A 105,273-nucleotide genomic window follows, 5' to 3' on the forward strand; every position below is an offset into this window, starting at 1 on the left:
CCGCCACCGGCGGCATGGGCCTTGGTCACCACGATGTCCAGGCGCCTGCTCTCGCTGCCATCCAGCGGCGCGGCCACGACCCTGCCGGCCGCATGGCGCACGATGCTGTCGCTGAGGTAGCTGCCGAACCGGCACTCGCTGCGGATCAGTTCGCCGCCCACGTCGGTGCGGTAGGGAATATCGGCCGCGACGCGAATGGGTTCATCCGCGGCCTGAGCCTGCAGTGCAGGCGCGCACGCAAAAGCCGCTGCCAAGGCAGCGGCGGTCATCACTTTCATGCTGTTCCCCCTGTGGAACGTTGCCCCGGCACCCCGTGCCGGGGGCAGCGATGGCTTACTTGACCTTGGCGTAGGTGCCCTTCAAGGCCACGCCGGCGACAAAGGTGCCGGCCCAGCACTCGTAGTTGGTCGCGCTCTTGAACTCGTTCTTCTTGTAGTAGCTGACGATGTCGACCACGGCGTTGGCGCCGCGCGACTTGGCACCGTCCTGCAGCGCCAGCAGCGCCGACAGGGCCACCCAGTTGCAGGCCTCGACGTCGCTCTTGTTGGCGGCGTTGGTCTTCTTGTTGGTCACGTCTTCGCCCAGGCGCTGCTGCACGCTGACCGGCTGGCCGGCCAGGTAGAAGCGCACGCTGCCGTCGATGCCGGCATCTTTGGCGGCCTGCGAACTGATCAGTTCGCGCAGGGACTGCTCAACGCGGGTATCGCGCGCCGAAGCGGTGGAAGTCAGGGCCAGCAGCGCGGTGGCAGTGGCGATCAGCAGGGTGCGGCGCATCGGAACGTCTCCTTGTTGAGGTGCGGGTACGGCGGGATCACGCGCTCCAGCGACGGAACACCAGCGAGGTGTTGATGCCGCCGAAGGCGAAGTTGTTGCTCATCACGTACTCGGCCTGCAGCTCGCGGCCTTGCCCGGTGATGAAGTCGAGCTGGCCGCAACGCGGGTCCACCTCGACCAGGTTCAGGGTCGGCGCGAACCAGCCGGCGCGCATCATCTCGATGCTCATCCAGGCTTCGAACGCACCGCAACCGCCCAGCATGTGGCCGACGTAACTCTTCAACGAGCTGATCGGCACGCGGCTGCCGAACACCTGGGCGGTGGCCTGGGTCTCGGCGATGTCGCCGTGGTCGGTGGCGGTGCCGTGGGCGTTCACGTAGTCGATCTGCGCCGGCTGCAGGCCGGCGTCTTCCAGCGCCAGGCGCATGGCCTGGGCCATGGTGTCGGCGCTGGGCTGGGTGACGTGCTGGCCGTCGCTGTTGGTGCCGTAGCCCACGATCTCGGCAAGGATGGTCGCGCCGCGTGCCTGCGCGTGCTCCAGATCCTCCAGGATCAGCGTGCAGGCACCCTCGCCCAGCACCAGGCCGTCACGGCCGGCATCGAACGGGCGCGGAGTGGTGTGCGGTGCATCGTTGCGCGTGCTGGTGGCGAACAGGGTGTCGAACACGGCCGCGGCGGTGGCGTCGAGCTGCTCGGCGCCACCGGCCACCATCACCGTCTGCTTGCCGCTGCGGATCGCTTCGTAGCCCGCGCCCACGCCCTGGCTGCCCGACGTACAGGCACTGGAGGTGGTGTAGACACGCCCGGACAAGCCGAAGAACACGCCGATGTTGACCGGCGCGGTGTGGCTCATCATCTTCAGGTAGGTGGTGGCGCTGATGCCGTCGGTGGTGAACTCATGCAGCATGCGGCCGAATTCGCCGGTGGCCTCGTGGCTGCCCGACGATGAGCCGTAGGCCACGCCGGTACGGCCGCTGCGCAGCACCGGGTGCTCGAACAGGCCTGCCTCACGCAGGGCGACCTCGGTGGCGCGCACCGACATGATCGCGACCTTGCCCATCGAGCGGGTGGTCTTGCGGTTGTAGTTCGGCGGCAGCTCGTAGTCCTGCGCCGGCGCGGCAAGCTTGGTGTTCAGGCCCGCATATACATCCCATTCCGGCATCGAACGCACCGCGTTGCGGCAGCTGCGCAGATGGGCCTGGATGGTCGGCCAGTCGTGGCCGAGCGGACTGATGGCGGCGGCACCGGTGACCACCACGCGACGATCGGCGGCCATCAGATCATCCCTCCATTGACCGAAATCACCTGGCGGGTGATGTAGCCGGCCGGCTCGGACAGCAGGAACGCGACCGTCGCCGCCACTTCCTCGGGCCGGCCGACGCGGCCGGCCGGGATCAGCTTCAATGCGTGTTCGACCACTTCTTCGTTGAGCATGTCGGTCTCGATCAGGCCCGGGGCCACGCAGTTGACGGTGATCTGGCGGCTGGCCAGCTCCAGCGCCAATGCCTTGCTGGCGCCGATGATGCCGGCCTTGGCCGCACTGTAATTGACCTGGCCACGGTTGCCGGCCACGCCGGACACCGAGGACAGGGTGACGATGCGGCCCGGCTTGCGCCGCCGCACCATCGGCATGATCAGCGGATGCAGCACGTTGTAGAAGCCGTCCAGATTGGTGTGGATCACCTGGTCCCAGTCATCCTCGGACAGTGCCGGGAAGGCGCCGTCACGGGCGATGCCGGCATTGCACACCACGCCGTAATAGGCGCCATTTGCCTCCACGTCCGCTTCCAGCGCGGCGCGCGCGGCGGCACGGTCGGCCACGTCGAAGGCCAGCACGCGGGCCTGCTGGCCCAGTGCCCGGATCTCGTCAGCCACTGCCTGTGCTTCTTCCACACGGCTGCGGCAATGCACCACCACGTCGAAGCCATCGCGCGCGATACGCAGCGCAATGGCCCGGCCGATGCCCCGGCTCGCGCCGGTCACCAGCACGCTTCGATTCCCTGTCATGCCTGTCCACTCTCCAGATAGGCCATCGAGTCGGCCGGTTCGAACACCGACACGTTGGCAACCGCCCATTCTTCTTCGCCTGCCAGGATGCGGCAGGCGAACATCCCTAATCCATTGTCGCCCAACAGTTCGCAACGCGCCTGTACCTGCAGGCGGGTGCCGCTGGGGAAGCTGCTGCGCGTGCTGGTGTAGCGCCGGCTGCCGAGCAGGAAGCCCAGCTGCGGCGGGTTTCCGGCCGTGCGCGCCCGGCAGCCGGCCCAGGCGGCGATGGCCTGGGCCATGTATTCGATGCCGACCCAGGCCGGTACGGCACCGTCTTCGATGAACAGGCCGGCCTCGGGCACCACCAGTTCCGCCTCGATGCCGTCCTGGTCCCAGCGCAGGATGCGGTCCAGCAGGCACATGTCCTGGCGGTGCGGCACCACTTCTTCGATGGCATACAACGGCATGTTCATCGGCGCTCCAGTGCCAGCACGGCATTGCTGCCGCCGAAGGCGAACGAATTGCTCAGCACCCGCCGCGGCAGCTGCGGCAGGAAGGTCGCCGGGGCGACCAGCGGCAACGCCGGCAGCGCCGGATCGGCCACGCCGTCCCACCAGTGCGGCGGCAGTTGCTGCTGCGGATTCTCGGCCAGCAGGATCCAGCACAGCGCCGCTTCGATCGCACCGGATGCACCCAGCGTGTGGCCGGTCAGTGGTTTGGTCGAACTGGCCGGCACATCGGTGCCCAGTACCTGCACCACGGCGTGGCTTTCCATCGCGTCGTTGTGACCGGTCGCAGTGCCATGCAGGTTCACGTAATCCACTTCCGAAGCTGCCCAGCCAGCACGCTGCAACGCCTGCTGCAGGGCATCGATGGCGCCCAGGCCCTGCGGGTCCGGTGCGGACATATGGTGCGCGTCGGCCGACTCACCCCAACCCGCCAGGCTGACCGGACCCGGCTCGCGGGTCAGCAGGAACAGCGCGGCGCCCTCGCCGATGTTGATCCCGCAGCGATGCTGCGAGAACGGATTGCAGCGCACGGCGGAGACTGATTCGAGTGCGCTGAATCCAGCGACGGTGAACCGGCACAGGGAATCGGCACCACCGGCGATGACCGCATCGACGATGCCCGAACGCAGCATGCGCGCAGCCGACATCAACGCCTTGGCGCTGGACGAACAGGCCGTGGACAGCGTCCAGGCTGGGCCCAGCGCGCCACTGCGCTCGCGCACGAACTGCGCGGCGGTACCCATTTCCTGCTGCGCGTAGTCGAAGCCTTCGGGCCAATGGCCGTGCTCGGCGCGGGTACGCAGTGCCTGTTCGGATTCACCGATGCCCGAGGTACTGGTGCCCAGCACCACGGCCACGCGCTCGGCGCCGTAACGGCTGATGGCATCGGCAACGGCCGGCGCGATCTGCGCCAGGGCCACGTCCAGCAGCGCGTTGTTGCGGCCACGCAGGGACACCGGCAGTGCTTCCAGCGTCGGCAAGGGGCTGTGCACTTCGCCCAGCGCCAGGGTGCGACCTGGCAGCAGGGTGGCGTTGTCGCTCAGCCCGCCAGGCGCATCGGCAAACAGCGCAGCCGCCACCGCGGCGCGGCCGTCACCCAACGCGCAGACCACGCCGAGGTCGTTGAGGAAAATGGGCGCGCTCTTCATTGCTGGCCGGCCATGTCGATCGATTCGATGCGCAGGGTGTAGCCCTCGGCGCGGTTGTCCAGTTGCACGCTGCCATCGGCCAGGCGCTGCAGTTGCAGCCACACGGTGCCGTCGCGCGACAGACTGCGCAGGCGGCCGTCATCGCTCACCTGCCAGCCGGCCGGCAGCGCGGCGGCAATGGCGTCGGTCGGCCACAGTGCGAACTGCAGGTCGTCCAGCACGCGTTCGGCGCGCACCTGTGGCGGCAGCCACGGTGCACGCTGCTGGGTCAGCTGCTGGCCATCCCACTGCAGGCGCACGCCGGTCTGGCCCATCGCCTGCACGGCCAGCCGCACCTGCTGCGCGTCAGCCTCCAGCAGCGCGTCCAGATCACGCTCGTGGCTGCCGAAGCGGAAGTGCAGCTGCTGCTGCAGGGCCAACGGCGCCGGCAGGCTGGACGGTGCCAGCCGCAACGGCGGCAGTTCGACCAGCGGCCGCGGCATGCGGCTGGCACAGGCGGCCAGCAGCAGGCACAGCAGGACCGCAGAAAGGCGGACGATCAGGCGCTGCACAGTTCCTCCAGCACACGCATGCGGCGGCCGCTGTCGTCGGCCACATACGGATTGTTGGTGTCCCAGGCGTAGCCGGCCAGGATGGAGCTGATCATGTCGCGCACCTGCGGCTGCTGGTCGGGGTGGTAGATGATCTTCTGGAAGCCGCCCTGGTACCAGCTTTCGACGAAGCGGCGGAAGGTTTTCACGCCGGCACGCAGCGGAATCGAGAAGTCGTTTTCCCAGTCAACGGTCTCGCCCGCGTAGCGGCGCTTCAGGCATTCGCTGGCCAGTTGCGCGGATTTGAACGCGATGGTGACGCCGGAGGAGAACACCGGATCGAGGAACTCGCCGGCGTTGCCCAGCAGCGCATAGCCCGGGCCCCACAGCGAGCTGACGTTGGCCGAATAGCCGGTGATGCGGCGTACCGGCAGCACTGCCCATTCGGCGTTGGCCAGCAGCGAGGTCAGGTTCGGATCTTCGCCGACGATGGCCTGCAGCTTCTGCAGATCGTCGCCTTCGTAGCGCTCGAAGAATGACGGCTCGGCAACCACACCCAGCGAGCAGCAGCCGTTGGAGAACGGGATCGTCCAGTACCAGACGTCGATGTGCTCGGGATGGGTGGTGATCAGGATCTTGTTGCGGTCGAAATCCGCTTCGGCCGGGATGTTGTCGCGCACGTGGCAGAAGATCGCGCCACGCACCGGGAAATTGGACGGCGATTCCAGGTCGAGCAGGCGCGGCAGCAGCCGCGCGAAGCCGGACGCGTCGAGGATGAAATCTGCTTCGATGCGGTACTCGCTGCCATCCGGGCGGCGCACGTTCACCACCGGCTGTTCGCCCGGCTCGACTGCCAGCACTTCATCGCCGAAACGCAGGGTCGCGCCCATGCGCTCGGCGCCGCGCGCCAGCACGTTGTCGAAGTCGGCGCGCTGCACCTGGTAGGTAGTGCCCCAGCCCGGCGAGAACTTCTTCCTGAAGTCGAACGCGGTGCGTGCTTCCCCGTGCACGAAGGCTGCGCCGTTCTTGTACTGGAAGCCCGCCTCGACCACGTCCTGCAGTAGACCCGCCGCCTCGATGTATTCCATGCTCTGCGGCAGCAGGCTCTCGCCGATGGAAAAGCGCGGGAACTGCTGGCGTTCCAGCATCAGCACCTTGCGGCCCTGCTGGCGCAGCATCGCCGCGGCCACCGAACCGGCCGGGCCGGCACCGATGATCAGGATTTCGGTACGTTCCACGTCTTCGTGGCTGGAAGAATCAGCGGCATCCACAGCAGTAGTCATCGGTGCGTCCTTGTTGCTCGATCAGGTGGAAAAGCGGAGGAATCGGAATGAAGCGTGTCCGCTCAGGCCGGCGGAACATCATGCGGTGGCGGCCGGAACAGCGGCGAGATCAGCCAGACCAGGCCGATGCCGAACAGCAGGGTGAGCCCGAACGCGCGCAGCGCCGGCGTCTGCGAAAGACCCAGCAGGCCGAACGACAGCCAGGTGCTGGCCGCACCCACGCACACCGCCAGCCAGGCACTGGCGTCGCCGCGGTGCTCGATCAGGAAGATGCCGTAGTCGATGCCCATGCCCAGCAGCAGCATCAGTGCCAGCACATTGAACAGCTGCAGCGGCTGGCCGAACAGGCCAAGCAGGCCCAGGGTGAGCGCACCGGCCACCAGGGTGGGGGCGAATACGCGCCAGGCCTGCCGCCGATAACGCAGCCACAGGGCGCCGAACACCAGCGCGATGCCGACCAGCAGCAGGCCGCCCATCAGCTTGCGGTAATGGCCCAGCAGCTGCGAGAAATCAGCGGTGCGGTCGACCCAGCGCACGCCGTCCAGGCCTTCGGCAGCGCCACGCAGGGTGGCCAGCGCATCGGCACGCGACAGGTCATCGACCATCACCACGCTGATCATCTGCCCGCCTACGTTGCCCACCCACAGGTGGCGGAACGGCTGCGACGCCGGCGAAGCGAGGAAGGCCTCTGCGCTCAGCGGCGCCGCCGCGAATGCAGGGCGCTGCAAGGGCTCGCCCACCGCTTCGCCTACGGCGGCCAGTACACCCGGTTCCACCCGGGCGGTCAGCGCCGCATCGGCCTGCTGCCGCGCAGGCGACGGCAGCCAGTCGCTGATCGCGCGGTAACCGCCGATGCGCTTGTCGCTGGTCAGTTCACGCAGGCGCGTGGTCAGCGCTTCTTCGCGCTGCAGCAGTTGTGCGGCATCGCTGCCCTGCACCAGGTAGAACTGCGCCGGGCTGGGCATGCCCAGCAGCTGGCTGAGGCGGATCTGCTGGGCCATCAGCGCCGGTGGCGACGACTGCAGGCTGCGCAGGTCGTCATTGCTCTGCAGGCGGGCGATGCCGATGGCCGACACCAGTGCGGCCATGCCGAGGAAGATCGCCACCGGGCGACGCCCGTGCAGGCGCGGGAAGCGCTCCAGCGTATTGCCCAGCCACTGCGCGAAGCGGGTGGTACGGATCTCGCCACCGTCCAGCCACGGGAACCAGAAGATCACCGTGAGGAAGGCAGCGGCCAGACCGACCACCGAGAACAGCGCCATCTGCCGCAGGCCGGGGAACGGCGCCAGGCCCAACGCCAGGTACGCCAGCGCGCTGGTCAGCAGGGCAAGCCACAGCCCCGGCAACAGATGCCGCAGCAGCTTCCAGCGGCGGTCGGCCGGCTCGGCCTGGCGCGAAGCAAACCAGTGGATGCCGTAGTCCTCGGCCACGCCAACCAGCGAAGCACCGAACACCAGGGTCAGCACATGCACCTTGTCGAACACCAGCACGGTCACCGCCAGCGCCACACCACAGCCGATCAGCAGCGAGGCGGCAACCAGCAGGATCGGCCGCAGCGAGCGGAATGCCAGCCACACCAGCAGCAGCACCGCCGCCAGCGAACCCCAGCCGATGGTGTTGATTTCCTGATTGGCCTGCACCGCGGCTGCTTCGGCATGCAGCGGCACGCCGGCATGCAGGATCTCCAGGTCCGGCGCAGCGGCCTTGGCCACCTCTCCGGCGCGTTCGAGCAGGCCATCGAGATGGCGCTCGCCATCCAGCCTGAAGGCCGAGCCCGGTGTATCGAACTGCAGTGCCGCCCAGTGCTTGCCCTCGGCCTCCAGCAGACCGTCATCGCCCAGGCGCAGACCGGAGCCCTGGGCCTGCTGCTGCCACCACTGCGGCCACAGCGACAGCGGATCCTGCCGCCACTCGGTCAGGCGCGGCGCGCCCATCGGTCCGTACAGCGCACCCAGCGCCTGTTCGGCCAGCGCAGCGGGTTCGGCCTGCTGCAGCTGCTCGCGCTGGGCCGGGGTCAGCAGGCGGTCGCGGTATGGTGCGTAGAACGCACGCGCGTCATCGAACCAGCCTTCGATCGAACCACTGGGCACCAGCAGCGCGCTGTCGGCATCACTGGCCATTGCCGCAGCGAACGCCGCCTGCGCGCGCTTGGCAGCGGCACCGTCGGCGCTGCCGAGCAGCACCACCACCTGCCGCGAACTGCCATCGGCGATGCGCCGGGTGACGTCGCTGAGCAGGCGGTCATGCGCGTCCTGCGGCAGCAGGGCGAGGATGTCGGTATCGATCCGTGATTCCTGGCTCCACAGGCGCCACTGCTGCGCGCCCAGCACCAGCAACAGCAGCAGCCAGGCGATGCCCAGCCAGTGCCACCAGCGACGCAGGCGATCCGGCGCGGCGCTGTCACTCAAAGCGGCGCGCCTCGTCGGCGTTCAACGTGGCCGGCGCTTCGCTCAGCGCAGTGAACTGGATGCGGGTGCGATCCTGGTTGGCTTCGACGATCTCGACCACGCGCACGTAACGGTCGCCCTGCAGGGTCAGCGACTGGAAGGCCTTGGCCAGCATCGCCGACTTCGGCGTCAGCTTCAGTCGCCAGCCCTGCCCTTCACGCGTGGCCTCGACATTGAACTGGCTGGACAGTGCCTGCACGTCGCCGCTCATCAACGCGAACATGATCGCGTTGACCGAGCGCATCGCCGGCTGCTGGCGCGCGTCCAGTTCGACGCGGGTGCTGCCATCGCGCTGGCGGCTGAGGATGCGGTCGGCGGTGACCACCACCTCGGACGGGAACGGCTTGAGCGTGGACCAGATCACCCCATGCTTGCGCGCGACCACGAACTGGCCCTGCGAGCGCAGCGGGTTCTTGAAGCCGCTGACCTGCTTTTCCTGAGTGAACTGCCCGCGCAGCACGTCCGGTCGGGCGACGGCCTGGGTGATGGCATCGACGGTGGGATCAGCTGCCTGCAGCAGCGGCGCGGCAACCAGCAGCAGCGCGCACAGCAGCACGCGCGGAAGACGAAGGGATCGGATCACGGGGCAGGCACTCCAAGACGCTGCCACAGCACCGGCGGGCACTGGTACAGCATTTCCTTGCTGGCCGCGTCGACCGCGACCTGGATGGTCATCGCGCGGGTCAGCACCTGGCCGCTTTCCGCATCGAGGATCTCATATTCGATCTTCAGCCGGTTCTCCCACTCGACGATGCGCGAGCGCACGCGCAGCGCCTGGTTGAACAGCAACGGCCGCACGTACTTCACCCGTGCGTCGACCACCGGCCACAGGTAGCCCGATTCGAGCATCTGCGGATAGTCGTAGTCGTAGCGCTTCAGCAACGCACAACGGGCGATCTCGAAGTACTTGAAGTAGTTGCCATGCCAGACCACGTTCATCGGATCGCAGTCATGAAATGCGGGGGCCAGCTCGATTTCGCCGACCAGTTCGTTGCCTTCATTCACCGACATACAGCTCCCAGCGTTGCGCGCGGATCTCCACCAGGAGTTCCCGCAGTTCGCGATCCAGCGCGCGGTCCTCTTCGACCAGGGCGATGCGCTGCCCCAGGTCGGCGTACATGTCGGCCAGACTGCCATGCAGCTGCGCGTTCATGCCAACCCGTTCGCGCAGCGCCAGCCCCTGGCGGGCGGCGATCAGCATGGCCGCCACCACCTGTTCAGTCAGCTCGATCACGCGCAGGCAGTCGCGCGCGGCGATGGTGCCCATGCTGACCTTGTCCTGGTTGTGGCATTCAGTGGAGCGCGAGAACACCGAAGCCGGCATGGTCTGCTTCAGTGCCTCCGCCGTCCACGCCGAAACGCTGATCTGCAGCGCCTTCAGGCCATGGTTGATCGCCGCACGCGGGCCGCTGGCCGCCGACAGGTTGGCCGGCAGGCCATGGTTGTAGCGGGCATCGACCACCAGCGCCAGCTGCCGGTCAAGCAGGTCGGCGATGTTGGCCACGGTGTTCTTCAGCGTGTCCATCGCCAGCGCGATGTGACCGCCGTAGAAGTGGCCGCCGTGCAGGATGCGCTCGCCGTCGGCATCGATCAGCGGGTTGTCGTTGGCGCTGTTCAGCTCGGTTTCGATCAGCTGGCGCAGGAACGGCAGGGTGTCTTCCAGCACCCCGATCACGTGCGGCGCGCAGCGCAGCGAGTAGCGGTCCTGCAGGCGTTGCTCGTTGCGCGGCGGGCGCTCGCTGTGCAGGTCGCTGCGCAGGCGCGCGGCAATGCGCGACTGCCCCGGGTGCGGCTTGGCGGCGAACAGGGTTTCATCGAAGTGGTGCGCGTTGCCGTCGCTGGACAGCACGTTGAACGCGGTCAGGCGCGTCGCCATGCGTGCCAGATAATCGGCGCGCTGCCAGGCCAGGCAGGCCAGGCCGGTCATCACCGCCGTGCCGTTCATGATCGCCAGGCCTTCCTTCGGCCGCAGCTTCAGCGGGGTCATGCCGATCTTCGCCAGCACATCGGCAGCCGGCTGCACGCGGCCGTCGTGCAGCACCTCGCGTTCACCGCACAGCACGGCTGCCACGTACGACAGCGGGGTCAGGTCACCACTGGCACCCACCGAGCCTTCAGCGGGAATCAACGGCAGCACATCGTGCTGCAGCAGCGTGGCCAGGCCTTCCAGCAACGGCACGCTGACACCGGACATGCCACGCACCAGCGAGGCCAGGCGCGCAGCCAGCACGGCGCGGGTCTCGGCCGGGTCCAGGTAACGGCCCAGGCCACAGCCATGGTAGGTGTACAGGTGGTGCGGCAGCTCGGCGACCAGTGCCGGCGGAATGTTCACCGTGCACGAATCGCCGTAGCCGGTGGTCACGCCATAGATCACGCCATCCTCGCGCAGCAGGCGGTCGAGGAAGTCGGCACCACGCTGGATATGGGCGCGGAATGCCGGCACATCGCTCAGCGCGGCCTCGCACGTGCGCTGGGCCAGGGCGACCACGTCTTCGATGGTCAGCGGTGCATCGCCGAAACGGCACACGGGTACGGCGTCAATCGTCATGAGGAGCCTGATCCCAGAAGGGGAAGAAATTGAACCAGTCCAACGGGGACTGGATGACCTGGAGTTCCAGCCAGTGCGCCAAGCGCTGCGCCTGTTCGGCCAGTGCGGCATCGCGCGAACCGCGCGGCAGCACCACACGCTCGGCGAACTGTTCGAAGGCCACGCGATAGCCGTCGCCCTGGTGCAGGCACGACATCGTGTAGACCGGGCAGCCCAGCGCTGCCGCCAGCACGTAGGCGCCGATCGGGAACGGCGCACGGTGGCCGAGGAAATCGGCCATCACACTGCGCCCGCCCTGCACCGGCACGCGGTCGCCGACGATGGCCACGAAACCACCGGAGGCAACCTTTTCGGCGAGCATCACAGCCGTGGCCGGGCCCATTTCGGTGACCTGCACCAGCTCCACCGCAGCCAGCGGGTCCAGCCGCTGCAGCAGGCGGTTGAAGCGCTGCGCGTGCGCGGTGTGGACCAGCACGGTGATGCGGAACCCCGGCACCTGCTCGGCCAGCACCTGGCACAACTCCAGGCAGCCGATGTGCGCGGTCAGGATCAGGCCGCCTTCGCGGCGTGCGATCTTGCCCAGCACCAGATCGCGCTGCAGGTGAATGCGTTCGGGCGGATAGCGGCCGCCGAGGCCGAGAATCTTGTCCAGCATCGTGTCGGCGAAGCTGAAGAAGTGGCGCAGGCTGTCGCGCCGGGTCGGCGCATGGCCCAGCGCGCCGGTATGCGCCTGCAACCGCTGCAGGTACTGCATCGAGGCCTGGCGACCGACGCGGTTGCCGAGCCAATGGCAGGCCACCACCGGCCATACGCACAGGCGGAACGGCCAGCGCCCGAACCAGCGATGCACCCAGCACAGGAACAGCACGCCGGCCACCGAGGTGGACTCGCCGATATCGGCCCAGTGCGTGGCGTTCTGCGCGCGGCTCATCTCAGCCCTGCCCCTGCAGCCGGCGCCACAGCAGGCGCGGCGCACGCCAGAGCATGCCGAAGAACAGCCGGGTATGCATGCGGCTGATGCGCACGTTGTCGCGCCACACATCGAAATGCGAAACCCCGTCGGCGGGATAGGTCACGCGCGTGGCCAGGTGCTCGACCGGTACCTGCCGCCAGTAGAGGCGGACCATCACTTCGGTGTCGAAATCCATGCGCCGGCCGATGGTCTCTTCGCCGATCAGGCGCAGCACCGGCGGCAGCGGATACACGCGGAATCCACACATGGTGTCGCGCAGGTGCAGCGACAGCGTGTTGATCCACACCCAGATGTGGGTGGCGTAGCGACCGTACAGGCGCGCCTTCGGCACGCTGGCATCGTAGGCAGGAATGCCGCAGATCACCGCGTCCGGGCGCGCGCGTGCGGCATCGATGAAGCGCGGCAGGTCGCCGGTATCGTGCTGGCCGTCGGCGTCGATCTGCAGCACGTGGGTGTAGCCGCGACGCCGCGCTTCGGCGAAACCGGCCAGCATCGCACCACCCTTGCCCTGGTTCACGTCCAGCCGCAGCAGGTCGACGCCCGATCGCTGTGCCAGTTCCCGCAGCACCCGCGCGCAGGAGGACTGCGAGCCATCGTCGACCAGCAGGCAGGGCAGGCCCGCGGCCTGCACGCCGTCGACCACCGCGCCGATGGCATGTTCGTGGTCGTACACGGGAATGACCACCAGCGGCGCGAACGCGCCGCCAGCGGTGGCCGGCTCAATGCGCATCGGCGAAGACCACCCTGCCGCTGGCGTGCACGCCATGCACGGAGGTATAGCGGAAGGTCAGCACACCGCGTTCGGCGTCCCACTGCAGTTGCAGGGTCAGCTCGTCGCCGGGGCGGGCCACGCGCTGGAACTTCACTGCATCCATGCGCTGGAATCCGGTCGGCAGCACGAAGGCCTGGCGCCCGAAGCGCACCGCCCAGTCCAGCTGGGCCACGCCGGGCAGGATCGCCGCCTGCGGGAAGTGGCCCTGGAACGCGCGCAGCGCGGGGTCCAGCTTCATCCGCAGGGTGGCCTCCGCCTCTTCGCGACAGTCCCAGACCGGCACCGGCATCAGCGGCTGGAACAGCGCGACCAGCGCCGCCTGGGTGACCTTGCCCTGCGCATTGATCGGCAGCGATTCGACCAGGCGCCAGCGGCGCGGCCGGGTGACCGCGTCGTGGCCCTGCGCCAGCCGCGTGCCCAGCCGTTGCCCCAGCGCACGCCGTGCGCTGTCACCGGCACGTGCCAGCGCCGGATCGGCCGGCACCACCACGGCCGCCAGCTGCTCGCGCTGGCCCTGCAGGACCAGCACGCGCACGTCGTCGACTTCTGGATCCTCGCGCAGCGCGCGCTCCAGTGCGTCCAGCGAAACGCGACGTTCTTCGATCTTGACGATGCGGTCGGCGCGGCCCAGCAAGCGGAAGCGGCCATCGGCCAGTGCTTCCACGCGATCCTGGGTGCGCCACCAGTCCGACGTCTCCAGGTGCGGCGAAGCGACTGCGAGGCAGTCCTCCTCGATCCGCCACTGCACGCCCGGCAACGGCTGCCACGGCGGCGCATCGGTGTCCCAGCGCCGCCAAGCGATGCCACCGGTTTCACTGCTGCCATAAACCTCGGTGGGCGCCACGCCCAACCACTGGCGGACCTGGCGCGCTGCGTCCTCCGGCAGCGGGCCGCCGGAGGAAAACACAGCGCGTAGGCGACCGTGCAGGCTGGCCCAGTCGAGCTGCTCGGGCAGGCGCTTGAGATGGGCCGGGGTGGCGACCAGCACCGTATCGGTACCGGCCAGCGCGCCCACCAGGTCTTCGTGGAAGAAGCGCCGGGGCTGGATTGCGCGACCGGCCGCCAGCGGCCACAGCACGCGGAACAGCAGGCCATAGATATGCTGGTGGGACACGGTGCCATGCACCTGGGCGCCGTCCAGCTGGGCGCCGAAGGCAGCCTGCAGCGCATCGACCTCGCGCGCCAGCTGGTCCAGCCGCTTGCTGATCGCGCTGGGCTGGCCGGTGCTGCCGGAGGTAAACACGCACAGTTCGCAGGCGCGCTCGTCCAACGGCTCCAGCGGCGCATCGTCGGCGACGGCGGTCGCCTGCAACGGCTGGTAATCGGCCGACAGGTCACCTGCAAAACCACTCACCTGCGGCTGCAGCGCCTGCAATGTCGCGGGCAGGTTGTCGGCGGCCAGGAACACCCGCTTGCCGGCATGCCAGGCACCGAACAACGCTGCAGCGAAGGCCACGGTGTCATCGAAGTAGAGCGCCCAGTCACGGCCCTCGGCAGTGCTGAAAGCGTCACGCCAGGCCAGTACGCACAGGCGGAAGCCGACGTGGTCGACCGCAATGCCATCGCAGACACCGATGTCGCGGCCGGGCTGCGCCGTGATCAGCAGCCGATCCAGGTCGATCCAGTCAGCCATGCGCGTGCGCTGCCTTGACCCGACGCCGTACCAGCCATTCGCCCCCGAACAACAATCCCATCATCACGTACGCCAACAATCCGTTGTAGAGCATCCAGACCCGGTCCGACGCATACAGCGCGGTGAGCAGGGCGAGACCACCATTGAGAACGAAAAAGCCGCACCACACCTGGGTGACGCGACGGGTATAGATCACCGCGAACGGTGGCAGGTCCGGCTCCTGCAGGCGCGCCAGGCGTTCCACCAGGGGCGGACCGAAGCGCAGGCTGGTGGCGAACACCGTCAACATCACCACGTTCACCAGCGCCGGATACAGCTTCAGCGGCAGCGCCTGGTTGAGCACGGTGGCCAGCCCGGCCAGCAGGCCCGCGCCGGCGGCAGCGGCCCACCACAAGGGTTGCCGGGTGCTCAGCGCGCGCAGCAGGGCCAGCGCAAACAGCAGCAGCGCCAGCCAGCGCGGCTCGAAGCGGCCCATCGCCGCGTAGACCAGCACCGGATAGGCAAGCGAAATCGCTGCCACCACGACCATGCGTGCCCGTGCCATGGTCGCGGCGTCCGTGCTGCTGTCAGGCAGCGGCCTGACCGGGCAGCAGGCCATGCACGACATCAACGATGTCCTGCACGGTGCGCACGGCCTTGAACGCTTCAGGCTGCAGGTTGCGGCCGAGCAGCGGCTTGAGCTGCACGATCAGGTCCACGGCATCGATGCTGTCGATGTCCAGGTCGTCGTACAGGCGCGACTCCGGGCTGATCCGCGCCGGCTCGATCTCGAAGCTGTCGGTCAGGATGCGGACGATGCGCTCGAACAATTCATTCTTGGTCATGGCAGTTCCTGGCGCCTTACGACTGACGGGCGGCGACGAACTCGCCGAGCGCGCGCACGCTGGAGAAATGGCGACGGGTTTCTTCCGAGTCGGCCGAGAGGCTGACACCGTACTTCTTCTGCAGCGCCAGGCCCAGTTCCAGCGCATCGATCGAGTCCAGGCCGAGGCCTTCCACGAACAGCGGCGCGGTCGGATCGATGTCCTCCGGGGTGATGTCCTCCAGCGAAAGCGAGGAAATGATCAATTCCTTGATCTCGTGCTCAAGTGCTTGCACGGGTCGGATCTCCAGACAGGTCGAAATAACGAGTGAGGTGGTCGGTGACGCGACGGGCCGCCAGGGCATCCCCCCTTGGCGAGTCATCTTCGGCCAGAAACGGCGCGATCGGGATATCTTCGCCGATCTGCAGCCGAACGTGAAAACGACGTGAGGGCACACGATACCACTTCTGGCCCTTGGTCAACGTCGGCGGGGTGCAGGTGATGCGCACCGGGGTGATGTCCAGGCGCCCGCGCACGGCGATGTTGGCGGCGCCGCGCTGCAGCCGCAGCGGCTGCCCGGGCACGCTGCGGGTGCCCTCCGGGAAGATGACCAGGGTGCCGCCGGCATGCACGGCCGCCGCGCAGTCATCGACCAGGCCAGCGCCGTCATCATTGGAGATGTAGCCCGCCGCGCGCACCGGGCCGCGCATGAACGGGTTGCAGGCCACCGCCCGCTTGACCACGCAGTCGGCGTTGGGCAGCAGGGCGATCAGGCAGACCACGTCGATCAGGGTCGGATGGTTGGCCAGCACCAGCAGGCCGTCGCGCTGCAGGCGCTCGCGCCCTTCGACCTGCAGGGTCATCACCCCCAGCCGGCACATCAGCCACACGTGGCTGGCGAAGGCGCGCTGGACCAGCCGGCGGGCCCGGCGACGACGCGCGACCGGGTCGCGCATCAACAGCAGCACCGGCATCACCAGCACGCCCAGCAGTAGCCCGCCTACGCCGAACGCAGCAAAGCTGAAGCCGGTGCCGAACACCCGCCAGGCATGATCGAGGCGGCGCAGCGCTTCAGCCACGGCGGCGCCAGGACCAACGCTGGCCTTGGGTCACATGCTGCAGCAGCGGATCCCCGGCCAGCAGGAAGCGGTGCAGGTCCAGCGCATGCGGCAACAGGCCCGGCGCGGTCGGATCGACGTCGTCGGCGACCTGCCAGGAAAGCGAAAGATCGGTGGCACCGGCGGTGCCGACGGGTGCCAGACGCCAGCACCAGGCAAAGAACGGGTCGGGTTCGTCGGCGAATTCGGCGTAAACGTCGGGCAATGGGGACTCATAGACCACGATCCGCACTTCGCGTGCACCATCACCGAGCAGGCCGACGGCCTCCAGGCACGCCGCTTCCACCGTCGACTGGCCGGCAGACAACGCAAGGTAGTTGCCACGGTGGCCGCGGGCGATCGAGTACAGCGCGGCGATGGCGTTGTGCACCGACAGGCCGAAGCCGGTGGGTGACAGCGGCTGATCGGCCACCAGCGAGCCCAGCAGGTCCATCGAACGGGCGACATCGCCATGGCGGCTGGCGAACACCAGCGGCACCTGGCTGTCAGCGCCCTGCCCGTCCTCGCACCAGCACGCCGCCTGGATCGCCATGCGGCCCAGGCGCTCGATACGGCGGCGCTGCATGGCCGGAATCTCGGCCAGCGCCGGCGTGTCCTCGCCCTGCGGCAGGAACGGCGACCCGGCCCAGCCCATCCATTGGCTACGCTCGGTCAGGCCAGGCGCCCAGGCGGCCCAGTCGACAACGGAAAATTCGATCATTACCGGTGATGTTTCGATGGGCGAACGAGAGTCTCGAGCCATTACGGCGACACGCGGCTGCCCCCCATTCCTGCAGCCATGCATCCGTCCAGGACGTCGCCGGCTGCCCCCCTGGCTGCCGGAAAGGAGCGCACGCTAGCACGTCCGACACAGGGATGACATGTTTCACAAAACACAACGGGGAGCGGTCAGTGACCGCGCCCCGCGTGGACTGAACCAGCGAACGGATTCAGTGGTAGCCGGCGTCGGCGCGCACCTTGCCGCGGAACACCCGGTACGACCACGCCGTGTAGCCCAGGATCACCGGCAACAGCAGCACCAGCCCGACCAGGGTGAAGCTGAGCGAAGAGGCCGGCGCGGCGGCCTGCCACAGCGTCATCGACGGCGGCAGCAGGTACGGCCACATGCCCAGCACCAGGCCAGCGAAGCCGAGCACGAACAAGGCCAGGCTGAGCAGGAACGGCGGCAGGTCGCGACGCGGATGGGTGGCACTGCGCCACAGCGCGATGGCCACCGCCAGGGTCAGCAGCGGCACCGGCGACAGCCACCAGAAGTTGCCGTCGCTGAACCAACGGTCCATCAGCCGCGACTGCAGGAACGGCAGCCAGCTGCTGACCAGGCCCATCGCCGCGATCACCGCCACCACCAGCGGGCGGGTCATCTGCCGGGCCAGCGCCTGCACGCGCCCTTCGGTCTTCAGGATCAGCCAGGTGCTGCCCAGCAATGCGTAGCCGGCCACCAACGCGGCACCGGTCAGCATGGCGAACGGGCTGAACCAGCCGAACGCACCGCCCTGGTACACGCCATCGACCAGCGGCAGGCCCTGCACCAGCGTGCCGAGGATCACACCCTGGGCAAAGGTGGCCAGCAGCGAGCCGAGGCCGAACGCCACGCTCCACAGCCGCCGCGAACGGTGCGCCTTGAAGCGGAACTCGAAGGCCACGCCACGGAACACCAGTGCCACCACCAGCAGCAGCACCGGCAGGTACAGCGCCGACAGCAGCACCGCGTAGGCCTTCGGGAACGCCGCCATCAGGCCGGCGCCGCCGAGCACCAGCCAGGTCTCGTTGCCGTCCCAGATCGGCGCGGCGGTGTTCATCATCAGGTCCAGCTGTTCCTCGTCCTCGGCGAATGGCGCGAGGATGCCGATGCCGAGCACGAAGCCGTCCAGCACCACGTACATCAGCACGCCGAAGCCGATCACTGCGAACCATGCCACCGGCAGCCAGGTCATCAGGTCCATGTCAGCGCTCCTCCAGCGGTTCGTCGGCGGCCGACAACGGCCGCGCCGGGGTGTGGCTGCCATGGTCCAGCGACGGGCCTGCGTCGTACGGCTGCGGGCCATGGCGCAGGATCTTCACCAGGTACCAGATGCCCCAGCCGAACACGAAGGCGTAGCCGACCACGTACACCGTCAGCGACAGCGCGGTCATCCACGCGCTCTGCGGGCCGACCGCATCGGCGGTGCGCAGCACACCGTAGACGACCCACGGCTGCCGTCCCATCTCGGTGACGAACCAGCCCGATATCAGCGCGATGAAGCCACTGGGCAACATCCAGTTCCAGCCGCGCAGCAGCCACGGCGAATCCAGCAGCTTCTTCCGCCACAGCTGGAAGGCCGAGACCCAGGCCAGCACCAGCATCAGCGTGCCCAGCCCGACCATGATGCGGAAGGCGAAGAACACCGGCGTCACCGGCGGCCGCTCGCTGGCCGGCACCGAGGTCAGCGGATCGAAGGTGCCGTCCAGGCTGTGGGTGAGGATCACGCTGCCGAGCTTCGGGATGGCCACTTCGAAGTCGTTGCGTTCCTCCTTTTCGTTCGGCAGCGCGAACACCACCAGCGGCACGCCCTCGCCCTCCTTGGTCTCATGCCAGTGCGCTTCCATCGCCGCGATCTTCATCGGCTGATGCTTGAGCGTGTTCAGGCCATGCATGTCGCCAACGAAGATCTGCAGCGGCACGGTCAGCGCGGCGAACGCGACGGCGGCGATCAGCATCCGCCGGCCGGCCTCCACGTGCGTGCCCTTGCGCAGGTACCACGCACCGACGCCACCGATCACGAAACAGGTGGTGATGAACGAGCCCAGCGCCATGTGCGCCAGGCGGTACGGGAAGGATGGGTTGAACACCACCTGCCACCAGTCGACCGGATGCACGATGCCGTTGACCATCTCGTAGCCGGCCGGCGTATGCAGCCAGCTGTTGGACGAGAGGATCCAGAACGTCGAAAACAACGTGCCCAGCGCCACCATGCAGGTGGACAGCCAATGCAGGCGCGGCGACACCCGACCCCAACCGAACATCATCACGCCGAGGAAGCTGGCTTCCAGGAAGAACGCGGTCAGCACTTCGTAGGTCAGCAGCGGGCCGATGACCGTGCCGGCCACTTCGCTCAGCCGCGGCCAGTTGGTGCCGAACTGGAAGGCCATGACGATGCCGCTGACCACGCCCATGCCGAACGACACGGCGAAGATCTTCTGCCAGAAGAAATACAGCTCGCGCCACACGGGCAGCTTCGTGCGCAGCCAGCGCCATTCGATGAAGGCCAGCCAGCTGGCCGTGCCGATGGTGAAGGCCGGGAACAGTACGTGGAAACTGATGACGAATCCGAACTGGATCCGCGACAACAACAACGCTTCCAAGGGACGCCTCCTGCCAGGAGCCGGTGGGATACCAGACCACTTTAGGGGGATATCGTTAAGCCGGGATGCGACCGGGTGACGCGCTGCTTCACTTTGTCGCAGGGGGAGGCGAATTCAGGAACGGGCGCGATTTCAGATTGGCCGGACAAACTGCAACTCGTCCCATATCTGCGGGCCTTCTGACGTGCGAGGCTCTTGCAGCCCCGGGTTGCTGACTGCAGTCGGCCAAGCTCGACAGGTGGTACCTCCGTTCTTGCCGAATCCTCACAGAACATCGCTCAAATCAGCCAAATCATTCAGATAGCCAATGATCACAACTCCGCAACGCCGTGAACTTCTGCGCGCACTCTATTCCACCGAAAGGCTCTACCTTGGCTTCTCAGCCTCGTCGATTTTCCAGGAGCAGCCAGCGCGCAACTTTCTGGATTCGTTGTGGAACTTGGTTGCGACAGGCGACATGCCTTCACAACGTCTAATGAGCGAGACCCATCTCTATCTCGAGAACGCCGTTCCACTCGACCAGTACGGTGTTTCAGCCGCTGACAATAAAGGCGAGGCGTTCGTTCTGGCCTTGGATTCCCTGGTGCTTTTCCTGACCGATGAACCTGCAGAATCGCTTGATTTCATCCCTGAGGAATTCGAAAGATTAGTTGTCGAGGAAGTGGTGACCGATGAGATGATCGATCAGCTGGGTCCAACACGCCAAACGCTGCTGGTCACGAAGGAGGTCGAAGCAGAGATTGACAATCATCCGCTGATCAGGGCGTTCGTCAGCCAACTTCAGCTGGACGAATGGAAGTCCAAGAGCATCGATCTGAATCCTGAAGATATTGAAAAATCGAAGGCCTGATCCAAGAGACCCCGTGGACGGATTTCAGATTGGTTCGATCTGGTTCGAAGCACTGCGGTTCTATAAATGGCTCCAGGTTTGATCTTCAATCAGTGCCAGAAGTACCAGACCGCTGCAGCCAGCAGCGCGCCGAACAACACCACCTGCACCACCACATAGCCCACCCCACTGTCGCGCGACTCAGCGGCAATGCGCTTCTGCAGCGCCTCGCTCACATCCGGTGTCTGTTCCTGCTGCGCCTGCTCACGCAACGCCTGCGCCAGCGCGCGCTCTTCCGCATCGCGAGGGTCGGTCGGTGGGTTCACAGCAGTTCTCCGGCGGTGGCGTGCCGCACCAGTTCCTGCTTCAGGACCTGGCGCGCACGGTACAGGTGGCTCTTGATGGTACCGCGGGCCAGGCCCGTCACCTGTTCGATCTCGGCCAGATCGAAATCCTCCAGATAGTGCAGGCCTACGATCAGGCGCTGCGGCGCACTCAATCGTTCCAGCGCAGCCCCGAGGTGGCGGCCGGCCTGCAATGTCTCGCTGAGTTCCGCCGGGCCCGGCCCGTCGTCACCAACGCCCAGTTCCTCGGGCGCTTCCACCGCCACCATCCACTGCGCCTCCAGCCGCCGCCGTCGCAGGTACTGCAGCGCGGTGGTGTAGGCCACGCGCGAAATCCAGGTACGCAGCGAGGATTCGAAACGGAACCGGTGCAGCTGGCGGAATACCGCCAGGAACGTTTCCTGCAGCAGGTCGGCCACCTGGTCGCGGTCGCCGACCATGCGGCCAATCACATGCGCGCAGGTGCGCTGATGTGTTTCCACCAGCTGCGCGAAGGCCGGTTGCGAGCCGTCGATGATGGCGCGCACCAGCGCCTGATCCGCATCCAGCGGCTCGGCAGGGGTGGTCGCCGCCGCGGCATCCTGTCGATGCCGCCCCCGCAATGCGGCCAGCGCTTCCCCCAGCAGGCTCATGCGTGGGGCTCCTCCTGTGCCCGCAGCATGCGCCGGCTCAGCCCTTGCGCACTGCGGGGCGGGTGAAGTGCCAGGCCAGCAGCTGACCCAGGCCGGCGCTGCCGACCATCGCGGCGGCGGCGCCGAACGTCAGGTCGCGTGCACCGATCGCCTCCAGCAGCGCCATGGCCAGTGCCAGGCACACCAGGCTGATGCCCCAGCGCAGCGCGCCCTGGCGGCGGCGCTCCTCTTCCAATACCGCCAGCGAGCGGATCACCTCTTCCGGCACGTGCGGCGCCACCAGCTTGCTGCGCGCACGCGCATCGGCGATGGCATGGATCGCATAGGCGGTGCAGATGAAGAGGGTGATCGGGATGAGTTCCTGCATGGTCGTGCTCCTGTCCGCTGGATGATGCGGGTTCAGGAGATTGGATGCGCGACCCTGCCGACCGGTTGCATCGCTTTGCCGATCCCGCTGCCATGACCTGTGGCCCCTTCCCCCGGCCCTTGCGGCTGCTACGCTTGCCCGGTTTCCTCTTCTGGTGCTGTCCGCCCATGTCCCGAGTGCTGCCCCTGTCCCTCCTGCTGTCTGCCGTGCTGGCCGCTCCGGCCGCCCAGGCCGCGCCGACGCCGATCACCATCGAACAGGCCATGGCCGATCCGGACTGGATCGGTCCGCCGGTGGAGAAGGCCTGGTGGTCGTGGAACAGCCAGCAGGTGGAATACCAGCTCAAGCGCAACGGCAGCCCGGTGCGCGACACCTTCCGCCAGCCGTTGGCCGGTGGCGTGGCCGCGCAGGTGGCCGATGACCAGCGCGGCAGCCTCGACGTGGCCGATCCGGTCTATGACCGCAGCCGCAGCCGCAGCCGCAGCGCCTTCGTGCGCAACGGCGACGTGTTCGTCCGCGACCTGCGCAGCGGTGCGCTGACCCAGCTGACCCGCAGCAACGAACGCGCCGCCGGCGTGAACTTCGCCGCCGACAACGGGGTGATCTGGCGCGTCGGCCAGAACTGGTTCCACTGGACCGCCGCCAGCGGCGTGCAGCAGGTGGCCAGCCTGAAGGCCGACAAGGATCCCAGCACGCCGCCGAAGGCCGACGTGCTGCGCGACCAGCAGCTGCGCACGCTGGAAACCCTGCGCCGCGACCGCGAACAGCGCGAGGCGCTGAAGGACCAGAACCAGCGCTGGCGCCAGGCCGACCCGACCCGCGCACCGGGCCCGGTGTTCCTGGGCGCCGACGTGGAGATCGTCGACAGCGTGCTGTCGCCGGACCTGGGCCACCTGATCGTGACCACCAAGCCGAAGGACTTCGATGACGGCCGCGGCGGCAAGATGCCGCTGTACGTGACCGAGTCGGGCTACGAGGAAACCGAGGACACCCGCACCCGCGTCGGCCGCAACGGCTTCGAGCCGCACACCCTGTGGTTCGTGGATGTACGCAGCGGCAAGGCCGAGAAGCTGTCGCTGTCCAGCCTGCCGGGCATCGGCACCGATCCGCTGGCCGAGCTGCGCCGCAAGGCCGGCAAGGACGCGCTGAAGGGCGAGCGCAGCGTGCAGGTGATGAGCGACTTCATGGGCGGTGGCATCCGCTGGAGCGCTGATGGCCAGCAGGCCGCGGTGATGCTGCGCGCCAACGACAACAAGGACCGCTGGATCGTCAGCGTTGCCGCTGCCGACGGCCGCGTGCAGAACCGCCACCGGCTGACCGACAACGCTTGGATCAACTGGGGCTTCAACGATTTCGGCTGGATGGCCGATGGCCGCACGCTGTGGCTGCTGTCCGAGGAATCGGGCTTCTCGCACCTGTACACCCAGGCCGGTGGCAACAAGCCGCAGGCGCTGACCAGTGGCAAGTGGGAGACCTCGGCGCCGGTGCTGTCGGCCGACGGCAAGGGCTTCTACTTCCTGTGCAACCAGCAGGCCCCGCATGACTACGAAGTCTGCGCGGTCGATACTGCTGCCCGCCAGGTGCGCGAGCTGACCAACCTCAATGGCGTGGAAGATTTCTCGCTGTCGCCGGACGGCCAGCAGTTGCTGGTGCGCTATTCCGGCGCCTACCTGCCGGCGCAGCTGGCGGTGGTGCCGAGCACCGGCGCTGGCCAGGCGCGCGTGCTGACCGATACCCGCACCGCCGACTACAAGGCGCGCCAGTGGATCCAGCCGAAGCTGGTGGCGGTGCCGTCCAAGCATGGCGCCGGCGTGGTCTGGGCCAAGTACTACGAGCCGGAAAACAAGGAACCGGGGAAGAAGTACCCGATCGTGATGTTCGTGCACGGTGCCGGCTACCTGCAGAACGTGCACCAGCGCTACCCGGCCTACTTCCGCGAGCAGATGTTCCACAACCTGCTGGTGCAGAAGGGTTACATCGTGCTGGACATGGACTACCGCGGCAGCGAGGGCTATGGCCGCGACTGGCGCACGGCGATCTACCGCAACATGGGCCATCCGGAACTGGAAGACTACAAGGACGGCCTGGATTGGCTGGTCGACACCCAGCAGGGTGACCGTGACCATGCCGGCATCTACGGCGGTTCCTATGGCGGTTTCATGACCTTCATGGCGCTGTTCCGCTCGCCGGGCACGTTCAAGGCCGGTGCCGCGCTGCGCCCGGTGGTCGACTGGCACCAGTACAACCACGGCTACACCAGCAACATCCTCAACACCCCGGACATCGACCCGGAGGCGTACCGCGTGTCGTCGCCGATCGAGTACGCGCAGAACCTGCAGGACAACCTGCTGATCGCCCACGGCATGATGGACGACAACGTGTTCTTCCAGGATTCGGTGAACCTGACCCAGCGCCTGATCGAGCTGCACAAGGACAACTGGTCGATCGCGCCGTACCCGCTGGAGCGCCACGGCTACGTGCGTGCCGACTCCTGGCTGGACCAGTACAAGCGCATCCTCAAGCTGTTCGAGCAGAACCTGAAGTGAGTGCTGCCGCGGCCACGATCCACATCGTGGCCGCGGTCATCCTCGATGATCGCGGCCGGGCGCTGGTGGTGCGCAAGCACGGTGCCAGCCGCTTCATCCAGCCGGGCGGCAAGCCCGACCCGGGCGAGGCGCCGCTGCAGGCACTGGCACGCGAACTGCACGAGGAACTGGGCGTGCGGTTGGATGCCGCCTCGGCGCTGCCGTTGGGCACGTTCGAGGACTGGGCGGTGAACGAGCCCGGCCACCGCGTGCAGGCACAGGCCTGGCGGGTGTGGATCGAAGGTGAGCCGTGCGCACGTGCGGAGATCGCCGAACTGGCCTGGGTGCCGCTGCAGCCGCCGCACGGCCAGCCCTTGGCACCCTTGAGCGAACACCATATCCTGCCGGCGGTCGCTGCCCTGGCGACGGCTCGCTGACGAAGCGGGCACCGCCCAGCCGGACAACGGATGTCAGCCTCGATTCCCCCGATTCCCGCGCCCACCCCACCGCCACCCAACAACTGGGTCGCCGCGGTGGCGCAGGGCTCGTTCTGGCTGTGCCTGCTGGTCACCCTCTACTTCCTCGCGCAGGCGCTGATGGCCGCTGCACTGGCCCGCACCGAGTTCTGGATGACGCTGGTGACAGTGGCGTGGGAGCAGCAGCTCGACGGCAGCCTGTGGTGGATGCTGAAACACCCGGCGGCCACCTCGCTGCTTGTTGCCCTGCTCTGCCTGGTCTCGACCCTGGCCAGCTGGGGCCTGTGGCGCGGGCGACGATGGGGCCTGTGGGCCTACGTGTGGATGCTGGGCCTGAGTGCGTTGGCCAACTTCGTGATCGCCTGGTGGATGGACCGCCTGCTGCTGGTATTCATCGCGCTGCTCGCCAGCGACCCGTCGGCGCAGCATGAGCTGCAGGTGCAGCGCGTGCTGTTCACCCTGACACTGGTCGGCACCTCGGTGTTGTTCGCGGGCCTGCAGGGCTGGCTGGGCTGGCGCCTGCTGCGGCCGGATATCCGCGCGCGCTTCCACTGAGTTGCACCGTTCCCGCACGACAAGGATCGTCGCATGCGTTTATTGAACTTCCTGCCCACCCTGTTTCTGCTCATCGCACTGCCGGCCGGTGCCGATGCGCTGCGGTGTGGCGAATACCGCAGTACCGATGGCGGCATGGCGCTCGTGTTCATCACCTCCAGCACCGGCTACCGCCACAACGACATCGGTGAGCCGGAGCCGCTGTGGGTCGATCGCAGTGCAGCACAGACCCGGCTGGTCATGCTCGACGATGGCGTGGCGCAGCCGATCCGGATCAGTGCTGATGGGCAGCGCATCGAGGACGACGTCGTCGTGGCCTACACCCTCCGCCAGTCCCGCGCCTGCGCCATCGAACCCAGCGCGATGGACGGCAGCTGCCGCGCCGCCGGCAGCCACTGCATCGCGCAGCTGCCTACGGCCTCGCCCGGCCAGGCCAAACGCGCGTGCAACGAAGGCGTTGGCGCGGGCTGCTCGACGGTGCTGCGACAGCTGCGCGATGCAGTGACTGCGATGGGAAGCGACGACATCGGCCCCGCGCGCTTCGAGCGCCCGGCCGTCTGCCGCGAACACACGCCCGGACATGACACAGCAGCCTGCGAGGCGCTGACCGACGATGCGCTGGCTGCCGCCATGCAGCGGGTGGGTGAACGTCTGCAACGGGAAGACGAAGACACACTGGATTCGCCCCTTCCGGCCGCTGCACGCGATCACCTGCAGCAGCTGTGCCTGCAGCACCGCAATGGCCGCTTCTGCGTCGAAGTGGCCGAACAACAGTTGATCGCGCTGGAACCTGCGCTGGCGGTGCAGGCCCTGCAGGTGGTCTGCGATGCGGGGCGCGTCAGCGCCTGCGAACGTACCGCACCATTGCGTGAACTCGGTGCCGATCTACGCCTGGTGCCGCTCCTGCAGGTGCCGTGCGGCCGTTATCAGGCCGATGGTGGCGTGATCGAGACGCTCGACTTTGGCGATGGCACACGCGCCCGCTTGCAGGAAGGCGCCGTCCACCTGCAGCAGGACGGTGAAACCCTTGTGCTGCGCCAGCTCGGCAACGGCGACCTGCTAGGCATGGACACGCAGACCGGCTACCAGCGTTACCAGCCCGTGCCCGGCACGGCACAATGCACGCCCCCGCGCGAGGGCCGTGGTTCGCCATAGCGCCTGGAGTGTCCCGTTCGATCGTCAAGGAGACGACATGCCTTCACCCGCACCGCACCGCCGCTGGCTGGCCTGGGCGTTGCTGCTGGCCACGCCGCTGGCTGCTGCACAATCGCCACAATGCGGCTTGTTCAAGGCCGATGAAGGCAGCAGCACGCTGCGTATCAGCTCACCCAATCGCGGCGAGCAGAAGAATTTCGGCAGCGCGCCGTCTCCGGTCGTCTTCCAGCAGATCGACGGAAAACTGCAGCTGGTGAGCCTGGAATACGGCCTGCCCAGCGCGCTGCAGGTGCGCGATCGTGGCCGCACCGTCGAAGTGGATGGCACGGTCTACACCCTGCAGACGCCGGCACAGTGCGCTGCGGCTGCCACACCTGCCGCTGGCAGCTGCCTGGCCGATGCGGCGGCGTGCTTGGACAATCGCGCCATCGCCCCGCTTTCCGTTCTTGAATCGGCCTGCCAGGAAGGCGTGCCGGGCATGTGCCTGCAGTTGGCTGATCGTTGGCACGATGAGGCCAAACCTGCGGTCGACGCCGATCCTGCCGTGCAGAAGGCTGCGCTCGACGCCGCCCTGTCCGGCATTGAGCTCCCTGCCGCCTGCCGCGACGGCGGCTTCGAGCAGGGAACCCCGGCCTGTGCCGCAGCCCTGGAGGCCGCCCCTGCGGTGCAGGAGCAGCTGGTCAAGGCAGCGATGACCGCAGCCATGACCGAAGCAGTGGTGACGATGGCGGCGCCCACCGCGCCGGTGATCGTGCCGGCGGAGCGCCGCCAAGCGCTGCTGCAGCTGTGCCGGAAGGTACCGCACGGCGGCTTCTGTACCCGCGTGGCTGAACTTTCCTGGGAGGCGGGAGATCCCCTGCAGGCGGTGCAGGCACTGGCTGCGGCCTGCACACCCGGCAATGAAACCTCTGCCTGCGAGCGACTGCCTGCGCTGCAGGCGGTGGGCGCATCGCTGCGACCGCAGCCCGCAACGGCCCTGCCCTGTGGCAACTACCGGTCCGACGGCGGCCTGATGGACACGCTGGATTTCGGTGACGCCGGTCTGGTCGGTGTTGGCTGGAGCAGCCAGCTGCGTGCGCGTGTCGAGAGCGGCGACATCCGTATCCGCCATGACAAGGGCGGTGACTTCGTGCTGCGTCCGCTGCCTGGCGGCCAATTGCTGGGCCTGGACAGCTGGACCCGCTTCCAGGTGTTCGCGCCCACGGGTGAGGGCGCAACCGGCTGCAGCGCACCGAAGCAGTACACGGTGCTGCCAGTGCCACAGGATTGCCCGCAGGCACTGGCCGATGGCGGTGGTGCCGAGGCCTGCTGCGCACAGGGCAAGCTGCAGGGCTGCAACATCCTCGGCAACCGCCTTGCGCTGTCCGGGAACTGGCTGCAGGCCGCCGAACACTACACCACGGTCTGCCGCGCAGGAGTGCGCGAAGGGTGCGAGAACCTGGTCACCGCGCAGGGCAACGGTGCCGGTGTGGACGCACGTGCAACCCTGGAACAGCTGTGCAAGGCCGACCGGAACGGCCTCCACGTGGCCTGCGACGTGCTCGAAACACAGAACTGGAAGCTGATCGTTCTGGGGGGCGCCCTGCAGAAGGCTGCCGATGAGGCGGCAGTGGAAGACACCCCGGCGCCACGCAGTTCCAACCGCAAGCGCTGAGTCCGCCAGGGCCTGCCCGCAGCTTCGGGCAGGCCCTGCGGTAAAGTACGCGCCATGAACGAATTCGAGCGCGTTCGCGCCTACCTCACCGACCTGCAGGATCGCATCTGTGCGGCGATCGAGTCCGCCGATGGCCGCGCACGCTTCCAGGAAGACCTGTGGCAGCGTGCCGAGGGCGGCGGTGGGCGCACCCGCGTGCTGCGCGATGGCACGGTGTTCGAACAGGCCGGCATCGGCTTTTCCGATGTGGCGGGCAGCCGCCTGCCGCCGTCTGCCTCGGCCAACCGGCCAGAGCTGGCTGGTGCCTCATGGCGCGCCACCGGTGTGTCGCTGGTGTTTCATCCGCTCAATCCCTATGTGCCAACCACCCACGCCAACGTGCGCTTCTTCCAGGCGCAGCGCGATGGCGAAGTGGTGGCCAGCTGGTTCGGCGGTGGCTTCGACCTGACCCCGTTCTACCCGTTCGACGAGGACGTGCAGCACTGGCATCGGGTGGCGCGCGATCTGTGCGCGCCGTTCGGTGAAGAGCGCTACGCCGCGCACAAGCGCTGGTGCGATGAGTATTTCTTCCTGCGCCATCGCAACGAAACACGCGGCGTGGGCGGTCTGTTCTTCGACGATCTGCACGGCGATTTCGAGCGTGACTTCGCCTACCTGCGCGCGGTCGGCGAGGGTTTCCTCGATGCGTATCTGCCGATCGTGCAGCAGCGCAAGAACACGCCGTACGGCGAACGCGAACGCGAGTTCCAGCTGTACCGCCGTGGCCGCTACGTGGAGTTCAACCTGGTCTACGACCGCGGCACGCTGTTCGGCCTGCAGAGCGGTGGCCGCAGCGAGAGCATCCTGATGAGCCTGCCGCCGCGGGTGCGCTGGGAGTACGGCTTTACCCCGGAAGACGGCAGCGCCGAAGCGCGCCTGGCCGATTACCTGGTGCCACGCGACTGGCTGTAGGCGCTTCGGGTACCGGACGCTGCACGCGTTGCCGCTGTGCGGACCGCCGCCCGCGCGGCGGTGGCCCGGCTGCGGCGTGCTCTGCTTCATTTCCCCCTCTTGTCTTGAATCAAGGAAGACCGTGATGCCCGTTGTTGTTTCCCCACGCCGCCGGATGACCACCTGGCGCGCCATGCTGCTGCTCGCGCTGGCCGTGCCCAGCCTGCCGGTGGCCGCGCAGTCGATGGCCTGCGGCACCTACCTGCAGGACGATGGCAACGCCAGCCTGACCATCGAGAGCGAAGCCCACGGCTTCCTTTCGGGCCCCTACCAGGCCACGGAACGGCTGCGGCTGGTACGCCAGGACAACCTGCTGGGTACCGGCAACCTGTCCACCGGCCGCCTGGAGAACTGGGAGTTCAGCGACAACGACCGCACGGTCACCGGCGGATACCACACGTTCCACCTGAAAGCAGCGGCCGCCTGCAAGCCGGTACCGGAGATGGTCGAAGGCAGCTGCATGGCCGACACCAGCGACTGCCTGGAGGCACTGCCTGAGGCCGCGCCCTTGCAGCTGCACGCCTGGTGCAGCGAGGGCGTGGAGGCAGCCTGCACCCAACTGCAGGAGACCTACCAGCGCCAGGCCAAGGAGGCGCAACCGCAGCGTGCCCAGGCCGAGCCGCAGATGCCGGCCTACTGCCGCGATGATGCATCGCCCGAGGAGGGGGAAGCCTGCATGGCCGTCATGAAGGCCATGGCCGGCGAACTGATGGGCAGGGCGGTGATGGGTCTGGAGCAGACGCTGGACGCACCGCTGCCCGCAGCACAACTGGATGAACTGGCGGCGCTGTGCGCGCAGCAACAGGGCGAGTCGTTCTGCAGCAATGTGGCCGAGGCGCTGTGGAACGGTGGACGCCTGCAGCAGGCGCAGCAGGCCCTGCAGCGCTCGTGCACGCAGCGCGAGGGCAGCTACGCCTGCGGCCCGGCCAAGGGCCTGGCGATGCTGACTCCGCTGGCGTCGTCGGCGCTGACCCCGGTCGCAGCTACCGCGCTTCCCTGCGGCCGCTTCGAGGCCGAGCTTGGCCTGCTGTCGTCGCTGCGGTTCCTGGATGCCGGCCTGGTCGAAGTGGAGGGTGTTGGCACCCGCCTGCGCGCACGCGTGCAGGACGGCAGGATCCTGATCAGTCGTGACGTCGGCAGCGATTTCGTGCTGCAGCCACTGAGCAACGGAACCTTGGCCGGGATGGACAAGGACAACCGCTACGGCTACTACCAGCGCATGGACAAGTCCGCGACGAGCTGCCAGCCGCCGCCGGCATTCGTGGAGATCCCGCAGCCGCTGGACTGCCCGATCCTGGCCCGCAAGGGCGGCGCCGCGTCATGCTGCAACGACGGCAAGCTGCTCGGCTGCAAGGTCGCGGGTGAGGAACTGCACAGCGCGGAGAAGTGGGCACAGGCCCAGCCCTATTTCATCAAGCTGTGCAGCGCCGGCGTGCGCGATGGCTGCCTGGGGCTCGCCGCAGGCTATGCGCATACCGCCGACCCCAAGGTTCCGCAGACGATGGCGGCGATCTGCGCCAAGGACGGCAAGGGCACGCATGTGGCCTGCGATGTGGACGCCACACGCGACTGGGCGGGCATGAAGGCGCAGGCGGCCGAACAGTAAACCGTAGTGCCGTGGGCCGGAGGAATACTGCCTCCGTGCCCACGCTGTGGCGCGCCTCAATCGTCCTTGCGCTTGGGAATGATGGTGATGTGGCCGTTGGTTTCCAGCAGCGCCAGTTCCACCTCTTCCACGCCGATGCAGCTCTGCTGGCGCATGGCGACCTCGAAATCGGCGCGGCTGACCAGCTCGCGCCGCAGCACGCTGTCGAAGAGCTTGCCGTTGCGTGCGATCACCACCGGTTCGCCCTCGATCAGCCGTTCCATGCGGCGGCTGCGGGCGGTGATCCAGCCCACGCCGTAGTTCAGCAGGATCAGCGTGGCGGCCAGCAGCAGGCCACCGGCCAGCGACGTATCGGTGCCCAGCAACGCGTTCTGCACCGCGTTGCCGAGCAGCACGATCAGCAGCACATCGAACGGCGTGACCTGCCCCAGCGCGCGCTTGCCACTGAGCCGGACCATGCCCAGTACCACCGCGTAGACCACCACCGCGCGCAGGATGAACTCCCACCACGGCATCGCCAGGGCGAACAGATCGGGCATTGCGGATTCCCCTGCTGAGCGATGGCCCAGCGTGGCGCAGCAGCGCACAAATAAAAAGCCCCGCTGACCAGGGGGAGGTCAACGGGGCCGGGGAACGGGTGCTTGGGGAGGAGCCCCCGTTCCGAGATCTGCTCCAGGGGATGGGAGAGATCCACAACAGGCATTGCGCCTGTCGGGAGTTATAGAAGCACTCCGAACACTAACGGTTCGTGAAGGGGCCCAATTTAATAAGCACCCCTCAGGGGAACATTCATGTTCGAGTCAGAAATATCACGCAAATGAACGAATTCACGGCGTTTTCGGCCTGAATGCGACTCAGTGCGCCTCATCCCAGTTACTGCCGGTGCCGGTATCAACCACCAGCGGCACGCGCAATTGTGCTGCTTGCGACATGTGCTGCACGACATTGCTGCGCAGCTCTTCAATGAATCCGGTCTCGGCTTCGAATACCAGTTCATCGTGCACCTGCAGGATCATCCGCGCCGGGGCACCGCTGTCACGCAGCCACTGATCCACCGCGACCATGGCGCGCTTGATGATGTCGGCGGCCGTGCCCTGCATCGGGGCATTGATCGCCGCACGTTCAGCGCCGGCACGCAGGCCCTGGTTACGTGCATGAATGTCGTTCAGGTACAGGCGGCGACCGAACAGCGTCTCCACGTAACCCTGCTCCCGGGCCTGCTCGCGCATGCGCTCCATGAAGTCGCGCACGCCCGGATAGCGGCTGAAGTACAGCGCCACGTAGTCCTGCGCCTGGCCGCGGTCGATGCCGAGGTTGCGGGCCAGTCCGAACGCGCTCATGCCGTACATCAGGCCGAAGTTGATCGCCTTGGCCGCGCGACGCTCGTTGCTGGTCACTTCTTCCAGGGTGCGGCCGAACACCTCGGCGGCGGTGGCGCGATGCACATCGGCGCCCTGCTCGAAGGCGCGCACCAGGCCCGGGTCTCCGGACAGGTGGGCCATGATCCGCAGCTCGATCTGCGAATAGTCGGCCGCCAGCAGCTGGAAACCTTCCGGGGCGATGAACGCGCGGCGGATGCGGCGGCCATCCTCGGTGCGGATCGGGATGTTCTGCAGGTTCGGATCGGACGAAGACAGGCGGCCGGTGGCGGCGCCGGACTGGTGGTAGCTGGTGTGCACCCGGCCGGTGTCCGGGTTGACCATCTCCGGCAGTTTGTCGGTGTAGGTGCTGCGCAGCTTGGCCAGGCCCCGGTAGTCGAGGATCACCCGCGGCAGCTCGTGCTGCTCGGCAATCGCCTCCAGCGCCTCTTCATTGGTGCTGGGCTGGCCCTTGGGGGTCTTCACCACCGCCGGCAGCTTCAGTTCGTCGAACAGCACCGCCTGCAGCTGCTTGGGCGAATCCAGGTTGAAGCTGCGCCCGGCCAGCTCGGTGGCCTTCTGCTGCGCGGCCAGCATGCGCGAGGACAGGTCCTGGCTCTGCCGGCGCAGTTCGTCGGTGTCGATCCGCACGCCGTTGGCCTCGATGCTGGTCAGCACAGGCACCAGCGGCATCTCGATGCTGCGGTACACGCTGTCCAGGGTCGGTTCGGCCAGCAGCTGCGGCTGCAGCGCGTGGTGCAGGCGCAGGGTGATGTCGGCGTCTTCGGCGGCGTAGCGGCTGGCCTCGTCGATGCCCACCTGCGAGAACGAGATCTGCTTGGCGCCCTTGCCGGCCACCTCCTCGAACTTGATGGTGTTGTAGCCCAGGTAACGCAGGGCCAGCGAATCCATGTCGTGGCGGGTGGCGGTGGAATTGAGCACGAAGCTCTCGAGCATGGTGTCGTCGTGGTAGCCCTGCACGTCCACGCCATGACGGCGCAGCACATGCAGGTCGTACTTGCCATGCTGGCCCAGCTTCTTCTTCGCCGGGTCCTGCAGCATCGGCCGCAGCGCATCGAGCACCTGTGCCAGCGGCAGCTGTGCCGGTGCGCCCGGATAGTCATGGCCGACCGGGATGTAGGCGGCCTTGCCCTGCTCCACCGCCAGGCTGATGCCCACCAGTCGCGCACGCATCGCATCCAGCGCGTCGGTCTCGGTATCGAAGCTGATCAGATCGGCCTGCTGCACGCGCGCGACCCAAGCCTGCAGCTGCTCTGTGGTCAGCACGGTCTCGTATTCGCCAGGCGCTGAAAGCGCAGGATCGAGCTCGCCCGCCGGCGGCGCTTCGGCGCTGCCACGGGCAAAGCCGGCTGCGGTGCCGCGCAGGCTCGGGGTAGCCTCGCTGACCTGCGCCGGAGCGGCGATCGGACCACCCAGCTCCTTCAACGCCTGGGTGAAGCCGTAACGCAGGTACAGCTCGCCCAGCGTGGGCACGTCCGGATCACGCAGGGCCAGTGTGGTCGGGCTGGCGTCCAGCGCGACGTCGGTGCGGATGGTCACCAGTTCCTTGTTCAGCGGCAGCCGCTCCAGCGCGGCGCGCAGGTTCTCGCCGATCTTGCCCTTCATGGTCGGCGCGGCCGCGATCACCCCGTCCAGATGCTGGTACTCGGCCAGCCACTTGGCCGCCGTTTTCGGCCCGCACTTCTCGACCCCGGGCACGTTGTCCACGGTGTCGCCCATCAGCGCCAGCAGGTCGACGATCTGGTCGGCACGCACGCCGAACTTGTCCATCACCGCCGCGTCCGAATCCATGCGGCTGCCGGTCATGGTGTTGACCAGTTCGATGCCCGGCCGGACCAGCTGGGCGAAGTCCTTGTCGCCGGTGGAAATGGTGACCTTCAGGTCCTGCGCCACGCCCTGCAGGGCCAGGGTGCCGATCACATCGTCGGCCTCCACGCCGTCGATGCGCAGGATGCTGATGCCCAGCGCTTCAACGATGCGGCACATCGGCTCGACCTGGCTGCGCAGTTCGTCGGGCATCGGCGGGCGGTTGGCCTTGTACTGGTCGTACAGGTCGTCACGGAAGGTCTTGCCGGGGGCATCGACGACGAACGCGACGTAGGCCGGGCGTTCCTTCAGCGTCGAGCGCAGCATGTTGACCACGCCGAACAGCGCGCCGGTGGGCTCACCCTGTGCATTGGACAGGGGCGGCAGCGCGTGGAACGCGCGGTACAGGTAACTGGACCCGTCGATCAGGACTAATCTGCTCATGTGTCGATTCTACGCGCCTGTTCCTGCATCGCGGCGACACGGCAGCGACGCGGCGTTGGGGCATAATCAAGGCTCTTTCCAGGCAAAGGCCCCGCCGATGAAGACCCTGATGCTGGCTTCCCTGCTCCTGCTTGCTGGCTGCGCCAGCATGGGCGGCGCAGGCGCTCCCCCGGTGGACGTCAAGGGCGCGGATGTCTCCAAGCGCACGATGGACAACGGTGACACCATCGAGGAGTACCGGGTGTCCGGCCAGCTGCGCATGGTCAAGGTGACCCCGGCGCGCGGCGCCCCGTTCTACATGTACGACAAGAACGGCGATGGCCGCTTCGACAACGACAAGGACGGTGTGTCGCCGGTGTACTGGAAGCTGTACAGCTGGTGATGTAGGCAGGGTCGGATCCCTTTCCGCAGGAAAGGGCTCTGACCCCATCAAGGCGATCGGCGATGTCCATCCACCCATGGGGTGGATCTACTGGATGTTTCGGTGGCCTTATCCGCCGGGCGCCGGAAAAAACAACGCCGGCGCGCATCCTGCGGCCGGCGTCGGGTCCCCTCCCCGGGAACGCTTTGTATCAGCGGATGACCAGCACCGGCAGCGTGCTGCGCGCCAGCACCTCGGCGGTCTGGCTGCCCAGCAGCACGCGGGTGACACCGCGGCGGCCGTGCGAGGTCATCACGATCAGATCGCTGTTGCGCTGGCCCGCCGTCTCGATGATGCCGTCGGCCGCATAGCGGTCCAGCACATGCACCGGATTGGCGGTGATGCCCTGCTCGGCCGCCTTGGCCAGGGCAGGCTGCAGCACCTTCTGCGCGCCTTCCTCGCGGTCGGCCTTGTACTCCGGGCTGTTCATGTAACCCACGCTCCAGCCCATGGCGTCGTACATGCCGACGGCCCATGGCTCGGAGACGGTGACGATGTCGACCTCGGCATTGAGGTCCTTGGCCAGCTCCAGGCCCTTGGCCAGGCCCTTGTCGGCCAGCTCCGAACCGTCGGTGGCGATCAGGATGCGCTTGTACATGGTGGGGCTCCGCGGTGATCTACCCAGTGGGAACGACACCATTACATACCCGATGTGGAGATCGTGCCTTGCGCAGGATCAATCCGGCAGCGCGCAGCGATGCCTGCGCAGCGCGGGTTGACCGGCCGATGCGCGGCCGGGCATCGCCCGGCGCAACATGCCCAGGATCGACACGCGGCTGCGATACGCCGGTAGCGCCGGGCCATGCCCGGCGGGCACTCAGGCCTGCACCGTCACCCGCCAGCCACCCTCGTGCGGTTGCCAGTCGAATTCCACCGGCAGGAACTTCTCGATCAACCGCGCATTGCTGACCAGGTGATCGCTCAGCACATGGGTGGTGAACGCACCGCCGCCCGCCAGCGCCATCGGCAGCAGCAACTGGTCGGACAGGTACTCGCCAACGGCACCCGCCCCGTCCAGGTACTGCTTCACCTGCCCGGCCAGGCGCGCGCCGACCTGCTCGGCGGAGACACTGCGCTCGCCATGCCCGCTGAACACCTCCACGTGGTCGCCATGCCGCACGCGCACCAGGGCAACGTTGCCCGGTCCCAGCGCCGGCCGTATCGACTGCACGTTGCGCGGATGCGGGTCCACGCCCAGCGTCTCGGCCAGTACCTGCAGTTCGCGCAGGCCGATGCCGCTGGACAGACCGGACATCAGCACCTGTGCCTCGATCGCCTGCAACGGCGCACGCACCTCCAGCGACGGCGGCTGCAATGCCCCGCACGGCTGCACCTGCACCTCCATCACGCCACCGCCTGCCGGGTGAAAGCCGTGCTGCAGCAGCTGCATCGACGCCTGCACGCCCATCCGTTGCAGCGCCGGCAGATAGCTGTCGGCGATGAAGTCCGCACTGGGCGCCAGCGGGTTGTGGGTACCGCCTTCCAGGCGCAGCTGCGACGCCCCCTGCGCGCGCCACAGCGCCGGCAGCACGGTCTGCAGCACCAGCGTTGCCGAGCCGCTGCTGCCGGTCGCGAAATGATAGTCGCCAGCGCTCACCGCACCCGGCTCGAAGCGAAGCGAGGTAGCGCCCAGTTCTGCACCGTGCACACACGCGTTGCCGACCCGCGCCGCGGCGTTCACCGCGGTCAGGTGCTGGCGCATCAATCCCGGCTTACGCCGGATCGCGCGGATGTTGTGCAGCGTGAAGCCTGTGCCTGTGCACAGGCTCAATGTCAACGCCGAGCGCAGCAGCTGTCCGCCACCATGCCCGCCATCCAGTTCAATCATGTCCATCTGTCTGTTCCTCCATGCCCGTTGTGTCGATGCCGGGCCCTGCTGCCGTGCGCGGCGCAGTGTACGCCGCGCACGGGCTGCCTCATCCCTTCACGCACACCACCTGGCGCAGCGTGTGCACGATCTCGACCAGATCGCGCTGGGCCTCCATGACCGCCTCGATCGGCTTGTAGGCCGCCGGCGATTCATCCACCACCTCCGCATCCTTGCGGCATTCCACGTGCGCGGTGGCCTTGGCGTGGTCATCCACCGTGATCAGCTTGCGCGCCTGGGTACGGCTCATTACGCGGCCGGCACCGTGGCTGCAGCTGTGGAAGCTGTCCTCGTTGCCGAGGCCACGCACGATGAAGCTCTTGGCCCCCATGCTGCCCGGAATGATGCCCAGCTCGCCCTTGCGCGCACTCACCGCGCCCTTGCGGGTCAGCATCACTTCCTTGCCGAAGTGGGTCTCGCGGTTCACGTAGTTGTGGTGGCAGTTCACCGCCTCGGCCTCGGCCTCGAACGGCTTGCTGATCACCGTACGCACTGCGGCCACCACGTTGCGCATCATCACCTCGCGGTTCATGCGTGCGAAACGCTGTGCCCAGTCCACTGCGAACACGTAGTCGCCGTAGTGCTGGCTGCCCTCGGGCAGGTAGGCCAGGTCCTGGTCGGGCAGGTTGATCATCCAGCGACGCATTTCCTGCTTGGCCAGCTCGATGAAGTAGGTGCCGATGGCATTGCCCACGCCACGCGAACCGGAGTGCAGCATGAACCACACGCGCTGCTCCTGGTCCAGGCAGACCTCGACGAAGTGGTTGCCGGTACCCAGCGTCCCCAGGTGCTTGAGGTTGTTGGTGTTCTTCAGGCGCGGGTGACGCTCGCAGATCAATGCGAAGTCGTCCACCAGCTGCGCCCAGCCTTCCACCGCCAGTTCCGGCGGCGTGTCCCAGCTGCCCTTGTCGCGGCCACCGCGGGTGACGCTGCGGCCATGCGGCACCGCCCGTTCGATCGCGCTGCGCACAGCGGACAGATTGTCCGGCAGGTCGCTGGCAACCAGCGTGGTGCGCACCGCGATCATGCCGCAGCCGATGTCCACGCCCACTGCCGCTGGAATGATCGCGCCGATGGTCGGCACCACCGAACCCACGGTCGCGCCCTTGCCCAGGTGCACGTCGGGCATCACCGAAATCCACTTGTGGATGAAGGGCAGCCTGGCGATGTTCTGCAGCTGCTCGCGCGCCTGGTCTTCCAGCGGCACGCCGCGGGTCCACAGCTTGATCGGTGCAGCACCCGGCTGCTGGATCACGTCGTAATTGAGGGTGGTCATGGTGATGTTTCCTTTCATCCAAAGCAAAAACAAAGAAGGTGCGGTGACAAAGGTGGTGGAACATTCCGTCCCCCACGTTGCCGTGGGGGGCGGCCGGGACTTGAACCCGACCCCGAAGGGCTTCCGATGTAGTTCCACCTGCATTCCCCGCGCAACGAAAGCGAAGGTGCCGGCAGCACGACAAGAATCTGGAGGAACATCCTGCTCTACCACTGAGCTACCGCCGCGTTGCCGCGGCAGGCGGGAGTCGAACCCGCGACCTGGAGCTTAAGAGGCTGTAGTTCCTCCGGCATTCGCGCTGCCGGCGGTGAATCGGTGGCACCGTTGCCGGTGCCGTTTGAAAAGGTGCGGTGACAAGGGAAGTGGAACGTCTGCTTCCTCACGACAGGCAGGAAACGCGGGACTCGAACCCGACCCCGAAGGGACAACCAATGTAGTTCCACCAGCATTCACCGCAAAAACGAATTCCTGGCCCTGCCCGGCTGGCCCCATTGCCAGCCGGGCGGTCCGTGGCGACATCCTTGCCGCCTTACAACGCCATGTCCTGGATGCGCTGGACCCAGCTGCTGCCGTCCTCGGCCGCAGCGGCGTACTGCGCGATCAGGTCGAACACCGCATCGCTGAAGCCTCCGATGTGCAGCACGTCACCGCGCTGCACGGTCTGGCTGCTGGCCACCGGCTGCAGGTCGATGCACACCAGCCGCGCCTGCGGGCAGCGACGCTTCAGTGCATCCCACTGCAGCATCGTGGCCGTCTGCCCACCCTGGCGGGTGTCACGCCAACTCTCGTTGTCCGACACCATCACCACCAGGTCCACCGGCTCGCGCTTCAGGTTGAGGTACTGCAGCGGCGCGCTGACCGACGTACCGCCACCGTTGATCGCCAGCTGGCGGGCCAACGTCATCACGCTGTCGCGCGGGTTCAACCGCACGTGGCGCACTTCGGTATCGAACGGCAATACCTTGGCCTGCGGCTGTCCGCGCAGCACGCAGGCTGCAACCAGCGCCGCCACGTCCACACAGCGTGCCGCGGTACTGGCGCCCTTGCGGTAGCCGGTTACCGGCGACTGCATGGAACCGGACACGTCCACCGCCACCACCACCCGCCCCGGCAATGCCGGCGCCGACGCCGTCGCGATCTCCATCGCATCCTGCAGCGCTTCCAGGATCGGCGACGGCAAGCCAGCACCCGCGTGGAAGGCCATCAGCAGCTGGTACGGCAGTACACGGGCACGACGCACCTGCTGCGGATCACGCAGGCGATCTGCGATCACCTGCACCATCGCCGGATCATCGAACACGCCGTTGCGGGCGAACGTGTTGAGGTTCATCCGCATCGACTGCCACGATGCATTGCGGGCCAGTGCCGACCACTGCGCCGCATCCAGCGGCAGCGTGCTGTAGTACTGGAACGGCAGGTCCGGCGGCAGTCCGCGCGGGTCACGCTTGAACGCTTCGTAGGCCTGCACGACCGCCGGCAGCTGCGCCTCGTCGTACGGACGACCGATGATCCATGCGTACAACGCCTTGCGCTCGGCGTTGGCGGGCTTCGGGTGCACCATGCGGATCACATCGGCCAGCGACGGCTGCTGGCCGATTGCCGCACGCACCAGCGTTTCCGCCGACGCCTGCTGGATCCACTCGCGCACCCTGCGCTTGGGCAGCGAGCCCAGCGAACGACGCCCCACCTGGCCACTGCGCATGATCTGCACGAAGGTGCGCAGCTGGCGGCCGTTGTCGATCACCTGCGGGAACGCCAGGGCGAATGCCTCCGGATCACGCAGGCTGAGCACCGCCAGCAGCAGTGCCGGCATGTCCTTCATATGTGCGACCTGGCGGGCGTACAGCGCGGTGCGGGCGATGAAGCGCGGCTCGACCTGCGCGGTCAGCGCCAGCACCTGCTGCAGCTGCGCCTCGGCGTCGCTGTAGAAGGTGTTGTTCAGGCACCCGGTGGCCGCATACAGCGCCAGCGCTGCACGCGGGTCGCGGCGGTAGGCCAGGCCACCAGCTTCATTGACGGTGTCTGCCTGCGGCGGCTGCGGCGTGCGCATCCAGGAGAAGAGCGAAAGGTTGGCCATGCTGATGTCCTCGGCGGGAACAGCCCGCGTCGTGTCTTGCCGGACATAGAGCAATGGCCGTGCCAACTTTTCTCGCAAGTATCCATGCGATTGATTTTCATGGAATTTCTTTTGAATCGAGCTATCTTGACCAGCGAGACGTGGCGAAAAGATATATATTTCTCGCGCCAATTTTATAGGAATGGATATGAAGCGTCGACAGGTGGTCTTCGGCATGCTCGGCACCCAGCTCGACGCGGGCGAAGGCCCGGGCCGCTGGCAGAAGTGGCGCCCGACGGTGTCACTGGGCATGCATGAGGATTTCCTGCCCGACCGCATCGAACTGCTGTTGGATGAGCGCCGCTACAGCAAGCTGGCGCGGGTGGTCTGCGAGGATCTGGTGCAGGCGGCGCCGGGCATCAGCGTGCAGCGACACGACACCTACCTGGCGGATCCGTGGGAATTCGAGGGGGTCTACGCCACCCTGCATGACTTCCTCGCCAGCTATCCGTTCCAGCCGGAGGAGGAGGACTACTACGTCCACATCACCACCGGCACGCACGTCGCGCAGATCTGCTGGTTCCTGCTGACCGAGAGCCGGCACTTCCCCGGCCGCCTGTTGCAGACCTCGCCGCCGCGCAAGCAGGACGGCGCCGCCGGCACGTACGCGGTCATCGACCTCGATCTATCGCGTTACGACCACATCGCCCAGCGTTTTGCCCAGCAGCAGCTGCAGGACCGCGACCTGCTGAAGGGCGGCATCGCCACCCGCAACGCCGCCTTCAACCGCATGATCGAACAGATCGAAACAGTGGCCACGCGCTCGCGCGCACCGATGCTGCTGATGGGGCCGACCGGTGCAGGCAAGAGCCAGCTGGCCAAGCGTGTGTTCGAGCTGAAGAAGCTCAAGCACCAGTTGCCGGGTCGCTTCGTCGAGGTGAACTGCGCGACCCTGCGCGGCGACGGTGCGATGAGCACCCTGTTCGGCCATACCAAGGGCGCCTATACCGGTGCTTCCAGCGACCGTGCCGGCCTGCTGCGCTCAGCCCACCAGGGCCTGCTGTTCCTGGACGAGATCGGCGAACTCGGCCAGGACGAACAGGCGATGCTGCTGCGGGCGCTGGAAGAGAAGCGGTTCCTGCCGGTAGGCAGCGACCGCGAAGTGGAGAGCGACTTCCAGCTGATCGCCGGCACCAACCGCGACCTGCAGCAGTCGGTGCTGGAAGGCCGCTTCCGCGAAGACCTGCTGGCACGCCTCAACCTGTGGACCTACCGCCTGCCGGGCCTGGCCCAGCGCATGGAGGACATCGAACCGAACATCGAGTTCGAGCTGGAACGCTGGTCGCAGGACCAGCATGCGCGGGTACGTTTCAACGTCGAGGCACGCACGCGTTATCTGGCATTCGCCACCAGCCCGGAAGCCGCGTGGCGCGGCAACTTCCGCGATCTGGGCGCGTCGATCATGCGCCTGGCCACCTTGGCGAGTGCCGGGCGCATCCAGATCGAGGGCGTGGAGGACGAGATCGTGCGCCTGCGGGCGCAGTGGCGCGGCGGCGATGCGCCTTCACCGCTGGATGCACTGTTGGGCGATGCCGTGGACACGCTGGACCGTTTCGATCGCGTGCAGCTGGAAGAAGTGGTGCGGGTCTGTGCGCGCTCGAAATCGCTGTCCGCTGCGGGTCGCGAGCTGTTTGCGGTCTCGCGCACGCAGCGCGCCAGCACCAACGACGCCGACCGCCTGCGCAAGTATCTGGCCAAGTTCGGGCTGGACTGGGAGCAGGTGCAGGGTCCGGCCATGTCCTAGCGCCGAGCTTGCTCCGACTGCCACCCACGGCGCATGCTGGGCGCGCGGCACCGCGCCGCCTCCAAGGATGACAGGCATGCAAAACAACAGACCACCCGTCTGGAGCTCCCAGAAGTCCATCCTGATCGCCGCGATCATCGCATTGGCGGTGCTGTTCGGTGCCTACCAAGTCGGCAAGGACATGGCGCTGCGCGACAACGCCCGCGGGGCCGCAAGTCGGTAACGCTCTTCTGTAGAGCCGAGCCATGCTCGGCTGCTCTCCGCGACCGACGACATCGTGCCAACCAAGGTTGGCACCTACCGGTAGAGGCCTACGCTCAGGCGATCTGCACCACGCGTGCGTTCTGGCACAGCGGGTAGCTGCTGACGAATTCAGCGATCGCCTCACGCATCGCCTCGAACGACTGTCCGTACATGTACAGCGCGGTCTCGCTCGGGCCCTGCCACCAGCTGCAGATCTCGCCCAGGCCATCGATGCGCTCGGACAGCTGTTCGAATACATGGTTCGAATCGCACTGCTCGTACACCTCATCCGGCAGGGTCAGGCCGTCGAGGTAGATGCCCAGACCCTCGGTCACGCCGAAGCTGCGATCGGCCTCGCCTGCGCCCTGTATCTGCGAACCCTTCGGTGCACCCAGCTGCTCCAGCAGGTCGACCAGCTTCGGCACGCCCGCGGCATCAACCAGCGCCACTTCGATATCACCGTATTCGACTTCGCCTTCGTCGGACATGGCGGTACCGCCACCGGTGATCCCACCCAGCTCGGCCGCCTGCAGCAGCGCATCCAGCGGATCCTCGAACAGCTCATGGCGATGCTCGGGCTGCAGCCTGGCGTTCAACTTCACGGTGACATGCAGCGTGGGCTCGGTCATGAGGGCGTTCCTGGGAGATGTGGCCGCTATTGTAGAGCCGCGCCTGCTCGACTGGCTTTGCTGCGGAAAGCAGCCGAGCATGGGCTCGGCTCTACAAGACCGCGGTCAGCGCAGGAACGGCGGCACTTTCCGTTTCAGCAGCTCCACCAGCACCGGGTCCATGTACTCGTAGTCGTCCGGGATATCCAGGCAGATCACGCGCTTGCCCTTCAGCCACGGCTTATAGCGGCTGGAGAGGCGGTTGCGGTGGGCTCGCTCCATCACGAACACCAGGTCGGCCCACTGCAACAGCTCGGGGCTGAGGATCTCTTCGGCGTCGGCGAGCAGCCCGGCCGAGGCGGTCTCGATGCCCGGCCACTCGGCGAACACCTGCTCGGCCGTCGGGCTGCGCAGGCGGTTCTGGCTGCAGAGGAAGAGAACCTTGCGGGTCATGACAGCAGCGTATCGGGGTCGGATCCCTTTTCCAACGGAAAAGGGCTCTGGCCCTGCGCAGTACCTTCAGAGACGTTGCATGGCCGCCGCAGACTTCATCAGCGATCATTGGGCTATCGCATCTTGGACACGCCCATGATTACCAGAGATGACCTGTTGCAGGAGTTCGGGGAGGTAACCGAGGTCCACGGCTGCTACTTCGCCAAGTACACCGTGGCGACATTCGATCTTCATTGCTGTTTGAGGACCACCGATGGCCAGGATCTGATGGTTGTCTCAAAGAACATCAACGATCCGGAACTCGCCTCCAGCGTTGTACTGGAAGCACCGCGCCATCTGTCTCACGACAGGCCAACGATCTTCACTATTTCTTCCAATGCTTATGGGTTCACCCACGCAATGGCGGTGCCCAGCACGTATCACGGGTTCCTCAACCAGATTGAGGGTCGTGCGAACCTGTTCCTGTGCGTGCCGATCTTCCAGTGCGAGTTCAGCGGCGAGGAATCAGCAGAGGAGTTCCGGCTGGCCACGACGCATGTCGTTCCGATCTACGAGTGGGACAGAACCGTGCAACCCAAGGTCAGCGTGTACTTCGACACCCCCCGCACCGGCGGCGGCACAGACGAGTCCGGCGCCCTCGTGCCGTTGCGGGTACTCCTGGCTGAAATCGACAATCTGAGCGGCGTAGGCGACGGCTTCATCGAGATCACCAATTATCGCGACGAGGTGATCGAGGTGTTGTCGCCGGAAAAAGGCAGCTATGTGTTGATCCGCAACCGGCAGGATGAGGAAATGATGGAGCGCGTGCGGCTGGTGGCAGCAGTGGAGACGTTCACCACCAAGTGACGCCCAGCCGTTTTTGTAGAGCCGAGCCCATGCTCGGCTGAATTTTCCGGCCAACCGCAGCCGAGCATGGCTCGGCTCTACAGATGTCCCGGCCCCCTGACAGCGATCAGATCACCGTCAGGTTGGCATACGCCATCACCAGCCACTTGCTGCCGGCGTCGGCGAACTCGATCTGCACGCGTGCATGGGCGCCGTTGCCTTCGTAGTCGGTCACCATGCCTTCGCCGAACTTGGGATGGTTGACCAGCGCACCCAGCTTGATCGGCGGCGCTTCGATGGCGGCGTGACCCATCACCCGGCTTGCGCCCATCGAGGCCGGTCGCGAGACCTGCACCTTCGGCCGCACTTCATGCAGCAGCTCGCGCGGGATCTCGCGCAGGAAGCGCGACGGCAGGCTGTAGTTGTCCTGGCCGTGGATGCGCCGCGATTCGGCGTAGCTCAGCACCAGCTTCTGTCGCGCACGGGTGATGCCAACGTAGGCCAGTCGACGTTCTTCCTCCAGCCGCCCGCTTTCCTCCAGCGACCGCGCGCTGGGGAACAGGCCCTCTTCCACGCCGGCCAGGAACACCAGCGGGAATTCCAGCCCCTTGGCCGAGTGCAGCGTCATCAGCTGCACGCCCTCCTCGCCCGCCTGCGCTTGGCCTTCACCGGCTTCCAGCGCGGCATAGGCCAGGAACGCGACCAGCTCGTCCATGTCCTCGCCTATTTCCTCGATGTCGTCGGCACGGCGCACGAAGCGCGAGGCTACCGACACCAGTTCGTCGAGGTTGTCGGTGCGCGATTCCGAATCCAGCGCGTTGCGGCTCTCCTTGCTCCAGTGCTCGCGCAGCTGCGAGCGCACCAGGACATGGTCCACGCGCTCGGCAAGGGTCATCTGCAGGGTCTGCGCCTGCAGTTCATTGACCAGCACCAGGAAGCCGGCCAGCGCGTTGCGCGCACGCGCCGCCAGTGCGCTGCCCTGGGTCACCAGCATGGTGGCTTCCCACAGCGAGATGCCCTGGGCGCGTGCTTCGCGGCGCACTTCGTCCAGCGTGCGGTCACCGATGCCACGCGTGGGCGTGTTCACCGCGCGCTCGAATGCAGCGTCGTCGTTGCGGTTGGACAACAGGCGCAGGTACGCCAGCGCATCCTTCACTTCGGCGCGCTCGAAGAAGCGCATGCCGCCATACACGCGGTACGGCACCTGTTCGCTCAGCAGCGCCTCTTCCAGCGCGCGCGACTGCGCGTTGCTGCGGTAGAGCACGGCCACTTCGGTGTAGCTGCCACCATCGCGCACCCACTGCCGCGCGCGCTCGACGATGTAGCGCGCCTCGTCCATCTCGTTGTACGCCGCGTACAGGTCGATCGGATCGCCGTCGCCGCTGTCGGTCCACAGCTGCTTGCCGATGCGGTCCGGGTTGTGCGCGATCACCGCGTTGGCGGCGTTGAGGATGTTGGCGGTGGAGCGGTAGTTCTGTTCCAGGCGGATGGTCTGCGCGCCCGGGAAATCGCGCAGGAAGCCCTGCACGTTCTCGACCTTGGCGCCGCGCCAGCCATAGATGGCCTGGTCATCGTCACCGACCACGAACACGTGGCCCTCATGCCCGGCCAGCACACGCACGAAGGCGTACTGGATGGCGTTGGTATCCTGGAATTCGTCAACCAGGATCTCGCGGAACCGCGCACGGTAATGCGACAGCAACGGCGGGTTGTCGCGCAGCAGTTCGTGCGCGCGCAGCAGCAGCTCGGCGAAATCGACCAGGCCGGCGCGGTCGCAGCGCGCCTGGTACTCGGCATAGGCCTGGCGCATGGTTTCCAGCCACGCGTCGTTCGGCTCGGGCTGGATGTGCTGCGGGCGGCGGCCCTCATCCTTCTGCGCGTTGATCCACCAGGCAATCTGCTTGGGCGGGTACTTGCCGTCATCCAGCTCCAGCGCCTGCACCACGCGCTTGACCAGCCGCAGCTGATCGTCCGAATCCATCACCTGGAAGCTTTCCGGCAGCTTGGCGTCCTGCCAGTGCAGGCGCAGCAGGCGGTTGGCCAGGCCGTGGAAGGTGCCGATCCACATGCCGCGGCTGCCATGCGGCAGCTGCGCGTCGATGCGATGGCGCATCTCGCCGGCGGCCTTGTTGGTGAAGGTCACCGCGAAGATGCCGTGGGTCGGCACGCCTTCGACTTCATGCAGCCAGGCAATGCGGTGGGTGAGTACGCGCGTCTTGCCCGACCCGGCACCGGCCAGCACCAGGTGGTGACCGAGGGGAGCGGAGACGGCTTCGCGCTGGGCCGGGTTCAGGCCATCAAGCAAGTGGGAGACATCCATGCCTCCATTTTACGGCATCGACGTCGCAGCTCCTGCGACCACCTGTGCGGCCAGTGCCTGTGCCTGCTGACGCAGTTCAGGCACCGCCAGGCTTTCCCACAGGTTGCCGATGCGCAGGCTGCCGAGTACGCCCAGGCGCGCCTGCGACTGGCCGCCCGCTGCGCACAGCCGGTCGCCGGGCACACTGCTGTCCAGGCCCAGCCCATGCGGACCGGGACGGGCCAGTCCATCGGCCTGCAGCTGCTGCAGCAAGGGGTTGCGCAGCGCCGAGGCGCGGGTTTCCACGCCCGTGGCATTGACCACCGCGCCGATCGTCCACTGCACGTTGCCGCCGCCCGCCTCGCGACCCGACAGCCACAGGGCGTCCCCGTCGCGCCACACGCGTTGCAGGCGGGCGCGGTGGACGCGCAGCTGGCCGCTGGCCTGCAGCGCCTGCAACTGCTCGGCCACCGGTTCAGCGATGCGGTGGCGGTGCACATCCCAGTAGCGCACCACGTGGCGCAGGAAGCGGCGCTGGTCGGCCTCGCCCAGACTAAGCCACAGTGCCTGGCCATGCGGGCGGATGCGATCCATCACGCCCTGCCATGGGATGCCATCGGCCTGTGCCTGCCGTGCGTGCTGGCGCAGTGCACGCAGACGCTGGCGCAGGGTCATCGTCAGCAGCTCCTGCGGGTCGAACGCCGGCAGGCCACCGTGTGCATGCGGCAACGGCAGCAGGCCATGGCGCGAGATCACGTGCAGCGGCCCGCTGTGACCGGCGGCCACGAGCGCCAACACGGTGTCCGCCATGCTCAGCCCGGAGCCGACGATGGCCAGTGCATGGCCACCGGCCAGCGTGCGCACGCCGTCGTAATCCCAGGCTTCGACCACGTCATCGGCGGGCAGCGCGTCGGCGCCGTCCACTGGCAGCGGCCGCATGCTGTTGCCGGTAGCGATCACCGCCTGCGCTGCATGCAGCGTTTGGCCATCGCCCAGCTGCAATTGGTAACCGTGGTCATCGGCATGCAGCGCCAGCACCGGTTGGGCGATGACCTGCAATCGGGCTGCGCTGGCCGCTTCGGCCTCGCGCAGGCGCTGCTGCAGATAAGCGGCGAAGTAGTGGCGACACACGTAACGCTCGCCCAGCACCTCGCGCGCCTCGCCCGGATAGGCGTTGGCCGTCTGCAGGTAATCGAGGAAGTCGCCGGGCTGGTCGGGGAACGCACTCATCTTCGCCGCCGGCACGTTCAGCAGATGCTCCGGCCACGGCGTGGCATAGGCGATGCCCTGTGCCAGCTGCGAGGCGGGTTCGAAGATGGCCAGCGCCAGCGGCGCCCGGGCCTGGCGCAACACCTGGATCGCCACCAGCACCCCGGCCGCACCACCACCGATGATCGCCAGGTCCAGTTCGCCATTACGCGGTGAATCAGTCATGCGCCGATTGTAGGCCATCGCCCCTGCCCGGCTGGCGCCGGCCTACATCAATGCATCGGCCAGGCGCGCGATGCCCTCGCGGCTGCGCAGCCACGCTGGGCGCTTGCGCCACTGCTCCAGGTCCAGCAGGCGTGACTGGCGCAGATAGTCGTCCTCGATGGCGATCAGCTGCGTGACCAGTTGACGGTCGTAGCAGATCAGGCCGATTTCGGCATTCAGCGCGAACGAGCGGATATCCATGTTGATCGACCCCAGCACGGCGATGTCCTCGTCCACGCTCATGTGCTTGGCATGCAGGAACTGCGGCTCGTACAGCGCGATCTGCACCCCGCAGCGCAGCAGCTCGTCGTAGTAGGCCTCCTGCGCCCACGAGGTCAGCCGCTGGTTGTTGCTGGCCGACAGGATCAGCTGCACCTGCACGCCGGACAGTGCGGCGATGCGCAGTGCACTCAGCGTTGCTTCGTCGGGCACGAAGTACGGCGTCACCATCACAAGCCGGCGCCGGGCAAGATGGATCAGCGCGGCCACCGCATCGCGCGCGTTGCTGTAGGGGTAGGCCGGGCCGCTGGGCAGCAGCTGGGTGGCGATGTCCTCGCTGCACACCGGCACGTCGGCGATGACGTCCAGGCGCTGCCCGGTTTCGATGTACCAGTCGCTGGCGAACACCGCTTCAAGGTGCGCCACCGCCGGCCCGCGCACGCGCGCCACCAGTTCACGGTTGGGGTGGCCGGCCACGAATTCAGGCCGCGCCAGGTTCTGCGAACCGACATAGCCCACTTCGTTGTCGATCACCGCGATCTTGCGGTGGTTGCGCAGGTCCATGCGCCCGCTGCGGCGCCAGCGCAGTCCGCCGGGCAGCATCGCGCGCACTTCGACGTCACGTGACCGCAGCCGCTTGCTGTACGCGCGAAGGCCGCGCTTGGCGCCCACCGCATCCAGCAGCACGCGGCACTGCACGCCACGCGCTGCGGCATGCTGCAGGGCTTCGACGATGGCCTCGCCCACGGTGTCATCGAACATCAGGTAATACAGCAGGTGCACCCGGTCCTGGGCCTGGTCGATGTCGGCGATCAGGTTGTGCAGTGATTCGTCGTAGTCGGTCAGCAGATCGACCGCGTTGCCGTGCACCGGCATGAAATCGCCCTGACGCTGCACCAGCGGCACCACTTCGGCGCTGGCCGAATCGGGCTGCGGCGTCCAGCGCAGGCGGCGCTGCAGCGCCTGTTCCTCGCGGATCACCTGCGAGGCCTCGGCCTGCCGGCGGATGCGTTCGCGCGACAACCACGGATGCCCGAACAGCAGGTACAGCGGCAGGCCCAGCAGCGGCACGAAGCCGACCAGCAGCAGCCAGCTGCGCGCCGCGCCCGGCGTAGTGCGGGTGGGGATCCAGCACAGCGCCACCAGCCGGATCAGCCAGTCGATCAGCAGCAGATACGAACCCAGCAACCACTCGAACAGCATCAGGCGCGCCCGTCGGGAGGGTGATGGGCCATTCTGCCCAGCGGGGTGGGTAGAGTCGAGCCGCGCCAAGCGTGCCGACCAACGGTCGGCACCCACCGGGGTCGGAACGTGCCGACCAAGGTCGACACCTACCGGGGGCGGGGAGCCACAAAAAAACCCGCCACGAGGGCGGGTTTCTTCGGAGGCAATCAGCAATCCTTGCGGATTACTTGATCTTGCCTTCCTTGTACGGGACGTGCTTGCGCACGACCGGATCGTACTTGGAGAATTCCATCTTCCCCGGGGTGTTCTTCTTGTTCTTGTCGGTCGTGTAGAAGTGACCGGTACCAGCGGTCGAAATCATACGGACCTTATCGCGCTTGCCTGCCATGATCGTCTACTCCTCAGACCTTTTCGCCGCGCGCACGCAGCTCAGCCAGAACGGAATCGATACCGTTCTTGTCGATGGTGCGCAGTGCATGCGCGGAAACACGAAGCTTCACCCAGCGGTTCTCGCTGGCAACCCAGAAGCGGCGCTCGTGCAGATTCGGCAGGAAACGACGACGGGTCTTGTTGTTGGCGTGCGAGACGTTGTTACCCGTCTGCACTCGCTTGCCGGAAACCTGGCATACGCGGGACATGGCGCACCTCGATAGTAAGTTGTGTCAGCCCGTAGCCCGGGAGACGGCGGCCTCGATGGTTGCCCACCACACGTCAAGAGAATCAAAGGGTTACGCTGGCGTTGGGCGGCCGGGGACGTGCTCCCGGGGGCGCCGCCCGATAGAAAACCGGACACAGCGAGCCGCGCATTATGCACGGGTTCAAGCACTTGCGCAAGTTACCCACAGGGCAAGGCTGAACACGGCGACGGGGGCCCTTGTAGAGCCGAAGGTAGCGGCAGGAGCCGCTGCCAACGTCGCTTGCGACGGCCCGTAGGGTGACGGTCAGGACGACCGGCATAGCCCACGCTCGGCTGGGTCATACGGGGGGAAGCAGCCGAGCGTCGGCTCGGCTCTACAACAGCGACAGGGCCAGCTCAGCGCAGGTGTGGAATGACCTGGGCCAGCAGATGGGCGTCCTTCAGCGCGCCGTGCAGGCCACGATTACCGGGAATGCGCAGGCGCTGCAGCACATCGTCCAGCTTGTTGCCCTGGCCGGGCCAGCGCCCCCGCGCCAGCTTCAGGCTGCAGGTCACGCGGCAGTGCTGGGCCAGCCCATCGGCAATGCCGGCCAGGCGCAGCTCGTTGTCGAGGAAGCCGACGTCGAAGGTAGCGTTGTGCGCGACCATCTCGCTGCCACGCAGGAACTCCAGCAGCTCGGCGGCCTTGCTCGCGAACAGCGGCTTGCCCACCAGCATCGCATCGCTGATGCCGTGCACGCGCTGCGCGCCCCAGTCCACTTTGCGCTGCGGCTGCAGATAGGTGTGGAACTGGCGGCCGCTGAGCTGACCATCGATCAGTTCCACCGCCCCGATTTCAATCACCCGGTGGCCCAGACGATGCGAGATGCCGGTGGTTTCGGTGTCCAGCGCGACGACGCGGCTCATGCCCCACACCCGTATGCAGCAACGGGCATGCGGGAGACAAAGGATGGTAGTGAGGGCAGTGCAGTCATTCGATGCTGGATCCTGTTACGCGCGCCCCGTGCAACGGGGGCAGATGATGCTGGATTGTCCCATGTCGTGCGCCAGCGGCAGCGCAGGGGCACGCGGTGTGATCCCGGCATACTGGCGCCTCACTGCGGAGCTTCCAATGCGACTGCTGGCCCTCACCTACGGCACCGAAGGCGATACGCGCCCGCTGGTCATGCTCTGCCACGGGCTGATCGCGGCCGGCCACGACGTCATGCTGCTGGCCGACGGCGGCACTCTGGGCAGCGCGAAAACAATGGGCGTCCCGCACGCCGCGCTTGAAGGCGACATCCACGATGAGGTGGTAGCGCTGGTCTCACGCGGCAACGGCGTGGCCGCCGCCAGCACCGGGCTGGCACGGATGGCGCTGCAGCACGTTGCCGGCTGGATGCGCCAGGCCGATGCTGCGGCCGAGGGCTGCGATGCGATCCTGACCGGCGGCCTGGCGGCGTTCGTCGGCATGAGCGTCGGCGAACGTCGTGGTCTTCCGGTGATCGGCGCCGGCATGATTCCGCTGACGCCGACGCGCGCATTCCGCTCGCCCTTCCTGCCACCCGGGCGCTCACCGGGATGGTTGAACCGGGCCAGCTACGGGCTGGTCAACGGCCTGATCTGGCGGCAGTTCCGCGGCCCGATAAACGCTGCCCGCCAGCACGCCGGGCAGCCGCCACGACGCTCGCTCTGGACCGGCCTGCCGATGCTGTACGGCGTCTCGCCACAGCTGTTGCCGCCGCCTTCGGACTGGCCGGCCGACCACCTCGTATGCGGCCAGTGGTCGGCACCCGCAGCGCCGTGGCAGCCGTCAGCCGAACTACAGGCCTTCCTCGATGCAGGGCCACCGCCGGTCTACCTGGGCTTTGGCAGCATGACCGGCTTCGACCGCGAACGCGTGTTGCCGGCGCTGTTGGCAGCGCTGGCACCGCGCCGCGTGCTGCTGTTCCCCGGTTGGGTCGGCGTGCCCGACATGGCGCTGCCCGACACGGTGCTGGTGATCGGGCCCACCCCGCATGAAGCCTTGCTGCCGCGCTGCGCGCTGGCGATCCATCATGGTGGCAGCGGCACCACGCATTCGGCCTGTCGCGCCGGCATACCGTCGATGGTGATGCCGTTCGCCGCCGACCAGTTCTTCTGGGCCGATCGCCTGCAGCGCCTGGGCGTAGCGCCTGCGCCGCTGTCACCGAAACGGCTGCAGCCGCAGGCGTTGGCCGCTGCACTGGCGTTCGCCGAGCATGCGGATACGCGCGCGCGTGCAGCCGCGCTGGGCGCTGCAATGGCGAACGAGGATGGTGTGGCATGCGGCGTGGCGGCGATCGAGCGGTGGCTCAGCCCAACGTCTCCACCACCCAGTCAATGAACACCCGCAGCCGCTGGCTCATGTGCCGGTTCGGCGGGAACATCACGTGCATCGGCATCGGCGGCAATTGCCAATCCTGCAGTACGGGCAGCAACTCGCCGCGCGCTACATGCGGTTCGGCCATGTAGCTGGGCAGCGCGACCACGCCGAGGCCGGCCAGACCCGCCGCCAGATAGGCATTGCCATCATCGAAGCCGATGGAATAGCGCCCCTGCACCTCGATGCGCTCGGCGCCGCGCTGCGCGGTGAACACGCGGGCACGGCCACTGCGCGGGCTGAGGAAACCGACCGTGTGGTGGTCCGGCCCTTGCAGCGCGCGCGGGTGGTCCGGCGCACCGAACTGCTGCACATAGCCTGGGCTGGCATGGAAGCCGATCGGCAGGCTCGCCAGCGGCCGCGCCACCAGCGCCGGGTCGGCCGGGGTTCCGCCGCGGATCACGCAGTCGACGTTGTCGGCGATCACATCGACCTCGCGGTCGCTGACCCCCACCTCCAGCTGGATGTCCGGGTAGCGCGCCTGGAAGCCGGGCAGCGCCGGCACCAGCAGCAGCCGTGCGAACGGGCCGGGAACGTCGATGCGCAGGCGCCCACGCGGCAGAGCGGCGGCATCGCCCAGCCCACCCTCGACCTCTTCCAGCTCGGCCAGCAGACGCACGATGCGCGGGTAGTACGCCGCGCCATCGGCGGTGACACTGACCCGGCGCGTGGTGCGGTTGAGCAGCCGCAGCCGCAGATGTGCCTCCAGCTGCTGCACCAGCTGCGTGACCGTGGTGCGGCTGAGCTGCAGCGTGTGCGCTGCGCGGGTGAAGCTGCCGGTCTCCACCACCCGGGCGAAGGCCCGCATCGCCTCGAAGCGGTCCATGTCAGCGACCCTGATTGTTTGGAATTTCTAATCAATCTAGACGCATCATCACGGTTTATCCAGACAGCGGCAGCGGGGAGGATGGTCTCCTCCCGTCTGGAATCCGTCTTATGTCCCACCGTGATGTCGTCTTTCCCGCCGGCCGGCAGGCGCTGTACGAGCGCAACCGTTACTCACCGGCGATCCGGTCCAGTGGCTTCCTGTTCGTCTCCGGCCAGGTCGGCAGCCGCGAGGACGGCTCGCCCGAGCCGGACTTCGAGACCCAGGTGCGCCGCGCCTTCGAGAATCTCAACGCAGTGCTGGCCGCGGCCGGCTGCACGTTCGACGACGTGGTCGATGTGACTGTGTTCCTGGTCGACCCGGAAACCAACTTCGAAAAGGCCTGGGCGATCGTGCCGGAGTACTGGGGCGAAGCACCGCACCCGACCCTGACCGGCATCGGCGTGACCTGGCTGTATGGCTTCCAGTTCGAGATCAAGGTGATCGCGAAGCTGCCTGCAGACCAGTAGTGCCAGCCGCTGGCCGGCAATGTGTCGGGGGTCAAAAAGCGTGTCGACCAAGGTCGACACCTACCGGGGCGGCTGGTCGCGCGACAGCAGCCGAGCATGGGCTCGGCTCTACAGAAGCGCCTCCGGTGTCCCACCCCACGGACCGAAAGGCGTGCCGACCAAGGTCGGCACCTACCAGAGCAGCAGTCCCGTGCGCGGCGCAGCTGAACGGGAGGTTCCGACGAATTCCCGAGGTGGCCATTGATATTGTATCCACCGAAAACCGCTTGCTAGCCTCCCCTCCATGCGCCGGATCGCCCGCCACCTTCGTTCGTACCTGCTGATGCTGCTGATGGCGGCGTTCGTGGTCGTGCCGGTGGCCGATGTCCTGGCGTGTGCGGTGGAACCGCACGACAGCACGGTGGTGCATGTGGAGTCGGCTGCCGAAGAGCCCGACGGTGACAATGACAGTGACGGCAAGCACACCGCTGCCTGCAGTCATAACCACTGCCACCACTCCAACCTGAGCCTGCCGGCGAGCACCTTCGCCGCCTTTGGCACGCCGCAACCGGCGCGCTGGATGAATGCAGGCGACGCGGCGACCTATGCGGTCGCCCAGGACGAACTGGCACGTCCTCCCCGGGCGTGAGTTGAGCGCGTCCCGCAATCGCGGGCTCCCGTTTCACTCACAACCGGAATCCCCCTATGTCGATCCTGACACGTCGGTCGCCGCGCGCGGCCGGGCTGGTCGTCGCCGTGCTGCTGGGCCTGATCCCCGCAGCACAGGTCGCCGCACAAGCCGCACCTTCGTACGACACCCTGCTTGAACGTCTCGACCAGCTGCCCGGCGCCCGCGTCGGCGCAGCACTGGCCGAGGCGGCCGACGCCCGCGCCGACCAGGCCCGGGCGCTGCCCAACCCCTCCCTTTCCTGGTCCGCCGAAAACGCCTGGGGCACCGGCTCCTACGGCGGCATGGGCAGGGCCGACACCGTGCTTACCCTGTCCCAGCCCTTGGAGGTCTGGGGCCAGCGTGGCGCGCGCGTCCGCGCCGCCCGCGCCGAGGCACAGGCCGCTGCCCTGCGCGGTTCGCAGAGCCGCAGCGATGTCGCCAGCCAGCTGGCGGCGATCTACGCACAGGCGGAAAGCGCCCTGCGTCGCTACACCCTGGCCGACGAAGCGCTGACGCTCACCCGCGATGATGCGGCGGCGGTCACCGCCATGGTCAAGCATGGCCGCGAGCCGCAGCTGCGCGCGGTGCAGGCACAAAGCGAAGTGGCCAATGCCAGCGCCGCGCTGGATGAGGCGCAGGCCTTCCGCGATGCCGCACTGGCCCGCCTGGCCGGTGCGGCCCTGCTGGATGCACCGGTGCGGACCATCGACAACAGCCTGCTCGACCGCGCACCGCCGGCGCCGCGTGGCGCCATCGATGTCGCACTGGCCGTGCGTGTCGCCGAAGCCGAAGTTGATGCGGCCGGTCGCCTGGTCGATGTGGAGCGCAAGCGTGCCCTGCCCGACCTCAGCGTCACGGCCGCGCAGACGCGTTTCCGCGAGGACCGCGAGCAGGCCTACACGCTGGGCGTCAGCCTCTCGATCCCGTTGTTCGACCGCAACCGTGGTGGCATCCGCGCCGCCAGTGCCGAACAGCGCGCGGCCGAGGCGCGGCTGGACCAGCAGCGCCGTGACAGCGAAGCGGAACGGTTGTCGGCCGTGGCGGGCCTGAAGGCCGCCGGCAGCCGCACCCGCGCGGCCGACGAAAGCGTGGTCGCCGCCGAGGAAGCCTATCGCCTGGCCCGCGTCGGCTTCGACGCCGGACGCATCTCGCAGCTGGAACTGCGCAGCACCCGCAGTGCCCTCATCGCCGCCCGCGGCACCGCTGTGGACGCGCGTCTGTCGCGCGTCGGCGCGGAAATCGATCTCGCCCGCCTCGAAGGGCGCGCACCTTTTGTGGAGGCCCGATGAACCTGTCCCGCTCTTTCCCCCTGGTTGGTGGCCTGCTGCTGACCGTATTCCTGGCCGGCTGCTCCGGCAACGCACAGACCCCGGACGCATCGGATACCGCCAGCAAGGCAGCGGCCGACGACGGCCATGGTCATGCCGCTGACAGCACCGAAGCCAAGGCCGAAACACGCAAGGTGCCCGACGCCGATGAAGGCGTGGTGCAGCTGACGCCCGAGCAGATCAAGGCCTCCGGCATCGACGTGGTTGCCGTCGGCCGCGGCGGCGGCGGTTCGACGCGGCTGTCCGGCCGGGTGGAGCCATCGATCGGTGCGCGTGCATCGGTCGCCTCCACCGTGACCGGGCGCGTGGAGCGCGTGCTGGTTGCACCGGGTACGGCGGTGAAGCAGAACCAGGCCCTGGCGATCGTGGTCAGCGGCGAGGCGGCGGTGTTCCGCGCCAATGCGGTTGCCGCCGCTGCGGAAGCCGAGGCGGCGCGCCTGGCCCATGGCCGTGACAAGGCGCTGGTCGAACAGGGCGTGGTCGCCCGCCAGGAACTGGAAACCTCACGCGCGCGCTCGCTGGCGGCACAGGCGCAGGCCGCCGCCGCACAGGCACAGGCCGCCGCCAACGGTTCACCCGACAGCAGCGGCCGCGTGCGCATCACCAGCCCGGTGGCCGGCATCGTCGGCAACGTGCAGGTCACGCCCGGTGGCGTGGTAGCAGCCGGCAGCCCGGTGGCCGACGTCGCCGATCCGTCGATGAACGAGCTGGTATTCACCGCACCGCCAGCGCTGGCCGCACAGGTCAGCCCGGGCATGACGCTGGAAGTGACCGTGCCGGGCGGCAGCTTCAGTGCCACCGTCACCGGTTCGGCCGCCGATGTGCGCCAGCAGGGCGGCGTGGCGGTGATACGTGCCACGCCGGTCAATGCGGCATTGCCGCCAGCCGGTTCGCCGGTGTCGGCGGTGGTGGTCACCGACGGCAAGGACGGCGCGTTGAGCGTGCCGGCCGATGCCGTGCAGAACGTGGATGGCAGCAGCGCGGTGTTCGTCGCCGTCGAGGGCGGCTTCAAGGTGCAACCGGTGCTGGCCGGCCGACGCGCCGGCGACCGCATCGAGATCCTCGGTGGCCTGAGCGGCAGCGAACGCATCGTCGGCGCCAACGCTTTCCTGCTCAAGGCCGAACTGGCCAAGGGCGAAGCCGAGCACGGGCACTGAGGACCTTCCATGTTCAAGCTCATCATTGAAACCGCGGTACGCCACCGCTGGCTGGTCGTGGCCCTGGCTGCACTCATTGCCGCCGTGGGCCTGTTCCAGCTCGGCAAGCTGCCGATCGATGCGGTACCGGACATCACCAACCGCCAGGTGCAGATCAACACCGTGGCTCCGGCACTGACGCCCGAGCAGATCGAGCGGCAGGTGACCTATCCGCTGGAAACCGCGCTGGCCGGCATCCCCGGCCTGACCACCACCCGTTCGCTGTCGCGCAATGGCTTCTCGCAGGTCACCGCGATCTTCACCGATGCCACCGACATCTACTTCGCCCGCCAGCAGGTGGCCGAACGCATGCGCGAGGCCGCCGAGGCGCTGCCCGAGGGTGCCTCGCCGATGCTGTCGCCGGTCACCACCGGCCTCGGCGAGGTGTTGATGTGGACGGTGGACTTCACCGCGTTCGACCCTGCGAAGCTGGCCAAGCCGGGCGAAGCAGGCTGGCAGGCCGGCGAGGTCTACCGCACGCCGGAAGGCAATCTGCTGCGCACGCCGGAAGAACGCGCCACCTACCTGCGCACCGTGCAGGACTGGATCATCGCGCCGCAGATGCGTTCCAGCCCCGGGCTGGCGGGCGTGGACACCGTCGGTGGCTACGTGAAGGAATACGGCGTGCATCCGGACAGCGCGCGGTTGGCCGCGCATGGCCTGGGCCTGGCCGATCTGGTGACGGCCCTGCAGCGCTCCAACGTGCAGGCCGGTGCCGGCTTCGTGCAGCGTGCCGGCGAAGGCCTGGTGGTGCGTGCCGACGGTCTGGCACTGACCACCGACGATCTGGCACAAGCGCCTGTGGCCACCCGCAATGGCGTGGTGGTACGGGTGTCCGATGTGGCCGAGGTCGAACTGAGCCGCGCACCGCGCCTGGGTGCGGCCAGCCGCAACGGCCATGAAGCCGTGCTCGGTACCGCGCTGATGATCGCCGGCGGCAACAGCCGCACCGTGGCCCAGGCCGCCGCCGCGCGCCTGGAACAGGTGAACAAGTCGCTGCCGGCCGACATCGTGGCAGCGCCGGTGCTGGACCGCAGCGTGCTGGTCAATTCCACGATCAAGACCGTGGCCAAGAACCTCACCGAGGGCGCGTTGCTGGTGGTGGTGGTGCTGTTCCTGCTGCTCGGCAACCTGCGCGCAGCGACGATCACCGCACTGGTGATCCCGCTGTCGTTCCTGTTCGCGGTAATCGGCATGAACCGCTTCGGCATCAGCGGCAACCTGATGAGCCTGGGTGCGCTGGACTTCGGCATCCTGGTGGACGGCGCGGTGATCGTGATCGAGTCGACGCTGCTGATGCTGGGCCAGCGTCGTGCCGAACTGGGCCGCGCGTTGACCGCGATGGAACGCCTGCGCGTCGCGGCCGATTCGGCGCGCAAGATGGCACGACCGGCAGCGTTCGGACAGCTGATCATCCTGCTGGTGTTCGCACCGATCCTCACCCTGGAAGGCGTGGAGGGCAAGACGTTCCATCCGATGGCGGCCACGTTCATGCTGGCCCTGGTGGGTGCCTTCATCTTCTCCTTCACCTTCGTGCCGGCGATGGCCGCGCTGATGGTGCGCGAGCCGAAGCTGAAGGAAGGCGAGGCACACAGCGATGATGGCGAGCACGAAACGAAGCTGATCCGCGTGCTGCGTGGGCGCATCGAGCCGATCATCCGCCTGGCCGTCGCGCGGCCGCGGTCGGTGGTGGCGGGTGCGAGCCTGATGCTGCTGGTGGGTATTGGTTCGTTCGGCCTGCTCGGCCGCGAGTTCATGCCTACCCTGGATGAAGGCAACGTGGCGATGCAGGCATTGCGCGTGCCGTCCACTTCACTGGAGCAATCGCTGGCGATGCAGCTGGCGCTGGAAAAGGCCATTGCCAAGCAACCGGAAGTGGAAACGGTGTTCTCGCGTACCGGTACCGCCGAAGCGGCGATCGACCCGATGCCGACCAACATTTCCGACAGCGTGATCGTGCTCAAGCCACGTGCGGACTGGCCCGATCCGAAGCTGGGCAAGGAAGCGCTGGTGGCCCGCTTCGAAAAGCTGGCCGGCCAGCAGCTGGGCAACAGCTTCGAGTTCAGCCAGCCGATCGAGCTGCGCTTCAACGAGCTGATTTCCGGCGTGCGGACCGATCTGGCGGTGATGATCTTCGGCGATGACTTCAGCCAGCTGCAGAAGGTGGCCGACCAGGTAGCGCTGAAACTGCGTGCGGTGGAAGGCGCGGCCGATGTGCGCGTGGAGCAGATTTCCGGCCTGCCCACGCTCAACGTCAAGATCGACCACGTGGCAGCGGCGCAGTACGGATTGACCGCCGCGGACGTCAGCGATGCGCTGTCCACCGGCATCGGCGGCACGGCGGCCGGCAAGATCTTCGAGGGCGACCGTCGCTTCGATGTGGTGGTGCGGCTGGATGACAGCGCGCGCAACGACCCGGATCAGCTGGCCTCGCTGCCGATCGCCACACCAGCCGGTGTGGTGATTCCGCTGTCCTCGGTCGCGCGCATCAGCGTCAGCGAAGGGCCGAACCAGATCAGCCGCAACAACGGCAGCCGCCGCGTGGTGGTGCAGGCCAACGTGCGTGGCCGCGTTCTCGGCGGCTTCGTTGGCGAGGCGCAGACCGCCGTGGCCGAGGTGGCGCTGCCGCCGGGTGCGTACCTGACCTGGGGTGGCCAGTTCGAGAACCTGCAGCGTGCGGAAAAGCGCTTGGCCACGGTGGTGCCGGTGGTGTTCCTGCTGATCGGCAGCCTGCTGTTCATGGCCCTGCGCAGCGGCAAGGAAGCGGTACTGGTGTTCAGCTGCGTACCGCTGGCGCTGGTCGGCGGCATCCTCGCCCTGCTGCTGCGCGGCATGCCGTTCTCGGTGTCGGCAGCGGTGGGCTTCATCGCGGTGTCCGGTGTGGCCACGCTCAACGGCCTGGTTTTGATGCAGGCGATCCGTGAGCGCCTGGACGCCGGTGACGTGCCGATGATGGCCGCGATCAATGGTGCGTCCAGCCGTATCCGCGCGGTGCTGACCACCGCACTGGTGGCCATCGTCGGCTTCATTCCGATGGCGATCGCCAGTGGTTCCGGTGCGGAAGTGCAGAAGCCGCTGGCGACGGTGGTGATCGGCGGCTTGATCACCGCCACGGTGCTGACCCTGCTGGTACTGCCGACCTTTGCTGCGCGCGTGGCGAAGGTGCGGACGGTGGGGTGAGGTGAGAGGGGGTCGGAGCCCTTTCCGCGGGAAAGGGATCCGACCCCGCGCCCGGGTCGGACCCCCGCCACCGGCGGGGCTCCGACCCGACCACACGGCGGTCAGGCCTTCTTGCGTTCGGCGATGTACGCCTGGATCTGCTGTTCCAGTACCGGCAACGGCACCGAGCCCTGCTTCAGCAGCGTGTCGTGGAAGCCTTTGATGTCGAACTTGTCACCCAGTTCCTTCTCCGCCTGCGCGCGCAGGCGCACGATGGCGATCTCGCCGAGCTTGTAGCTCAACGCCTGGCCCGGCCAGGAAATGTAGCGATCCACTTCGGTGGTCACTTCGTGCTCGCTCAGCGCCGTGTGGTCACGCAGGTAGGCCAGCGCCTGCTCGCGACTCCAGCCCTTGCTGTGCACGCCAGTGTCGATCACCAGGCGCGTGGCGCGCCACATCTCGTAGGTCAGGCGACCGAAATCCTCGTACGGGGTTTCGTAGATGCCCATTTCCACGCCCAGCTTCTCGCAGTACAGCGCCCAGCCTTCGCCATAGGCGGAGATGTAGGCGTTGCGGCGGAACTCCGGCAGGTTCTTCTGCTCGGCGGCGATGGCACCCTGCAGTGCATGGCCCGGATCGGATTCGTGCAGGGTCAGCGCCGGCAGGTTGTACAGCGGGCGCGACGGCAGGTTGTAGGTGTTGAGCCAATAGGTGCCCATGCCACCACGGCCGGCGGTCCAGAACGGCGCGATGTCCGGCGGCACCGGCACGATGGTGAAGCGCGCGCGCGGCAATGTCATGTACTTGCCGAGCTGGCCATCGGCACGCTTGGAGATCCATGCGGCACGCGACAGCAGTTCTTCCGGCGTCTTGGCATAGAACTGCGGGTCGGTACGCAGGAAGGTCAGGAACTCGGCAAAGCTGCCCTTGAACTTCACCTGCTTGATGATGTCGTTCATTTCCTTCTGGATGCGTGCCACTTCATCCAGGCCGATGCGGTGGATCTCGTCCGGCGACAGGTCCAGCGTGGTGTATTCGTGGATCTGCTGCTTGTAGTACGCCTTGCCGTCGGGCATCGCTTCGGCGGCCAGGGTGGTACGCGCCTGCGGCACGTACTCGTTGACGAAGAACGTGCGCAGCTGCTGGAACGCCGGCACCACCTTGCCGCTGATCGCCGCGCGGGCCTGTGCCTGCAGCTTGGCCTGCTCGGCAACCGGGACGGTGTTGGGCAGCTTCTTGAACGGCGCGTACAGCGGCGACTCGGTCGGGTCCTTCAGTTCGGCGACGGTGGCGATGGACACCTCGCGGCCATCGAGCACCGCACGCGGCACGCTGAAGCCGCGCTTCAGGCCGGCGCGCATGTTTTCGGTCTGCTGGTCGAAGTAGCGCGGCACATCATTCAGGCGCGCGATGTAGTTCTGGTAGTCCTGCGCGCTCTTCATCTCGCGCCGGGCCATGAAGGACAGGTTCGACCAGAACGAGGAGTCGGCGTTGAACGGCATCTCGTAGCCGCGCAGGCGCACTTCTTCGGCCAGGTTGAACACCTGGTCGCGGTAGATCGCGTAGTTGACCTGGTTGTCGGGCGACAGGGTCTTCGGGTCGATCTTCTTCAGCGCGGCCAGGGTTTCGTCCCATACCTTCAGGCGTGCCTGCTGCGCGGCCGCACCGACGTCGGGCATGCGGGTGGCGTTGGCCGGGGCGTCTTCGTCCTCGCTGGCCTCGCCACCGCCGTCCTGGCGCCACTTCCATTCCTTCTCGTACAGCGCGCGGAAGGCGGCATCGGCGGGAGATTCAGTGGCCACGCTGGCCGGCGCGGTGGCGGTGGGCGGGGCGGCCAGGGCCACGGCAGGGGCAGACAGAGCGATCAGCAGGGCTACGGCAAGACGGGTTTTCACGAGCACAGGTTCCCGGGAAGGCAGACCCCGATCATGGCACCCCGCACCACACATGGCATGGGACGAAGGTCCTGCCTGCAGCGCAGGCAGGACCGGGAACGGCCGCAGGCCGGGACCCCAGCGCCGAAGGCGCGAGGTAGCGCGGGGCCATGCCCCGCGAGCGCGCAGCGCGGCCGACGTTGGCCACCATCCCACAGCCGCCGGGCATGGCCCGGCGCTACCGATGCACTACCCAGGCAGGACCGGGAACGGCCGCAGGCCGGGACCCCAGCGCCGAAGGCGCGCGGTAGCGCGGGGCCATGCCCCGCGAGCGCACAGCGCGGCCGACGTTGGCGGTCATCCCACAGCCGCCGGGCATGGCCCGGCGCTACCGATGCACTACCCAGGCAGGACCGGGAACGGCCGCAGGCCGGGACCCCAGCGCCGAAGGCGCGAGGTAGCGCGGGGCCATGCCCCGCGAGCGCGCAGCGCGGCCGACATTGGCGGTCATCCCAGAGCCGCCGGGCATGGCCCGGCGCTACCGATGCACAGCGGTGCCGACCAAGGTCGGCATCTACCAACGTCTCAGTGGCTGGCCTTGTCCCGCTTCCAGCCGCGGTGCTTGATGTCCAGCTGCAGGCTGTACAACGCGGTGAACGCAGGGAACAGGTTCTGCAGCACGCCCACCGAGTCCTGTTTGGCCGAGAACAGGAAGTAGCTCAGCGTCATCAGGCTGCCGACCACGCTCATGTACCAGAACAGGCGCGGGATCACCGGCTTGCCGGCGCGCTTGGAAGCAACGAACTGGACCAGCCAGCGGCCGCCAAACATCAACGCACCGGTGTAGCCGATCAGTTTCCAGCCAGTCACATGCAGGCCGGTCCAGTACAGCCAGGTCAGCGGCTGGTCCAGCCAGTGCAGCGCCAGACCCATCATCGCTCTTCCACCGCGGTGCGCTTGCTGCGGGTAATCAGCCAGGCCACGCCACGCAGGTCGCGGATGCCGACCAGTGCGCGGCCGAGGTTGTTGTACTTGGACACGCCCGCAGTGCGGTGGCGATGATTGACCGGCACGCTGGTGGTCGTCCAGCCGGCGCGCTGCATCAATGCCGGCAGGTAGCGATGCATGTGGTCGAAGTACGGCAGATCGAGGAAGGCGTTGCGCTCGAACAGCTTGATGCCGCAGCCGGTATCGGGGGTGTCATCGCGCAGCATGCGCGCGCGGATGGCGTTGGCCCACTTGCTGGCCCAGCGCTTGCTGCCGCTGTCCTGGCGGTTGACGCGCCAGCCGGCGAACAGCTTCACCTGGGCATCGGCGGCACCGCGGGCCTGCAGCAGCTTGGGGATGTCGGCCGGATCGTTCTGGCCATCACCGTCGAGGGTGGCGATCCACGGTGCACGCGCATGCTTGACGCCGGTACGTACCGCGGTGCTCTGCCCGCTCTGAGAAACGTGGTGCAGCACCCGCAGTTCCGGCGTGGTGGCCTTCAGGCCCTGCAGCACGGCCAGGGTGTCATCGCGCGAATGATCGTCGATGTAGACGATCTCGAACGGCAGCCGGCCGCGCAGTGCAGCGGTGATTTCGGCCACCAGGGGCGCGACGTTGTCGCGCTCGTTGAATACTGGGACGACGACGGACAGCTCGGGTTGGCTCATGGGGGGACTCGGCCAAGGAGGGACAAAGACCGCGCATTTTCCGACGCCGAGGTTATCCGAAGATGAATCCGGCAGTGTGAGGATGCGTTCTCACGCGCGATCAGCAAAATACTCGCGGCACCACTGCACCACCGGCGGCAGGCCCTGTTCGATCGGCATGACCGGTTCGTAGCCAAATGCGTCATGTGCGCGCTGGGTATCGGCCATCGTGCGTACCATGTCGCCCGGCTGCATCGGCTTGTACACCTTCTGCGCGGGGCGACCAGCGGCCTGCTCGATCACGCCGATGAAGCGCTCCAGCTCGACCGGCGTGTGGTTGCCGAGGTTGAACACCCGGTGCGGCACCGGACCATCAGCCGGGTGCGCGAGGGCGCCGAGAATACCGGCAACGATGTCGGAGACATGTGTGAAGTCGCGCTGCATGCGGCCTTCGTTGAACACATCGATCGAACGACCGGCCAGCACCGCGCGCGAGAACAGCAGCGGCGCCATGTCCGGCCGACCCCACGGGCCGTACACGGTGAAGAAGCGCAGGCCGGTGGCATGCAGGCCATACAACTGCGCGTAGGTGTAGGCCATCAGTTCATTGGCGGCCTTGGTTGCTGCGTACAGCGAGCGCGGCTGGTCCACGCGCTGGTCTTCGGAGAACGGCGGCGTAGCCGAATCGCCATACACCGAACTGCTGGATGCATACACCAGATGCTGCACGCCACGGTGGCGGCACAGCTCGAGCATGTTGACGAAGCCGACCAGGTTGCTGTCGACGTAGGCGTGCGGGTTTTCCAGCGAATAGCGCACGCCGGCCTGTGCGGCCAGGTGGATCACCGCCGTCGGCTGTATTTCGTCGAACAGCGCGGCCAGGCCGTCGCGGTCGGTCAGGTCCAGCGTGCGCAGGTCCAGCGTCGGGCACAGTGCGGCCACGCGGTCGCGCTTGATCTGCGGGTCGTAGTAATCGTTGAAGTTGTCCAGGCCGACCACGGACTGACCCGCATCAAGCAGGGCACGCGCGGTGTAGGCACCGATGAAGCCGGCTGCGCCGGTAAGCAGGATGGTCATTGCGGTGGGCCTGGAATTCAGCGGTCAATTCAACGGTTACAGAGTTTGATGGTACGCGCAGGGCCTAGAACAGGCCGAAACGCTTCTTGGCCACATTGGTGCGCCCCGGCTGGATGACATCCTGGATGTTCTTCGCATCGAAGCGGTCCAGCAGGGTTTCCGAATCCTTCTTCAGCTTCAGATCCATCTCTTCCGGGTACAGCGGCACGATCGCCATGAATTCGATGGTCTTGCCGTCTTCCAGCTCCAGCGTGCCGAAGTCGTCCGGAGTGGTGACCGGCGGCAGCACGATGGCGCCATCGAATCCCACGCCCGGCGCATAGGGCTCGGACGGATGACCGTTGGGAATGGTGTGGCCGAAGCCCAGCCAGGTGTCGTACTCATGCGGCAGCCGTGCCAGCGTCTTCAACAGGCGCACCGGCCAATAGTTGCGTTCGTCCTCGAAGGCATCCTGGGTGATCGGCCAATCCGCCGGCAAGGTCACCATCAGTTCCATGTGCCGGGGGGCGTCCACCTCATCGGGCACGGCCATCGGCAGATCGCTCATGCCCGAGGTCACCAGCCGCAGGTACGGACACGCGTCGCTGGCCGGCACCACGTGCACGTCGATGTGCACGATATCGGAGATGATTTCGTGGAAGACGCCGGAGATCGGGCCAAGATGACGCTCGATGTAGGCGCTGATCGCCTCGATGTGTTCTTCGCCGTGGGCCGGGGTGAAGTCCTTCTCGCGGCTGTGCACGAGAATCGGGCTGCCGCCCGGGCTGACGTCGTCGATTTCAATGGTCATGTCCTGCTCCCTGGATGAGCCACGGGGCGGAGCGGCCCACCTGCGGTGGACGACGCGGCCTCCGGCACGCGCGGCGGTGCGTTCCCTGCAATCGACGGAGCACGGCAGGAACAGGCCGTGCGCCCATGAAACTGCGCCGGGGTCAGCCCTGGCGCGTGCGCAGCCGCTCCAGCACGCCATCGAGCGTGTCCAGGTTGGCGTAATGGATGATCAGCTTGCCCTTGCCACCGCGACCATGGTTGATCGCAACCGAGGTACCCAGCACTTCGGACAGCTCGGTCTCCAGCGAGGCGATATCGGCCTGCTGCACCTTGGCCACCGGCTGCGGACGGTTGCTCGGCACCTTGCCGGCGGCGAACGCCTGCGCACGACGCTCGACCTCGCGCACCGACCAGCCCTCATCGGCCGCTTCCTGGGCCAGCTTGCTGGCCAGTTCCGGGGCCAGGGTCAGCAGCGCGCGGGCGTGCCCCATCTCCAGCCGGCGCGTTTCCAGCAGCAGGCGGATGGCGATCGGCAGCTCCAGCAGGCGCAGCAGGTTGGACACCGCCGCGCGCGAGCGGCCGACCGCCTCGGCCGCCTCGGCATGGGTCAGGGTGAATTCGCTGATAAGGCGCTGCAGCGCTTCGGCTTCTTCCAGCGGGTTGAGGTCTTCACGCTGGATGTTCTCGATCAGCGCCATCGCGATGACGGTGCGGTCTTCCAGCTCGCGCACCACCACCGGCACTTCGTCGAGGCCAGCCAGCTGCGAGGCGCGCCAGCGACGTTCACCGGCGACGATTTCGAAGTTGCCTGCCGGCAGCTGGCGCACCAGGATCGGCTGGATCACGCCCTGCGACTTGATCGAGTCGGCCAGTTCGGACAGCTTGCCCTGGTCCATTTCGCGACGCGGCTGGTACTTGCCCGGCTGCAGCTGGCCTACCGGCAGCTTGCGCAGCACTTCACCGGGCAGCGGCTCGATCACCGCCGTGCTGGCCTGCACCTGGCTGACCGCGCCCTTGGGCCCCAGCAGGGCGTCCAGGCCGCGGCCGAGGCCACGCTTCTTGGCGGCAGGCTTGCTGGTCATCAGACGGTCTCCACGGCCTTGGTGGCCTTGTTGCGTTCGTTGTTGCGGCGGATGATCTCGCCGGCCAGGCCGAGGTAGGCCACGCCGCCACGCGAAGCACGATCGTAGCCGACGATGCTCTGGCCATGGCTGGGCGCCTCGGCCAGGCGTACGTTGCGCGGCACGATGGTGCGGAACACGCGGTCACCGAAATGCTCGGTGAGCTCGGCCGACACGGCATTGGCCAGGTTGTTGCGCACATCGAACATGGTGCGCAGCACGCCTTCGATCTCCAGCGCCGGGTTGAGGTTGGCGCGCAGCGCTTCGATGGTTTCCACCAGCGCGCTCAGGCCTTCCAGCGCGTAGTACTCGCACTGCATCGGCACGATCACCGAATCGGCGGCGGCCAGGGCGTTCAGGGTCAGCAGCGAAAGTGCCGGCGGGCAGTCGATCAGGATGTAGTCGTACTCGTCGCGGATCGGCGCCAGCGCGCGCTTCAGGCGCTGCTCGCGCTCGCTCTGCGCCATCAGCTGGATCTCGGCCGCGGTCAGGTCGATGTTGCCCGGCAACAGGTCGTAGCCTTCGGCGGTCTGCACGCGCACGTCGGCAGCGCTGGACTCGCCCAGCAGCAGATCGTAGGTGGAGGAGACCAGCTCGCGCTTGTCCACGCCACTGCCCATGGTCGCGTTGCCCTGGGAATCCAGGTCGACCAACAGCACGCGCTTGGGTGCGTTGGCCAGGGAAGCGGCCAGGTTGACGGCGGTCGTGGTCTTGCCGACGCCACCCTTCTGGTTGGCGATGGCGATGATGCGGGCCATGCGGGTGTGCCTCGTCGACGTGTGCTGGGACCGGTCATTATGCGTACAACCGGGCCCGTGCGGAAATCGTGGATCGCCAACCGCTTGTTCCACAAGGGGGTGGCGGCGGGGTTCAGGGGCCTGTGACAGTGACCAGATGGCGTTCGCCGGCCAGGCCGGGCACGCTCAGCGGGACCACCTCGCGCACCTGCCAACCGGCCGGCAGCGCTGCGATCTCCTCATGCGGGTAGACGCCCTTCATGGCCAGCAGCACGCCACCGGGGCGCAGCAGGTGGCCACCGACGCGGACGATGCCGGCCAGGGTGTCCATCGCGCGCGCGGTCAGCTGATCGTAGCTGCCCGGCTCGGCCAGCGCTTCGGCGCGCGACTCGGCCACGCGGGCATTGCCCAGGCCCAGCTGGCGCACCGCCTCGCGCATGAAGCGGGCTTTCTTGCCGTTGCTTTCCACCAGGGTGACCTGCAGGCCCGGGCAGGCGATCGCCAGCGGGATGCCCGGCAACCCGGGGCCGGTACCGAGGTCGGCCAGGCTGCCATCGGCCACGAACGGCTGCATCGCCAGCGAATCAAGCAGATGGCGGGTGACCATTTCCTGCGGATCGCGGATGGCGGTGAGGTTGTAGGTGCCGTTCCAGCGGTGCAGCAACGCCAGGTAGCGCAGCAGCGGCGGGGCCAGCTCGGCGGCCAGGCCCATGCTGGCCAGGCCCTGCTGCAGCGTGGACGCTACGCCGGCGGGAAGATCGTGTTCGCTCATTGCAACATTATCGCCGGTTTTCACTGCAGATTCGGCGATTCACTGCGGATACCAGGCCAATGCGGCGCGGAACTGGCCACTGGCCTGCCACTCGTGCAGGTGCCAGCGCGCCGCCTCGCCCAGTTCCGGGTCGCACCAGCGCAGGTGCAGCGCGCCATCGGCGGCCGGGGCCAGCTGCAGGCGGTGCAGGCCAAAGGAAATGCCCTGCCCGTGCGCCTTCAGCATGGCTTCCTTGGCGCACCAGACGCGGAAGAACCAATGCTCGCGGTCGGCCTCGTCCAGGCCCTGCAGCCAGACCACTTCGTCGGGATGGAAGAAGCGCTGGATGATTTCCAGCATGCGCGGGCGCGGCCGCAGCAGTTCCAGGTCCACGCCCAACCGCACGCCCTCGCCCAGCGCCACCAGCAGCACCTCGCCGCTGTGGCTCCAGCCGGTGCCGTAGTGGGCCAGCGCGCCGCTCAGCTCGGGGCGGCCCTTGTCATCGCGCAGCAGCGGCAGCGCATCCGGCTCGCCGCCCAGGGCCTGTGCCAGCACCTGCCGGGCCTGCGGCTCACCGCGCTGACCGGGCACGTGCGGGCAGCGCCAGACCGTAACCGGACCAAACCGCCAGGGGCCGTCGAGGGTGGCTGGCAGGCTCATCCGCACGCGGCCATCACGGGATTGCACGACGGGTTCACAGCGTTGCGCGTCAACTGGGCTCGGTTATCCACCGGAGAGTCGATCATGGGAATCATCATCTGGCTGATCGTCGGCGGCATCGTCGGCTGGCTGGCAAGCATCATCATGAAGCGCGATGGCCAGCAGGGCATCATCCTCAACATCGTGGTGGGCATCGTTGGCGCACTGATTTCCGGCTGGCTGTTCGGCGGCGGCATCAATGAAGCGATCACCCTCCGCACGTTCCTGTTCTCGCTGATCGGCGCGGTGATCCTGCTGGCGATCGTCAACCTGTTCACCCGCAAGAGCATACGCTGACGCGGAACACCGCTTGAATACGGGGCCCGGCAATCGCCGGGCCCCGTTCGTTCAACCCAACTGCACCCACGCCGGTGCATGGTCGCTGGGGCGTTCCCAGGTGCGCGGCTCGCGGTCGATGCCCGAGGCCACCACACTGCTCTTCAGTGCATCGGAGACCAGATTCAGGTCGATGCGCAGGCCGAGGTTGCGGCGGAAACCGGCCGCCCGGTAATCCCACCAGCTGAACGTGCCGGCCTCGTCGTTGTGCAGACGGAAGCCGTCGTGAAGGCCCAGCTGCAGCAGCTTGGCCAGCGCACCGCGCTCGGCGGTGGAGGTCAGGATGTGATTCTCGTTCCACACCTCCGGGTCGTGCACATCGCGCGCATCGGGAGCGATGTTGAAGTCGCCCATCACGATCAGCTTCGGATGCCGTTGCAGTTCTTCGGCGATCCACGCGTGCACCGCCTCCAGCCAGCGCAGCTTGTACTCGTACTTGTCGGTGCCGATGTCCTGGCCGTTGACCACATACAGGTTGATCACCCGCAGGTCGCCGAAGGTGCCGGCGATGACCCGCTTCTGCTCGTCCTCGAAGCCGGGAATGCCGATCTGCACGTCCTGCGCCGGCTCGCGCGACACCAGCGCCACGCCGTTATAGGTCTTCTGCCCGGCGAATACGCTGCGGTAACCGGCGGCGATCAGCACCGAATCCGGGAACTTGTGGTCCTCCAGCTTGGTTTCCTGGATACCGACGATGTCCGGGCCGAAGTCCTTGAGCCACTGCTCAAGGTGCGGCAGGCGGACATTGAGCGAATTGACGTTCCACGAGGCGATCTTCATGCGGGCATTCTACCCGGGTGGCCGGGATGGGGGTCGGCCCGGCTTCCCGTGTAGAGCCGAGCCCACGCTCGGCTGCTTCTGCCTGGACCAGCCAAGAGCAGCCGAGCGTGGGCTCGGCTCTACGGGAATGCGTCACCGGAATGGCTTCACCGCAGCAGCAACCTCAACAACCCGGCAATCTTCGAATACGGCGGCCGCAGCCGGTCACTGGCCGCCCAGCGCGACTGCCACAACACCGGCAACAGTTTGCTCATGGCATCGAACCCCGCCTGCCCGTGATACGCGCCCATGCCGCTGGCGCCAACTCCCCCGAACGGCAAACCATCAGCGGCGAAGTGCAGCAGCGTGTCATTCACCGTCACCCCGCCCGCCAGCACCTGGCCGAGGATACGCTCCACCGTCGCGCGGTCGTGGCTGAAGGGATACAACGCCAGCGGCCGGTCGCGGGCCACGATGTCGGCCAGCGCCGCATCCAGGTCCGGATACGCCCGCACCGGCAGGATCGGGCCGAAGATCTCCTCGCGCATCAGGTCCAGGTCATCCGGCGGGTCCAGCACTACCGTTGGCACCAGCAGGCGCTCGCGGTCGGCGCGCGCCTCATCCACCTGCGCCAACGCAATCACCGGCACGCCACGTTCGCGGGCTTGCGCCAGATAGCCCTGCAGGCGCCGGTACTGGCCTTCGTTGATGATCCGCGTGTAGTCACCCGCATCGCTGAAATCGCCGTAACGCTCGCGCACCTGCTGCTGCAGCGCCTGCACGAATTCGCGCTGCCGCACGCTGTCGATCAGCACGTAGTCCGGCGCGATGCAGGTCTGGCCAGCGTTGAACCACTTGCCGGTGGCCAGCCGCGCCGCGGCCCTATCCAACGGAAAATCGCGGCAGACGATGGCGGGCGACTTCCCGCCCAGCTCCAGCGTCAGCGGCACCAGATGTTCCGCCGCCGCCGCCATCACCTTGCGACCGACCGCGGTGGAACCGGTAAACACGAGGTGGTTCAGCGGTAGCGAAGACACCGCCGCAGCCACGTCCGCCCCACCCTGCACCACCGCCACGCGATCGGGCGGGAACACGCTGGCCAACAGATCGGCCAGGAACGCGCTGGTGTGAGGTGTGTGCTCGGAAGGCTTCAGCAGCACATGGTTGCCAGCGGCAATCGCAGTGGCCAACGGCACCAACGCCAGCGTGACCGGATAGTTCCACGGTGAGATCACCCCGACCACACCCAGCGGTGTCGGCCGCAGCTGCGCGCGCGCTGGCCACAGCTTCCAGCCAGCAGACGCATGACGCGGCTTCGACCAGCGTCGCAGGTGGCGGCGCAGGTGATCGATGGCCGACAGCACGCTCATGCCATCGGCCAGCTTTGATTCGACGTGGGCGCGGTGGCCGAAGTCCTCGGCGATGGCCGTGGCCATTTCATCCATGCGCGTCTGCAGCGCCTCGCGCAGGCGGCGCAGGTCGGCGTCGCGCTGGTCGAGCGAAGGGCGCTGGGCCTGCCAAGTGCTGCGCAGGGTGTGCAGGATGGCGGGGAGGTCGGCGGCTGAGGTGCTCATTCCGCGACTATACGGCGTGCGCACGTGAGGCGGCGGTCTCGATGGGATCAGATCCCTTTCGCGTGCGAAAGGGATCTGACCCCGGGCGCGAGAGGGCGTGTGGCTTCGGATGCTTGTCAACCGCGATGACGGCATTGAGCGCTGTCTGTTCGCGTCTGCGGAGTTTTGTGCCGCGCGTTGCGCGGTCGCCGAGCATGGCTCGGCGCTACAGGGAAACGAAAAGGCCGTGGTCTGCACCACGGCCTCTCCTTCATCCAATGAACATCACTCCTACTTGGTGATATCCACGTTCTTCGTCTCGCGCAGGAACAGGCCACCCACCACCACCGACATCAGCGCGATGATGATCGGATACCACAGGCCGTAGTACAGGTTGCCGGTACCGGCCACCAGCGCGAACGAGATCGCCGGCAGGAAGCCACCGAACCAGCCGTTGCCGATGTGGTACGGCAGCGACATCGAGGTGTAGCGGATGCGGGTCGGGAACAGTTCGACCAGATAGGCGGCGATCGGGCCGTAGACCATGGTCACGTACAGCACCAGCAGCCACAGCATGAAGATCGTGCCGGCGATGTTGATGCGCGAGCCATCAGCCTTGGCCGGGTAACCCGCAGTGACCAGTGCGCCCTTCAACTCCGCGCCGAACGCATCGGCCTTGGCCTTGCCGTCTTCCTTGCTCAGGCCGGCCGCTTCATACGAGGTCACGCTGGCGCTGCCAACGTTCACCATCGCCAGCGAGCCGGCGGCGGCGGGCTGCACGTCATACGGCACGCCGGCCTTGGTCAGCGCAGCGGTAGCCACGTCACAGGAGCTGGTGAACTTGCGCAGGCCAACCGGATCGAACTGGAACGAGCAGGTGTTCGGATCGGCAACCACGAGCGCCGGCGAGCTGCTGCGGGCTTCTTCGATGGCCGGATTGGCGAAGTGGGTCAGGCCCTTGAAGATCGGGATGTAGGTGATGGCGGCCAGCAGGCAGCCGGCGAGGATGATCTTCTTGCGGCCGATACGATCGGACAGCCAGCCGAAGAAGATGAAGAACGGCACGCCCAGTGCCAGCGCGGCTGCGATCAGCAGGTAGGAGGTGGTGGCATCGACCTTCAGCATGCTGCTGAGGAAGAACAGCGCGTAGAACTGGCCGCCGTACCAGACCACCGCCTGACCAGCAGCAGCACCGAGCAGAACCAGCAGCATCAGCTTCAGGTTGCCGCCCTTCAGGCTGTCACGGAACGGCGTCTTGGAACCCTTGCCTTCGGCCTTCATCTGCTGGAACAGCGGAGATTCGCTGAGCTGCAGGCGGATCCACACCGAGATGCCCAGCAGCACGATCGAGACCAGGAACGGAATGCGCCAGCCCCACGCCTCGAAGGCCTCGTTGCCGAGGAAGTAGCGGCAGGCCAGGATGATCAGCAGCGACATGAACAGGCCCAGCGTGGCGGTGCACTGGATGAAGCTGGTGTACAGGCCACGTTTGTCAGCCGGTGCGTGTTCGGCCACGTAGGTGGCAGCGCCACCGTACTCACCGCCCATCGCCAGGCCCTGGGCCAGACGCAGCACGATCAGGATCACCGGTGCGGCGAAGCCGATCGATGCGTAGTTGGGCAGCACACCGACCAGGAAGGTCGAGATGCCCATGATCAGGATGGTGACCAGGAAGGTGTACTTGCGGCCGATGCGGTCGCCGAGGCTGCCGAAGAAGGCCGCGCCGAACGGTCGCACGAAGAAGCCGGCAGCAAAGGCCAGCAGGGCGAAGATCATGCCCGTGGTTTCATTGACGCCACTGAAGAACTGCTTGGCGATGATCGCCGCAAGCGAGCCATACAGGAAGAAGTCGTACCACTCGAAAACGGTGCCCAGGCTGGACGCGAAGATGACCTTCTTGTGTCCCTGGGTAAGTTGGGCTTTCGCCGGTGCAGGTGTTGTGGACATGGGACGCTTTCCCTCTGTAGGTGCCGACCTTGGTCGGCACGCAGTCTTGGTAGATACCGACCATGGTCGGCACTCAATCTCGGTAGGTGCCGACCGTTGGTCGGCACTCGATCAGAAGCTGTACTTGGTCGTGAACTGCAGACGGGTGATGTCGCCCTTGTTGCCGTTCTCGATCTCGCGCTTGCCGTACATCAGCTCGGCACCGACATCGACCTTGGGCATCGGCGAATAGAAGATGTTGCCGCGGATGCTCTGCACGCTCTTGGTCACCAGCGGGCCGAGGATGCTGTCGTTGTCGTAGTCGCTGCGCGCGTAGATCAGGTTGGTGCGCAGCTTCGGCGAGAACGCATGGCGCCAACCGACGTAGCCGGCGATCACACCGGTCGGGTTGAGTTCGTCGCGTGCCACGTCATAGGCCGAATCGGCGGTGATGCCCAGGCCGATGTAGCGGGCGATACCCTCGCCACCGGTGAACTGGTAGTGCAGCGAATCGCTGTCACCCATCACCCACTTGCCGCCCAGGGTCAGGCCACCTGCCACCTTGTCAGCCTTGGCACCGGTGGCCTGGTTGTCGACCTTCAGCTGGCGGACCACGCCGCCGACACCGAAGGTGCCCCAGTCACCCTTCCAGCCATAACGCAGGGTCAGGTCCGGCAGGCTGCCGCGATCGGAGTTGGCGCTGGCATTGGTCCAGGCGCCGGTGACCGGATTGCGCGTACCGGTGAGGGTGGTGGTTTCCGGATTCTCCAGCGCGACGCTGAAGCCGCCCTTGGTGTAACGCAGCTGGGCCTGGCGCACGAAGATCACGCCATCGGTCGGACCGACGAAGTCGACCGCTTCCGGCAGCGATGCCGCATCCATGAAGTTCGACCAGGTCTGGCCGGCCATCCAGTTGTTCCAGTACATGTACGCATGGCGCAGGGTCACGCCATAGGTGTTGGTGGCAGTCTGGTTGCCCAGCGAATTGCCGAAGAAATCCATCTCGAAGAACGCGCCGGCCTTGTTGCCCGACTCGCTGACGTTGTCGATGCCCAGGTTGAAGCGCGAGAACTTGGCGTGGGCGTTGTAGTCCACGTCCGAGCGCTTGCCGCTGCCGCCGGCACCTTCCACCGGTGTCTGCCCGGGCAGGTACAGCGCGCGGCCGGTGGCATCGTCGGCCAGCTGGCCATCGCTGGTCTGGGTGGCCAGGAAATCGGCCTTGATGAAGCCGCCGATCTTGACCGTGGTACCCGGCGCGGCGCCGGGGGTAATGGTGGTGACCTGGATCGGCTGCTTGCCGGCAGGCACCGCCGGCTTCTGTTCGGCCTGCAGCGTGCGGACGTCGGTGACCGCCTGCTGGGTCTGCACGATCTGGGTCTGTTGCTGCTGTTGCGACGCCAGCAGCGCCTGCACCTGCCGCTCCAGTTCGGCGACGCGTGACTCCAGTGCCTTCTCTTTGGCGGTCTCGGCGAACGCCATGCCCGGTGCGACCAGGGCGACCAACAGGCAGGCCGCCAAAGGTGTGCGCACGGCTTTCAACGTACGGTGGCTCATGTTGCCCTCTCTCCCAAGTGGCAAGGTGATGCCGCGCGTGGGGCACGGTCGAGCCGAGACTGCGGGGCGTTTGCACGCACCGGCTATTGGCCATTGGTCGAACCCGGGCCTGCAGGGGCCCGACTTTCGACCAAGGTCTAACCGAAGTGGTGACGCGACCGGGGGTGGATGGGGCAAACTGAGGGGGAACGGCTGCGGCAATGCTGCGGCTGCACACACAAAGTCAACGTGCAAGTGAGGGTGCCATGGCTGATCTCTACCCCGTCGATCCGCAGTTCGCCGCCAAGGCGCGTATCGACAAGAACTCCTATGAACAGCAGTACCAGGCCTCGGTGTCCGATCCGGATGCGTTCTGGGGCAAGGCCGCCGAGCGGCTGGACTGGTCGCGCAAGCCGACCAGAATCAAGAACGTCAGCTACGACCTGGCCGACTTCCACATCAAGTGGTTCGAAGATGGCGAGCTCAACGCCAGCGTGAACTGCCTGGACCGCCAGCTGGAAAAACGCGGCGACAAGACCGCCCTGCTGTTCGAGCCGGACAGCCCGGATGCGCCGGCCCAGCACGTGACCTATCGCGAGCTGTACGAGCGCACCTGCCGTCTCGGCAACGCGCTGCGCAACCTGGGCGTCAAGAAGGGCGACCGGGTCACCATCTACCTGCCGATGATCGTCGACGCTGCCGTGGCCATGCTGGCCTGCGCGCGCATCGGCGCGATCCACTCGGTGGTGTTCGGTGGCTTCGCACCGAACTCGATCGCCGACCGTGTCAGCGACTGCCAGAGCAAGCTGATCATCACCGCCGACGAAGGCCTGCGTGGTGGCCGGAAGATTCCGCTGAAGGCCAACGTCGATGCGGCGCTGAAGCTGCCCGGCACCAATACCGTGGAAACCGTGCTGGTGGTGCGCCATACCGGCGGCGCGGTAGACATGCAGGCCCCGCGCGACCGCTGGTTCCATGACGTGGTCGACAGCCAGCCGGCCAGCTGCGAACCGGAACCGATGAACGCCGAGGATCCGCTGTTCATCCTCTACACCTCCGGTTCCACCGGCAAGCCGAAGGGCGTGCTGCATACCACCGCCGGTTACCTGCTGTACGCGGCCTACACCCATGAAGCGGTGTTCGACCTGCGCGAGGACGACATCTACTGGTGCACCGCCGACGTCGGCTGGGTCACCGGCCACAGCTACATCGTGTACGGCCCGCTGGCCAATGGCGCGACCTCGCTGATGTTCGAGGGCGTACCGAACTACCCCGATACCTCGCGCTTCTGGAACGTGATCGACAAGCACAAGGTGTCGATCTTCTACACCGCCCCCACCGCCATCCGCGCGTTGATGCGCGAGGGCGAGGAGCCGGTGAAGAAGACCTCGCGCGCGTCGCTGCGCCTGCTTGGCAGCGTCGGCGAACCGATCAATCCGGAAGCCTGGCGCTGGTATTACGAGGTGGTCGGCGACAGCCGTTGCCCGATCGTCGATACCTGGTGGCAGACCGAAACCGGCGGCATCCTGATCTCGCCGCTGGCCGGCGCGATGGATCTGAAACCGGGTTCGGCCACCCTGCCGTTCTTCGGCGTGCAGCCGGCCCTGGTCAACGCCGATGGCGAGATCAAGGACGGCCCGACCGAAGGCAACCTGATCATCCGTGATTCCTGGCCGGGCCAGATGCGTACGGTGTATGGCGACCACCAGCGCTTCATCGATACCTACTTCCGCACCTACCCGGGCAGCTACTTCACCGGTGACGGCTGCCGCCGCGATGAAGACGGCTACTACTGGATCACCGGCCGCGTGGACGATGTGATCAACGTATCCGGCCACCGCATCGGCACCGCCGAAGTGGAAAGCGCGCTGGTCTCGCATCCGAAGGTGGCCGAGGCCGCCGTGGTCGGCTTCCCGCACGACGTGAAGGGCCAGGGCATCTATGCCTACGTCACCCTGGTCGCGGAAGAGGCGCCGAGCGACGAGCTGCAGAAGGAACTGGTCGCCTGGGTGCGCAAGGAAATCGGCCCGATCGCTACGCCAGATCATCTGCAGTGGGCGCCGGGCCTGCCGAAGACCCGTTCGGGCAAGATCATGCGCCGCATCCTGCGCAAGATCGCCGAGAACGCGCCGGACCAGCTCGGCGACACCTCGACCCTGGCCGATCCGTCGGTCGTGGCTTCGCTGGTGGACGAACGCAAGGTCCGTTGATGACGTGAGCGCGAGCACAGGACGCGCCACGAACGTGGCCGGGAGGAGGGACCCGGCCATGTTCAACCCGTCCTGTGCCAGCCATCACACCGCCCTTTTTCCTGATCGATAAGCTCGACCCATGACCACCCTCCTGATTGCCGATGACCATCCGTTGTTCCGCGAAGCCCTGCGGGGTGCCGTGCAGCGGGTCATTCCGGGCGTTCAACTGTTCGAGGCCGACAGCGTGGAAGCGTTGTATGCACTGGCCGACCAGCACAACGACGCCGACCTGGTCCTGATGGATCTCAACATGCCCGGCGCACAGGGCTTCAACGCGCTGGTGCACATGCGCTCGCTGCATCCGCACCTGCCGGTGGTGGTGGTCTCCGCACGCGAAGAAGCCACGGTGATGCGTCGCGCACTCGACCACGGCGCACTGGGCTTCATTCCGAAGTCCGCTGATTCGGACACGATCGGCCATGCGCTCGGCACCATCCTCGATGGCGAGACCTGGGCGCCGCCGGAAGCACACAACGTGCCGCCGACCGGCAGCGAAGAACGCGAAGTCGGCCAGCGTCTGCGCGAGCTGACCCCGCAGCAGTTCCGCGTGCTGCAGATGCTCGGCGCGGGCCGCTTGAACAAGCAGATCGCCTACGACCTCAACGTCTCCGAAGCAACGATCAAGGCGCACGTCACCGCGATCCTGCGCAAGCTGGGCGTGACCAACCGCACCCAGGCGGTGCTGATGGCCGGCAAGCTGGCGATCGACGACGACGCCATCGTGCTGCCGCCGGAAGAAGACTGATCGTGACGAACTTTGGAGCCGAGCATGGGCTCGGCTCTACAGACTTCATGATGCATTTGTAGAGCCGAGCCCACGCTCGGCTGCTCTTCATCCGAGTACCGAATCAGCCCAGCAAGGGCCATCGACTCCAGGCATACGGGTACTCCCCAATGCACGTAGCCAGTCCAGCGCGCACCGGATTGGCCGCAATGTAGGTCGCCTGCGTGCGCAGGCATTCATCACTGCGCAGTGCATGATCGTAGTACCCCGGCTGCCAGATCGGCGCGTTGGCATCAACGCGCCTGCCGACGGACCTTCCACTCCTGGACTTCAGGATCTGCATGCAGCCGGCTAGCGTGCCGGTACGTAGTTCGAACAGCCAATGCAGATGATCCGGCATGACCACCCAGGCGAGGGATAAGGTCCGACCGGTCCGCTCAACGGTGCGCAATGCCTCTATCAACAGCTCAACGTTGGCCTTGCCACTGAACCAGGGGCGACGCGCATGCGTCACCGTGGTAAGCGCATAGGCATTGCCAGTATGCGACCAGCGACCATAACGGAGTGCGGGACTGGCCATACGGGAAGACTACGGCGCAGCAGAGGATCTCTACATCAGCGAAATGCTGCGCTGCATGTCAGCCATTGCCCCAATGTAGAGCCGAGCCCATGCTCGGCAGCTTCATACGTCAGCCGAGCATGGGCTCGGCTCTACAGGTATCCCTGCTTACGCGACACCGTGCAGGTGTTCGTACAGGATCGTCGCACCGATGATCACCAGGATCACGCCACCGATGATTTCGGCGCGCTTGCCGACCATGCTGCCGAGCACGCGGCCCAGCATGATGCCGGCGGTGACCATGGTCAGCGTGCACAGGCCGATGACTGCGGCCATCACCCCGATATGCACGTCCATGAAGGCCAGGCCGATGCCGACTGCCATCGCGTCGATGCTGGTGGCGAAACCGGTCAGTGCCAGCTTCCAGAAGCCATGGTGCTGCGCCGGATCTTCATCGTCCTCGCCGTTATCCGGACGCAGGCCGTTGTAGATCATGTGGATGCCCAGCGCGCCGAGCAGGCCGAAGGCGATCCAGTGGTCGAACGCTTCCACGTACTGCAGAGCGGCACGGCCGAGCAGCCAACCGATGATGGGTGTGATCGCCTCGATGACGCCGAAGATGATGCCGGCGCGCAGCGCATCACGGAACACCGGCTTGCGCATGGCTGCACCCTTGCCGATCGCAGCGGCGAAGGCATCGGTGGACATGGCAAAGCCGATCAGGAGGATCGAAATGGGGGACATTGGCGGCTGCTGAGGTCGGGCAAGGACGGACGCACGGCCTGCGCTCGCGCCCAACCTGATGTTGCGCGCGCGGGCCGCTGGTCTCGCCAACCATCATGGTTGTCCACGCCACGGCGCACTGGCCGAGTATGTTGACGTGGACGATTCCTGCGTAGGAATCCGGCTACTCCCCAAGGGGACGCGAAGCTTAGCACCGCGATCTGCGCGTGGCGCATTTCCAGCGAAACGCGCAGGCAGGGCTGGTTTTTATAGCGAAGGCTATATATGAGCCGCGCTTCGCGCAGGAGCCGAGCATGGGCTCGGCTCTACAGTTGCCCATCAGGCATCGCCGTTCCGGGTATCCCGCAGTGCGCCCAGGAACGCGCGCAGCGACGCCGGCTTGATCGGCTTGGTCAACAGGCGATAGCCTCGCTCGCGCGCCATCCGCTTCAGTTCATCGCGGCCATCTGCGGTAAGCAGCGCACCGGGCAACGGATAGCCCGCCGCCTCACGCAATGCCACCAGCGCATCCAGGCCATCCATGCGATCGTGCAGGTGGTAGTCCACCAGCATCACCTGCGGACGCTCGGCGATCTTCTGCAGCGCCTGGTCCACCGTCGATGCGGTGATCACCTGCACCTGCCAACGCCCCAGCAGCGCGCGCATGCCATCGAGGATCTCCTCGTCGTTGTCCACGCACAGCACGCGCAGGCCCGCCAGCGAATCGCTGCGGACCGGCGGTGCCGTCGCCGCCAGGGTGACCGCATCGGTATATCCCGGCAGTGGCGCCACCCGCGGCAGGATGATCGAGAACATCGAACCACTGCCGACCCGGCTGCGCGCGTTCAAGCGATGATCGAGCAGGCGCGAGATGCGCTGGCAGATCGACAGGCCCAGTCCCAGGCCCTGCTCGCCCCAGTCGAACGGCTGCTGGTAGCGATGGAACTCGTCGAAGATCTGCCGCATGTGATGCTCGGGAATGCCGGGGCCGGTATCCCACACCTGCAGTTCCACTTCATCGCCGCGCTGGCGCACCGCCAGCACGATGCGGCCCTGCCGCGTGTAGCGCAGCGCATTGGCAAGGAAGTTCTGCAGTACACGGCGCAGCAGGCGACGGTCGCTGCGCACCCAGGTGGTACGCGCGAACAGATCCAGGCGCAGCCCACGTCCGGCCGCAACCGGTGTGTACTGCGCGGCCAGCTCGCGCATCAGCGCACTGACATCGAATTCGCCGATCACCGGATGCAGGCCGCCGGCATCCAGCCGCGACACGTCCAGCAGGCCATCCAGCAGCTCCTCGGCCGCGCGCAGCGACGCATCCACGCGTTCGGCCAGATGCCGTTGCTCGTCGCTGACATGATCGCTGTCGCGCAACGCCGATGCGAACAGCCGCGCAGCGTTCAACGGCTGCAGCACGTCATGGCTGATCGCGGCCAGGAAACGGGTCTTCGACTGCTGCGCGACTTCCGCAACATGCGAGCGCTCGGCCACGCGCTGCTCCAGCGTTTCGTTGGCTTCCAGCAGCGCGCGTTCGGCGTGCTTGTAGTCGGTGATGTCGTTGTAGCTGGTGACATAGCCGCCGCCAGGCAGTGCCTGGCCACGCATTTCGATCACCTTGCCGTCGCTGCGGGTGCGCTCGAACACATGCGGCGAACCGGCGCGCATGTAGCCGATGCGGCGGTTGATCTGCAGTTCGATATCGCCCTCGCCCAGCTCACCACGCTCGGCGTTGTAGCGGATCAGATCGGCCACCGGGCGACCCACGTAGAGCATGCCGTCGGGGTAGCCGAACATGTCCTGGTAGCGGCGGTTCCAGGCGGTCAGGCGCATGTCCGGGTCGACCACGCTGACCCCGGCGCTGATGTTTTCCAGGGTGGTCGACAGGATCTCGCGATTGAAGCGCAGTTCCTGTCCCGCTTCGTCCAGCACCGCCACCACTTCGCCCAGGTCCATGCCCGAACCGCGCAGCAGGCTGGTGAGCAGCAGGCGCGCGGAGGCCGCGCCGATCGACGCGGCCAGCAGGCGTTCGGTGAACTGCACCCATGGCCGGTCAGCCGGTGCCGAGGACTGCAGCTCGCGCCCCAGCGACTGCGCCTGTTCGAAGAACGAGCGCCGCGCATGGCGTTCACCGACCACACGCGAGGCCAGCGCCAGCAGATCGCCGACGTGCACGTGACCCGGCCACCCGCCCGCCACTGAAGGCCGCTCGGCATAGGGATCGAGGAAGGGTGCAGCACGCAGGCGCTCATCCACGCCCGGACGCCAACGCGCCGATACCAGCATCATCGTCGCCGCGTTGACCAGCAGCGACCAGAACGTGCCATGGGTCAGCGGGTCCCAGCCGGTCATGCCGAACAGCTGCTGAGGCCGCAGCCAATCGATGCCGAACGGACCATGCTGCACCCAGCCCGCATCCATCCAGCCGGCCATCGTCATCGCCGGCAGCAGCAGGGTGTACAGCCAGGTGGCGAAGCCGAGCAGCATGCCGGTCTCCACGCCACGACGGCTGGCGCCGCGCCAGTACAGGCCACCGATCAGGCCCGGCGCGAACTGCGCTACCGCGGCGAAGGCCATCAATCCATAGGAGGCCAGCGTGCTGTCGTTGCTGCTGCTGCGGTAGTAGCTGTAGGCCATCAGCGCCAGCAGCAGGATCGCCAGGCGGCGGATCCACAGCACGCGCGAGGCAACATCCGCCGCTTCCTGGTGATCGCCACTGCGACGCAGCAGCACCGGCATCACCAGGTCGTTGCTGACCATCGTCGCCAGCGCGATGGAAGACACGATGACCATGCCGGTGGCGGCGGAGAAGCCACCGATATAGGCGATCAATGCCAACGCGTTGCGGCCCTCGGCCAGCGGCAGGGCCAGCACCATCGAGTCATCGGCTACGCCGCTTCCGGTACCGAACAGGCTGACGCCGGCGGTGGCGATCGGCAGCACCATCGCCGAGATCAGCACCAGGTAGCCACCGAACATCCAGCGCGCGCGGCGCACATCGCGCACGTCGCCGCACTCGACCACCGCCACGTGGAACTGGCGCGGCAGGCAGATGATGGCCAGGAAACTTAGCAGGGTCTGCGAGAGGAAACCCACCGGTGGCAGGCCGGTGAACAGCGTATGCACCGACTCCACCACCGCTTCGTTGCGGTCGCTGAGCCAGACATAGGCGAACACGCCCACCGCCACCATCGCCACCAGCTTGATCACCGATTCCAGCGCGATCGCCAGCATCATGCCGTGGTGGTGTTCGGTGGCATCGACCTGGCGGGTGCCGAACAGGGTGGCGAACAGCGCCATCAGCAACGCCACATACAGGGCTGGATCGCTGAAGAACCCGGTCGGCCCGGTGTTTCCGGTCAGTACCTGCAGGCTCATCGCCACCGCTTTGTACTGCAGGGCGAGGTAGGGAATGATGCCGATCAGCGCGATGATCGCCACCAGCGCCGCCAGCCGCCGCGAGCGGCCGAAGCGCGAGGAAATGAAGTCGGCGATGGAGACCACGTTCTGGCTGCGCGCGATCAGCGCCAGGCGCTCGATGATGCGCCAGCCGAACAACAGCAGCAGCAGCGGGCCGATGTAGATCGGCAGGTAGCCCACGCCGTTGCGCACGGCGGTACCGACTGCGCCGTAGAAGGTCCACGACGAGCAGTACACGGCCAGTGCCAGGCTGTAGACGACCGGTCGCAGCCACGGCCGGTCCGGGTACATCGGCCGACGGTCGCCCCACCACGCCACGCCGAACAGCAGCGCGGCGTAGGCAACCGAGACCAGCAGCAGGATCCAGCTGGAGACCAAGCGCGTGTTTCCGTCAGAGCAGGGGCCAGTAGATCACGACCGTTGGTCGTGATGGTAGGTCACGCCGGTGGCCCGCAAGGGTGGGCACCCACCAGGAAACGGTGGGCACCTACCGGGTACCGGCCTTATTCCGCTGGAACGCCCATTTCCTTCAGCAGCTCGGGTGCCGGGTAGACTTTGGCCAGCAGCCAGCGCAGGTAGCGCATGTCCACGTGCACGGCGCGCTTGTAGCGCGGGTCGAACCACCAGCTGGCACTGACCGACTCCCAGTTGCTGTCGAAGTTCAGGCCGATCAGTTCGCCCTTGGCGTTGAGCACCGGCGAGCCGGAGTTGCCGCCGGTGGTGTCCAGGTTGGTCAGGAAGTTGACCGTCTGCGTCTTCAGCGCGGGATCGGCGGTGCTGCCGAAGTCCCCCTTTGCAATCGCGGCCAGCAACGGCTTGGGTGCATCGAACGGATAGGCGTTGGTGTTCTTCTCGACGATGCCGGCCACGGTGGTCACCGGCGAGTACGTCACGCCATCACGCGGGTGCAGCGCCTCGACCTTGCCGTAACTGATGCGCAGCGTGCGGTTGGCATCCGGATACACCGCACGGCCCTGCTTGGCACGCCAGGCGAACAGCGCCTGCATGTAGGCCGGGCGCAGACGCAGCTGTTCGCCTTCGCGGGTCTTGCTCTCGTTCTCGATGCGCAGCTGCGCGGCCACCAGCGGGCCGGCCACGGCGATCAGCGGGTCGGCGGCGAGCGCCTTGCCTTCGCGGGCAGCGGCGAAACGGGACAGACGCTGCGCTTCATCACCCAGCTGGGTGCCGGCGTACAGCGTGTCCAGTGCCTGCGCCAGCTGTGCCGGGGTACGGCCGAACGCCGTATCGAACTCGGCCACGCGCTGCGCATCCGGCAGCTGCTGGTAGCGGGTCAACAGGGTGGACAGCAGCGCCTTCTCGACCTCGGGTGCATAGCGACGCTGCACCTGCTTCAGCACGCCCTCGATCATCGCCTGGTCGCGCTGCTGGTAGCCGGTCTCGCGCTGCGCGTCCGGCTTGGCCGATTCAATGCGCAGGCGTTCCAGCAGCAGCGCCGAGCGCAGCAGCTGGCTCTGGCCAGCCATCTGCTCCAGCAGCAGGTCGCGCTCGCCCACCGCCGCACCCTGCGACAGGTTGGTCAGCAATGCCTTGATGTCGCCCTGGTACTTGCGGTCGGTGGCGGCCAGCATTGCCTGCTCGTCGGTTGCACGCTGCGCCTTGGCATCACTTCGCAGCAGGCCTTCCAGCTCACCGGCGGCACGCTTGCGGTTGTTCTTCAGCGACTGCAGCTGCGAGGCGTAGCGGGTACGCGCCTGCGCGTCCTTGGCACTGGCTGCGTCGATGGTATCGATCATCTGCTGGAACACCGACACCCGGCGCGGCAGCACGGTATCGATCTGGCCCGCGAATTCGGCGGCGGTGCGATGGCGGTAGGTGATGCCCGGGTAACCGGCCAGCATCGCGTAGTCACCCTCCTTCGGGCCTTCCACCGACATCTGCAGGTGCGCCGGGGCCTGGTAGGGCACGTTTTCCTTGCTGTAGGCGGCCGGCTTGCCGTCCTTGCCCACGTAGGCGCGCAGCAGGGTGAAGTCGCCGGTGTGGCGCGGCCACATGAAATTGTCGATCTCATCGCCGTAGTTGCCGATCGCGCGCGGCGGCGCATAGACCAGGCGCACGTCGCTCAGTTCCAGCTGGGCGATGCGGTAGAAGTCGGTGCCGTAATACATGTTGGCCACCGAGCAGCGCACGCTGCCGTCCTTCTCGCACTCGGCCACGATCTGCTTGCTGGCCGCATCCACCGCGTCGAAGTACGCGCGGCCGGTCTTGCCCCGGGCCTGCGCCAGCACCTGGTCGGTCACCTTGTCGAAGCCGACGGTGACCAGCACGCGGAAGTCCGGATTGGCCGGGCGCTCATCGGCGCGGCCCTTGGCGATGAAGCCGTCGTTGATGAAGTTGTGCTCGGGCGAGCTGTTGTACTGGATCACGCCCATCGCCACGTGGTGGTTGGTCAGCAGCAGGCCATCGGCCGAGACGAACGAGCCGGTGCCACCACCGGCACGCACGACCGCACTCAGCGGCGGCGCCGTCACGTTGGCCAGATCGGCCGGGTTGCCCTTGAAACCGGCCGCCTGCAGCGGCTTGGCCAGCTCCGGCAGCTGGGTCGGCATCCACATGCCTTCATCGGCGTGGGCGCCGGCGGCGAGGGTCAGGCCCAGGGCCAGGGCGGTGGGGAGGGCTTTGCGTGGCGACATGAGGCAATCCGGTACGACAGAACAGCCCGGGACCATAGCCGCTGGGGGCGGATGGGGCAACGGCCGATGGTTGGGGGCCTGACAGGTAGAGCCGAGCCCATGCTCGGCTGCTCTTCCGTCAGTCCGCGCTGCGCGCGGAAGCCGAGCATGGCTCGGCTCTACAGGGATGCCGCGGCGGGTTATTTTTCCCGCCGCCAGTTCAGCGAACCGCGGTTTTCCACCGTGCTCGATTCCACTTCAACGTCGAAGCCGCGGCGCAGCAGGTACTTCAGCGTGATCACCGAACCGGCACCGACCAGCGACACGCCGTAGCCCACGTACAGCTTGGGCGAAATGTACTTGCCGACGCCGATGACCGAACCGCCCAGCGCGCGCGACTGGCTGACGCCGGCATCGTCCAGGCCCAGCTTGGCACCCAGCTGCGAAGCCAGCAGGCCGCTGCCGGCCGACAGCGCTGCCGATGCGGCGTTCACCTGCTGGGTCTGGTCGCTGCTGGCACCGGTCAGGCTGCGCCCCAGCACCAGGTAACCCAGTGCTTCGGACTGCGACATCGCCGGATCGGACCAGACATCGGCACGTGGCTGCTGCGCCCGCCCGGTCACGTCAATGCCGGCGGTGACATCACCGATCCGGCGCTCGGCGCGGATGTTGATGCGCGGGTCGGACACCGCGTTGTAGTTCCAGTTGAGGTTGCCGCGGGTGATGGTCAGGTCCTGGCCATAGGCCTTGTAGCGGCCACTGACTTCCAGGCCGCCGTTGGCGGTCATCTCGCGGCCGGGCTTGGCCCAGACCTGCATCTTGCCGGTCAGCGCGCCCTTCAGGCCGAAGCCGGTCATTTTCACCTTGTCGCCGAGGCTGACGGTCAGCTCCATGTCCAGCGGCGAAGTCCGCGACTCTTCCGGATCGGCCGGGTCCAGCACCACCACGTCTTCGGACACCGAGGTGCCACGGTCCAGGCGCTCCAGATCGATGTCGGCCTCGGGCACGTGCACCGTTCCGCGCAGCTCCATCGCGGCCTTGGCCAAGGTGAAGTCCAGGTTGGGATTGGCGACGATGCGCAGTTCGCTGGTATTGGACAGCAGCACATTCTCGCCGTGGATCTTCAGCTGCAGCGGCTGTGCATCGCCGAACCAGGACAGGCCGCCGTCGACATACAGCGTGCCCTTGCCCGAATTGGCCTGCGCGGTGATCTTGGCCGAGCCATCAGGCTGAGCAACGAAGCTGCCCTTGCCCTGGTCGAAGGTCAGGCCCAGCGCCGGGAACTCGCCCTTGAAGTTGCTCAGCTGCGCATCACCGCCCAGCGAGGGCTGGCCGCGGGTGCCGCGCAGGCTCACGTGGCCTTCGATCAGGCCGGTCGGACGCACCACGTCCGGCGAGAACAGTTCCAGCCAGTACAGGCGCGACATGTTGAGGTAGAGCTCGCCGTTGAGCGGCGCACTCGGTTCCCAACCGGTCTGCATCTTGGCATCGACGAAGCCGTTGCCCTGGAAGCCCATGCCCAGGTAGCCCTTGATGCTGGCCGGGGTCATGTCCAGCTTCAGCGAGAACTGGTCATAGCGCACCAGCTCGCCACGGTTGGCATCGGCCACGCTGGTGTTGCGGTTCTCGCCCAGGCGGACGCCGCCTTCGGCCGAGCGCACTTCCACGTGCCCTTCCCACGCGTTGCCACGCGGACGGATCTGCGCGTCCAGGTTGAGTTCGCCACGCAGGTAGATGCGCCGGCCGGACTGCGGGGGCAACCACGGCTGCACCAGTGCCAGCGGCAACGCATCGCCGCGCACCACCAGCCCTTCGCGCGGCCAGTTGGCGTGCGCGCACAGGGCGCCCCCGGTCGCAGCGCCCAGACAGGTTTCGCCCAGCGTGTAGTTGCTGCCGTTGATCGCGAATGCCGCAGGCGCACGCAGTGCCCACGCATCGCCCTTCACCGGTGCGATGCGCAGCGATGCCAGCTCGCCACGCCATTGCGTGCCCTGCTGGCGCACGCTGCCCTGCAGTTCGATCGCGCCCAGCTCGTTGCGGGTCTGCGCGGCCAGGCGCAGGTTGGAGACACTGCCCTGCGCATCGATGTTCAAGCGCTCCAGCAGCATGCCGGCGTTGACCTGCTGGCCCTGAATCGCCAGCGTGCCACTGTCGCCACGCCACGGCAGCCGGCCCTTGATGCTCAGGCTTTCAGCGCCGTAACCGTCCCAGTTGAGATTGTTGCCGACCAGATCGGCGGTGATGTCCGGCGCATCGCGCGGGCCTTTCACCTGCACCTGGCCACGCAGGCCACCGTCGGCGCCGGGCAGCAGATCGCTCAGCTGCAGCGGTTCGAAGCGCGCATCGATATCCAGGCGGTCGCCGACCTTGCCCGAGGCGGTCACCCGGCTGCTGCCGACGGCCAGTTTCAATTCACCCTGGCCCTGTTCACCCTGCAGGGCGAACTTGCCCTGTGCATCTACGTTGCGTTGGCGCAGGGTGCCCTTCAGCGAGGGCAGGTCCACCGTGGCCTCCAGCGTGCCCGCGGTGCCCGGCGGCGCATTGGCCGGCGGCGGCAGCTGACGGCCCTTGGATGCGAGATTGCCGGACAGACGGCCATCCCAACCCGGCGCGAAATAGCCCGGGTCGAAATCCTTCAGCGTGGCCTTGGCATCCCAGTCCAGCTGCGGTGCCCATGCCACCTTGCCTTCCACCTGCAGCTGACCACCCGGGGTCTGCGCCTGCAGTTCACGGATCTCAGCGGCCTGATCGTTGCCACGCACATCGAAGCGCAGCTGCGCCTTCTGCTTTTCGCGCTCGACATCGGCACGGCCGATCGCCGCCCACGCCTTCAGCGTACCGGCCAGACCGAAGCGCGCTTCCTTCAGCGTCACCGGCACCGGCGAACTACCGGCAGTGTTCGGGTCCGGCGCCGGCACCCAGGTCAGGTTCTGCGCGATCACCGAGAAATTCAGCTTCTGCTGGTCTTCTTCGCTGAAATCAGCGGTACCTTCCAGGCGCGCTTCGCCGCCCAGGCCCTTGACCACCAGCGGTGAGACCTTCAGCACCTGGTCCTGCAGCGACACCACCGACGGCGCCAGCTCCAGTTCCTGCTCACCCTGCTTCACCCGGCCATGCAGGTTGGCATTGCCGCCCTTGCCGGAGGCCGTGAAATCCAATGCCAGCGGCGCGATGGCCGAGCTGGCCAGCGCCGGCGACAACAGCGCAAGGTCCAGCTCGTCGCTGCGCACGGTCGCATTCCAGGTCGGATCGGTGCGGCCATCGAACACCAGCATCGCGTGCAGCGGCTTCGGCGCGCGACCGGCCAGCGCCACTTCCATATGCGCCAGATCACCGCGCGCGACCAGGCCGACCGTGGCCGCAGTCCGACCGCGCGGTGCCGGCAGCACTGCAGTAACGGTGACGTCGGTGTCGTAATCCTTGGCCGGGATGTAGCGTCCCTGGGCAGTGAAATTGCCCATGTCGCTGTCCACGACCAGTTTGCGCGCCTGGAACTCGCCGTTGGCGATCTCGATGCCACCACGCACGCGGCTGATGTCGATCACCGGCTCGTTGGCCTGGCTGATGCGGAAACTGTCGATGGCGATCAAATCGGCCTGGATCGCCAGCGGCATTTCGATCTGCGGCAGCGAATCGGGCCACGACGGCAGCTTGAACGGCTCGTCGCTCTTGGCCAGGTTGAGCGTGGCGTTGGTCAGTTCCAGCTTGTCCAGCAGCAGCTTGCGGCCCAGCAGGGGACGCAGGTCCGGCTCCAGGTGCGCGCGCTCGGCGTGGAAATGGATGTCGTCGTAGCGGAAGTCGACGTTGTAGAGGGTCAGCGGCCCGGCCACCGGGCCATCGACCTTGTCCCAGGTGAAGCTGGCACCCACCGGCAGGCGTGCCACCACCTGCGCCAGCAGCACATCGCGGCCGGCCACCGTCTGCAGCAGCCAGTACACGGCCAGCAGGGCAACCAGCACCAGGCCGACCACGCCCGCGCCGGACCATGCCCAGAAACGGCGACGGCGGTAGAAGCGCACGCGCCGCGGCGGCGTGTTCGGCGACGGAGTCGGTGCGGGCGTGCTCACAGGTCCGCTCCGATGTTGAGGTACAGCTGGAACTGCGAATCCGGGTTGTTCAGGCCGTGCGCGATATCCACCCGCACCGGGCCCACCGGCGATTTCCAGCGCACGCCGAAGCCGACGCCGGTATGCAGATCGATATTGGTATCGAAGGCGCTGCCGGTATCGACAAATACCGCCGCACCCCACGGGCCGCCATTGAAGTAATGCTCGTATTCGGCCGAACCGACCACCAGGTGCTTGGCACCCAGCGCGTACTTGTCGGGTCTAGGCGTACGCGGGCCGACCTCACGGTAGGCATAGCCGCGGATGCTGCGGTCGCCACCGGCGAAGTAGCGCAGGCTGGGCGGCATCGCCACCAGGTCACTGGTCCAGGTGGTGCCGCCTTCGCCGCGCAGGATCAGGCGGTTGCTCGGTCCCACCGGGATGTACCAGCGCAGCACCGCATTGGCCTGCACGAAGCTGGTATCCGAACCGACGCCTTCGACGCCGGCACGTACCGTCGCCGTGCCGCTGATGCCGCTGCGCGGGAACAGCTCGTCGTCCACCTTCACGTAATCGGCCACGATCTGCGGATAGACCAGCGTGGACGTGTTGTAGACCGCATCGGTGAATTCGGTGCCCGAGGCATAGCGCCAGCGCTCGCGCAGCGCGTTGATCGAGGCGATGGCGGTCCAGTTCTCGTTGATCTCGCCGCTGCGGCTGGCGATCAGCTTGAAGTTGCGCAGATCGATGTAGTCGGTCTGCTCGTCGTAGGCACTGGCGGCGAAGGTGTACCAGCCATCAAGCCAGTTGAACGCCGGAATGCGGTAGCTGGTGATCAGGCTCTTGCGTTTCTGCGCATAGTCCAGCTGGGTGTTCATCTTGTGGCCACGGCTGTTCAGGAAGCGCCGTTCAAGGCCACCGCGCACACCGGCGCCACTTTCGCTGCCGTAGCTAAGACCGTAGGAATAGATGCTGCGCTTGGCCCGCGTCAGCTTCACATCGACCGGCACCTCGCCGTTTTCGTCGGCCTGGTCCGGGCGCGGCTGGATGTCGATCACGCTGAAGTAATCGAGCTTGGTCAGCGACTCGCGCAGGCGGTCCAGCTTGCCTTCGTGGAAATAGCTGCCCTGGTCCCAGTACACCAGCGGGTCGAACAGCTTGTCGTCGAAGTAGTTCTGCTCGAAGGTCACCGGGCCCATGTTGTAGCGGCGGCCGCTGTCCCAGGTCAGGTCGATGTCGGCAGCGTTGTCCGCGCGGGTGATTTGTACCTGGCGCTGGGTGTAGTCGGCGTCGAAGTAGCCACGCTCGGCCAGGCGCCGCGTCACGGTGATCTTGCTGGCTTCGTACTGGGTATGCTCGAAGCGCTGACCCTTGCGGGGCTTGAATGCGGTCAGGTCGTCCTGCAGGTACTGGTCGTACATCGCCGGACCGGTGATGTCGATATGCTCGCGGCGCACCAGCACCGGCGGGCCCTTGTCGACATGGATCAGCACGGTGACGTGCTCGTCCTGCCGCGGCGCCTCGACCTTGATCACCGGGTTGTAGTACCCGAACGGCTCCAGTGCCTGGCGGGTCTGCCGCTCGGCCTGCGACAGCAGGTATTCCAGGCGCGACTCGCCCTGCTCCTTGCCGATCGTGTCGAACAACGACAGCGATTCCTGGATGTTCTCGATGATCGCGGCGTCGTCGCCCTTGTCCAATCCCTTGATGTCCACCTTGTCGATGGTGCCGCGCGCATGGGCCACGGAAGTGGCGCAAAGCGAGAGGACCATCAGCGGCAGGGCGTATTTCGTTGGCTGCATGCGGCACAGCATACCGACCGAAGGTGACGATGCGAAATGCATCACGTGTTTCGGGATCGGTTGTTAAGTGGCGGTCAAAATACGCGCCTTTGTGGCGATCATCGCGAGCGCATGCGGAAATGCCGGCATCGTGTGCGATGCCGGCGATGACCCCGATGGACAACATCGGGTAGTGCCGGCCGCTGGCCGGCAGCCACGTCGGTGGGTGCCAAGCTTGCTTGGCACCACATCTCAGCTCGACAGGTGCTCGATCGCCGCGACCTTGCCCAGGCGTTCACCCAGCATCGTCAACAGCGCCAGGCGGTTGCCGCGCAATGCCGGATCCTCGGCATTGACCATCACCCCGTCGAAGAACGCATCGACCTGCGGACGCAGGCGGGCCAGGCGCGCCAGCACGGCCACGTAGTCCTTCTGGTGCAGGCTGGCGCCGGTATCGTCGATGGCTGCAGTCACGGCTTCCGCCAGCGCGCGCTCGGCATCCTCCTGCAGCAGGGCAGTATCGATCTGGCCCGGAATATCGCCTTCGGCCTTGCGCAGGATGTTGCGGATGCGCTTGTTGGCCGCTGCCAGCGCCTCGGCTTCCGGCAGCGCTGCGAAGATCCCGATCGCGTCCAGACGGCGGTCGAAGTCGTACAGCGAGGCCGGCTTCAGCTCGGCCACCGCGTTGAAGTGGCTGGCCGGCACGCCCTTGTCGCTGTAATAGCCCTTCAGGCGGTCGAGGATGAAGTCGTACAGCTCAGCCACGTCGGCCTGCACGTTGCGCGCGGCCAGCCCGGCATTGGCGCTGGCCAGCAGCGCGCGCAGGTCCAGCTCGAAGCCGCTTTCGATGATCGTGCGGGCCAGGCCCAGCGCGTTGCGGCGCAGGGCGAACGGGTCCTTGTTGCCGGTCGGCTTCAGGCCCGCGGCGAAACCGCCGGCCAGGGTGTCCACACGCTCGGCGATCGCCAGCACCTTGCCCAGCGGCGACAGCGCGATGTCATCACCACCGAAGCGCGGCTGGTACGCTTCGTCGATGGCCAGCGCCACCTCCGGCGACTCGCCACCGACCACCGCGTAGTGGCGGCCGGCGATGCCCTGCAGTTCCGGGAATTCGTTGACCATGCGCGACTGCAGGTCGTTCTTGGCCAGCTGCGCGGCACGCTTGGCCAGCACCGGGTCAGCCCCCACCTGCGCGGCGATCACCTCGGCCAGCGCCGCCACGCGCGCGACCTTGTCGGCCACGCTGCCCAGCTTGGCCTGGTAGGTCACCGTCTTCAGGCCCTCGCCCATCGCCTCCAGGCCCTGCTTCAGGTCTTCGTCGAAGAAGAACTTGGCATCGGCGAAGCGCGGGCGGATCACGCGCTCGTAGCCCTTGGCCACTTCGGCCACGTCCTTGGACTCGATGTTGGCGATGCCGATGAACTTCTCGGTCAGCTTGCCGCCGTCATCCAGCACCGGGAAGAACTTCTGGTTGATCTCCATCGTCTCGATCAACGCTTCCTGCGGTACCGCCAGGAACGCGCGCTCGAAGCTGCACAGCACTGCCGACGGCCACTCGACCAGGTTCACCACCTGCTCCAGGTTGTCCTCGGTGATCCGCGCGCTGCCACCGGCGGTGGCGGCAGCGGCTTCAACCTCGGCAACGATGCGCTGGCGACGCTCGGCCGGATCGACCAGCACGAAGGCGGCGCGCAGCGATTCGACATAGTCCTGCGGCTGGGTCAGCCACACGGTCTTGTCGTGCAGGAAGCGGTGGCCGCGGCTCATGCGGTCGGCCTTCAGGCCGAACAGTTCGGCCTCCACCACCTCACCGCCGTGCAGCAGCACCAGCCAGTGCACCGGGCGGGCGAAGCCCCAGCTGTGGTCGCCCCAGCGCATCGGCTTGGGAATGGGCATGCCGGCAATGGCCTCGCGCAGGATCTCCGGCAGCAGCGCAGCGGTGCGCGCACCCGGGGTCACCGCACGGTGCACGAAGCGCTCACCCTTGTTGTCGCTGGTCTTCTCCAGCGCGGTCCAGTCGATCCCGGCCTTGGCCGCGAAACCCTGCAGCGCCTTGGTCGGCTGGCCTTCGGCGTCCAGCGCGATGTTCAGGTACGGGCCCAGCACTTCGCTGTGCTGTTCCGGCTGTTCCAGGCCAACGCCCGGCAGCAGCACGGCCAGGCGGCGCGGGGTCGACAGCGGGCGTGCATCGCCCAGCTCCAGTTCGACGCCGCGCTTGCGCAGGCCATCGACAACACCGTCGAAGAAGGCCTGGGCCAGGCCCGGCAGCGCCTTGACCGGCAACTCTTCGGTGCCCAGTTCAATCAGCAGGGGAGACAATTGGCTCATCGGTTCGATCCTGTGGTGGGGGCGCAGCGCGCGACGCGGCCGGCGCCCCTGGGGTAGTAGGTGAAACGCGTGATGGGAGAACGGGCCGTCAGGCCTTCTTCGCGCCCGGGAAGCCCAGCTTCTCGCGCTGCTCGTAGTAGGCCTTGGCCACCGCCTGCGCCAGCGCGCGCACGCGCAGGATGTAGCGCTGGCGTTCGGTCACGCTGATCGCTCGGCGCGCATCCAGCAGGTTGAAGGTGTGGCTGGCCTTCATCACCTGCTCGTAGGCCGGCAGCGGCAGGTTCACTTCCACCAGCTTCTGCGCTTCACGCTCGCAGGCGTCGAAGCGGTGGAACATTTCTTCCACGTCGGCGTATTCGAAGTTGTAGGTGCTCTGCTCCACCTCGTTCTGGTGGTAGACGTCGCCGTAGGTCACTGGCTGCCCGTCCGGGCCGTAGGTCCACACCAGGTCGTAGACGTTGTCGCAGTTCTGCAGGTACATGCACAGGCGCTCGAGACCGTAGGTGATCTCGCCCAGCACCGGCCGGCACTCCAGGCCGCCAGCCTGCTGGAAGTAGGTGAACTGGGTCACCTCCATGCCGTTGAGCCAGACTTCCCAGCCCAGGCCCCAGGCGCCCAGCGTCGGCGATTCCCAGTTGTCCTCGACGAAACGCAGGTCGTGCACCAGCGGATCGATGCCCACCGCCTTCAGCGAATCCAGGTACAGCTGCTGGATGTTGTCCGGCGCCGGCTTCATCGCCACCTGGTACTGGTAGTAGCGCTGCAGGCGGTTCGGGTTATCGCCGTAACGGCCATCGGTCGGACGCCGCGAGGGCTGCACGTAGGCCGCATTCCAGGTTTCCGGACCAATCGCACGCAGGAAGGTGGCCGGGTGGAACGTACCGGCGCCCACCTCCAGGTCGAGCGGCTGGATGAGCACGCAGCCCTGCTGGGCCCAGAACTGGTTCAGGGTCTGGATCAGGCCCTGGAAGGTGATCGGAACGGTCGGGGTCGCGGACATGCGGACGAGTCTTGGCCGGCAAAGGGGTGCGCTAGTATAACGGCCGACCTGCGGGGCATTCCGTACCCGGAAGGAGCAGGTGGATGGAACATCGGCTGCCCATGGGCACGCCCGGCGAGCCTGGTGCGGTGCCGTTGCCGCCCGGTCGCCTGCAGTTCGAACAGGTTGCGGCGGCCCTGCTGGCCGATGGCGTGGTGGCTGCGCACGAGCGCGAGCGCATCCGTTTTTCCGCGCAGGGCGCCCGCAATGCCAGTGAAGTACATCCGCTGGTGCTGCTGTCCAACCTCAAGCTGGCCGCAAGCGACGGCGGCGACCTCAATCTGGAACGCCTCACCGAGTGGCTGGCCCAGCGCACCGGCAGCCGCTACCTGCGCATCGATCCAACCCGCGTCGACGTCGCTTCGGTCACCGCCGTGGCCTCGCACGCCTATGCCCGCCGCCATCGCTTCCTGCCTCTGGCGGTGGATGGCGAACGCGTGCTGGTGGCCACCAGCGAGCCGCTGGCACAGGAATGGCTGCGCGACCTGCAGCACCTGACCCGGCTGCGCATCGAGCTGGCGGTGGTCAATCCGCTCGACCTGCACCGTTACACCATGGAATTCTTCGGCGTCACCCGCTCGGTGCGCGGTGCCCGTGGCGACGTGCGTGGTGAGGCCAACACCACCCTGCCCAGCTTCGAGCAGCTGGTCGAACTGGGCCGTACCGGCGACGTCAATGCCGACGACCAGCACATCGTGCACATCGTCGACTGGCTGCTGCAGTACGCCTACGAACAGCGCGCGTCGGACATCCACCTGGAGCCCCGCCGCGACATGGGCCGTATGCGCTTCCGCATCGACGGCGTGCTGCACAAGGTGTTCGAAGTGCCGCCGGCTGTGATGACCGCCGTGGTCAGCCGCATCAAGGTGCTGGGACGCATGGACCTGGCCGAGCGCCGACGCCCGCAGGATGGCCGCATCAAGACCCGCTCGCCCGGCGGCCGGGAAGTGGAAATGCGCCTGTCGACCATGCCGACCGCCTTCGGCGAGAAGTGCGTGATGCGCATCTTCGACCCGGAAGCGGCCTTCAAGAGCATCGACCAGCTCGGCTTCAGCCCGCAGGAAGCGGCCGGCTGGACCGCCCTGGTCGAGCGCCCGCACGGCATCGTGCTGGTCACCGGTCCGACCGGTTCGGGCAAGACCACCACCCTGTATTCCACCCTGAAGCGGCTGGCCACGCCCGACGTCAACGTGTGCACGGTGGAAGACCCGATCGAGATGATCGCGCCGGAATTCAACCAGATGCAGGTGCAGACCAACATCGATCTGGACTTCGCCAGCGGTGTGCGCACCCTGCTGCGGCAGGACCCGGACATCATCATGATCGGCGAGATCCGCGACCTGGAAACCGCGCAGATGGCGGTGCAGGCCTCGCTGACCGGCCACCTGGTGCTGTCCACCCTGCACACCAACGATGCGCCCTCGGCCATCACCCGCCTGCTCGACCTGGGCGTACCGCATTACCTGCTGTCATCCACCGTCAACGGCATCCTCGCCCAGCGCCTGGTGCGCACGCTGTGCCCGCACTGCAAGCAGCCGCACACCCTCGGCAGGGCCGATTGGGCGGTACTGGCTGATAGCGAAGCTGCATATCCAGATGCCGCCACGCCCTGTCGGCCGGTCGGTTGCCTGGAGTGCCGGCGCACCGGATTCCTCGGCCGCATCGGCCTGTATGAGTTGCTGCCATTGGGCTCGCGCCTGCGCGGGCTGATCCGTGCGGACATGGATCTGGCCGGTTTCAACCGTGCCGCGCGTGCTGAAGGAGTGCGAACCCTGCGCCAGGCCGGGCTTGAAAAGGTGGCACAGGGGCTGACTACAATCGAGGAAGTCCTGTCAGTACTGCCTCCCCCGGATGAATCCAGCGCCCTTCCTGATCCTTGAAACCGGCCGCCCCGTGCCGTCACTGCGCCGCTACGGGCGCTTTCCGCACTGGATCCGGGTGGCCGCCGGCCTGGAAGAACACGAGACCGTCGTGGTCGACGTCGAGCATGGCGCCGACCTGCCCGATCCGCGCGACTTCGCCGGCGTGCTGGTGACCGGCTCGGCCGCCTTCGTCACCGACCATGCCGAATGGAGCGAACGCAGTGCCGCCTGGCTGCGGCAGACCGCGCACGACGACGTGCCGGTGTTCGGCATCTGCTACGGCCACCAGCTGCTGGCCCACGCGCTGGGCGGCGAAGTGGCCTACAACCCCGCCGGGCGCGAATCGGGAACGATTGAACTGGCACTCGACCCGCAGGCCGCGCAGGACCCCTTGTTCCAGGGCCTGCCGAGCCACTTCGCGGCCCATGCCACCCATCTGCAGACCGTGCTGCGCGTACCCGAAGGCGCCGCCGTGCTGGCACGCTCGCCGCTGGATGGCTGCCACGCCTTCCGCTGGGGCCGCCAGGCCTGGGGCGTGCAGTTCCATCCGGAATTTGCCACCCACCACATGCGTGGCTACGTGCGCGCACGCGCCGACTGCATCGGCCGACACGGTGGTTGTGCGCGCAGCATCGAGCGCGCGGTCAGCGCCGCCCCGCTGGCCCGCCAGCTGTTGCGGCGCTTTGTCCGCCAGGCCCGGCTGTCTTCAGCCCAGCCGGTGGCAAAACAGGGATAATCGGCGGCACGGGCACACCGCCCGGCCCCTCCTGTCCCTCCCCGGATGTCCATGAAAGAGATTCGCAAGCTGCCAGCCTCGGCGGGCGCCCAGTGGTTGCTGGATACGTTCTCGCTGTATCGGCGTGCGCCGCTGCAGCTGGCCCGGATCGGCCTGACCTGGCTGCTGGTGAACTGGGTGGTCACCCTGCTGGGGACGATGCTGCCCGGCACCGCCGGCCTTGCCCTGCAGATGATGACGCTGGTGATTTCACCGGTGATGTTCGGCGGCATGCTGTACGCCATGGGTGAGATCGACCAGGGCCGTCCCGGCCTGGCCACCCATCTGCTGCAGCCGATCCGCGACCGCCGTGTCAGCCACCTGCTGGTGCCGCTGGCGATCCAGGTGCTGGCCGTGCTGCTGCTCGGTGCGCTGCTGTACCTGATGATCGGCCGCGAGGGCTTCACCGCCTTCAGCGACACCATGACCAAGATGCAGGAACTCGGCCGCAGCGGGCAGCAGATCAGCCCGGAAACCGCCGCCGAACTGGTCGCCAACCTGCCGGCGCAGCGCATCGCGCTGTGGATGCTGCTGGTGTTCTGTACCGCCGTGGCGCTGACCCTGGCGATGTTCACCCAGCCGGCACTGGTGGTGTTCGACCGCCAGAGCGGCATGCACGCGCTGCGCCTGAGCCTGCAGGGCTGCATCGAGAACATCGGCGCCACCGCCGTGTTCACCGTGCTCGGCCTGATCGCCGCGTTCTGCGTCTATGTGCTGTTCGTGATCGTGGTCCAGCTGGGCATGCTGATCGGCGGCCCGCTGGCAGCGGCATTCATCGCGCAGCTGGTGTTCACCACGGTGCTGATGCCGCTGTATGTCGGCGCGGTCTATGCGGCCTGGAAGCAGATGTTCGTGCATCGCGGCAGCCGAGGCGCACCGCCGGTGCCGCAGTCACCGCCTGCCAACGACGTCTTCCACGCCTGATCGAAAAAGGGGACGGAGGGGATTAAGTCGTTTGTGGCACAAACGACTTAATCCCCTCCGTCCCCTTTTGTTTTTCAGGCAGCAGGCTTCTTGACCACCGAAGACGGTACCAGCCAGCGCGCGGCGTGGATGCCCAGCTCGTACAGCAGGCACATCGGGATCGCCAGCATCAGCTGCGACACCACATCCGGCGGAGTCAGGATCGCAGCGAGCACGAAGATGCCGACGATCGCGTAGCCGCGCCCTTCCTTGAACTGCTGCGGCGTGATCCAGCCCAGCAGCACCAGGATCACCATCGCCACCGGCAATTCGAAACTGCCGCCGAAGGCGAAGAAGATCGCCAGCACGAAATCCAGGTAGGCGTTCGCATCCGGCGTAATCGCGATCACTTCCGGGCTGAAGGTAGTGAGGAAGTGGAAGACCGCCGGCAGCACCAGGAAATAGGCGAAGGCGCAGCCGGTATAGAACAGCAGCACCGACGAGACCAGCAGCGGCATCGCCAGGCGCTTCTCGCGTGCATACAGGCCCGGCGCGACGAAGGCCCACAGCTGGTACAGCAGCCACGGCACGGCCACGAACAAGGCCACGAAGAACGTCAGCTTCAACGGCGCGAAGAAGGCGCCGGCCGGGTTGGTGGCGATCATCGTCTGCCCGTTGGGCAACTGCGAGATCAGCGGCTCGGCCAATGCGTTGTAGAGCTTCTGGGTGAACGGCAGCAGGCCCAGCAGAACCACGCCCAGCCCCAGCAGCGCACGCACCAGGCGCGCGCGCAGTTCAACCAGGTGTTCCACCAGCGAGCTTTCGCCGAAGTCGTGTTCGCTCATGACGGGCGCTCCGTGCGGGCAGGCGCTTCGGCCGCGGCATCAGCAACGGCATCGCCTGCGGGTTCGACGGTGGTGGGCGCATTGGCAGCACCTTCCGCCGAAGCCACAACCGGCCCGGTCGCCTCCACCAGATGGGGGGGCTGTTCGGCCGGTGCCGGTGCACGCACCTGCTGCGCCAGCGTGTCGCTGTGCTGTTGCATCTGCTCGGCCTCGCGGCGTACGGCTTCGCCGCTGGCACGCAGCTGGTTCTCGGTGTCCTGCATGCCCTGGCGCACGTCCTGCATCTGCCGCTTGATGTCTTCGGCCTGCAGTTCGCGTTCCAGTTCCTGCTTGACCGAATCCCATTGATTACGCGCGCGGCGCACCCACAGCCCGGCGAAGCGGGCCGCCTTGGGCAGGCGCTCAGGTCCGAGCACCACCAAGGCGACAACCGCGATCACCAGCAGTTCGCTGAAGCCGATATCAAACACCGCAACCGCTCCGGATCAACGCGCGTTGCGGTCGTGCTCGTCCTGCGCGGTGCGCGAGGCGTCCTGGCTGCGCGACTCATCGCCCAACTGTGCGTTCGGCTTGTCTTCGTCGTGCATGCCCTTCTTGAATTCCTTGACCGCCGAGCCGAGATCCTTGGCACCACTGGTCAGGCGCTTGGTGCCGAACACCAGCAGGACGATGGCGAGTACGACCAACCAATGCCAGATGCTGAAACTGCCCATAAGTCGCTCGTTACGTTAGTGATCAGATTGCCGAGCATAGCGCACCGGCTGTAAGCCGGCGCGCGTGACGAAAGTCAGTTGTTGCCCAGCGTTTCAGTGCGGATTTCACCGTCATTGACCGGCTGGAAACCCTGCTGGGCCGGCGGCGGGGTCTGCGGCACGGCCTGCAGCGGCGCCGTGGTCGCTTCAACCGGTGCCGCAGGTGCTGCCTGAACAGGCGCCGGGGCGGGCGCTGCAGCGGCGGCCGGACGCGGTGCGTCATTGCCACCGTTGCGGTTGTTGCGCGCCGCGTAGGTCGCCTCTTCCAGGCGATCACGGAAAGCGACCACATCCATTGACGGCGAGCCAGCCGCGCGTCCCTCGAAGATCATCCGCGGCGTCGTGTTGCTGCCGTAGGCATCGAGATTGGCGGCATCGTCGATCTGCAGGATCGCACCATCCAGGGCAACGCCTGCGAACAGGCCACGGGCGCGCGACCACGACCAGATCTCAGCCTTCAACTGGCCATCGGTGGCGGCGGCGGCATTGCGGCCCACCGGACCGGCGGCCACACCGGCATCGGCGCCGAGGGTGAACTTGCCGTTGACGAGGTTGTCCAGGCTGCGGTCGTTGCGGAACACCAGCACCACGTCGGAGGACTGCACGCCAGCCTGGAAGCCGATGCTGCCGCCGGTGAGCTTGATGAATACCGGGTTGGACCACGCACCGTTGGGCATGCGCACCGACATCAGGCCGTGGCCACGGCGTCCGCCGATCACCAGACCGGCCTTGATCGTGTCGGGAATGACGATGACCGCGCGGCCTTCGTCGAGCAATTTGTCCGGAATGCCCTGTTCAGGGATTCCCTGGATTTCAGCCAGTACACGCACCGCGTTGCGGGCGCGCTGGTCTTCCTGCGGTCCGGCCATGGCCTGGCTGGACAGCAGGCTGGCGGCGATCAGCAGGGCTTGGATCGGGCGACGCATGGCAGGCTCCAGAAGTCAGTCCATAGGAAGATATAGCAAGTGACTGAAATTAGTAGTGTTGTGATGAATCCCCAATGAGCGTTGCCTGCTCACATTGGCCTCAGCAATGACATCGATGCGAAGCCTGCATACCGACGTGACGATGGAATCGGCGACAATAGCGCCCATGCTCGATGCACCCGATACCGCCGTATTGGCGGTCAACCTAGGCACGCCCGAGACGCCGACGGCTCCCGCTGTTCGTCGTTACCTGGCCGAATTCCTGTCCGACCCGCGCGTGGTCGCGATACCGGCACTGCTGTGGCAGCCTCTGCTGCGCGGCCTGATCCTGCCGCTGCGCAGTGGCCGCTCGGCCGCCAAGTACGCCCAGGTGTGGCTGCCGGAAGGCTCGCCGCTGATGGTCCACACCCGCCAGTTGGCGCAGGCGATGCAGACCCTGCTGCCGACGCTGCGCGTGCGCCACGCGATGCGCTACGGCGAACCGGCGCTGACCACCGAGCTGGATCGGCTGGCCAGCGAGGGCGTGCGCCGCATCGTGGTCTTGCCGCTGTATCCGCAGTATTCGACCACCACCACCGCCTCGGTCGAAGACCGCGTGGATGCGTGGCAGCGCAGGAACCCGCAGGTCACGGTCAGCCTGGTGCAGGATTATTCGATTGATCCGGACTGGGTTGCCGCCGTCGCCGGCTCGATCCAGCGCTATTGGCAGCAGCAGGGTCGCGGCCAGAAGCTGATGTTCTCCTTCCATGGCATTCCGCAGCGCCTTGCCGATGCCGGCGATCCCTATCCGCAGCGCTGCGAGGCCAGTGCACGTGCGATCGCCGCGGCGCTCGGCCTGGGCGCGGACGACTGGCAGATGGGTTACCAGTCGCGCTTCGGCCGCGAACGCTGGCTGCAGCCCTACGCCGAACCCAGCCTGTGGGAGCTGGCAGAGGCAGGGGTGAAACAGATCGACGTCGTCTGCCCCGGCTTTGCCACCGACTGCCTGGAAACGCTGGAAGAAGTCGCGATGGGCTTCACCGAGACGCTGGCCGAACGCGGCGCACAGATGCGCTACATCCCCTGCCTCAACGCTGAACCGGAACACGCCCGTGCACTGGCACGGCTGGCCGTGGCCTCGCTGGCATGACCCTGCAGCCGTTTGAACTGCAGGTCGCGGGCGTCCGCGTGGCCGGCCTGCGCCGTGCGGGCGACGGGCCGCGCGTGCTGGCCCTGCACGGCTGGCTCGACAATGCGGCCAGCTTCGTACCGCTGGCGCCGCATCTGCCACAACTGGACCTGGTGGCGATCGACCTGCCCGGACACGGCCACAGCGCACATCTGCCCACCGGTGCGGTGTACACCACGCCGGCGGCGATCACCCATGTACTCGATGTCGCCGACGCGCTGGGCTGGGACCGGTTCACCCTGATGGGCCATTCGATGGGTGCCGGCATCGCCAGCCTCACCGCGGCGGTCAGTGATCGCATCGAACGCCTGGTCGCCATCGAGGCGCTCGGCGGCCTGCGCGGACCGGAAGAGGACACCGCCAGCCGTCTGCGCGAACACGTCGATGCCACCCGAGCACTCGCACGCAAGCAGCTGCGCGTGTTCCCCGATCTGGCCGCACCGATCCGCGCGCGGATGATGACCAACCAGCTCAGCGAAGGCTGCGCACGCCTGCTGGTCGAACGCGGTGTCGAGCCGGTCGAAGGCGGCTATCGCTGGTGCAGCGATCCGCGCCTGATGCTGCCCACCGCAATCCGCCTCAGCGAAGGCCAGATCGACAACCTGCTGCAGGCCATCAGCTGCCCGACCCAGGTGATCTACGCCACGCCTGCGCAGTCGTACTATCCCGAGCCGATGCGCAGCGAGCGCCTGCAGCACCTGCGTGATGGCCGCCTGGCGGTATTCCCCGGCAACCATCATCTGCACATGGAACACCCGGCACAGATTGCCGCGGTCATCGATGCATTCCTGAGCGGAAACGCCAACGCACGCTGACCATCGTCGGCTGCGCGCACTTCACTCTGCGCAAGTGCGGCCGATAGAACGGTAGTGGGCCCCTGCGCCCACAGCACGCAGGCCCTTTGTGCCTGCGGCTCGTTCCTGGTTCTGCAAGGAAGACCGCATGTCCCGTCTGCTGCACCGTCATCCACAGGATGTGGTCACGGTGTCTGTCCTCCGCGTCGCAGCCTGCGCCGCATTCCCTGAATTTCCCGACCCTGCCGTCGTTGCGCTCGTCCGCGCAGCGCGTTGCATGGCCGCTGCCGTCCGTTGATCCAGGAGTTGCCGATGTCCATTGCGTCCTCCCGCCCGCCCGACCAGGGCCGTGTCCCTTATCTGCAACAGCTGGCACAGCGAGGCGATCGTCGCCTGCTGCTGGGCAGCGTCGTGTTTGCGTTGATCGGCCTTGTGCTGGCCGTGCGCGGTACGTCGCTGCCCGCCGCGAGCGCCGTTGCCGCTGCGGTGCTGCCAGCCGCCTGGCTGGGCTGGCGCCAGGCCGGCCATGTGCTCGCGCGCAACGGCCTGGCCGTAGTGCTTTCACTGCAGTTGAGCCTGCTCTGCCATATCAGCGGATTGAATGCCGCATTGCCCATCGCGCTGCTGCTGGGCGTGCTGCTCATCCAGCGTGACCGCATGCCGTTGTGGCTGGCCGGCGCGGTGGGTGTCAGTGCGTTGCTGGCGCCGTTGCTTGATGGGGCGACCGTCCTGCCACCACTGTTGAATGCCACGGCCCTGGCAGTGCTGACGCTGGTGCTGGGGCAGACCGCCGCACGCCTGCGTCAACAGAGCGAAGCGCTGGGTCACGGACCGCACCGCCTGGCCGCACTGGCACGCGACATCGCCACGGGCGCCGACCTCGGCGCACACAGCGATGCACGCAACTACGCACCCGGTTCACTGGCCCACGCGCTGGCCGATACCGCACGTCATGTGCAGGCGCAGCGGGGCCGCGAAGCCGAAGCACATGCCGAGAACGCGCAGATCCGCCAGGCACTGGATGCCTCGCGTACGGCGATGATGATTGCCGACAACGATCACGTCATCCGCTACGTCAACCGCTCGGTGGTGGCGCTGCTGCGCAACCAGCAGGCCACGCTGCGCCAGGCGTTCCCCGATTTCGACGCCGAGCGGCTGGTCGGCAGCAGCATCCATCGTTTCCATGCCAACCCTGACCGCATCCGCGGCATCCTCAACGGGTTGCAGGCGACGCACAACGGCAAGGTGCGGATCGGGCCGGTGCATTTCGCGCAGGTGGTCACCCCGGTGTTCGATGCACAGGGCGCGCGCTTGGGCTTTGCGGTGGAATGGCATGACCGCACCCATGAACTGACGCTGGAGAATGCCGTTGCCGGGATTGTCGATGCCGCCGCGCACGGTGATCTCGAACAGCGCCTGCAGGCCAGCGAAGGCGCCAGCTTCCTCGACGGCCTGACAGGGGGCATCAACCAGCTACTGGACACCCTGGGCAGCACGGTCGACGAAGTTCGGCAAATGCTCTCGGCGATGGCCAACGGCGATCTCGACCGCCGCATGCAGGGCGAGTATCACGGCGCGTTCGCCGCCATCCAGCGCGATGCCAACGCCACTGCCAGCCAGCTCGCACGCATGGTCGGGCACATCCAGCACTGCGCCACCACCATCAGCACGGCCGCCAGCGAAATCGCCGCCGGCAACGGCGCCCTGTCCGAGCGCAGCGAACGACAGGCTGCGCATCTGCAGGAAACCGCAGCCTCAATGGAGGAGCTGACCGCCACCGTGCGCCAGAATGCAGCGCATGCGCGTCAGGCCAGTGAGCTGGCCGCCTCCACCCAGGGCGCAGCAAGTGATGGCAACCACGCCATGCAGCGGGTGGTCGACACCATGCAGGCCATCGAAGGCGCGTCGAAGCGGATCGGCGACATTACCGGCGTGATCGACGGCATTGCCTTCCAGACCAACATCCTCGCGCTCAACGCAGCGGTCGAAGCGGCACGCGCCGGCGAGCAGGGGCGCGGGTTCGCGGTCGTCGCCAGCGAGGTCCGCGTGCTGGCGCAGCGATCGGCGGCAGCCGCCCAGGAGATCAAGGTCCTCATCGACGAGGCAGGTCGTCAGGTCGGCGAGGGCGCCCAGTTGGTCGCCGATGCCGGACAACGCATGCAGGGCATCGTCGGCGGCGTGGAGAACGTAAGCCACCTGATGCGCGAGATCTCGGCGGCATCGCAGGAGCAGTCCTCCGGTATCGAGCAGATCAACCAGACGGTGGTGCAGATGGACCAGGCCACACAACAGAATGCGGCCCTGGTGGAAGAAGCCACCGCAGCAGCGCGGGAACTGCAAGCGCAGGCAGGTGAATTGAACCAGGCGGTATCGGTGTTCCGGCAGCGCGAGGCCGCGTTGATCGACTGAGTCGACCCTGCGCCATGCTCCATGGAAGGCGGCGCCCGCAGGGCGCCGCCTTTTTGTTGGGCGCGGTTCGCGGCAGGGTTCGTTGGCTCAACGGGTACGAAGGCAGTCCATTCAAGGCTGCCCGGCACACGATGATGAAGGCCGAGGGCACCTGCCGTTGCGGCGAAGTAACTCCGCCTGCCGTTGAGCTCTACAGAAAGCGGCGCCCTTGGGCACCGCTTTCTTATGCTTGGTGCCGGCCATTTGCGTGATGCTGGGCACCGGTAGTGCCGGCCGCTGGCCGGCAACCCCATGAACCTCACGCAGCTGCACGTGACTGCCGGCCAGCGGCCGGCACTACCGCGGTTTACGACGGACAAAGAAAAACCCCGCTGCGTGAGCAGCGGGGTTTTTGGGTATAAACCCTGGCGATGACCTACTCTCGCATGGCTTAGGCCACACTACCATCGGCGCAGCTACGTTTCACTTCCGAGTTCGGGATGGGATCGGGTGGTTCCATAGCGCTAATTTCACCAGGGAGGCGGT

The 105,273-nt window shown here is 67.0% G+C and carries 93 protein-coding genes, 1 rRNA gene and 1 riboswitch (1 of these 95 cut by a window edge); of the genes, 28 read left to right on the plus strand and 66 right to left on the minus strand.

The annotated features are described in order from the left end of the window. The 22 genes from CR156_RS19115 to CR156_RS19220 all read right to left on the minus strand — a co-directional run. On the minus strand, nucleotides 1–278 hold the 5' portion of the coding sequence (locus tag CR156_RS19115; protein WP_133120121.1) for a hypothetical protein. Its footprint begins 223 nt before the window's first position; 278 of the gene's 501 nt are visible here — the first part of the coding sequence; its start codon is at nucleotides 276–278; the stop codon falls past the left edge of the window. A gap of 55 nt (nucleotides 279–333) precedes the next feature. After that, nucleotides 334–774 (minus strand): hypothetical protein, encoded by a 441-nt coding sequence (locus tag CR156_RS19120; protein WP_025877987.1) that lies wholly within the window; start codon nucleotides 772–774, stop codon nucleotides 334–336. Nucleotides 775–811: 37 nt separating this feature from the next. Continuing rightward, nucleotides 812–2,050, minus strand: coding sequence for a beta-ketoacyl-ACP synthase (locus tag CR156_RS19125; protein WP_025877989.1), 1,239 nt, complete (start codon nucleotides 2,048–2,050; stop codon nucleotides 812–814). Beyond that, nucleotides 2,050–2,781, minus strand: coding sequence for a 3-ketoacyl-ACP reductase FabG2 (locus CR156_RS19130; protein WP_100553983.1), 732 nt, complete (start codon nucleotides 2,779–2,781; stop codon nucleotides 2,050–2,052). The genes CR156_RS19125 and CR156_RS19130 overlap by 1 nt, the downstream gene beginning before the upstream one ends. Beyond that, a complete protein-coding gene (locus tag CR156_RS19135) occupies nucleotides 2,778–3,236 on the minus strand; it encodes an ApeP family dehydratase (RefSeq protein WP_025877993.1) in 459 nt (152 codons plus the stop codon). Before CR156_RS19135 ends, CR156_RS19130 begins: the two co-directional genes overlap by 4 nt. After that, entirely contained in the window at nucleotides 3,233–4,420 is a 1,188-nt protein-coding gene (locus CR156_RS19140; RefSeq protein ID WP_100553984.1) for a beta-ketoacyl-[acyl-carrier-protein] synthase family protein, read from the minus strand. Before CR156_RS19140 ends, CR156_RS19135 begins: the two co-directional genes overlap by 4 nt. Next, on the minus strand, nucleotides 4,417–4,971 hold the full coding sequence (locus tag CR156_RS19145) for a DUF3261 domain-containing protein (protein WP_100553985.1): 555 nt from the start codon (nucleotides 4,969–4,971) through the stop codon (nucleotides 4,417–4,419). The genes CR156_RS19140 and CR156_RS19145 overlap by 4 nt, the downstream gene beginning before the upstream one ends. Next, the gene (locus CR156_RS19150) at nucleotides 4,959–6,233 is read right to left on the minus strand and encodes an NAD(P)/FAD-dependent oxidoreductase (protein ID WP_100553986.1); all 1,275 of its coding nucleotides are present in this window, start codon (nucleotides 6,231–6,233) and stop codon (nucleotides 4,959–4,961) included. Before CR156_RS19150 ends, CR156_RS19145 begins: the two co-directional genes overlap by 13 nt. 62 nt (nucleotides 6,234–6,295) lie before the next feature. After that, entirely contained in the window at nucleotides 6,296–8,641 is a 2,346-nt protein-coding gene (locus CR156_RS19155) for an MMPL family transporter (RefSeq protein WP_100553987.1), read from the minus strand. Continuing rightward, nucleotides 8,634–9,263, minus strand: coding sequence for an outer membrane lipoprotein carrier protein LolA (locus CR156_RS19160; RefSeq protein ID WP_100553988.1), 630 nt, complete (start codon nucleotides 9,261–9,263; stop codon nucleotides 8,634–8,636). The genes CR156_RS19155 and CR156_RS19160 overlap by 8 nt, the downstream gene beginning before the upstream one ends. Then, nucleotides 9,260–9,691 (minus strand): acyl-CoA thioesterase, encoded by a 432-nt coding sequence (locus CR156_RS19165; RefSeq protein WP_100553989.1) that lies wholly within the window; start codon nucleotides 9,689–9,691, stop codon nucleotides 9,260–9,262. The genes CR156_RS19160 and CR156_RS19165 overlap by 4 nt, the downstream gene beginning before the upstream one ends. Beyond that, nucleotides 9,678–11,228, minus strand: coding sequence for an HAL/PAL/TAL family ammonia-lyase (locus CR156_RS19170; protein ID WP_100553990.1), 1,551 nt, complete (start codon nucleotides 11,226–11,228; stop codon nucleotides 9,678–9,680). Before CR156_RS19170 ends, CR156_RS19165 begins: the two co-directional genes overlap by 14 nt. Next, nucleotides 11,218–12,159 (minus strand): LpxL/LpxP family acyltransferase, encoded by a 942-nt coding sequence (locus CR156_RS19175; protein WP_100553991.1) that lies wholly within the window; start codon nucleotides 12,157–12,159, stop codon nucleotides 11,218–11,220. Before CR156_RS19175 ends, CR156_RS19170 begins: the two co-directional genes overlap by 11 nt. Before the next feature lies 1 nt (nucleotide 12,160). Then, the gene (locus CR156_RS19180) at nucleotides 12,161–12,931 is read right to left on the minus strand and encodes a glycosyltransferase family 2 protein (protein WP_100553992.1); all 771 of its coding nucleotides are present in this window, start codon (nucleotides 12,929–12,931) and stop codon (nucleotides 12,161–12,163) included. Next, nucleotides 12,921–14,606, minus strand: coding sequence for an AMP-binding protein (locus CR156_RS19185; RefSeq protein WP_100553993.1), 1,686 nt, complete (start codon nucleotides 14,604–14,606; stop codon nucleotides 12,921–12,923). The genes CR156_RS19180 and CR156_RS19185 overlap by 11 nt, the downstream gene beginning before the upstream one ends. Beyond that, entirely contained in the window at nucleotides 14,599–15,150 is a 552-nt protein-coding gene (locus tag CR156_RS19190; RefSeq protein ID WP_089238175.1) for a COG4648 family protein, read from the minus strand. The genes CR156_RS19185 and CR156_RS19190 overlap by 8 nt, the downstream gene beginning before the upstream one ends. Before the next feature lie 22 nt (nucleotides 15,151–15,172). Beyond that, nucleotides 15,173–15,430 (minus strand): acyl carrier protein, encoded by a 258-nt coding sequence (locus tag CR156_RS19195; protein ID WP_025878014.1) that lies wholly within the window; start codon nucleotides 15,428–15,430, stop codon nucleotides 15,173–15,175. A 16-nt stretch (nucleotides 15,431–15,446) separates the two neighbouring features. Further along, a complete protein-coding gene (locus CR156_RS19200; protein WP_005411610.1) occupies nucleotides 15,447–15,704 on the minus strand; it encodes a phosphopantetheine-binding protein in 258 nt (85 codons plus the stop codon). After that, nucleotides 15,691–16,488 (minus strand): lysophospholipid acyltransferase family protein, encoded by a 798-nt coding sequence (locus CR156_RS19205; RefSeq protein ID WP_100553994.1) that lies wholly within the window; start codon nucleotides 16,486–16,488, stop codon nucleotides 15,691–15,693. The genes CR156_RS19200 and CR156_RS19205 overlap by 14 nt, the downstream gene beginning before the upstream one ends. Next, the gene (locus CR156_RS19210) at nucleotides 16,481–17,227 is read right to left on the minus strand and encodes a beta-ketoacyl synthase chain length factor (protein WP_100553995.1); all 747 of its coding nucleotides are present in this window, start codon (nucleotides 17,225–17,227) and stop codon (nucleotides 16,481–16,483) included. Before CR156_RS19210 ends, CR156_RS19205 begins: the two co-directional genes overlap by 8 nt. A gap of 229 nt (nucleotides 17,228–17,456) precedes the next feature. Then, nucleotides 17,457–18,470, minus strand: coding sequence for a cytochrome d ubiquinol oxidase subunit II (gene cydB / locus CR156_RS19215; protein ID WP_100462007.1), 1,014 nt, complete (start codon nucleotides 18,468–18,470; stop codon nucleotides 17,457–17,459). Nucleotide 18,471: 1 nt separating this feature from the next. Continuing rightward, complete coding sequence (locus CR156_RS19220) at nucleotides 18,472–19,869, minus strand: cytochrome ubiquinol oxidase subunit I (protein ID WP_100553996.1); 1,398 nt, start codon at nucleotides 19,867–19,869, stop codon at nucleotides 18,472–18,474. A 307-nt stretch (nucleotides 19,870–20,176) separates the two neighbouring features. On the opposite strand from CR156_RS19220, the gene CR156_RS19225 reads away from it, so the two are divergent. Continuing rightward, nucleotides 20,177–20,719, plus strand: coding sequence for a hypothetical protein (locus CR156_RS19225; RefSeq protein WP_100553997.1), 543 nt, complete (start codon nucleotides 20,177–20,179; stop codon nucleotides 20,717–20,719). Between the two features lie 89 nt (nucleotides 20,720–20,808). Here the strand turns inward: CR156_RS19225 and CR156_RS19230 are convergent, their stop codons facing one another. The 3 genes from CR156_RS19230 to CR156_RS19240 are packed head-to-tail and all read right to left on the minus strand — an operon-like array spanning nucleotide 20,809 to nucleotide 22,041. Further along, complete coding sequence (locus tag CR156_RS19230) at nucleotides 20,809–21,024, minus strand: hypothetical protein (protein ID WP_100553998.1); 216 nt, start codon at nucleotides 21,022–21,024, stop codon at nucleotides 20,809–20,811. Continuing rightward, nucleotides 21,021–21,674, minus strand: coding sequence for an RNA polymerase sigma factor (locus tag CR156_RS19235; protein ID WP_100553999.1), 654 nt, complete (start codon nucleotides 21,672–21,674; stop codon nucleotides 21,021–21,023). Before CR156_RS19235 ends, CR156_RS19230 begins: the two co-directional genes overlap by 4 nt. Before the next feature lie 37 nt (nucleotides 21,675–21,711). Continuing rightward, on the minus strand, nucleotides 21,712–22,041 hold the full coding sequence (locus CR156_RS19240; protein ID WP_100554000.1) for a hypothetical protein: 330 nt from the start codon (nucleotides 22,039–22,041) through the stop codon (nucleotides 21,712–21,714). Between the two features lie 167 nt (nucleotides 22,042–22,208). Between CR156_RS19240 and CR156_RS19245 the strand changes: the two genes are divergently transcribed. The 7 genes from CR156_RS19245 to CR156_RS19275 all read left to right on the plus strand — a co-directional run bounded on the left by CR156_RS19245 (nucleotide 22,209) and on the right by CR156_RS19275 (nucleotide 31,002). Next, nucleotides 22,209–24,587, plus strand: coding sequence for a S9 family peptidase (locus tag CR156_RS19245; RefSeq protein ID WP_100554001.1), 2,379 nt, complete (start codon nucleotides 22,209–22,211; stop codon nucleotides 24,585–24,587). Further along, a complete protein-coding gene (locus tag CR156_RS19250) occupies nucleotides 24,584–25,003 on the plus strand; it encodes an NUDIX hydrolase (protein WP_100554002.1) in 420 nt (139 codons plus the stop codon). The genes CR156_RS19245 and CR156_RS19250 overlap by 4 nt, the downstream gene beginning before the upstream one ends. Nucleotides 25,004–25,033: 30 nt before the next feature. Next, a complete protein-coding gene (locus CR156_RS19255) occupies nucleotides 25,034–25,597 on the plus strand; it encodes a hypothetical protein (RefSeq protein ID WP_100554003.1) in 564 nt (187 codons plus the stop codon). A 33-nt stretch (nucleotides 25,598–25,630) separates the two neighbouring features. Continuing rightward, nucleotides 25,631–26,752: a hypothetical protein gene (locus CR156_RS19260; RefSeq protein ID WP_100554004.1), complete on the plus strand. Its 1,122-nt coding sequence runs from the start codon at nucleotides 25,631–25,633 to the stop codon at nucleotides 26,750–26,752. A gap of 37 nt (nucleotides 26,753–26,789) precedes the next feature. Next, nucleotides 26,790–28,406 (plus strand): hypothetical protein, encoded by a 1,617-nt coding sequence (locus CR156_RS19265; RefSeq protein ID WP_100554005.1) that lies wholly within the window; start codon nucleotides 26,790–26,792, stop codon nucleotides 28,404–28,406. Between the two features lie 54 nt (nucleotides 28,407–28,460). After that, nucleotides 28,461–29,357: an oxygen-dependent coproporphyrinogen oxidase gene (gene hemF / locus CR156_RS19270; protein ID WP_100554006.1), complete on the plus strand. Its 897-nt coding sequence runs from the start codon at nucleotides 28,461–28,463 to the stop codon at nucleotides 29,355–29,357. 124 nt (nucleotides 29,358–29,481) lie between these two features. Beyond that, nucleotides 29,482–31,002, plus strand: a complete 1,521-nt coding sequence (locus tag CR156_RS19275; RefSeq protein ID WP_100554007.1) for a hypothetical protein — start codon at nucleotides 29,482–29,484, stop codon at nucleotides 31,000–31,002. A gap of 56 nt (nucleotides 31,003–31,058) precedes the next feature. Here the strand turns inward: CR156_RS19275 and CR156_RS19280 are convergent, their stop codons facing one another. Together CR156_RS19280 and polA are read right to left on the minus strand one after the other, a co-directional pair. Beyond that, nucleotides 31,059–31,541: a DUF421 domain-containing protein gene (locus tag CR156_RS19280; protein WP_089237785.1), complete on the minus strand. Its 483-nt coding sequence runs from the start codon at nucleotides 31,539–31,541 to the stop codon at nucleotides 31,059–31,061. Nucleotides 31,542–31,856: 315 nt separating this feature from the next. Then, a complete protein-coding gene (gene polA / locus CR156_RS19285; protein ID WP_100554008.1) occupies nucleotides 31,857–34,631 on the minus strand; it encodes a DNA polymerase I in 2,775 nt (924 codons plus the stop codon). Between the two features lie 97 nt (nucleotides 34,632–34,728). Between polA and CR156_RS19290 the strand changes: the two genes are divergently transcribed. Further along, nucleotides 34,729–35,013, plus strand: coding sequence for a DUF2782 domain-containing protein (locus CR156_RS19290; RefSeq protein ID WP_025878043.1), 285 nt, complete (start codon nucleotides 34,729–34,731; stop codon nucleotides 35,011–35,013). A gap of 190 nt (nucleotides 35,014–35,203) precedes the next feature. On the opposite strand, the gene CR156_RS19295 is transcribed toward CR156_RS19290, so the two are convergent. From CR156_RS19295 to CR156_RS19310, 4 genes are all read right to left on the minus strand, one after another. Further along, a complete protein-coding gene (locus CR156_RS19295; protein ID WP_025878044.1) occupies nucleotides 35,204–35,650 on the minus strand; it encodes a universal stress protein in 447 nt (148 codons plus the stop codon). Between the two features lie 219 nt (nucleotides 35,651–35,869). After that, the gene (gene rtcA / locus CR156_RS19300) at nucleotides 35,870–36,886 is read right to left on the minus strand and encodes an RNA 3'-terminal phosphate cyclase (protein WP_100554009.1); all 1,017 of its coding nucleotides are present in this window, start codon (nucleotides 36,884–36,886) and stop codon (nucleotides 35,870–35,872) included. An 82-nt stretch (nucleotides 36,887–36,968) separates the two neighbouring features. Further along, nucleotides 36,969–38,195: an RtcB family protein gene (locus CR156_RS19305; protein ID WP_032976791.1), complete on the minus strand. Its 1,227-nt coding sequence runs from the start codon at nucleotides 38,193–38,195 to the stop codon at nucleotides 36,969–36,971. 529 nt (nucleotides 38,196–38,724) lie between these two features. After that, a complete protein-coding gene (locus CR156_RS19310) occupies nucleotides 38,725–40,272 on the minus strand; it encodes a TROVE domain-containing protein (protein WP_100554010.1) in 1,548 nt (515 codons plus the stop codon). Between the two features lie 187 nt (nucleotides 40,273–40,459). Here CR156_RS19310 and rtcR point away from each other — a divergent pair, with 187 nt between their 5' ends. After that, the gene (rtcR, locus tag CR156_RS19315; RefSeq protein WP_100554011.1) at nucleotides 40,460–42,055 is read left to right on the plus strand and encodes an RNA repair transcriptional activator RtcR; all 1,596 of its coding nucleotides are present in this window, start codon (nucleotides 40,460–40,462) and stop codon (nucleotides 42,053–42,055) included. Between the two features lie 76 nt (nucleotides 42,056–42,131). Further along, nucleotides 42,132–42,278, plus strand: coding sequence for a hypothetical protein (locus CR156_RS23020; protein ID WP_165781013.1), 147 nt, complete (start codon nucleotides 42,132–42,134; stop codon nucleotides 42,276–42,278). 94 nt (nucleotides 42,279–42,372) lie between these two features. On the opposite strand, the gene CR156_RS19320 is transcribed toward CR156_RS23020, so the two are convergent. Next, nucleotides 42,373–42,927, minus strand: coding sequence for a hypothetical protein (locus tag CR156_RS19320; protein ID WP_100554012.1), 555 nt, complete (start codon nucleotides 42,925–42,927; stop codon nucleotides 42,373–42,375). 105 nt (nucleotides 42,928–43,032) lie between these two features. After that, a complete protein-coding gene (locus CR156_RS19325; RefSeq protein WP_100461988.1) occupies nucleotides 43,033–43,359 on the minus strand; it encodes a low molecular weight protein tyrosine phosphatase family protein in 327 nt (108 codons plus the stop codon). A 135-nt stretch (nucleotides 43,360–43,494) separates the two neighbouring features. Between CR156_RS19325 and CR156_RS19330 the strand changes: the two genes are divergently transcribed. Further along, a complete protein-coding gene (locus tag CR156_RS19330; protein WP_100554235.1) occupies nucleotides 43,495–44,205 on the plus strand; it encodes a hypothetical protein in 711 nt (236 codons plus the stop codon). Between the two features lie 106 nt (nucleotides 44,206–44,311). Here the strand turns inward: CR156_RS19330 and uvrD are convergent, their stop codons facing one another. The 6 genes from uvrD to dnaQ all read right to left on the minus strand — a co-directional run bounded on the left by uvrD (nucleotide 44,312) and on the right by dnaQ (nucleotide 50,903). Further along, nucleotides 44,312–46,504: a DNA helicase II gene (gene uvrD, locus CR156_RS19335; RefSeq protein WP_100554013.1), complete on the minus strand. Its 2,193-nt coding sequence runs from the start codon at nucleotides 46,502–46,504 to the stop codon at nucleotides 44,312–44,314. A gap of 9 nt (nucleotides 46,505–46,513) precedes the next feature. Next, nucleotides 46,514–47,935 carry an FAD/NAD(P)-binding protein gene (locus CR156_RS19340; protein WP_100554014.1) on the minus strand — a complete coding sequence of 474 codons (1,422 nt, stop codon included), beginning with the start codon at nucleotides 47,933–47,935 and terminating at the stop codon, nucleotides 46,514–46,516. 24 nt (nucleotides 47,936–47,959) lie between these two features. Further along, nucleotides 47,960–49,378: a cardiolipin synthase gene (gene cls, locus CR156_RS19345; protein WP_100554015.1), complete on the minus strand. Its 1,419-nt coding sequence runs from the start codon at nucleotides 49,376–49,378 to the stop codon at nucleotides 47,960–47,962. 205 nt (nucleotides 49,379–49,583) lie between these two features. Further along, nucleotides 49,584–49,751, minus strand: coding sequence for a 50S ribosomal protein L33 (gene rpmG, locus CR156_RS19350; protein ID WP_170272460.1), 168 nt, complete (start codon nucleotides 49,749–49,751; stop codon nucleotides 49,584–49,586). Between the two features lie 10 nt (nucleotides 49,752–49,761). Continuing rightward, nucleotides 49,762–49,998, minus strand: a complete 237-nt coding sequence (gene rpmB / locus CR156_RS19355; protein ID WP_005411638.1) for a 50S ribosomal protein L28 — start codon at nucleotides 49,996–49,998, stop codon at nucleotides 49,762–49,764. A 395-nt stretch (nucleotides 49,999–50,393) separates the two neighbouring features. Then, a complete protein-coding gene (gene dnaQ / locus CR156_RS19360) occupies nucleotides 50,394–50,903 on the minus strand; it encodes a DNA polymerase III subunit epsilon (protein WP_100554016.1) in 510 nt (169 codons plus the stop codon). Between the two features lie 205 nt (nucleotides 50,904–51,108). Between dnaQ and CR156_RS19365 the strand changes: the two genes are divergently transcribed. Beyond that, complete coding sequence (locus CR156_RS19365; RefSeq protein ID WP_100554017.1) at nucleotides 51,109–52,341, plus strand: glycosyltransferase; 1,233 nt, start codon at nucleotides 51,109–51,111, stop codon at nucleotides 52,339–52,341. On the opposite strand, the gene CR156_RS19370 is transcribed toward CR156_RS19365, so the two are convergent. Next, nucleotides 52,310–53,203 carry a LysR family transcriptional regulator gene (locus CR156_RS19370; protein WP_100554018.1) on the minus strand — a complete coding sequence of 298 codons (894 nt, stop codon included), beginning with the start codon at nucleotides 53,201–53,203 and terminating at the stop codon, nucleotides 52,310–52,312. The two genes, CR156_RS19365 and CR156_RS19370, sit on opposite strands and share 32 nt — an antisense overlap. A gap of 110 nt (nucleotides 53,204–53,313) precedes the next feature. Here CR156_RS19370 and CR156_RS19375 point away from each other — a divergent pair, with 110 nt between their 5' ends. The 5 genes from CR156_RS19375 to CR156_RS19395 all read left to right on the plus strand — a co-directional run bounded on the left by CR156_RS19375 (nucleotide 53,314) and on the right by CR156_RS19395 (nucleotide 60,065). Further along, nucleotides 53,314–53,712 carry a RidA family protein gene (locus CR156_RS19375; RefSeq protein WP_100554019.1) on the plus strand — a complete coding sequence of 133 codons (399 nt, stop codon included), beginning with the start codon at nucleotides 53,314–53,316 and terminating at the stop codon, nucleotides 53,710–53,712. A 283-nt stretch (nucleotides 53,713–53,995) separates the two neighbouring features. Beyond that, on the plus strand, nucleotides 53,996–54,340 hold the full coding sequence (locus CR156_RS19380) for a hypothetical protein (protein WP_100461982.1): 345 nt from the start codon (nucleotides 53,996–53,998) through the stop codon (nucleotides 54,338–54,340). A 56-nt stretch (nucleotides 54,341–54,396) separates the two neighbouring features. Further along, nucleotides 54,397–55,650 (plus strand): TolC family protein, encoded by a 1,254-nt coding sequence (locus tag CR156_RS19385; protein WP_100554020.1) that lies wholly within the window; start codon nucleotides 54,397–54,399, stop codon nucleotides 55,648–55,650. After that, on the plus strand, nucleotides 55,647–56,846 hold the full coding sequence (locus CR156_RS19390) for an efflux RND transporter periplasmic adaptor subunit (RefSeq protein WP_100554021.1): 1,200 nt from the start codon (nucleotides 55,647–55,649) through the stop codon (nucleotides 56,844–56,846). The genes CR156_RS19385 and CR156_RS19390 overlap by 4 nt, the downstream gene beginning before the upstream one ends. Nucleotides 56,847–56,855: 9 nt before the next feature. After that, entirely contained in the window at nucleotides 56,856–60,065 is a 3,210-nt protein-coding gene (locus CR156_RS19395) for an efflux RND transporter permease subunit (protein WP_100554022.1), read from the plus strand. A gap of 101 nt (nucleotides 60,066–60,166) precedes the next feature. Here the strand turns inward: CR156_RS19395 and CR156_RS19400 are convergent, their stop codons facing one another. The 9 genes from CR156_RS19400 to CR156_RS19440 form a co-directional block, all read right to left on the minus strand. After that, entirely contained in the window at nucleotides 60,167–61,939 is a 1,773-nt protein-coding gene (locus CR156_RS19400) for a DUF885 domain-containing protein (RefSeq protein ID WP_100554236.1), read from the minus strand. Between the two features lie 564 nt (nucleotides 61,940–62,503). Beyond that, a complete protein-coding gene (locus CR156_RS19405; RefSeq protein WP_032973852.1) occupies nucleotides 62,504–62,851 on the minus strand; it encodes a lipid-A-disaccharide synthase N-terminal domain-containing protein in 348 nt (115 codons plus the stop codon). Next, nucleotides 62,851–63,573 (minus strand): glycosyltransferase family 2 protein, encoded by a 723-nt coding sequence (locus CR156_RS19410; RefSeq protein ID WP_100554023.1) that lies wholly within the window; start codon nucleotides 63,571–63,573, stop codon nucleotides 62,851–62,853. The genes CR156_RS19405 and CR156_RS19410 overlap by 1 nt, the downstream gene beginning before the upstream one ends. Nucleotides 63,574–63,663: 90 nt before the next feature. After that, nucleotides 63,664–64,629, minus strand: a complete 966-nt coding sequence (locus CR156_RS19415; RefSeq protein ID WP_100554024.1) for an NAD-dependent epimerase/dehydratase family protein — start codon at nucleotides 64,627–64,629, stop codon at nucleotides 63,664–63,666. Nucleotides 64,630–64,693: 64 nt separating this feature from the next. After that, a complete protein-coding gene (locus tag CR156_RS19420; protein WP_100554025.1) occupies nucleotides 64,694–65,419 on the minus strand; it encodes a suppressor of fused domain protein in 726 nt (241 codons plus the stop codon). 142 nt (nucleotides 65,420–65,561) lie between these two features. Then, a complete protein-coding gene (locus CR156_RS19425; protein WP_089237881.1) occupies nucleotides 65,562–66,482 on the minus strand; it encodes a ParB/RepB/Spo0J family partition protein in 921 nt (306 codons plus the stop codon). Next, nucleotides 66,482–67,279, minus strand: coding sequence for a ParA family protein (locus tag CR156_RS19430; protein WP_025878788.1), 798 nt, complete (start codon nucleotides 67,277–67,279; stop codon nucleotides 66,482–66,484). Before CR156_RS19430 ends, CR156_RS19425 begins: the two co-directional genes overlap by 1 nt. 112 nt (nucleotides 67,280–67,391) lie before the next feature. Next, the gene (rsmG, locus tag CR156_RS19435) at nucleotides 67,392–68,030 is read right to left on the minus strand and encodes a 16S rRNA (guanine(527)-N(7))-methyltransferase RsmG (protein WP_099819925.1); all 639 of its coding nucleotides are present in this window, start codon (nucleotides 68,028–68,030) and stop codon (nucleotides 67,392–67,394) included. Between the two features lie 39 nt (nucleotides 68,031–68,069). Beyond that, nucleotides 68,070–68,669, minus strand: coding sequence for a 4'-phosphopantetheinyl transferase family protein (locus CR156_RS19440; RefSeq protein WP_089237883.1), 600 nt, complete (start codon nucleotides 68,667–68,669; stop codon nucleotides 68,070–68,072). An 84-nt stretch (nucleotides 68,670–68,753) separates the two neighbouring features. Between CR156_RS19440 and CR156_RS19445 the strand changes: the two genes are divergently transcribed. Further along, the gene (locus CR156_RS19445; protein WP_025878785.1) at nucleotides 68,754–69,005 is read left to right on the plus strand and encodes a GlsB/YeaQ/YmgE family stress response membrane protein; all 252 of its coding nucleotides are present in this window, start codon (nucleotides 68,754–68,756) and stop codon (nucleotides 69,003–69,005) included. A 51-nt stretch (nucleotides 69,006–69,056) separates the two neighbouring features. Here the strand turns inward: CR156_RS19445 and xth are convergent, their stop codons facing one another. The 4 genes from xth to CR156_RS19465 all read right to left on the minus strand — a co-directional run bounded on the left by xth (nucleotide 69,057) and on the right by CR156_RS19465 (nucleotide 74,836). Further along, a complete protein-coding gene (xth, locus tag CR156_RS19450; protein WP_100554026.1) occupies nucleotides 69,057–69,824 on the minus strand; it encodes an exodeoxyribonuclease III in 768 nt (255 codons plus the stop codon). 146 nt (nucleotides 69,825–69,970) lie between these two features. Next, entirely contained in the window at nucleotides 69,971–71,377 is a 1,407-nt protein-coding gene (locus CR156_RS19455; RefSeq protein ID WP_100554027.1) for a coniferyl aldehyde dehydrogenase, read from the minus strand. 270 nt (nucleotides 71,378–71,647) lie between these two features. Next, nucleotides 71,648–73,303 (minus strand): MFS transporter, encoded by a 1,656-nt coding sequence (locus CR156_RS19460; protein ID WP_100554028.1) that lies wholly within the window; start codon nucleotides 73,301–73,303, stop codon nucleotides 71,648–71,650. Between the two features lie 111 nt (nucleotides 73,304–73,414). Next, nucleotides 73,415–74,836, minus strand: a complete 1,422-nt coding sequence (locus tag CR156_RS19465; protein ID WP_100554029.1) for a DcaP family trimeric outer membrane transporter — start codon at nucleotides 74,834–74,836, stop codon at nucleotides 73,415–73,417. A gap of 245 nt (nucleotides 74,837–75,081) precedes the next feature. On the opposite strand from CR156_RS19465, the gene acs reads away from it, so the two are divergent. Beyond that, entirely contained in the window at nucleotides 75,082–77,025 is a 1,944-nt protein-coding gene (acs, locus tag CR156_RS19470) for an acetate--CoA ligase (RefSeq protein WP_100554030.1), read from the plus strand. A gap of 121 nt (nucleotides 77,026–77,146) precedes the next feature. Then, nucleotides 77,147–77,812: a response regulator transcription factor gene (locus CR156_RS19475; protein WP_006477308.1), complete on the plus strand. Its 666-nt coding sequence runs from the start codon at nucleotides 77,147–77,149 to the stop codon at nucleotides 77,810–77,812. 103 nt (nucleotides 77,813–77,915) lie between these two features. On the opposite strand, the gene CR156_RS19480 is transcribed toward CR156_RS19475, so the two are convergent. From CR156_RS19480 to glyQ, 8 genes are all read right to left on the minus strand, one after another. Beyond that, entirely contained in the window at nucleotides 77,916–78,371 is a 456-nt protein-coding gene (locus tag CR156_RS19480) for an REP-associated tyrosine transposase (RefSeq protein ID WP_100554031.1), read from the minus strand. 147 nt (nucleotides 78,372–78,518) lie between these two features. Continuing rightward, nucleotides 78,519–79,094 (minus strand): manganese efflux pump MntP, encoded by a 576-nt coding sequence (locus CR156_RS19485; RefSeq protein WP_100554032.1) that lies wholly within the window; start codon nucleotides 79,092–79,094, stop codon nucleotides 78,519–78,521. An 88-nt stretch (nucleotides 79,095–79,182) separates the two neighbouring features. Further along, a riboswitch (yybP-ykoY riboswitch) is annotated at nucleotides 79,183–79,272 on the minus strand. Nucleotides 79,273–79,412: 140 nt separating this feature from the next. Continuing rightward, on the minus strand, nucleotides 79,413–82,868 hold the full coding sequence (locus CR156_RS19490) for a hybrid sensor histidine kinase/response regulator (protein WP_100554033.1): 3,456 nt from the start codon (nucleotides 82,866–82,868) through the stop codon (nucleotides 79,413–79,415). Between the two features lie 125 nt (nucleotides 82,869–82,993). Then, nucleotides 82,994–85,141: a S46 family peptidase gene (locus CR156_RS19495; protein WP_100554034.1), complete on the minus strand. Its 2,148-nt coding sequence runs from the start codon at nucleotides 85,139–85,141 to the stop codon at nucleotides 82,994–82,996. A gap of 179 nt (nucleotides 85,142–85,320) precedes the next feature. After that, a complete protein-coding gene (locus CR156_RS19500; protein ID WP_100554035.1) occupies nucleotides 85,321–89,187 on the minus strand; it encodes a translocation/assembly module TamB domain-containing protein in 3,867 nt (1,288 codons plus the stop codon). Then, nucleotides 89,184–90,980 carry an autotransporter assembly complex protein TamA gene (locus CR156_RS19505; RefSeq protein ID WP_100554036.1) on the minus strand — a complete coding sequence of 599 codons (1,797 nt, stop codon included), beginning with the start codon at nucleotides 90,978–90,980 and terminating at the stop codon, nucleotides 89,184–89,186. The genes CR156_RS19500 and CR156_RS19505 overlap by 4 nt, the downstream gene beginning before the upstream one ends. Nucleotides 90,981–91,199: 219 nt before the next feature. Beyond that, nucleotides 91,200–93,275 (minus strand): glycine--tRNA ligase subunit beta, encoded by a 2,076-nt coding sequence (glyS, locus tag CR156_RS19510; RefSeq protein ID WP_100554037.1) that lies wholly within the window; start codon nucleotides 93,273–93,275, stop codon nucleotides 91,200–91,202. An 88-nt stretch (nucleotides 93,276–93,363) separates the two neighbouring features. Then, nucleotides 93,364–94,275, minus strand: a complete 912-nt coding sequence (glyQ, locus tag CR156_RS19515) for a glycine--tRNA ligase subunit alpha (protein ID WP_089237912.1) — start codon at nucleotides 94,273–94,275, stop codon at nucleotides 93,364–93,366. An 83-nt stretch (nucleotides 94,276–94,358) separates the two neighbouring features. On the opposite strand from glyQ, the gene CR156_RS19520 reads away from it, so the two are divergent. The 3 genes from CR156_RS19520 to CR156_RS19530 are packed head-to-tail and all read left to right on the plus strand — an operon-like array spanning nucleotide 94,359 to nucleotide 97,875. Beyond that, complete coding sequence (locus CR156_RS19520) at nucleotides 94,359–96,194, plus strand: GspE/PulE family protein (RefSeq protein ID WP_100554038.1); 1,836 nt, start codon at nucleotides 94,359–94,361, stop codon at nucleotides 96,192–96,194. Further along, nucleotides 96,166–96,912, plus strand: coding sequence for a glutamine amidotransferase (locus CR156_RS19525; RefSeq protein WP_100461962.1), 747 nt, complete (start codon nucleotides 96,166–96,168; stop codon nucleotides 96,910–96,912). Before CR156_RS19520 ends, CR156_RS19525 begins: the two co-directional genes overlap by 29 nt. Before the next feature lie 51 nt (nucleotides 96,913–96,963). After that, nucleotides 96,964–97,875: a BPSS1780 family membrane protein gene (locus CR156_RS19530; protein ID WP_089237918.1), complete on the plus strand. Its 912-nt coding sequence runs from the start codon at nucleotides 96,964–96,966 to the stop codon at nucleotides 97,873–97,875. Nucleotides 97,876–97,949: 74 nt separating this feature from the next. Here the strand turns inward: CR156_RS19530 and tatC are convergent, their stop codons facing one another. The 4 genes from tatC to CR156_RS19550 all read right to left on the minus strand — a co-directional run bounded on the left by tatC (nucleotide 97,950) and on the right by CR156_RS19550 (nucleotide 100,377). Further along, on the minus strand, nucleotides 97,950–98,699 hold the full coding sequence (gene tatC / locus CR156_RS19535; RefSeq protein ID WP_099819942.1) for a twin-arginine translocase subunit TatC: 750 nt from the start codon (nucleotides 98,697–98,699) through the stop codon (nucleotides 97,950–97,952). After that, the gene (tatB, locus tag CR156_RS19540) at nucleotides 98,696–99,169 is read right to left on the minus strand and encodes a Sec-independent protein translocase protein TatB (protein WP_100554039.1); all 474 of its coding nucleotides are present in this window, start codon (nucleotides 99,167–99,169) and stop codon (nucleotides 98,696–98,698) included. Before tatB ends, tatC begins: the two co-directional genes overlap by 4 nt. A 15-nt stretch (nucleotides 99,170–99,184) precedes the next feature. Continuing rightward, the gene (gene tatA, locus CR156_RS19545; protein WP_043399676.1) at nucleotides 99,185–99,412 is read right to left on the minus strand and encodes a Sec-independent protein translocase subunit TatA; all 228 of its coding nucleotides are present in this window, start codon (nucleotides 99,410–99,412) and stop codon (nucleotides 99,185–99,187) included. Nucleotides 99,413–99,486: 74 nt separating this feature from the next. Then, nucleotides 99,487–100,377, minus strand: coding sequence for a lipid-binding SYLF domain-containing protein (locus CR156_RS19550; RefSeq protein ID WP_099819945.1), 891 nt, complete (start codon nucleotides 100,375–100,377; stop codon nucleotides 99,487–99,489). A 166-nt stretch (nucleotides 100,378–100,543) separates the two neighbouring features. On the opposite strand from CR156_RS19550, the gene hemH reads away from it, so the two are divergent. From hemH to CR156_RS19565, 4 genes are all read left to right on the plus strand, one after another. Then, complete coding sequence (hemH, locus tag CR156_RS19555) at nucleotides 100,544–101,506, plus strand: ferrochelatase (RefSeq protein ID WP_100554040.1); 963 nt, start codon at nucleotides 100,544–100,546, stop codon at nucleotides 101,504–101,506. After that, on the plus strand, nucleotides 101,503–102,360 hold the full coding sequence (locus tag CR156_RS19560; protein WP_100554041.1) for an alpha/beta fold hydrolase: 858 nt from the start codon (nucleotides 101,503–101,505) through the stop codon (nucleotides 102,358–102,360). The genes hemH and CR156_RS19560 overlap by 4 nt, the downstream gene beginning before the upstream one ends. 127 nt (nucleotides 102,361–102,487) lie before the next feature. Next, nucleotides 102,488–102,637 carry a hypothetical protein gene (locus CR156_RS23025; RefSeq protein WP_165781014.1) on the plus strand — a complete coding sequence of 50 codons (150 nt, stop codon included), beginning with the start codon at nucleotides 102,488–102,490 and terminating at the stop codon, nucleotides 102,635–102,637. Nucleotides 102,638–102,651: 14 nt separating this feature from the next. Then, the gene (locus CR156_RS19565; RefSeq protein ID WP_100554042.1) at nucleotides 102,652–104,748 is read left to right on the plus strand and encodes a methyl-accepting chemotaxis protein; all 2,097 of its coding nucleotides are present in this window, start codon (nucleotides 102,652–102,654) and stop codon (nucleotides 104,746–104,748) included. Between the two features lie 402 nt (nucleotides 104,749–105,150). Here the strand turns inward: CR156_RS19565 and rrf are convergent. Continuing rightward, nucleotides 105,151–105,265 (minus strand): 5S ribosomal RNA (gene rrf / locus CR156_RS19570). Nucleotides 105,266–105,273 lie beyond the last annotated feature (8 nt).

The organism is Stenotrophomonas lactitubi, assembly GCF_002803515.1.
Lineage (GTDB): Bacteria > Pseudomonadota > Gammaproteobacteria > Xanthomonadales > Xanthomonadaceae > Stenotrophomonas > Stenotrophomonas lactitubi.

What these genes read in the sequence shown, in the direction of transcription:
- CR156_RS19120 (WP_025877987.1), bottom strand. Translation starts at nt 774, where the DNA reads ATGCGCCGCACCCTGCTGATCGCCACTGCCACCGCGCTGCTGGCCCTG.
- CR156_RS19125 (WP_025877989.1), bottom strand. Translation starts at nt 2,050, where the DNA reads ATGGCCGCCGATCGTCGCGTGGTGGTCACCGGTGCCGCCGCCATCAGT.
- CR156_RS19130 (WP_100553983.1), bottom strand. Translation starts at nt 2,781, where the DNA reads ATGACAGGGAATCGAAGCGTGCTGGTGACCGGCGCGAGCCGGGGCATC.
- CR156_RS19135 (WP_025877993.1), bottom strand. Translation starts at nt 3,236, where the DNA reads ATGAACATGCCGTTGTATGCCATCGAAGAAGTGGTGCCGCACCGCCAG.
- CR156_RS19140 (WP_100553984.1), bottom strand. Translation starts at nt 4,420, where the DNA reads ATGAAGAGCGCGCCCATTTTCCTCAACGACCTCGGCGTGGTCTGCGCG.
- CR156_RS19150 (WP_100553986.1), bottom strand. Translation starts at nt 6,233, where the DNA reads ATGACTACTGCTGTGGATGCCGCTGATTCTTCCAGCCACGAAGACGTG.
- CR156_RS19165 (WP_100553989.1), bottom strand. Translation starts at nt 9,691, where the DNA reads ATGTCGGTGAATGAAGGCAACGAACTGGTCGGCGAAATCGAGCTGGCC.
- CR156_RS19170 (WP_100553990.1), bottom strand. Translation starts at nt 11,228, where the DNA reads ATGACGATTGACGCCGTACCCGTGTGCCGTTTCGGCGATGCACCGCTG.
- CR156_RS19175 (WP_100553991.1), bottom strand. Translation starts at nt 12,159, where the DNA reads ATGAGCCGCGCGCAGAACGCCACGCACTGGGCCGATATCGGCGAGTCC.
- CR156_RS19180 (WP_100553992.1), bottom strand. Translation starts at nt 12,931, where the DNA reads ATGCGCATTGAGCCGGCCACCGCTGGCGGCGCGTTCGCGCCGCTGGTG.
- CR156_RS19185 (WP_100553993.1), bottom strand. Translation starts at nt 14,606, where the DNA reads ATGGCTGACTGGATCGACCTGGATCGGCTGCTGATCACGGCGCAGCCC.
- CR156_RS19190 (WP_089238175.1), bottom strand. Translation starts at nt 15,150, where the DNA reads ATGGCACGGGCACGCATGGTCGTGGTGGCAGCGATTTCGCTTGCCTAT.
- CR156_RS19195 (WP_025878014.1), bottom strand. Translation starts at nt 15,430, where the DNA reads ATGACCAAGAATGAATTGTTCGAGCGCATCGTCCGCATCCTGACCGAC.
- CR156_RS19210 (WP_100553995.1), bottom strand. Translation starts at nt 17,227, where the DNA reads ATGATCGAATTTTCCGTTGTCGACTGGGCCGCCTGGGCGCCTGGCCTG.
- cydB (WP_100462007.1), bottom strand. Translation starts at nt 18,470, where the DNA reads ATGGACCTGATGACCTGGCTGCCGGTGGCATGGTTCGCAGTGATCGGC.
- CR156_RS19225 (WP_100553997.1), top strand. Translation starts at nt 20,177, where the DNA reads ATGATCACAACTCCGCAACGCCGTGAACTTCTGCGCGCACTCTATTCC.
- CR156_RS19235 (WP_100553999.1), bottom strand. Translation starts at nt 21,674, where the DNA reads ATGAGCCTGCTGGGGGAAGCGCTGGCCGCATTGCGGGGGCGGCATCGA.
- CR156_RS19240 (WP_100554000.1), bottom strand. Translation starts at nt 22,041, where the DNA reads ATGCAGGAACTCATCCCGATCACCCTCTTCATCTGCACCGCCTATGCG.
- CR156_RS19245 (WP_100554001.1), top strand. Translation starts at nt 22,209, where the DNA reads ATGTCCCGAGTGCTGCCCCTGTCCCTCCTGCTGTCTGCCGTGCTGGCC.
- CR156_RS19255 (WP_100554003.1), top strand. Translation starts at nt 25,034, where the DNA reads ATGTCAGCCTCGATTCCCCCGATTCCCGCGCCCACCCCACCGCCACCC.
- CR156_RS19260 (WP_100554004.1), top strand. Translation starts at nt 25,631, where the DNA reads ATGCGTTTATTGAACTTCCTGCCCACCCTGTTTCTGCTCATCGCACTG.
- CR156_RS19265 (WP_100554005.1), top strand. Translation starts at nt 26,790, where the DNA reads ATGCCTTCACCCGCACCGCACCGCCGCTGGCTGGCCTGGGCGTTGCTG.
- hemF (WP_100554006.1), top strand. Translation starts at nt 28,461, where the DNA reads ATGAACGAATTCGAGCGCGTTCGCGCCTACCTCACCGACCTGCAGGAT.
- CR156_RS19275 (WP_100554007.1), top strand. Translation starts at nt 29,482, where the DNA reads ATGCCCGTTGTTGTTTCCCCACGCCGCCGGATGACCACCTGGCGCGCC.
- CR156_RS19280 (WP_089237785.1), bottom strand. Translation starts at nt 31,541, where the DNA reads ATGCCCGATCTGTTCGCCCTGGCGATGCCGTGGTGGGAGTTCATCCTG.
- polA (WP_100554008.1), bottom strand. Translation starts at nt 34,631, where the DNA reads ATGAGCAGATTAGTCCTGATCGACGGGTCCAGTTACCTGTACCGCGCG.
- CR156_RS19290 (WP_025878043.1), top strand. Translation starts at nt 34,729, where the DNA reads ATGAAGACCCTGATGCTGGCTTCCCTGCTCCTGCTTGCTGGCTGCGCC.
- CR156_RS19295 (WP_025878044.1), bottom strand. Translation starts at nt 35,650, where the DNA reads ATGTACAAGCGCATCCTGATCGCCACCGACGGTTCGGAGCTGGCCGAC.
- rtcA (WP_100554009.1), bottom strand. Translation starts at nt 36,886, where the DNA reads ATGGACATGATTGAACTGGATGGCGGGCATGGTGGCGGACAGCTGCTG.
- CR156_RS19305 (WP_032976791.1), bottom strand. Translation starts at nt 38,195, where the DNA reads ATGACCACCCTCAATTACGACGTGATCCAGCAGCCGGGTGCTGCACCG.
- CR156_RS19310 (WP_100554010.1), bottom strand. Translation starts at nt 40,272, where the DNA reads ATGGCCAACCTTTCGCTCTTCTCCTGGATGCGCACGCCGCAGCCGCCG.
- rtcR (WP_100554011.1), top strand. Translation starts at nt 40,460, where the DNA reads ATGAAGCGTCGACAGGTGGTCTTCGGCATGCTCGGCACCCAGCTCGAC.
- CR156_RS23020 (WP_165781013.1), top strand. Translation starts at nt 42,132, where the DNA reads ATGCAAAACAACAGACCACCCGTCTGGAGCTCCCAGAAGTCCATCCTG.
- CR156_RS19320 (WP_100554012.1), bottom strand. Translation starts at nt 42,927, where the DNA reads ATGACCGAGCCCACGCTGCATGTCACCGTGAAGTTGAACGCCAGGCTG.
- CR156_RS19325 (WP_100461988.1), bottom strand. Translation starts at nt 43,359, where the DNA reads ATGACCCGCAAGGTTCTCTTCCTCTGCAGCCAGAACCGCCTGCGCAGC.
- CR156_RS19330 (WP_100554235.1), top strand. Translation starts at nt 43,495, where the DNA reads ATGATTACCAGAGATGACCTGTTGCAGGAGTTCGGGGAGGTAACCGAG.
- uvrD (WP_100554013.1), bottom strand. Translation starts at nt 46,504, where the DNA reads ATGGATGTCTCCCACTTGCTTGATGGCCTGAACCCGGCCCAGCGCGAA.
- CR156_RS19340 (WP_100554014.1), bottom strand. Translation starts at nt 47,935, where the DNA reads ATGGCCTACAATCGGCGCATGACTGATTCACCGCGTAATGGCGAACTG.
- cls (WP_100554015.1), bottom strand. Translation starts at nt 49,378, where the DNA reads ATGCTGTTCGAGTGGTTGCTGGGTTCGTATCTGCTGCTGATCGACTGG.
- rpmB (WP_005411638.1), bottom strand. Translation starts at nt 49,998, where the DNA reads ATGTCCCGCGTATGCCAGGTTTCCGGCAAGCGAGTGCAGACGGGTAAC.
- dnaQ (WP_100554016.1), bottom strand. Translation starts at nt 50,903, where the DNA reads ATGAGCCGCGTCGTCGCGCTGGACACCGAAACCACCGGCATCTCGCAT.
- CR156_RS19365 (WP_100554017.1), top strand. Translation starts at nt 51,109, where the DNA reads ATGCGACTGCTGGCCCTCACCTACGGCACCGAAGGCGATACGCGCCCG.
- CR156_RS19370 (WP_100554018.1), bottom strand. Translation starts at nt 53,203, where the DNA reads ATGGACCGCTTCGAGGCGATGCGGGCCTTCGCCCGGGTGGTGGAGACC.
- CR156_RS19375 (WP_100554019.1), top strand. Translation starts at nt 53,314, where the DNA reads ATGTCCCACCGTGATGTCGTCTTTCCCGCCGGCCGGCAGGCGCTGTAC.
- CR156_RS19380 (WP_100461982.1), top strand. Translation starts at nt 53,996, where the DNA reads ATGCGCCGGATCGCCCGCCACCTTCGTTCGTACCTGCTGATGCTGCTG.
- CR156_RS19385 (WP_100554020.1), top strand. Translation starts at nt 54,397, where the DNA reads ATGTCGATCCTGACACGTCGGTCGCCGCGCGCGGCCGGGCTGGTCGTC.
- CR156_RS19390 (WP_100554021.1), top strand. Translation starts at nt 55,647, where the DNA reads ATGAACCTGTCCCGCTCTTTCCCCCTGGTTGGTGGCCTGCTGCTGACC.
- CR156_RS19395 (WP_100554022.1), top strand. Translation starts at nt 56,856, where the DNA reads ATGTTCAAGCTCATCATTGAAACCGCGGTACGCCACCGCTGGCTGGTC.
- CR156_RS19405 (WP_032973852.1), bottom strand. Translation starts at nt 62,851, where the DNA reads ATGGGTCTGGCGCTGCACTGGCTGGACCAGCCGCTGACCTGGCTGTAC.
- CR156_RS19410 (WP_100554023.1), bottom strand. Translation starts at nt 63,573, where the DNA reads ATGAGCCAACCCGAGCTGTCCGTCGTCGTCCCAGTATTCAACGAGCGC.
- CR156_RS19415 (WP_100554024.1), bottom strand. Translation starts at nt 64,629, where the DNA reads ATGACCATCCTGCTTACCGGCGCAGCCGGCTTCATCGGTGCCTACACC.
- CR156_RS19420 (WP_100554025.1), bottom strand. Translation starts at nt 65,419, where the DNA reads ATGACCATTGAAATCGACGACGTCAGCCCGGGCGGCAGCCCGATTCTC.
- CR156_RS19425 (WP_089237881.1), bottom strand. Translation starts at nt 66,482, where the DNA reads ATGACCAGCAAGCCTGCCGCCAAGAAGCGTGGCCTCGGCCGCGGCCTG.
- CR156_RS19430 (WP_025878788.1), bottom strand. Translation starts at nt 67,279, where the DNA reads ATGGCCCGCATCATCGCCATCGCCAACCAGAAGGGTGGCGTCGGCAAG.
- rsmG (WP_099819925.1), bottom strand. Translation starts at nt 68,030, where the DNA reads ATGAGCGAACACGATCTTCCCGCCGGCGTAGCGTCCACGCTGCAGCAG.
- CR156_RS19440 (WP_089237883.1), bottom strand. Translation starts at nt 68,669, where the DNA reads ATGAGCCTGCCAGCCACCCTCGACGGCCCCTGGCGGTTTGGTCCGGTT.
- CR156_RS19445 (WP_025878785.1), top strand. Translation starts at nt 68,754, where the DNA reads ATGGGAATCATCATCTGGCTGATCGTCGGCGGCATCGTCGGCTGGCTG.
- xth (WP_100554026.1), bottom strand. Translation starts at nt 69,824, where the DNA reads ATGAAGATCGCCTCGTGGAACGTCAATTCGCTCAATGTCCGCCTGCCG.
- CR156_RS19455 (WP_100554027.1), bottom strand. Translation starts at nt 71,377, where the DNA reads ATGAGCACCTCAGCCGCCGACCTCCCCGCCATCCTGCACACCCTGCGC.
- CR156_RS19460 (WP_100554028.1), bottom strand. Translation starts at nt 73,303, where the DNA reads ATGTCCACAACACCTGCACCGGCGAAAGCCCAACTTACCCAGGGACAC.
- CR156_RS19465 (WP_100554029.1), bottom strand. Translation starts at nt 74,836, where the DNA reads ATGAGCCACCGTACGTTGAAAGCCGTGCGCACACCTTTGGCGGCCTGC.
- acs (WP_100554030.1), top strand. Translation starts at nt 75,082, where the DNA reads ATGGCTGATCTCTACCCCGTCGATCCGCAGTTCGCCGCCAAGGCGCGT.
- CR156_RS19475 (WP_006477308.1), top strand. Translation starts at nt 77,147, where the DNA reads ATGACCACCCTCCTGATTGCCGATGACCATCCGTTGTTCCGCGAAGCC.
- CR156_RS19480 (WP_100554031.1), bottom strand. Translation starts at nt 78,371, where the DNA reads ATGGCCAGTCCCGCACTCCGTTATGGTCGCTGGTCGCATACTGGCAAT.
- CR156_RS19485 (WP_100554032.1), bottom strand. Translation starts at nt 79,094, where the DNA reads ATGTCCCCCATTTCGATCCTCCTGATCGGCTTTGCCATGTCCACCGAT.
- CR156_RS19495 (WP_100554034.1), bottom strand. Translation starts at nt 85,141, where the DNA reads ATGTCGCCACGCAAAGCCCTCCCCACCGCCCTGGCCCTGGGCCTGACC.
- CR156_RS19505 (WP_100554036.1), bottom strand. Translation starts at nt 90,980, where the DNA reads ATGCTGTGCCGCATGCAGCCAACGAAATACGCCCTGCCGCTGATGGTC.
- glyS (WP_100554037.1), bottom strand. Translation starts at nt 93,275, where the DNA reads ATGAGCCAATTGTCTCCCCTGCTGATTGAACTGGGCACCGAAGAGTTG.
- glyQ (WP_089237912.1), bottom strand. Translation starts at nt 94,275, where the DNA reads ATGTCCGCGACCCCGACCGTTCCGATCACCTTCCAGGGCCTGATCCAG.
- CR156_RS19520 (WP_100554038.1), top strand. Translation starts at nt 94,359, where the DNA reads ATGGAACATCGGCTGCCCATGGGCACGCCCGGCGAGCCTGGTGCGGTG.
- CR156_RS19525 (WP_100461962.1), top strand. Translation starts at nt 96,166, where the DNA reads ATGAATCCAGCGCCCTTCCTGATCCTTGAAACCGGCCGCCCCGTGCCG.
- CR156_RS19530 (WP_089237918.1), top strand. Translation starts at nt 96,964, where the DNA reads ATGAAAGAGATTCGCAAGCTGCCAGCCTCGGCGGGCGCCCAGTGGTTG.
- tatC (WP_099819942.1), bottom strand. Translation starts at nt 98,699, where the DNA reads ATGAGCGAACACGACTTCGGCGAAAGCTCGCTGGTGGAACACCTGGTT.
- tatA (WP_043399676.1), bottom strand. Translation starts at nt 99,412, where the DNA reads ATGGGCAGTTTCAGCATCTGGCATTGGTTGGTCGTACTCGCCATCGTC.
- CR156_RS19550 (WP_099819945.1), bottom strand. Translation starts at nt 100,377, where the DNA reads ATGCGTCGCCCGATCCAAGCCCTGCTGATCGCCGCCAGCCTGCTGTCC.
- hemH (WP_100554040.1), top strand. Translation starts at nt 100,544, where the DNA reads ATGCTCGATGCACCCGATACCGCCGTATTGGCGGTCAACCTAGGCACG.
- CR156_RS19560 (WP_100554041.1), top strand. Translation starts at nt 101,503, where the DNA reads ATGACCCTGCAGCCGTTTGAACTGCAGGTCGCGGGCGTCCGCGTGGCC.
- CR156_RS23025 (WP_165781014.1), top strand. Translation starts at nt 102,488, where the DNA reads ATGTCCCGTCTGCTGCACCGTCATCCACAGGATGTGGTCACGGTGTCT.
- CR156_RS19565 (WP_100554042.1), top strand. Translation starts at nt 102,652, where the DNA reads ATGTCCATTGCGTCCTCCCGCCCGCCCGACCAGGGCCGTGTCCCTTAT.